General features: G+C 72.3%; 96 protein-coding genes, 4 tRNA genes and 2 pseudogenes (1 of these 102 running past the window's edge). 46 read left to right on the forward strand and 56 right to left on the reverse strand.

The annotated features are described in order from the left end of the window. The 3 genes from purM to amcA all read left to right on the forward strand — a co-directional run. Positions 1 to 1,007 carry the 3' portion of a phosphoribosylformylglycinamidine cyclo-ligase gene (gene purM, locus ACTWLT_RS20595; RefSeq protein ID WP_252417104.1) on the forward strand. Its footprint begins 148 nt before the window's first position, so the window shows 1,007 of its 1,155 coding nt (coding positions 149–1,155); the start codon falls outside the window, past its left edge; it ends in the stop codon at positions 1,005 to 1,007. Positions 1,008 to 1,137: 130 nt separating this feature from the next. Continuing rightward, positions 1,138 to 2,241, forward strand: a complete 1,104-nt coding sequence (gene amcB / locus ACTWLT_RS20600) for a cyclophane-forming radical SAM peptide maturase AmcB (RefSeq protein ID WP_445319857.1) — start codon at positions 1,138 to 1,140, stop codon at positions 2,239 to 2,241. Then, positions 2,210 to 2,446 (forward strand): multiple cyclophane-containing RiPP AmcA, encoded by a 237-nt coding sequence (gene amcA / locus ACTWLT_RS20605; protein WP_445319785.1) that lies wholly within the window; start codon positions 2,210 to 2,212, stop codon positions 2,444 to 2,446. Before amcB ends, amcA begins: the two co-directional genes overlap by 32 nt. Positions 2,447 to 2,589: 143 nt before the next feature. On the opposite strand, the gene ACTWLT_RS20610 is transcribed toward amcA, so the two are convergent. Then, a complete protein-coding gene (locus ACTWLT_RS20610; protein WP_030332207.1) occupies positions 2,590 to 2,805 on the reverse strand; it encodes a DUF3073 domain-containing protein in 216 nt (71 codons plus the stop codon). Between the two features lie 303 nt (positions 2,806 to 3,108). Continuing rightward, entirely contained in the window at positions 3,109 to 4,191 is a 1,083-nt protein-coding gene (locus tag ACTWLT_RS20615; protein WP_445319786.1) for a Glu/Leu/Phe/Val family dehydrogenase, read from the reverse strand. A 194-nt stretch (positions 4,192 to 4,385) separates the two neighbouring features. Here ACTWLT_RS20615 and ACTWLT_RS20620 point away from each other — a divergent pair, with 194 nt between their 5' ends. Together ACTWLT_RS20620 and ACTWLT_RS20625 are read left to right on the forward strand one after the other, a co-directional pair. Beyond that, positions 4,386 to 5,225, forward strand: a complete 840-nt coding sequence (locus ACTWLT_RS20620; protein ID WP_252417108.1) for a DUF8083 family protein — start codon at positions 4,386 to 4,388, stop codon at positions 5,223 to 5,225. A 250-nt stretch (positions 5,226 to 5,475) separates the two neighbouring features. After that, the gene (locus ACTWLT_RS20625; RefSeq protein ID WP_007073996.1) at positions 5,476 to 5,685 is read left to right on the forward strand and encodes a BldC family transcriptional regulator; all 210 of its coding nucleotides are present in this window, start codon (positions 5,476 to 5,478) and stop codon (positions 5,683 to 5,685) included. A gap of 82 nt (positions 5,686 to 5,767) precedes the next feature. On the opposite strand, the gene ACTWLT_RS20630 is transcribed toward ACTWLT_RS20625, so the two are convergent. After that, complete coding sequence (locus tag ACTWLT_RS20630) at positions 5,768 to 6,157, reverse strand: PPOX class F420-dependent oxidoreductase (protein WP_252417109.1); 390 nt, start codon at positions 6,155 to 6,157, stop codon at positions 5,768 to 5,770. A gap of 54 nt (positions 6,158 to 6,211) precedes the next feature. Here ACTWLT_RS20630 and ACTWLT_RS20635 point away from each other — a divergent pair, with 54 nt between their 5' ends. Then, positions 6,212 to 6,991: a class I SAM-dependent methyltransferase gene (locus tag ACTWLT_RS20635; RefSeq protein WP_252417110.1), complete on the forward strand. Its 780-nt coding sequence runs from the start codon at positions 6,212 to 6,214 to the stop codon at positions 6,989 to 6,991. 78 nt (positions 6,992 to 7,069) lie between these two features. Here ACTWLT_RS20635 and ACTWLT_RS20640 read toward each other — a convergent pair whose 3' ends face one another. Further along, complete coding sequence (locus ACTWLT_RS20640) at positions 7,070 to 7,372, reverse strand: hypothetical protein (protein WP_252417111.1); 303 nt, start codon at positions 7,370 to 7,372, stop codon at positions 7,070 to 7,072. Positions 7,373 to 7,548: 176 nt separating this feature from the next. On the opposite strand from ACTWLT_RS20640, the gene ACTWLT_RS20645 reads away from it, so the two are divergent. Both ACTWLT_RS20645 and ACTWLT_RS20650 read left to right on the forward strand, forming a co-directional pair. Beyond that, on the forward strand, positions 7,549 to 8,406 hold the full coding sequence (locus ACTWLT_RS20645; RefSeq protein ID WP_445319787.1) for a 3-hydroxyacyl-CoA dehydrogenase family protein: 858 nt from the start codon (positions 7,549 to 7,551) through the stop codon (positions 8,404 to 8,406). Positions 8,407 to 8,520: 114 nt separating this feature from the next. Further along, a complete protein-coding gene (locus tag ACTWLT_RS20650; protein ID WP_445319788.1) occupies positions 8,521 to 9,264 on the forward strand; it encodes an enoyl-CoA hydratase/isomerase family protein in 744 nt (247 codons plus the stop codon). Positions 9,265 to 9,329: 65 nt separating this feature from the next. Here ACTWLT_RS20650 and ACTWLT_RS20655 read toward each other — a convergent pair whose 3' ends face one another. After that, complete coding sequence (locus ACTWLT_RS20655; protein ID WP_445319789.1) at positions 9,330 to 10,673, reverse strand: ABC transporter substrate-binding protein; 1,344 nt, start codon at positions 10,671 to 10,673, stop codon at positions 9,330 to 9,332. Positions 10,674 to 10,828: 155 nt separating this feature from the next. Here ACTWLT_RS20655 and ACTWLT_RS20660 point away from each other — a divergent pair, with 155 nt between their 5' ends. Continuing rightward, a complete protein-coding gene (locus ACTWLT_RS20660; protein WP_252417115.1) occupies positions 10,829 to 11,218 on the forward strand; it encodes a hypothetical protein in 390 nt (129 codons plus the stop codon). A gap of 198 nt (positions 11,219 to 11,416) precedes the next feature. Further along, a complete protein-coding gene (locus ACTWLT_RS20665) occupies positions 11,417 to 12,124 on the forward strand; it encodes a DUF2786 domain-containing protein (RefSeq protein ID WP_445319790.1) in 708 nt (235 codons plus the stop codon). Positions 12,125 to 12,140: 16 nt separating this feature from the next. Here the strand turns inward: ACTWLT_RS20665 and ACTWLT_RS20670 are convergent, their stop codons facing one another. Next, the gene (locus ACTWLT_RS20670) at positions 12,141 to 12,668 is read right to left on the reverse strand and encodes an SRPBCC family protein (protein WP_445319791.1); all 528 of its coding nucleotides are present in this window, start codon (positions 12,666 to 12,668) and stop codon (positions 12,141 to 12,143) included. 165 nt (positions 12,669 to 12,833) lie between these two features. Here ACTWLT_RS20670 and ACTWLT_RS20675 point away from each other — a divergent pair, with 165 nt between their 5' ends. Together ACTWLT_RS20675 and ACTWLT_RS20680 are read left to right on the forward strand one after the other, a co-directional pair. Then, positions 12,834 to 13,808 carry a hypothetical protein gene (locus tag ACTWLT_RS20675; protein ID WP_445319792.1) on the forward strand — a complete coding sequence of 325 codons (975 nt, stop codon included), beginning with the start codon at positions 12,834 to 12,836 and terminating at the stop codon, positions 13,806 to 13,808. Positions 13,809 to 14,286: 478 nt separating this feature from the next. Beyond that, positions 14,287 to 14,613, forward strand: coding sequence for a hypothetical protein (locus tag ACTWLT_RS20680; RefSeq protein WP_252417120.1), 327 nt, complete (start codon positions 14,287 to 14,289; stop codon positions 14,611 to 14,613). A gap of 91 nt (positions 14,614 to 14,704) precedes the next feature. On the opposite strand, the gene ACTWLT_RS20685 is transcribed toward ACTWLT_RS20680, so the two are convergent. From ACTWLT_RS20685 to ACTWLT_RS20720, 8 genes are all read right to left on the reverse strand, one after another. Beyond that, a tRNA-Phe gene (locus ACTWLT_RS20685) sits at positions 14,705 to 14,778 on the reverse strand. Positions 14,779 to 14,877: 99 nt separating this feature from the next. Next, positions 14,878 to 14,951, reverse strand: a tRNA-Asp gene (locus ACTWLT_RS20690). Positions 14,952 to 14,982: 31 nt separating this feature from the next. Then, a tRNA-Glu gene (locus ACTWLT_RS20695) sits at positions 14,983 to 15,055 on the reverse strand. A 154-nt stretch (positions 15,056 to 15,209) separates the two neighbouring features. After that, positions 15,210 to 15,995 carry a polysaccharide deacetylase family protein gene (locus tag ACTWLT_RS20700; protein ID WP_445319793.1) on the reverse strand — a complete coding sequence of 262 codons (786 nt, stop codon included), beginning with the start codon at positions 15,993 to 15,995 and terminating at the stop codon, positions 15,210 to 15,212. A 74-nt stretch (positions 15,996 to 16,069) separates the two neighbouring features. After that, positions 16,070 to 17,011: a MerR family transcriptional regulator gene (locus tag ACTWLT_RS20705; RefSeq protein ID WP_445319794.1), complete on the reverse strand. Its 942-nt coding sequence runs from the start codon at positions 17,009 to 17,011 to the stop codon at positions 16,070 to 16,072. Further along, a complete protein-coding gene (gene idi / locus ACTWLT_RS20710; protein WP_445319795.1) occupies positions 17,001 to 17,621 on the reverse strand; it encodes an isopentenyl-diphosphate Delta-isomerase in 621 nt (206 codons plus the stop codon). Before idi ends, ACTWLT_RS20705 begins: the two co-directional genes overlap by 11 nt. Continuing rightward, positions 17,618 to 19,099 carry a phytoene desaturase family protein gene (gene crtI, locus ACTWLT_RS20715; protein ID WP_445319796.1) on the reverse strand — a complete coding sequence of 494 codons (1,482 nt, stop codon included), beginning with the start codon at positions 19,097 to 19,099 and terminating at the stop codon, positions 17,618 to 17,620. The genes idi and crtI overlap by 4 nt, the downstream gene beginning before the upstream one ends. A gap of 28 nt (positions 19,100 to 19,127) precedes the next feature. Next, the gene (locus ACTWLT_RS20720) at positions 19,128 to 20,270 is read right to left on the reverse strand and encodes a polyprenyl synthetase family protein (RefSeq protein ID WP_445319797.1); all 1,143 of its coding nucleotides are present in this window, start codon (positions 20,268 to 20,270) and stop codon (positions 19,128 to 19,130) included. A gap of 65 nt (positions 20,271 to 20,335) precedes the next feature. Between ACTWLT_RS20720 and ACTWLT_RS20725 the strand changes: the two genes are divergently transcribed. Next, positions 20,336 to 21,259, forward strand: coding sequence for a phytoene/squalene synthase family protein (locus ACTWLT_RS20725; protein WP_445319798.1), 924 nt, complete (start codon positions 20,336 to 20,338; stop codon positions 21,257 to 21,259). Between the two features lie 46 nt (positions 21,260 to 21,305). Here the strand turns inward: ACTWLT_RS20725 and ACTWLT_RS20730 are convergent, their stop codons facing one another. Beyond that, complete coding sequence (locus tag ACTWLT_RS20730; RefSeq protein ID WP_445319799.1) at positions 21,306 to 22,391, reverse strand: serine hydrolase domain-containing protein; 1,086 nt, start codon at positions 22,389 to 22,391, stop codon at positions 21,306 to 21,308. 55 nt (positions 22,392 to 22,446) lie between these two features. Between ACTWLT_RS20730 and ACTWLT_RS20735 the strand changes: the two genes are divergently transcribed. From ACTWLT_RS20735 to ACTWLT_RS20770, 8 genes are all read left to right on the forward strand, one after another. Beyond that, entirely contained in the window at positions 22,447 to 23,958 is a 1,512-nt protein-coding gene (locus ACTWLT_RS20735) for a dihydrolipoyl dehydrogenase family protein (RefSeq protein WP_445319858.1), read from the forward strand. A gap of 103 nt (positions 23,959 to 24,061) precedes the next feature. Further along, a complete protein-coding gene (locus ACTWLT_RS20740; RefSeq protein WP_445319800.1) occupies positions 24,062 to 25,063 on the forward strand; it encodes a LacI family DNA-binding transcriptional regulator in 1,002 nt (333 codons plus the stop codon). Positions 25,064 to 25,442: 379 nt separating this feature from the next. Then, positions 25,443 to 26,822, forward strand: coding sequence for an ABC transporter substrate-binding protein (locus tag ACTWLT_RS20745; protein ID WP_445319801.1), 1,380 nt, complete (start codon positions 25,443 to 25,445; stop codon positions 26,820 to 26,822). 86 nt (positions 26,823 to 26,908) lie between these two features. Then, entirely contained in the window at positions 26,909 to 27,865 is a 957-nt protein-coding gene (locus ACTWLT_RS20750; protein WP_445319802.1) for a carbohydrate ABC transporter permease, read from the forward strand. A 13-nt stretch (positions 27,866 to 27,878) separates the two neighbouring features. Next, the gene (locus ACTWLT_RS20755) at positions 27,879 to 28,766 is read left to right on the forward strand and encodes a carbohydrate ABC transporter permease (RefSeq protein ID WP_252417131.1); all 888 of its coding nucleotides are present in this window, start codon (positions 27,879 to 27,881) and stop codon (positions 28,764 to 28,766) included. A 74-nt stretch (positions 28,767 to 28,840) separates the two neighbouring features. Next, a complete protein-coding gene (locus ACTWLT_RS20760) occupies positions 28,841 to 30,490 on the forward strand; it encodes a glycoside hydrolase family 13 protein (protein WP_445319803.1) in 1,650 nt (549 codons plus the stop codon). Positions 30,491 to 30,647: 157 nt separating this feature from the next. Then, a complete protein-coding gene (locus ACTWLT_RS20765) occupies positions 30,648 to 33,500 on the forward strand; it encodes a galactose-binding domain-containing protein (protein WP_445319804.1) in 2,853 nt (950 codons plus the stop codon). 154 nt (positions 33,501 to 33,654) lie between these two features. Further along, entirely contained in the window at positions 33,655 to 37,347 is a 3,693-nt protein-coding gene (locus tag ACTWLT_RS20770; RefSeq protein WP_445319805.1) for a discoidin domain-containing protein, read from the forward strand. A gap of 97 nt (positions 37,348 to 37,444) precedes the next feature. On the opposite strand, the gene ACTWLT_RS20775 is transcribed toward ACTWLT_RS20770, so the two are convergent. Continuing rightward, on the reverse strand, positions 37,445 to 38,209 hold the full coding sequence (locus tag ACTWLT_RS20775; RefSeq protein WP_445319806.1) for a crotonase/enoyl-CoA hydratase family protein: 765 nt from the start codon (positions 38,207 to 38,209) through the stop codon (positions 37,445 to 37,447). 116 nt (positions 38,210 to 38,325) lie between these two features. Between ACTWLT_RS20775 and ACTWLT_RS20780 the strand changes: the two genes are divergently transcribed. Beyond that, positions 38,326 to 39,177 carry a Rieske (2Fe-2S) protein gene (locus ACTWLT_RS20780; protein ID WP_445319807.1) on the forward strand — a complete coding sequence of 284 codons (852 nt, stop codon included), beginning with the start codon at positions 38,326 to 38,328 and terminating at the stop codon, positions 39,175 to 39,177. A 314-nt stretch (positions 39,178 to 39,491) separates the two neighbouring features. Here ACTWLT_RS20780 and ACTWLT_RS20785 read toward each other — a convergent pair. The 12 genes and pseudogenes from ACTWLT_RS20785 to ACTWLT_RS20840 form a co-directional block, all read right to left on the reverse strand. Further along, positions 39,492 to 40,529 (reverse strand): annotated as a pseudogene (locus ACTWLT_RS20785) (LysM peptidoglycan-binding domain-containing protein); the annotation flags it as partial. A gap of 14 nt (positions 40,530 to 40,543) precedes the next feature. Then, positions 40,544 to 40,996 (reverse strand): pilus assembly protein TadG-related protein, encoded by a 453-nt coding sequence (locus ACTWLT_RS20790; protein WP_445319808.1) that lies wholly within the window; start codon positions 40,994 to 40,996, stop codon positions 40,544 to 40,546. Beyond that, the gene (locus ACTWLT_RS20795) at positions 40,993 to 41,457 is read right to left on the reverse strand and encodes a TadE/TadG family type IV pilus assembly protein (RefSeq protein ID WP_445319809.1); all 465 of its coding nucleotides are present in this window, start codon (positions 41,455 to 41,457) and stop codon (positions 40,993 to 40,995) included. The genes ACTWLT_RS20790 and ACTWLT_RS20795 overlap by 4 nt, the downstream gene beginning before the upstream one ends. After that, positions 41,454 to 41,891, reverse strand: coding sequence for a TadE family protein (locus ACTWLT_RS20800; RefSeq protein ID WP_445319810.1), 438 nt, complete (start codon positions 41,889 to 41,891; stop codon positions 41,454 to 41,456). Before ACTWLT_RS20800 ends, ACTWLT_RS20795 begins: the two co-directional genes overlap by 4 nt. Positions 41,892 to 41,896: 5 nt before the next feature. Further along, complete coding sequence (locus tag ACTWLT_RS20805; RefSeq protein WP_445319811.1) at positions 41,897 to 42,103, reverse strand: hypothetical protein; 207 nt, start codon at positions 42,101 to 42,103, stop codon at positions 41,897 to 41,899. Between the two features lie 24 nt (positions 42,104 to 42,127). After that, on the reverse strand, positions 42,128 to 42,997 hold the full coding sequence (locus tag ACTWLT_RS20810) for a type II secretion system F family protein (RefSeq protein WP_445319859.1): 870 nt from the start codon (positions 42,995 to 42,997) through the stop codon (positions 42,128 to 42,130). Positions 42,998 to 43,055: 58 nt separating this feature from the next. Next, positions 43,056 to 44,005 (reverse strand): annotated as a pseudogene (locus ACTWLT_RS20815) (type II secretion system F family protein). Then, positions 43,966 to 45,510 (reverse strand): TadA family conjugal transfer-associated ATPase, encoded by a 1,545-nt coding sequence (locus ACTWLT_RS20820; protein ID WP_445319812.1) that lies wholly within the window; start codon positions 45,508 to 45,510, stop codon positions 43,966 to 43,968. Before ACTWLT_RS20820 ends, ACTWLT_RS20815 begins: the two are co-directional and overlap by 40 nt. Continuing rightward, complete coding sequence (locus ACTWLT_RS20825; RefSeq protein WP_445319813.1) at positions 45,500 to 46,300, reverse strand: CpaE/TadZ family protein; 801 nt, start codon at positions 46,298 to 46,300, stop codon at positions 45,500 to 45,502. Before ACTWLT_RS20825 ends, ACTWLT_RS20820 begins: the two co-directional genes overlap by 11 nt. A 2-nt stretch (positions 46,301 to 46,302) precedes the next feature. After that, complete coding sequence (locus ACTWLT_RS20830) at positions 46,303 to 46,959, reverse strand: SAF domain-containing protein (protein ID WP_445319814.1); 657 nt, start codon at positions 46,957 to 46,959, stop codon at positions 46,303 to 46,305. Positions 46,960 to 46,996: 37 nt separating this feature from the next. Then, a complete protein-coding gene (locus tag ACTWLT_RS20835; protein ID WP_445319860.1) occupies positions 46,997 to 47,962 on the reverse strand; it encodes a hypothetical protein in 966 nt (321 codons plus the stop codon). Continuing rightward, positions 47,956 to 48,492, reverse strand: a complete 537-nt coding sequence (locus ACTWLT_RS20840; protein ID WP_445319861.1) for a hypothetical protein — start codon at positions 48,490 to 48,492, stop codon at positions 47,956 to 47,958. The genes ACTWLT_RS20835 and ACTWLT_RS20840 overlap by 7 nt, the downstream gene beginning before the upstream one ends. 620 nt (positions 48,493 to 49,112) lie before the next feature. On the opposite strand from ACTWLT_RS20840, the gene ACTWLT_RS20845 reads away from it, so the two are divergent. Continuing rightward, positions 49,113 to 49,919, forward strand: coding sequence for a prepilin peptidase (locus tag ACTWLT_RS20845; protein WP_445319815.1), 807 nt, complete (start codon positions 49,113 to 49,115; stop codon positions 49,917 to 49,919). Between the two features lie 13 nt (positions 49,920 to 49,932). Here ACTWLT_RS20845 and ACTWLT_RS20850 read toward each other — a convergent pair whose 3' ends face one another. Beyond that, positions 49,933 to 50,562: a phosphatase PAP2 family protein gene (locus tag ACTWLT_RS20850; RefSeq protein WP_445319816.1), complete on the reverse strand. Its 630-nt coding sequence runs from the start codon at positions 50,560 to 50,562 to the stop codon at positions 49,933 to 49,935. A gap of 170 nt (positions 50,563 to 50,732) precedes the next feature. On the opposite strand from ACTWLT_RS20850, the gene ACTWLT_RS20855 reads away from it, so the two are divergent. After that, a complete protein-coding gene (locus tag ACTWLT_RS20855; protein ID WP_445319817.1) occupies positions 50,733 to 53,132 on the forward strand; it encodes a glycoside hydrolase family 65 protein in 2,400 nt (799 codons plus the stop codon). Between the two features lie 11 nt (positions 53,133 to 53,143). On the opposite strand, the gene ACTWLT_RS20860 is transcribed toward ACTWLT_RS20855, so the two are convergent. Next, positions 53,144 to 53,608: a DUF8243 domain-containing protein gene (locus tag ACTWLT_RS20860; RefSeq protein WP_445319818.1), complete on the reverse strand. Its 465-nt coding sequence runs from the start codon at positions 53,606 to 53,608 to the stop codon at positions 53,144 to 53,146. A gap of 147 nt (positions 53,609 to 53,755) precedes the next feature. On the opposite strand from ACTWLT_RS20860, the gene ACTWLT_RS20865 reads away from it, so the two are divergent. Together ACTWLT_RS20865 and ACTWLT_RS20870 are read left to right on the forward strand one after the other, a co-directional pair. Further along, positions 53,756 to 54,553, forward strand: a complete 798-nt coding sequence (locus tag ACTWLT_RS20865) for an SAM-dependent methyltransferase (protein WP_445319819.1) — start codon at positions 53,756 to 53,758, stop codon at positions 54,551 to 54,553. A 72-nt stretch (positions 54,554 to 54,625) separates the two neighbouring features. Further along, entirely contained in the window at positions 54,626 to 55,786 is a 1,161-nt protein-coding gene (locus ACTWLT_RS20870) for a low temperature requirement protein A (protein WP_445319820.1), read from the forward strand. Positions 55,787 to 55,805: 19 nt separating this feature from the next. Here ACTWLT_RS20870 and ACTWLT_RS20875 read toward each other — a convergent pair whose 3' ends face one another. Beyond that, positions 55,806 to 56,120: a DUF3349 domain-containing protein gene (locus tag ACTWLT_RS20875; protein WP_445319821.1), complete on the reverse strand. Its 315-nt coding sequence runs from the start codon at positions 56,118 to 56,120 to the stop codon at positions 55,806 to 55,808. Positions 56,121 to 56,439: 319 nt separating this feature from the next. Here ACTWLT_RS20875 and ACTWLT_RS20880 point away from each other — a divergent pair, with 319 nt between their 5' ends. Further along, positions 56,440 to 56,889: a hypothetical protein gene (locus tag ACTWLT_RS20880; protein ID WP_445319822.1), complete on the forward strand. Its 450-nt coding sequence runs from the start codon at positions 56,440 to 56,442 to the stop codon at positions 56,887 to 56,889. A 75-nt stretch (positions 56,890 to 56,964) separates the two neighbouring features. Here the strand turns inward: ACTWLT_RS20880 and ACTWLT_RS20885 are convergent, their stop codons facing one another. The 6 genes from ACTWLT_RS20885 to ACTWLT_RS20910 form a co-directional block, all read right to left on the reverse strand. Next, positions 56,965 to 58,008, reverse strand: a complete 1,044-nt coding sequence (locus tag ACTWLT_RS20885; protein WP_445319823.1) for a P1 family peptidase — start codon at positions 58,006 to 58,008, stop codon at positions 56,965 to 56,967. A 29-nt stretch (positions 58,009 to 58,037) separates the two neighbouring features. Next, positions 58,038 to 59,219, reverse strand: a complete 1,182-nt coding sequence (locus tag ACTWLT_RS20890; protein ID WP_445319824.1) for a low temperature requirement protein A — start codon at positions 59,217 to 59,219, stop codon at positions 58,038 to 58,040. Positions 59,220 to 59,453: 234 nt separating this feature from the next. Further along, positions 59,454 to 61,172 (reverse strand): arginine--tRNA ligase, encoded by a 1,719-nt coding sequence (gene argS, locus ACTWLT_RS20895; protein WP_445319825.1) that lies wholly within the window; start codon positions 61,170 to 61,172, stop codon positions 59,454 to 59,456. A 481-nt stretch (positions 61,173 to 61,653) separates the two neighbouring features. Next, the gene (locus ACTWLT_RS20900; protein WP_445319826.1) at positions 61,654 to 64,293 is read right to left on the reverse strand and encodes a TIM-barrel domain-containing protein; all 2,640 of its coding nucleotides are present in this window, start codon (positions 64,291 to 64,293) and stop codon (positions 61,654 to 61,656) included. Between the two features lie 553 nt (positions 64,294 to 64,846). Further along, positions 64,847 to 65,020, reverse strand: a complete 174-nt coding sequence (locus tag ACTWLT_RS20905) for a hypothetical protein (RefSeq protein ID WP_445319827.1) — start codon at positions 65,018 to 65,020, stop codon at positions 64,847 to 64,849. Next, a complete protein-coding gene (locus ACTWLT_RS20910; protein WP_357047073.1) occupies positions 65,017 to 65,235 on the reverse strand; it encodes a flavin reductase in 219 nt (72 codons plus the stop codon). Before ACTWLT_RS20910 ends, ACTWLT_RS20905 begins: the two co-directional genes overlap by 4 nt. A 369-nt stretch (positions 65,236 to 65,604) precedes the next feature. Between ACTWLT_RS20910 and ACTWLT_RS20915 the strand changes: the two genes are divergently transcribed. After that, positions 65,605 to 66,006: a GntR family transcriptional regulator gene (locus ACTWLT_RS20915; RefSeq protein WP_445319828.1), complete on the forward strand. Its 402-nt coding sequence runs from the start codon at positions 65,605 to 65,607 to the stop codon at positions 66,004 to 66,006. Positions 66,007 to 66,344: 338 nt separating this feature from the next. On the opposite strand, the gene ACTWLT_RS20920 is transcribed toward ACTWLT_RS20915, so the two are convergent. Both ACTWLT_RS20920 and ACTWLT_RS20925 read right to left on the reverse strand, forming a co-directional pair. Continuing rightward, positions 66,345 to 67,472 (reverse strand): FG-GAP repeat domain-containing protein, encoded by a 1,128-nt coding sequence (locus ACTWLT_RS20920; RefSeq protein ID WP_445319829.1) that lies wholly within the window; start codon positions 67,470 to 67,472, stop codon positions 66,345 to 66,347. 300 nt (positions 67,473 to 67,772) lie between these two features. Then, a tRNA-Lys gene (locus ACTWLT_RS20925) sits at positions 67,773 to 67,844 on the reverse strand. Positions 67,845 to 68,019: 175 nt separating this feature from the next. Between ACTWLT_RS20925 and ACTWLT_RS20930 the strand changes: the two genes are divergently transcribed. Both ACTWLT_RS20930 and ACTWLT_RS20935 read left to right on the forward strand, forming a co-directional pair. Next, positions 68,020 to 68,322, forward strand: a complete 303-nt coding sequence (locus ACTWLT_RS20930) for a hypothetical protein (RefSeq protein WP_252416283.1) — start codon at positions 68,020 to 68,022, stop codon at positions 68,320 to 68,322. Positions 68,323 to 68,469: 147 nt separating this feature from the next. Next, entirely contained in the window at positions 68,470 to 69,552 is a 1,083-nt protein-coding gene (locus ACTWLT_RS20935) for an NAD-dependent epimerase/dehydratase family protein (protein WP_445319830.1), read from the forward strand. Positions 69,553 to 69,564: 12 nt separating this feature from the next. On the opposite strand, the gene ACTWLT_RS20940 is transcribed toward ACTWLT_RS20935, so the two are convergent. The 7 genes from ACTWLT_RS20940 to ACTWLT_RS20970 form a co-directional block, all read right to left on the reverse strand. Beyond that, positions 69,565 to 70,773, reverse strand: coding sequence for a hypothetical protein (locus ACTWLT_RS20940; protein WP_445319862.1), 1,209 nt, complete (start codon positions 70,771 to 70,773; stop codon positions 69,565 to 69,567). A 96-nt stretch (positions 70,774 to 70,869) separates the two neighbouring features. Continuing rightward, positions 70,870 to 72,060: a GNAT family N-acetyltransferase gene (locus ACTWLT_RS20945; RefSeq protein WP_445319831.1), complete on the reverse strand. Its 1,191-nt coding sequence runs from the start codon at positions 72,058 to 72,060 to the stop codon at positions 70,870 to 70,872. 65 nt (positions 72,061 to 72,125) lie between these two features. Then, complete coding sequence (locus ACTWLT_RS20950; RefSeq protein ID WP_252416280.1) at positions 72,126 to 72,818, reverse strand: hypothetical protein; 693 nt, start codon at positions 72,816 to 72,818, stop codon at positions 72,126 to 72,128. Continuing rightward, positions 72,815 to 73,660, reverse strand: a complete 846-nt coding sequence (locus ACTWLT_RS20955; RefSeq protein WP_445319832.1) for an ATP-binding cassette domain-containing protein — start codon at positions 73,658 to 73,660, stop codon at positions 72,815 to 72,817. The genes ACTWLT_RS20950 and ACTWLT_RS20955 overlap by 4 nt, the downstream gene beginning before the upstream one ends. Beyond that, complete coding sequence (locus ACTWLT_RS20960) at positions 73,657 to 73,995, reverse strand: PadR family transcriptional regulator (protein WP_252416279.1); 339 nt, start codon at positions 73,993 to 73,995, stop codon at positions 73,657 to 73,659. Before ACTWLT_RS20960 ends, ACTWLT_RS20955 begins: the two co-directional genes overlap by 4 nt. 108 nt (positions 73,996 to 74,103) lie before the next feature. Further along, on the reverse strand, positions 74,104 to 74,823 hold the full coding sequence (locus ACTWLT_RS20965; RefSeq protein WP_445319833.1) for a PP2C family protein-serine/threonine phosphatase: 720 nt from the start codon (positions 74,821 to 74,823) through the stop codon (positions 74,104 to 74,106). Positions 74,824 to 74,885: 62 nt separating this feature from the next. Beyond that, positions 74,886 to 75,446, reverse strand: coding sequence for a helix-turn-helix domain-containing protein (locus tag ACTWLT_RS20970; protein ID WP_445319834.1), 561 nt, complete (start codon positions 75,444 to 75,446; stop codon positions 74,886 to 74,888). Between the two features lie 56 nt (positions 75,447 to 75,502). Between ACTWLT_RS20970 and ACTWLT_RS20975 the strand changes: the two genes are divergently transcribed. Then, the gene (locus ACTWLT_RS20975; protein WP_445319835.1) at positions 75,503 to 76,798 is read left to right on the forward strand and encodes a benzoate/H(+) symporter BenE family transporter; all 1,296 of its coding nucleotides are present in this window, start codon (positions 75,503 to 75,505) and stop codon (positions 76,796 to 76,798) included. 128 nt (positions 76,799 to 76,926) lie between these two features. Here ACTWLT_RS20975 and ACTWLT_RS20980 read toward each other — a convergent pair whose 3' ends face one another. From ACTWLT_RS20980 to ACTWLT_RS20995, 4 genes are all read right to left on the reverse strand, one after another. Continuing rightward, complete coding sequence (locus tag ACTWLT_RS20980; RefSeq protein WP_252416275.1) at positions 76,927 to 77,298, reverse strand: hypothetical protein; 372 nt, start codon at positions 77,296 to 77,298, stop codon at positions 76,927 to 76,929. A gap of 50 nt (positions 77,299 to 77,348) precedes the next feature. Further along, positions 77,349 to 77,600 carry a hypothetical protein gene (locus ACTWLT_RS20985; protein WP_252416274.1) on the reverse strand — a complete coding sequence of 84 codons (252 nt, stop codon included), beginning with the start codon at positions 77,598 to 77,600 and terminating at the stop codon, positions 77,349 to 77,351. A 79-nt stretch (positions 77,601 to 77,679) separates the two neighbouring features. Continuing rightward, positions 77,680 to 78,141, reverse strand: a complete 462-nt coding sequence (mscL, locus tag ACTWLT_RS20990) for a large conductance mechanosensitive channel protein MscL (RefSeq protein ID WP_445319836.1) — start codon at positions 78,139 to 78,141, stop codon at positions 77,680 to 77,682. 39 nt (positions 78,142 to 78,180) lie between these two features. Further along, on the reverse strand, positions 78,181 to 78,873 hold the full coding sequence (locus tag ACTWLT_RS20995; protein ID WP_252416272.1) for a FadR/GntR family transcriptional regulator: 693 nt from the start codon (positions 78,871 to 78,873) through the stop codon (positions 78,181 to 78,183). Between the two features lie 179 nt (positions 78,874 to 79,052). On the opposite strand from ACTWLT_RS20995, the gene ACTWLT_RS21000 reads away from it, so the two are divergent. Beyond that, positions 79,053 to 80,204, forward strand: a complete 1,152-nt coding sequence (locus tag ACTWLT_RS21000; protein WP_445319863.1) for an MFS transporter — start codon at positions 79,053 to 79,055, stop codon at positions 80,202 to 80,204. A 13-nt stretch (positions 80,205 to 80,217) separates the two neighbouring features. On the opposite strand, the gene ACTWLT_RS21005 is transcribed toward ACTWLT_RS21000, so the two are convergent. Further along, positions 80,218 to 80,574: an STAS domain-containing protein gene (locus ACTWLT_RS21005; protein ID WP_252416271.1), complete on the reverse strand. Its 357-nt coding sequence runs from the start codon at positions 80,572 to 80,574 to the stop codon at positions 80,218 to 80,220. Positions 80,575 to 80,740: 166 nt separating this feature from the next. Between ACTWLT_RS21005 and ACTWLT_RS21010 the strand changes: the two genes are divergently transcribed. From ACTWLT_RS21010 to ACTWLT_RS21035, 6 genes are read left to right on the forward strand one after another with little or no spacing between them, the layout of a single operon-like run. After that, positions 80,741 to 81,601, forward strand: coding sequence for an STAS domain-containing protein (locus tag ACTWLT_RS21010; protein ID WP_445319837.1), 861 nt, complete (start codon positions 80,741 to 80,743; stop codon positions 81,599 to 81,601). Continuing rightward, positions 81,601 to 82,011: an STAS domain-containing protein gene (locus ACTWLT_RS21015; protein ID WP_445319838.1), complete on the forward strand. Its 411-nt coding sequence runs from the start codon at positions 81,601 to 81,603 to the stop codon at positions 82,009 to 82,011. Before ACTWLT_RS21010 ends, ACTWLT_RS21015 begins: the two co-directional genes overlap by 1 nt. Then, positions 82,008 to 82,424: an ATP-binding protein gene (locus ACTWLT_RS21020; protein WP_445319839.1), complete on the forward strand. Its 417-nt coding sequence runs from the start codon at positions 82,008 to 82,010 to the stop codon at positions 82,422 to 82,424. Before ACTWLT_RS21015 ends, ACTWLT_RS21020 begins: the two co-directional genes overlap by 4 nt. After that, positions 82,421 to 83,434, forward strand: coding sequence for a SpoIIE family protein phosphatase (locus ACTWLT_RS21025; protein ID WP_445319864.1), 1,014 nt, complete (start codon positions 82,421 to 82,423; stop codon positions 83,432 to 83,434). The genes ACTWLT_RS21020 and ACTWLT_RS21025 overlap by 4 nt, the downstream gene beginning before the upstream one ends. Then, positions 83,431 to 84,792: a sensor histidine kinase gene (locus ACTWLT_RS21030; RefSeq protein ID WP_445319840.1), complete on the forward strand. Its 1,362-nt coding sequence runs from the start codon at positions 83,431 to 83,433 to the stop codon at positions 84,790 to 84,792. The genes ACTWLT_RS21025 and ACTWLT_RS21030 overlap by 4 nt, the downstream gene beginning before the upstream one ends. A gap of 1 nt (position 84,793) precedes the next feature. Next, a complete protein-coding gene (locus tag ACTWLT_RS21035; protein ID WP_445319841.1) occupies positions 84,794 to 86,332 on the forward strand; it encodes a SpoIIE family protein phosphatase in 1,539 nt (512 codons plus the stop codon). 33 nt (positions 86,333 to 86,365) lie between these two features. Here the strand turns inward: ACTWLT_RS21035 and ACTWLT_RS21040 are convergent, their stop codons facing one another. Then, entirely contained in the window at positions 86,366 to 87,163 is a 798-nt protein-coding gene (locus ACTWLT_RS21040; RefSeq protein WP_445319842.1) for a DUF6597 domain-containing transcriptional factor, read from the reverse strand. A gap of 31 nt (positions 87,164 to 87,194) precedes the next feature. On the opposite strand from ACTWLT_RS21040, the gene ACTWLT_RS21045 reads away from it, so the two are divergent. The 6 genes from ACTWLT_RS21045 to ACTWLT_RS21070 all read left to right on the forward strand — a co-directional run bounded on the left by ACTWLT_RS21045 (position 87,195) and on the right by ACTWLT_RS21070 (position 93,261). Then, on the forward strand, positions 87,195 to 87,770 hold the full coding sequence (locus ACTWLT_RS21045; RefSeq protein ID WP_445319843.1) for a TIGR03086 family metal-binding protein: 576 nt from the start codon (positions 87,195 to 87,197) through the stop codon (positions 87,768 to 87,770). A 46-nt stretch (positions 87,771 to 87,816) separates the two neighbouring features. Then, positions 87,817 to 88,353: a PadR family transcriptional regulator gene (locus ACTWLT_RS21050; RefSeq protein WP_445319844.1), complete on the forward strand. Its 537-nt coding sequence runs from the start codon at positions 87,817 to 87,819 to the stop codon at positions 88,351 to 88,353. Beyond that, a complete protein-coding gene (locus ACTWLT_RS21055) occupies positions 88,350 to 89,051 on the forward strand; it encodes an ABC transporter ATP-binding protein (protein WP_252416261.1) in 702 nt (233 codons plus the stop codon). The genes ACTWLT_RS21050 and ACTWLT_RS21055 overlap by 4 nt, the downstream gene beginning before the upstream one ends. Further along, positions 89,048 to 90,568, forward strand: a complete 1,521-nt coding sequence (locus ACTWLT_RS21060) for an ABC transporter permease (protein ID WP_445319845.1) — start codon at positions 89,048 to 89,050, stop codon at positions 90,566 to 90,568. Before ACTWLT_RS21055 ends, ACTWLT_RS21060 begins: the two co-directional genes overlap by 4 nt. A gap of 114 nt (positions 90,569 to 90,682) precedes the next feature. Beyond that, positions 90,683 to 91,108, forward strand: a complete 426-nt coding sequence (locus ACTWLT_RS21065; protein ID WP_445319846.1) for a hypothetical protein — start codon at positions 90,683 to 90,685, stop codon at positions 91,106 to 91,108. A 2-nt stretch (positions 91,109 to 91,110) separates the two neighbouring features. Further along, a complete protein-coding gene (locus ACTWLT_RS21070) occupies positions 91,111 to 93,261 on the forward strand; it encodes a bifunctional polysaccharide deacetylase/glycosyltransferase family 2 protein (protein ID WP_445319847.1) in 2,151 nt (716 codons plus the stop codon). Positions 93,262 to 93,287: 26 nt separating this feature from the next. Here the strand turns inward: ACTWLT_RS21070 and ACTWLT_RS21075 are convergent, their stop codons facing one another. Both ACTWLT_RS21075 and ACTWLT_RS21080 read right to left on the reverse strand, forming a co-directional pair. Further along, positions 93,288 to 93,443, reverse strand: a complete 156-nt coding sequence (locus tag ACTWLT_RS21075; RefSeq protein WP_445319848.1) for a hypothetical protein — start codon at positions 93,441 to 93,443, stop codon at positions 93,288 to 93,290. Positions 93,444 to 93,465: 22 nt separating this feature from the next. Then, a complete protein-coding gene (locus ACTWLT_RS21080) occupies positions 93,466 to 95,562 on the reverse strand; it encodes a S9 family peptidase (RefSeq protein WP_445319849.1) in 2,097 nt (698 codons plus the stop codon). Positions 95,563 to 95,657: 95 nt separating this feature from the next. Here ACTWLT_RS21080 and ACTWLT_RS21085 point away from each other — a divergent pair, with 95 nt between their 5' ends. Beyond that, positions 95,658 to 97,016 carry an FAD-binding oxidoreductase gene (locus tag ACTWLT_RS21085; protein WP_445319850.1) on the forward strand — a complete coding sequence of 453 codons (1,359 nt, stop codon included), beginning with the start codon at positions 95,658 to 95,660 and terminating at the stop codon, positions 97,014 to 97,016. Between the two features lie 31 nt (positions 97,017 to 97,047). Here the strand turns inward: ACTWLT_RS21085 and ACTWLT_RS21090 are convergent, their stop codons facing one another. Together ACTWLT_RS21090 and ACTWLT_RS21095 are read right to left on the reverse strand one after the other, a co-directional pair. Beyond that, complete coding sequence (locus tag ACTWLT_RS21090) at positions 97,048 to 97,479, reverse strand: hypothetical protein (RefSeq protein WP_445319851.1); 432 nt, start codon at positions 97,477 to 97,479, stop codon at positions 97,048 to 97,050. A gap of 47 nt (positions 97,480 to 97,526) precedes the next feature. Continuing rightward, positions 97,527 to 99,602 carry a SpoIIE family protein phosphatase gene (locus tag ACTWLT_RS21095; protein WP_445319852.1) on the reverse strand — a complete coding sequence of 692 codons (2,076 nt, stop codon included), beginning with the start codon at positions 99,600 to 99,602 and terminating at the stop codon, positions 97,527 to 97,529. 302 nt (positions 99,603 to 99,904) lie between these two features. Between ACTWLT_RS21095 and ACTWLT_RS21100 the strand changes: the two genes are divergently transcribed. Beyond that, a partial coding sequence (locus ACTWLT_RS21100) for a HAMP domain-containing protein (protein WP_445319853.1) occupies positions 99,905 to 101,375 on the forward strand: 1,471 nt, incomplete at its 3' end.

Consider the following 101,375-nt stretch of genomic DNA (forward strand, 5'->3'; position numbering starts at 1 on the left):
ACCGCGCGGTGGAGCTGCTCAAGTCGAAGGTGCGCCAGACCCGCCGCCCCGAGGTGCTGGGCGACCTCGGCGGTTTCGCCGGCCTGTTCCGGCTGGACACGACCAAGTACAAGAACCCGATCCTGGCGTCCTCCACCGACGGGGTGGGCACCAAGCTGGTGATCGCCCAGCAGATGGACATCCACGACACGGTCGGCATCGACCTGGTCGCGATGGTCGTCGACGACCTGGTGGCGTGCGGCGCCGAGCCGCTGTTCCTGCTCGACTACATCGCCACCGGCGAGGTCGTTCCGGACAAGGTCGCCGAGATCGGGGCGGGCATCGCCGACGGCTGCCGCTACGCCGGCTGCGCGTTGTTGGGCGGGGAGACCGCCGAGCACCCCGGCGTGCTGCGTCCGGACGAGTACGACATCTCCGCGACCGGCGTCGGCGTGGTCGAGGAGAGCGACATCCTCAGCCCCGACCGGGTCGAGGTGGGCGACGTGGTGATCGCCATGCGCTCGTCCGGCCTGCACTCCAACGGCTACTCGCTGGTCCGGCACGTGCTGCTCGGCGCGGCCCGGATGCGGCTGGACATCGTGATCGACGACTTCGGTCGGCAGCGGACCCTGGGTGAGGAGCTGCTCACCCCCACCAAGATTTACGCCAAGGACTGCCTGAAGCTGATCGCCGAGGCCGACGTGCGGGCGTTCGCCCACGTCACCGGCGGCGGCATCCCCGGCAACCTGGTCCGGGTGCTGCCGGAGCACGTCGACGCCGTGGTCAACCGGTCCACCTGGAAGCCGCAGCCGGTCTTCGACCTGATCCAGTCGAAGGGTCGGATCGACGACCCGGAGATGGAGTCGACCTTCAACATGGGCGTCGGCATGTTCGCGATCGTCTCGGCCGAGGACGCCGACCGGGCGCTGGCCACGCTGACCGGCCGTGGGGTCGAGGCGTGGCAGGCCGGCGAGATCATCGAGGGCACCGGCAACGTGCAGATGGTTGGCCAGCACACCCGCGGATGATCACGCTCTGGTGATCGTACGGGCACCTGATCAGGGCTTCACCCGAGTGGCCAATGCCGCCTAGCCTGAAGGGCACCCTCAGGCTAGGCGGAGGAGGGCAATGGCTGCTCGGGGACAGTCGTTCAGCGGGATGCGCGGTCTGGCCGCGGTCCCGTCGTACGTCGTCATGCAGCCCACCACCCTCTGCAACCTCGACTGCTCGTACTGCTACCTGCCGTTCCGTGCCGCCGACCGGCGGATGTCGGTGTCGGTGGCCGAGGCGGTGGCGGCGGCGGTCAACCCGTGGGCGGCGGTCGGTCGCTTCTCGGTGGTGTGGCACGGCGGTGAGCCGCTGGCGGCCGGCCGGGAGCACCTGGCCGACCTGATCGCGCCGTTCGGGCCCCAGGTCGAGCACCACGTGCAGACCAACGCCACGCTGATCGACGACGACTGGTGCGAGTTCTTCGCCCGGCACGAGGTGCGGGTGAGTGTGAGCGTGGACGGGCCGCGGGAGCGCAACGGCGACCGGGTCAACCGGGGCGGCCAGCCGGCGTACGACCGGATCCTGCGTGGGGTCGCCGCGCTGCGCCGGCACGGGCTGCCCTTCTCCGCGCTCGCCGTGGTGTCCAGGCCGGAGGCGGGGCTCGCCGGCGAGCTGTACGAGTACTTCCTCGGGCTGGGCTGCGACGTGCTGGGCATCAACATCGAGGAGACCGAGGGCGTCAACACCCGCGACAACCGCCACGAGGCGGCCGCTGTCACCGCCTTCTGGGCCGAACTGGTGACGGCCTGGCGCCGGGAGCCCCGCATCCACCTGCGCGAGATCGAGTGGTCGCTGCGCTACGCGGCGGCGGTGCTCGACAACTCGGCGGACAGGGTGCTGCCCCGCCAGCTCGATCCGATCCCCACGATCGGGCACGACGGCTCGGTGACCGTGCTCTCCCCGGAGCTGGCCGGCTTCACCGACCCCCGCTACGGCGACTTCAGCAGCGGCAACGTGCTGACCAGCCCGCTGACCGAGATCCTCGCGGGCGCTGCGGCGACGCCGTGGGTGAGCGAGTTCCTGGCCGGGGTGGAGGCGTGTCGGGCGTCCTGCCCGTACTTCGGCTTCTGTGGCGGTGGCCACGCCGCCAACCGCTACTTCGAGCTGGGGCGTTTTGACGGCACGGAGACCGAGCACTGCCGCAACAGCAAGATCCGCCTATTGGAGGGAGTGTTGGAGCATGCCCGAGACCACGAGTCACCGGTTGCCTGACCGCGAAGCGGATGTCGCTCCGGACGGAGTCACCGAGCGGGTGCGGGAGGTGGCCCCCGGGCTCGTCGCGCTCCTTCAGGAGGCCGAGGACGCGCGGCGGCTGCGGGCGGAGGTGTCGGGCGGGGACGGCGCCAGCGCGGTCTGCGCCTGGAACCACTTCGAGAACATCCCGACCTTCTACAACTGGAACAACCGGCCGCGCTGAGGGCGAACGCGGTCAGGGGCCTGTCGAACGGCGGGAGAAGTCTCCCGCCGGGCCAGGCCCCCGATCGTCGCCGCTGATACCGCCCTAGACGGACACATGCGTGAGCACGCGGGGGTCACCGCGTGCTCAGCTGCATCGAGAGGTCAGCGGGTCGGACGAACCCAGGGATCCGGGTCGTCGTCCGCGTGATCCTCATCATCGTCGTCGACAAACTCTTTTGAGTCGTCGTCGAAGTGGTGCTCAGACTTACCAGCACCCGCCAGTTCGCGCTGCAAGGCGGTGAGGTCGGTGTTCGGGGAGTGGTACTTCAACTCCCGGGCCACCTTCGTCTGCTTGGCCTTAGCACGGCCGCGCCCCATGGCTCGACCCCCTCGCACAGAATGCGGGGCAGCCCGAAGGCGGGCCCCGATGACGTCAGGCATCTCTCGTGGCTCTTACGGTACATGGGGATGCCATCGTTCGGCACCTCGGGTTACCGTCAGCCGGCTCTGCGCGTCGCGTCGATCCGGCCGTCACCCAGTGTACCCGGTAAGGAGCGAACCGTAGAGCACCCGTGACACCGGACAAAACGCGCCAAACTCGACTGGGACTCAGCTTACCGAGCGGGGCTCCTGGCGTGGGGCCCGGAGGCGGATCCGGTCGGTCCGCCTCCGGGTGCCCGCTCAACGCAGGTGGATCGTGCGCAGCCGGCCGACGTCGGCCATCCGCCGCTCGGCCAACCGGTCCGCCGCCACCGCCGGGGGAACGCCCTCGGCGTCCGCCAGGTGCAGGATCTGCCGGGTGGTGTCGTAGATCCGGGTCGCCCGCAGCTTCGCGCGGTCGAAGTTGAAGCCCTCGATCTCGTCGGCCACCTGGATCACACCGCCGGCGTTGACCACGTAGTCCGGGGCGTACAGGATGCCCCGGTCGGCCAGCAGCTTCTCGATGCCCGGGTGGGCGAGCTGGTTGTTCGCCGCTCCGGCGACCACCTTGGCCCGCAGCGCCGGCACGGTGTCGTCGTTCAGCGCGCCGCCCAGCGCGCACGGGGCGTACACGTCGATGTCGGCGGCGACCAGCGCGGCGGCGTCGTCGACCAGGGTGACCTGCGGGTGGTTGGTGCGCACCCACTCCAGCGCCTTCGGGTTGACGTCGGTGGCCACCACCTCGGCGCCGTCCTCCAGCAGGTGCCCGGTCAGGTACTTGCCCACCTTGCCCAGACCGGCCACGCCGACCCGGCGACCGCGCAGGCTCGGGGTGCCCCACACGTGCTCGGCGGCGGCCCGCATGCCCTGGAAGACGCCCCAGGCGGTCAGGATCGAGGAATCGCCGGCGCCGCCGTGCTCGACGCTGCGGCCGGTCACGTAGCGGGTCTCCCGGGCCACGACGTCCATGTCCGCCACGTAGGTGCCGACGTCGCAGGCGGTGTAGTAGCGACCGGCCAGCGACTCCACGAAGCGGCCGTACGCGCGCAGCAGCGCCTCGCTCTTGATCTGCTCGGGGTCACCCCAGATGACGGCCTTGCCGCCGCCCAGGTCCAGCCCGGCGAGCGCGTTCTTGTACGCCATCCCACGGGACAGGTCGAGCACGTCGGCGAGGGCGTCGTCCTCGCTGGCGTACGGGTAGAAGCGGGTGCCGCCCAGCGCGGGCCCCAGCGCGGTGGAGTAGATCCCGATGATCGCCTTCAGCCCGGTCTGCTTGTCCTGGCAGAACACGACCTGTTCGTGACCGGTCGATACCGGGTCGTCGGTGCTCGCGAATACGCCCATGACTGGCTCCTGGAGTGGTGTGCGTCCTTGTGGGACGCGGACCTGGTGGACCCCGGCGGGGATGCTGCCGGTGCCGTCGAGCCTAGTATCGGCCGCCCTGAGGGTGCCCGACGCGTCCGCCGCCGTCCCACGTTGCGGCGCGCGTGGTCCGGCCGCTGGCGGCGTCCGGGGGCGGTTCGTGGGAGGATCGCGCCGTGCCGTCGCTCTTCGCTTCTTACCTGCGCGTGTACGAACCGCTGACCGCCTTCGACCGCGACCGCCAGAGCTACTGGCGCCGCTACGTGTCGGAGGGGCGGGCGGTGGCTCCGGTCGAGGGGCCCGGCCGGCAGCGGACGGCGGTGATCGAGGCGCTGGGCGCGGGCTGGACCCGGCTGCCCGACCTGCCGGAGGAGGCGTACGTCCTGGAGACGGACGACAGCCTGCTGGTCTGCCCCTGGAACCTGCGGATCCGGGTCGCCGAGGCGGCGCTCAGCGCCCGGGACGGGGTGCCCTCGGTGCTCGCCGACGCCTTCGTGCCGCCGGTGCTCGCCGGTCAGGCCAGGGCGGTGGTCGACGACTGGCGCAGCGGTGCCCGGGTGCTGGAGCACGGGGTGCCCCGCGTGCACGAGCAGATCGCGACCTGGGGCGTGCCGCTGCGCTGGTTCGTCCTCTTCGACCCCACGGAGCGGGATCTGGTCACCGAGCCGGGCCGACGGGCGCTGCGCTACCGCACGGAGATCTCCAAGGCCCGCCGCCGTTCGTCACGGGCGCTGTCGGTGCTGCGCAAGTCGGTGGGCGAGGCCCCGATCACCGAGGCGGTGGAGGAGGCGGCCCGCTGGCTGGAGGAGTTCCACCCGCGTTCGGTGGTGGAGCTGGACTACGGCGGTCTGGTCGACCTGCTCTCCGACGAGACGCTGACCGCGGACGACTCGCCGGAGCTGGTCGCGGGTGGCCTCGCCGGGCTGTCGCGCGGTGAGGCCGAGGAGGCGTCGGCCGCGTACGACAAGCTGGTCGCGCGGTGGCGTGCCGTGCAGTTGCTGGAGCGGTGCAACTAAGGCAAATCGCCCGAGGAGCGCTCCCAAGGTGAGGTGTGCTCGTAGTTGACGCATCACGAACCGTGATCATGAGTCCGAATAAGGTACTTTCTGCCGTGTAAAAGTCGTAAAAATCGGGCATGGTTCATCCGTCCGTCTAGGGACCTTCATCCGTTCGGCCCATGTCGGACATCGGGGACTAGCCGGACCATGGGAGACGCGTCGGCCGGCGGGACCCCGGCCGATGTCTATACACGTGGAGGAGTGACCGATGGCATCGCGAACGCACGAACCAGAGCCGCTACTCACGCCGGCCGAGGTGGCGTCGATGTTCCGTGTCGACCCGAAGACGGTGACCCGGTGGGCCAAGGCCGGCAAGCTCAGCGCCATCCGCACCCTGGGTGGCCACCGTCGGTACCGCGAGTCGGAGGTCAGGGCGCTGCTGCAGGGCCAGATCCCGCAGCAGCGGCAGGGCGACTGAGCCGGCACCAGTTTTTCCGGTCAGAGGCGGTGGATCTCGATCCGCCGCCTCTTTCCATGTCCGGGCTTCGTCGCTCCCGGCCTCAGCCGCGCCCGTCGGCCAGCGTCACCCGGATGCCCACCGTGCCGCCCTCGCCGCGTCGCAGCCGGCTGCCGAGCAGGCTCAACCGACCGATCAGCCGGTACTTGTGCTTGAGCAGGTCGCGCACCCGGCCCGTGTCGCCGCCGTTGTAGATCGTCGCGTGGGCGGGCACCTCCGCACCGTGCGGCCGGCCCCGCACGTCGCACGGCGCCACGGTCACCTCGCCGTTGTGGCGGATCCGCTTCACCTTGCCCGAGTCGGCGCGCGTCCAGACCGCCAACGCCTCTCCGTCGCGGACCGCCCAGACGGGGGTCGGCACCGCCCGACCGTCCTTGCGGAAGGTCGTGAGCAGGATGTATTTCTCGGCCGACAGCCGGTCCAGCGTGGTCACGCCGCCAGGATACGGCCGCTGCGGGCCACTGAGTGGCCGGATAGCGTGAACGTCGTGACGGGGGAGCCTCTAATCGGTGACGTTGTCGGCGAACTGCTCCGGGACACGCTCGCCGTGGCCACCGGAGTGGGACCCCGACCGCTGGTCGGCGGGCGACTGCCCAGGCCGGTCATCGAGATCATCGAGCGCGACGACGGGTTGATCAATGGCGCGCCGGCCGCGCACTACCTCGACGGGCCGGCGGACTGGCAGCCGTACGACCACCGGGCGGTGGACCGCGCCGAGGGCGAGACGCTCGACATCGGCACGGGTGCCGGCCGCATCGCGCTACTGCTCCAGGAGCGTGGCGTACCGGTCACCGGGCTGGACACCTCGGCGGGCGCGCTGGCGGTGAGCCGGCGCCGCGGGGTCCGGCGCCTGGTCCACGGCACCGTGGACACGCACGTCGCCGACGGTCAGCGGTACGACACGTTCCTGCTGCTCGGCAACAATCTGGGGCTGTTCGAGGGACGGGAGCGGGCGCCCGGCTTCCTGGCGGCGCTCGCCGCGCTGGCCCGGCCCGGGGCGCAGATCATCGCGCACGGCACCGACCCGTACGGCACCCGCGACCCGCTGCACACCGGCTACCACGAGCGCAACCGGCGCCGTGGCCGGTTGGGCGGGCAGCTCCGGCTGCGGCTGCGCTACCGGGAGCTGGGCACCGAGTGGTTCGACTACCTGGTCTGTTCGGCGGACGAGTTCGCCGGCCTGGTGCACGGCAGCGGCTGGCGGTTGACCGATGTGGACGACCGCGACGCCCCCTACTACCTGGCCACCCTGCGCCTCGCGGGCTGAGCGCCCGCCGCCTGGCCGTCGCTGTCAGCACGGGCCCCTGTCACGCGCCAGGCGATGACAGGGGCCCCTGCGCACGACTCAGACCTGGACGGTCGGGGGAAGCTGCTCGGGTGGGAGGCCGCCGTCGCCGTCGACCACCTCGTCCGGGGTGCCGTCCTCGTCGATGTCGACCATGGTGATGTCCACCTTGCCGTCACCGTTGGTGTCGAACTGGAACAGGTCCGCCTTGCCGTCGCCGTCGGTGTCCACCACCCACACGTCGGTGCGGCCGTCGTTGTTGGTGTCGGCGCGCAGCAGTTCGACCCGCTCGTCGCCTCGGGTCTCCACGGTCTCCCCGTCGGTGCTGCCCGGGTCGGTGACGCTCTCCGGTGCCTGGCTCATGTCGACTGGTCCTTCCCTCGGTTGACGGGCCGTCAGTACCCGATCCCGCGCTCCCCCACGCATGGGCCGGGTCGCGGTGCTGCATAGGGTCGCACCATGAGCGAGCGGAACGGGCGGATCAACCGGACCGGCGTGGCGGAGACCCCGCGCGCCGCCGGGCGGGACAGGGAGGCGTGATGAGCGATCGTTTCGTGGTCGTCGGTGCGGGCACGATGGGCCTCGGCATCGCGTACGTGGCGGCCGGGGCCGGGCACGACGTCGAGTTGGTCGAGGTGGACCCCGACCGGGGCGCGACCGCACTGAACCGTCTCGCCGAGCTGTGGGAACGGGCGGTGCAGCGCGGGAAGCTGAGCGCCGACGAGGCCGCCACCAACCGGCTGCGGGTGACGCTGCGCCCGACCCTCGCCGAGGTCGCTCCCACCCCGGACGTGATCGTGGAGGCGGTGCCCGAGCGCCTCGACCTGAAACGGGCGGTGCTGCGGGACGCCGCCGCGCTGCGCCCGGCACTGCTCGGCAGCAACACCTCCAGCATCGCCATCGGCGAGCTGGCCGCCGGCCTGAACCAGCCCGAGAGTTTCCTCGGCCTGCACTTCTTCAACCCGGTCTGGGCGATGACGCTGCTGGAGATCGTGGTCGGCCCGGCCACCGCCGAGGAGACCACCGCCGCTGCCGTCGCGCTCGCCGGCCGGTTGGGCAAGGATCCCGTCGTCGTACGCGACCTGCCGGGCTTCGCCACCTCCCGGCTCGGGGTCACCCTCGGCCTGGAGGCGATCCGGATGGTCGCCGACGAGGTGGCCAGTCCCGCCGACATCGACAAGGCGATGGTGCTGGGCTACCGGCACCCGATCGGGCCGCTGGAGCTGACCGACCTCGTCGGCCTGGACGTGCGGCTGGACATCGCCCGCACCCTCCAGGCCGCGTACGGGGACCGCTTCGCGCCGCCGCCGCTGCTGGTCGAGATGGTGGCCACCGGGCGGCTGGGCAAGAAGTCCGGGCACGGCTTCTACCGTTGGGACGCCGGGGGCAAGCGGTGAGCGCGAGGAGTGAGCTTGCGAGCCCCGCAGTCGCGAACGAAAGGCGGGCACAGCGGTGAGCGCGAGGAGTGAGCTTGCGAGCCCCGCAGTCGCGAACGAAAGGCGGGCACAGCGGTGAGCGGGCTACGGATCGAGGAACGACCTGACCGGCTGGTGGTCACGCTGGACCGGCCGGAGAAGCGCAACGCCATCGACGCCGACCTGATCGCCGAGCTGCACCAGGTCTGCGCGGAGCTGGAGGCGCGCCCCCGGCTGCTGCTGCTCACCGGCGGTGCGGAGGGCATCTTCGCCGGTGGCGCCGACATCGGTCAGCTCCGCGAGCGGGGTCGCACCGACGCGCTGGCCGCGATCAACTCGGCCGCCTTCGCCCGGATCCGGGCGCTGCCGATGCCGAGTGTGGCCGCCGTCGACGGTCCGGCGTTGGGCGGCGGCGCGGAGCTGGCGTACGCCTGCGACCTGCGGGTGTGTACGGCCCGGGCGGTCTTCGGCCAGCCGGAGGTGCGGTTGGGCATCCTGGCCGGTGCCGGCGCGACCCACCGGCTGCCCGCCCTGATCGGCGAGGCTCGGGCCAAGGAGCTGCTCTTCACCGGCCGGCGGGTCGACGCCGCGGAGGCGCTGCGGATCGGCCTGGTGAACCGGCTGGTGGACGAGCCCGGCGAGTTGCTGACGGTGGCGCACGGGCTGCTGGACGAGATGGCGCACGGCTCCCCACTGGCGCTGCGGCTGACGAAGCTGGCGGTCGACGCGCCGGCCGCCGCGCACCCGCAACTCGACCTGGTCAGCCAGGCGGTGCTCTTCGAGGACGAGGAGAAGCACCGCCGGATGACCGAGTTCCTGGAGCGTCGCCGCAGCCGCTGACCCTCGGACGGAAACGGCCGCACCGGCGGGAAGCCGGTGCGGCCGTCGCGGTCCGAGGTCGGTGCTCAGTGCCGGATCTGCACCCCGGTGTCGGCCAGTGCCCGGATCACCTGTGCGGACTCACCGAAGCCGATGACCAGCACGGCGTCCGCGCCGAAGTCCTTGATCTCCTTGGCGCCGCTGCTGAAGTCCACCGGCGGGGCCTTCGCGTCGGCCGGAGGATCGTAGGCGAGCAGCTTGAGCCGGTCGCCGGTGATGCCGGCCTTCTCCAGCTCGTCGCGGACGGTGGCCTGAAGGCCCTCGCCGTAGGAGTCCTTACGGGCGACGATGACGATCTTCTGCGACCCGTCGCGGAGGATCACGTCGGCCAGCGCCCGGCCCTGCAGGCTGTCCGGCGGGGCGGTGCGGAAGTAGAGGCCCTTGTCCTCCACGTCCGTCAGGCCGCTGTCGGTGTTGGACGGCGAGAACAGGATCTTCCCGGCCTTCACCACGTCCGGCAGCACCTCGCGGGAGATGCCCGAACCGCCAGCGCCGATGATCACGCTTACGTTGTCCGCCACGTGCTTGGCCACGGTCGCCCTCGCGACCGCCGGGCTGGTGCCGTCGTCCCCGTCCACCCAGGTCACCGGCTTGCCCAGCGCGCCGCCAGCGGCGTTGATCTCCCTGATCGCCAGGGCCGCGCCAGCGGCCATCGGCGGGTAGGCGATCGCCAGGTCACCGGTCTTCGGCAGCAGGCCGCCCACGACGAGCGGCTCCTGGTCGGCGTTGTCGCCGGCGGGCTGCTTCCTCGGCTTCGGCGGCGCCTTGGTGCTCGCCGCCGACTCGGTGCCCGCCCCGACGAACTCGGTCTTGCCGTCGTTGATCTGCTGGCCGTCGAAGGTCAGCGTGGCGTAGCTCGCGGTGGCCGGCTCACCCTTGTCGGTGAAGCCCGCCCGGGTCAGCGACACGCTGCGGTACTCGATGTCCTGACCGGCCCGCGCAAGCGCCAGGCAGGTCGCCGGGTCCTCGCAGCGCTGGCCGTTGTTGGTCACGCCGACGATCTGCTTGGCGATGGCTGCCGGGTCGGTGCTTCCGGCCAACTGGGCGGCGAGCACCCCGATCACCACAGCGTCGTACGTCTCGGCCGAGTAGAGGTAGTCCGTCAGCGCCGGATCGACGGACCGTAGCCGGCTCTTGAAGTCCTCCGGCAGTGGGGTGAGCGGGGTGGTCCCCTTCATCCCGTCGACGAGATTGGCACGTTCCTTCAACTCCGCAGGGTAGGAGTTGAGCATGTTGCCGTCCGTGCCGTAGAGGCGCACCTGTTGAGCGCTTCCCTCCTCGGCTTTGTCATCCCCGCAAGCGCTCGTGGCGAGCAGGATCGTCGCGCAGGCGGCCAGGGAGGCTACCCGCGAGCGGCGTGTAAAGAGCATGGTCGTCCTTCCTCCGGCGAAGGTCCGCTGCGCACATTAGCGTGCCGTGCCGAGTGGCGGGACCGTGGAGGTGACGTAATGCGCAGGTCGCCCGCGTTGAACACGGACAGTGACGGTCGGGGCGGGCCTTGACCGCCCGTCCTACTGTGCGCTGGGTGACCGACCTACCACAGCAAACGTTCGACGACGCGGCCGCCGTACTTCGCTCGGCGCTGGCCGGGGATGGAGACGCGGTGGTGGGGACGTTCGACGCGGTCGTCGACCGTGCCGGCCTGAGCGGCGCGTACGGGGTCGCCTGGTGCCTGGCCGCGACGATGGTCGGTGACGCACCGTCGGGCAGTGGATGTGCGCTGGACTTCCCGGGGATCGACCAGGCGGAGTACGACACCCGCTGGGTGGCGCGCTTCGTCAGCGCGTACGCCAACCGGGACGTCCCGACCGGGGAGGCGCTCTTCGGCGCGGCGGCGGCCGACGGCCTGCTCCCGGACTGCCTGCTCACCCTGGCCGGCTCGACGATCGCCACCCTGCGCAGCCGGTCCGGCTGATGAGGCCCCCGGGCGCGGCGCCCGTCGGGACCGGTCGCCGCGCCCGGGTGGGTCGCTCAGAACGCTTGGTACGCGACCAGCGGAGGACACGTGATTGACCATCCGTAGTGGATGGAGAAACCGATTGTGACGATGATACGGATCGATCGACAGGGGCGTGGCCCCGACTTCGGCCGGCGGATGTGATAGCTCTGGGGGATGTCCGAGGCGATGCTCAGCAAGGTGCGCAAGCTGCTGGCCCAGGCCGAGGACCCGGCCTGCACGCCCGCCGAGTCGGCCGCGTTCACCGCCAAGGCCACCGAGTTGATCGCCCGCTACGGCGTGGACCGGGCGCTGCTCGCCGCCCGGGACCCGGCCACCGACCCGGTCGGTGACCGGGTCGTCGACATCGTCGCCCCGTACGCCCGCGACAAGGTCGGCCTGCTCGCCGCGGTCGCCGAACCGCTGCGCTGCCGTTGCGTACGCCGGCGGCAGGGCAACGGCTTCGCGCTGCACCTGTTCGGCTTCGCCAGCGACCTGGAGCGGGTCGACCTACTCTTCACCTCGCTGCTCGTGCAGGCGGCGCACGGCCTGGCCGGCACGGCGGTGCCAGCCGGTGAGCATCCGGCCGCCTTCCGGCGGTCCTGGCTCGCCGGCTTCGCACAGGTGATCGGAGGCCGGCTCTGGGCGGCCGAGACCGCGGCGGCCAGCGAATCGGGCACGCCGTCGGTGGCCCTGGTGCTGGCCGACCGCTCCGATCGGGTGCAGCGGCGGGTCGCCGAGCAGTACCCGCGACTGCGCACGGCTCCGCCGCGCCGGCTGGCCGGTACCGGCTTCGGCTCCGGAGCGGAGGCCGGCCACCGTGCCGACCTGGGTGGCCGCGACCTCACCGGCGGCCGGGCCGCCGGGCGACACCTCGGCCGCTGACCTCCCGTGCCGTCGCTCAGGCGGGCGCGGTGGGGTGGTCGCGCGACACCGTGGCGAGGTAGCGGGTGAGCAACTCGTGCCAACCGGCGGTGAGCGCCTTGCGGTATCCCTCGGCCGCCTCACCGTGCCGGTCGAAGTGCCGGTGCTCCAGCTCGACGCGGGTGCGCTCGGGGCCGTCGGGAAGGAACAGCACCTCGACCTCGCTGGCCCGGGCCGGGTCCGGCACGGGCACCCGGTCCGGGCCGATCTGCCAGGCGAACACCAGCCGGCGCGGCGGATCCCAGGTGAGCACCCGGCCCCAGTCGGCGCGGAAGCCGTACGGGCCGATCTCGTAGAGCATGCCGCCGGGCCGGGGCTCCATGCCCAGCTCGGCGAGAGCCTCCGGGCCGGACCAGGTGTACTCCGTGACCCACCAGTCGGTCAGCTCGTCGGTGAAGACCGCGAACGCGTGCTCGGCGGAACCCGGGACGAGGAGGCTGCACCGTAAGGAGAACCGTTCCAGGTCCTGCCGGATGTCGGCCGGATCAGCCATCCCCTGTCCCATAGGCCCGGACCATACCGGCTGATGCCCCGCTGTGCAGCTTCGCGAGGTGCCCGGTTCCGGACAATGGGTTGTCGGGTCGTCACACACGGGTGCCCCGCCGGAAAGCGGGTAACCGCGCCCGACGGCCCGGACGACCGGGCCGGTGTGGCGACGGAGCGGGAGAGCATGAGCGAGAGCGCGCAGCAGCGGGACCGGGAGGTCGACCGGCCGGGCCAGGCCAACGGCGGTGCCGACCCCGACGTCCTGCTCGACATCCCCAAAGTCTCGGTCGACTCGATCCGGCTCGCGGTGGACGGACTGGACGCGGACCTTTCGCTGCGAGCCCGGCTGGCCAACCTTCTCCAGCTCGACGCCGGCGTCCGCGTGCACCTGCACGGCGTCGAGCTGGACATCAACGGGGTGCAGGCCGAGGCGCAGCTGCGGGTACGGCTGGAGCAACTGGTGGAGATCCTGGGCCGGGCGTTGGAGACGATCGACAACAACCCGCAAATCATCGACTCTCTCTCCCGGTCGGCCGGTGCCGTGATCGACGACGTCAACCGCAGCACCCAGCAGTTGGCAGCGGGAGCCGCCGAGGTCACCGGGTCGGCTCGGCGCTCCGGCGTACCCGATGATGCGCGGCGGCTGGCCGGCGCGGCCGCCGACCGGCCGCGACCGGGTCCGGGTCGCCCCGGGGCCGGCGAGCAGGGCCGGGCGCAACCCACCGGTCCGGAGAGCAGGCCGCCGGAAGGGCCGAAGCCTGAGCGGCAGGTACCGCAGGGCCAGCCACCGACGGGGCCTAAGCCTGAGGGGGCGAGGCCGCAGGGCCAGGCGCCGCAGGGCCAGCCGTCCCAGGGTCAGACGCCGCAGGGGCAGCGGCCCGAGGGTCAGACGCCGCAGGGGCAGCGGCCGCAGGGTCAGCCGTCGGAGGGGAAACCCCGCAACGAGCCCGGCGCGTCGCAGGGACCCGGCCCGTCCGGCAATGGTGACGGCGGTCAGGGCGGTGGTGGCGTGCCGGGCGGGGCGCAGGCCGCCGCCCAGAGTGCGGCGCAGCTCGCCGAGCAGGCGGGGGAGACGCTGCGGCAGGCCGGGCGCAGCGTGTGGGAGGCGATCCAGGGCGGCATGGCGCAACACCGCCAGCAGGGGCGTCGGGATCAGTGACGGGCCGCTTGTGGCGGCCCGGCGCGGAGGTACGCGGCGGCGGGCATGCTCTGATCGACCTCGTCCACGGCACCCTGCCACTCGCGCCACCGGGAACGAGCCGACTAGGCGACGCCGTGGGCAGTGAGATCGGCCCGCCGGGCGTGGATACTCAGGACTCATGGGCAGTCGCAAATATCTGTTCTGTTGGTGTCGCCGGCATCTTCCTCCGCCTGTCCCGGGGCGGGAACCCAGCGGTCGGCGCTACCTGAGGGTCGAGGAGTGTCCCCGCTGCCGACGCTTGTGGCAGGTGCGGGAGTACGCGTCCCGTTGGCAGCGGGTGATGGACAGTGGGGGCGGGGCCTCCAGTTCGTAACGTCGCCGTGTAGCTGGTTCCGCATCGATTTCCAGCCACCCACATCCGCAGGAGTGCCGCCCGGGGCCGCCGTGCCATCTCTCGTACGACTGCGACCTTGACCACCCCTTCGATGATGGCCGCATGAGTCTGGATGACGGGGACCCGGTCATGGTCGCCTTGAGCCTGGTGGCCGTGGTCCTCGGCCTCGCCTCGGTTGTACTGGGCGTGCGGGTGGCCGTGTCACGACGGTTTCCCGCAGCCTGGGTTCGGCTTGCACGCCTGACACCGAGCCAGCGGTCTCAGCCCCTGCGCATGGGCAGCGCCCAGGCCATGATCGGTGCCGGCCTGGTGGTCCAACAGGCGCCCTTCCTCATCCCCATGCCCTTTCCGGTGGGACGCGCCCTGTTCGCGGTGTCCCTGCTGTTGCTGGTGACGGCGGCGGGATCGTTCGCGCTGCTCCGCCGCTAACTGGGGCCGACCGAGGCGCACGGGGCCAACAGCAAGATCCCCACCTGCGTTTCCGCTGGTGGGGATCTCTGTAGCCCGGCGAAAGGCTATGTGGCCAGGGGCGGGGTCGAACCGCCGACCTTCCGATTTTCAGTCGGACGCTCGTACCAACTGAGCTACCTGGCCGTATCGCTCGGCTCATGCTACCCGCCAAACGGATGAACCGCTGGCAGGGTGACACGCTCCGATACGCAGAACGCCGCGCTGGGCGCGGCGTCGGCGCTGCGGTCCTGACGGGACTTGAACCCGCGACCTCCGCCTTGACAGGGCGGCGAGCACTCCAACTGCTCCACAGGACCTAGCTTGTGTTGCTCCGGCTTGCGCCGGTCGTGCCCCCAACGGGATTCGAACCCGTGCTACCGCCTTGAAAGGGCGGCGTCCTGGGCCGCTAGACGATGAGGGCGGCCCCGCCATCATTGCACATTCGCAACTTCAAGCGGACTTGCTCCCATCCGGCCCCGCCGGAGGCTTGGAAAGCATACGTGATCCCTGGTCGGTCGACAAAACCGGTATGGCGGGAGCCCCAGCTCGGCGCAAAACCGCAGGTCAGAGCCGGTCTACTTGAGTCGGGTGATGCCGAAGCGGTGCTTCAGGTCGGCGATCACGTGCGGGCAGGCGGCGAGCGTCGCGGCCCGGTTGCCGCCGCCGTCGTGCAGCAGCACGACGGCGCCGGGACGGGCGGCGGAGTGGATCCGCTTGGCGATCGTGGCGGCGGTGGGCTTGTCCCAGTCCTGCGGGTCGACGTTCCAGTGCAGCGGACGCATGCCGAGTTCCTTCGCCACCCCCAGCACCTCTGCCGTCCACCGGCCGCCGGGTTGCCGGTAGAAGGGCACCGGCGCGCCCGGAGCCGCCGCCTGGATGGCCTTGTTGGTCCGGGCCAGGTCGGCTCGGATCTCGGCGATCGGCCGTCGGGCCAGGTCGAGGTCGTGCCGCCAACTGTGGTTGCAGAGCTGGTGCCCCTCCCGGACGATCCGCCGCACCAGTTCCGGGTGTCGCTGCACCTCCCGGCCGACGAGGCAGAAGGTGGCGGTCACCCGGGCGGCGCGAAGTTGGTCGAGCACCTTGGGCGTCCAGGCAGGGCTGGGGCCGTCGTCGAAGGTCAACGCGACCGGGCCCACGCCGGTGGTGCGTCGCAGGCCACCGGGGAGCTTCGCCGGCAGCGGGCGCAGCGGTGGCTTGGTGCGGGTGGGGCGCGGCGACGTGGCGGGTTTCGGGGTGGGCGGAGCGGTCGACTCCGCCGGCTGCGGCGGGCCGGCGGGTGCGATGGTGCCGCCGGGCTGGGCGCAGCCGGACAGGACCAGCACCACGGCGAGGACGGACGCCAGGACGGCGCGGGCTTGCATCTGCTCGCTCCCGGGGGGTCGGGGTAGGCGGACGCCCAGACGCTAGTGGACGCCGCCGACGGCGGACAGCCCGGTCAGTCCCCCCTCGACTGGTCCAGCGAGTCGCGGACCGCGACGGCGAGCGAGACCGCCTCGGCCAGGTCGACCGGCCGGACCACCCCGGAGGGCAGGGTGTCCGCCCGCCAGCCGGGGCCGGCGGCGAGCACCAGCAACGGGCGGCGGGGCGCGGCGAGCAGGGCGCTGAGCTGGGCCGGGTCGGCGGTGGCCCGGGTGTGCGACCAGAGCACCACGGCGGCCGGGCCGGTACGCGTGACCGCCTCGACGAGGGCGGCCACCGGCACCCGGGCGCCCAGCATCCGGTAGCTGACACCGGTCTCGGCGAGCGCGGCGGCCATCGCCTCCAGCGGCAGGCTGTGCTGCTCCTCGTCGGCGCAGGAGAGCAGGATCCGGGCCGGTCCGGTCGGCGGGGTGGCCCGGCCGGCCGCCGCGAGCGCCTCCGAGACGCAGCGGCTGACCAGGTGCTCGACCTCGATCAGGGCGCCCGTGGCGGCGTGCCGTTCGCCGATGCCGGCGAGCACCGGGCGCAGGAGGCCGTCCCAGGTGGCGATCACTCCGCTGGCGGCCAGCGTGTGCGCGATCGTCTCGCTGATCGCCGCCGCGTCCAGTCGCATGGCGGCCCGAGCCAGCCCGCGGGCGGCGGGGCCGGCGCGCCCCACCGGGATGCTTCCGCCGCCGTCCCGGCCGGGCGTGCGGATCCGGCTCCGGACGGCGTCGGCGGGCATCGGATCCGGTGTCTGGCGGGCCCAGCTAGCCGCCTCGGCGGGGCTCACCCCCTCGGCGGTGAGCCGTTGCATGATCTCCAGGCGCGCCAGGTCCGCCGGCGTGTACCGGCGGTGGTGGCCCGGGATGTGTTCGCTGGGCCCGAGCCCGTAGCGCTGGTGCCAGGTGCGCAGCGTGGTGACCGCGACCCCCAGCCGGCGCGCGACGGCGCCCGCGCTCAGCGCCTCATCGGCCACCCGACCGCTCCGCCGCGTTCTCCGCCGACGATCCGGACGGGGTCACAGCCGAGCCGGGTACGCCGGACGCCGACCCCGAGGGGCGCAGCAGCCGGTTCACCACCCCGCCCAGCCAGGGTGCGTACGAGCGGGGGTCCAGGTCGAGGTCCGCCTCCAGGGCAGCGGGCTCGGCCCAGCGCAGCTCGGCCACCTCGTCCGGGTCGGGCAGCAGCGGGGCGCCCGGAAGGAACTCGCCCTTCAGCACGTGGTCGTACTCGAACTCGACCCGCCCGGTGGCCGGGTCCTCGGCGTAGTAGACGTAGACACCCACCTCGGTCAGCTCGACCGGGCCGGCGCCCAGCTCCTCGCGGAGCCGCCGGTTGGCCGCCTCGGCGAGCGGTTCACCGGGCTGGGGGTGGCCGCAGCACGAGTTGGCCCAGCGCAGCGGGAACCGGGTCTTGACCGCGGCCCGCCGCTGCAGGAGCACCTGACCGTCCGGGTCCATCAGCAGCACCGAGAAGGCCCGGTGCAGTTGACCCGGCGGCTGGTGGGCGGCCGCGACGGTGACCTCGCCACGGGGTCGGCCGGCGTCGTCGACGAGCTCGACGAGGTGTTTCTCGCGGTTGCTCATCGCCTCTCCCCGGTGATCCGGCCGGCGGCGAGCTTGCCGGAGATCAGCACCATCGGTACGCCGACGCCGGGCTGGGTGCCGGAGCCGACGAAGACCACGTTCGACAGGTCACGGTGCAGGTTCGACGGGCGGAACGGGCCGGTCTGGAAGAGGGTGTGCGCGGCGGCGAACGGAGTGCCGGCAGCCATTCCCTGCTCCGCCCACTCGGCGGGGGTGATGGCCCGCAGCACCTCCACCCCGTCGCCGAAGCCGACGTAGCCGCGCTCCTCCAGGGTGCCGATGAGCTGGTCGCCGTAGCGGCGGGTCAGGTCACCTCGCCACTCGAACGGGGCCCGGTCGAGGTTGGGCACCGGCGCGAGGACGTAGTAGGTGTGCCGGTCCGGTGGTGCCACCGACGGGTCGGTCCGGCTCGGGTTGGTGACCAGCAGCGACGGGTCGGTCATCAGCTCGCCCCGCCGGATGACCTCATCGAAGGTGCCCTTCCACGCGCGTCCGAAGTGGATGTTGTGGTGGGCGATCTTCGCATAGCCCTGGCGGGAGCCGACGTGCAGGACGACGCAGGAGGGCGAGTAGGTGAGCCGGCGCTGGTGGGGGGCCGGGAGCAGATCCCGGTAGGCGACCGGCAGGTCGGGGTTGAGCACCACCACGTCCGCCGGCACCAGCTCGCCGTCGGCGGTGAGCACGCCGGTGGCCCGCCCGTTCGCGGTCTCCACCCGGGTCACGGTGGCGTCGTACCGGATCTGCACGCCGTGCTTCTCGGCGGCGCCGGCCATCGCCCGGGAGACCGCGTGGATGCCGCCGCGTGGGAAGTAGACCCCGGCGACCGAGTCGAGGTACGCGATGACCGCGTAGATGGCCAGAGCGTCGTGCGGGGCGAGCCCGGCGTACATCGCCTGGAAGGAGAAGATCCGCTGGGTGCGCGGATCCCGGAAGAACTGGTTGATCTTCGTCTGGAGGCGGCGGAAGGCCCCGCCGGTGAGCAGCTTGAGTAGGTTGCCGGTGATCAGGTCGGTCGGCGCGTCGAGATTGCGTTCGATGAAGTCGGCCCGCTCCAGCCGCCACAACTCCCGCGCGTAGTCGACGAAGCGCAGGTAGCCGTCGGCCTCACGCGGCCCGCAGACCCGGGAGATCTCGGCGGCCATCCGCGTGGTGTCGGTGAGCACGTCGAGGGTCGAGCCGTCCGGGTAGTACGCCCGGTAGGCCGGGTCGAGTGGGGTCAGGTCGAGCCAGTCCCGCAGCTCCTCGCCGACCGCGCCGAGCGCCTCGGCGATCAGGTCGGGCATGGTGAGCACGGTCGGGCCGGTGTCGAACTCGTACCCGTCCACGGCGAGCCTGCCGGCCCGCCCGCCGGGCACCGGTTCCCGTTCCAGCACGGTCACCTGCCGACCGCTGCCGGCCAGGTGCAGCGCGCAGGCCAGCCCACCCAGCCCGGCGCCGACGACCACCACCCGGTCGGTCCGTCCCGTCACCGTCCGCACGTGCCCACCTCCTTGAGAAAGTTGCCCATCAGGCCCGCCGGTTGGTGGCGGCGACGGCCAGCCCGGTCAGTGCGGTCCGTGCCGTCCGGTCCACGGGTGCGGCGTCGAGCGCGGCCAGCGCGTCGCCCACCCGTTCGGCGATCATCCGCTCCACCCGGGCCACCGCGCCGGTCTCGGCGACCAGCTCGGCGAGCCGGTCGACGGGCCCTCCGCTCGCCCTTTCCAGCGCGTCGAGCTGGGCCGGCGTGCCCAGCTCCCGGGCCAGCATGAGCAGTGCGGTCGGCTTTCCGGTGCGCAGGTCGTCACCGGCCGGCTTTCCGGTGGCGGCCGGGTCGCCGTAGACGCCGAGCAGGTCGTCGCGGAGCTGGAACGCCTCACCGACGGCCACACCGTAGCGGGTGTACGCGGCGACCAGCGGATCGTCGGCGGCCATCCCCGCCAGGCATGCGCCGAAGAGCAGTGGCCGCTGGACGGTGTAGCTGGCCGTCTTGTAGCGGGCCACCCGCAGCGCCCGGTCGACCGACCAGTTGACGGCGTCGTGCTCGCCGAGCACGTCGAGGTACTGCCCGGCGACCGTCTCCACCCGCATCTGGTCGTAGCAGCGGCGGACCTCGAACAGCCGGGCCGGCGGCACGGCAGCGTGTGCCAGCAGCCGGTCGGCCCAGACCATGCAGAGATCGCCGATGAGGATGGCGACGGCCTCGCCGAACCGGTCCGGGTCGCCCCGGTGGCCGGCGGCGATGTGCTGGGCGGCGAGTGCCACGTGCGCGGTGGGCCGGCCGCGGCGGGTGGCGGAGGCGTCCATCACGTCGTCGTGGACGAGCGCGAAGGTGTGCAGCAGCTCCAGCGCGGCCAGCGCGGGCAGCACCGGTGGCAGCGGCTCGGTGCCGCCGACCGCTCCACGCCAGCCCCAGTAGGCGAAGGTGGGCCGGATCCGCTTGCCGCCGGCCAGGACGGCGTCCCGCGCGGCCGCCGCGAAGCCACCCATCGCCGGGTCGATCTCGCCCAGCGTGTCGACCTCGGCCGTGAGGAAGGTGGCCAGTGTGTCGTCGACCGCGGTGATCAGGTCCTTGGTGTACGCGGCCAGCACGGCGCGGACCGGATCGTCCCCGTCGCCCGGCCGGTCCGGCGCCAGGCGGATCGCGTTACCCGCAACTGCGTCGTTGGCCATGCGGCCGAGCGTACCCTAGGGTTACGAGTTGCGTCGATTGGTGCGTCGATAAGGGAGGAGGCCCGGTGGACACGAATCTCATCGCCGCCTATGACCGGTGCCGCGAACTGCACAGACGGCACGGCCGCACCTACTATCTCGCCACCAGGCTGCTCCCCGCGTGGAAACGGCGACACGTGCACGCCCTCTACGGGTTCACCCGCTACGCCGACGAGATCGTCGACCGCACCGAGGACCTGCCGCCGGCTGAGCGGGCCGCCCGGCTCGACGACTGGGCCAACCGGTTCGTGGCCGGTCTGCACGGCGCGCCGGTCGACGATCCGCTCCTGCCGGCCGTGCTGCACACGATCGCCGTCTTCGATCTCGACCGGGACGACTTTGCGTCGTTTCTGACGAGCATGGCGATGGACCTGACCGTCACCGCGTACCCGACCTACGACCATCTGCTCGACTACATGGAGGGCTCGGCGGCGGTCATCGGCACCATGATGCTGCCGATCCTGGGCAGCTCCGACCCGGCGGCCGCCCGGGAGCCCGCCCGGCAGCTCGGCTTCGCCTTCCAGCTCACCAACTTCATCCGGGACGTCGCCGAGGACCTCGACCGGGGCCGCACCTACCTGCCGGACGAGGACCTCGCGAAGTTCGGCGTCACCCGCGACGAGTTGACCCGGGCCAGGGTCCGGGGGCGCGGCACCCCCCGGACCCGGGAGCTGATCGAGTACGAGGTCACCCGGGCCCAGGCCCACTACGCCGCCGCCGCGCCGGGCATCACCATGCTCGCGCCCGCCTCGCAGGCATGCATGCGCACCGCGTACGCGCTCTACGGCGGCATCCTCGACGAGGTGGCCGCGCAGGACTACGACGTCTTCACCCGGCGGGCCCTGGTGCCGCAGCGACGCCGGATGGCGGTGGCCGCCCGCGCACTGCTGACCTCGACCGGTACACCGGTCACGATTCCCGGGCCGACGGTCCACCCGTCGGCCCGGTGACCGCGAGCACCGCGATCGTGCTCCTCACCCGGAATGGGGCGGCAGCTCAGAGCACCGAGTGCAGCGCCTCGACCAGCTCGTCCACCCGGTCGTGCTCGGCCAGTCGGGCGGTGGCGTACGCGAAGGTGTAGCCGCGCTCCGGGTCGGCCCACGCGCTGCTGCCGCCGAGGCCGCCCATGCCCCAGCTGCCGTCCGGCTCCCACTGCATGCCCAGCGTCCATGCGACCTGGCGGTCCAGCACCAGGTCCGGCCCGTCGTACTGGACCCGGGTCGCCTCGGTCACCAGGTCCTGGCCGAACAGCCGGACGTCGTCCAGGACGCCGCCGGCCAGCAGGCCGGCGTAGAGCCGGGCCAGGCCGGACGCGGTGGCGTGCAGGTTGACCGCCGGCATCTCGGCGCCCCGCCAGAGCGGAGTGTTCAGCACGGCGAGATCCTGACCGCCGGCCGGGTTGCCCATGGCCCGCGCCCGCAGTGATCCCGGCTCCCCGAGCGCCCGAACCGGCCACTGCGGGTCGCCGTACCGCAGGTCCGCGCAGCGCCGCTGGTCCGCCTCGGACAGCGCGAAGCCGAGGTCCAGCCGCCAGGGACCGGCGATCTCGTCGGCCAGGAAACGGCCCACCGGCCGACCGTCGACCCGGCGGACCAGCTCGCCCACCAGGTGCCCGTACGTCCAGGCGTGCTCCCCGGCCACCGAACCGGGCGCCCATTCGGGCTCGGCGGCGGCCAGATCCCCGGCGAGCAGCGCCCACTCGGCGATCGCGGTGGCCGGCCGGGGCACCGGGAAGGCCGGCAGCCCGGCGGTGTGCGACAGCACCTGGCGCACCGTGGCCGGGGTCTGGAACTCCGGCCAGTACCGGTCGACCGGCGCGTCGAGGTCGACCCGCCCCCGGTCGACCAGCATCAGCAGGCAGAGCGCGGCCACCGGTTTGCCGACGGAGTAGACGTTGACCAGCGTGTCCGGCCGCCACGGGTCGCCGCCCGCCGAGCCGCCCGCCGCGCCGGTGCGGGAGCCGCCGGTCAGGTCGAGCACCGGGTGGCCGTCGTACCAGACGGTCAGGCTGGCGCCGGACTCCCGGCCGGTCGCGAGCAGATCGTGGAAGCAGGCCCGGACCGGAGCGAAGCGTTCGTGCATGGCGCCACCGTAGGCGGCCCGGGCAGTGAGCGCGCCGACTTTTCCCCGGACCCCGATGGTCGGGGCGGGATCGCTGGGGGATGCTGTCCAGGTGGCGGAGCCGGAGCTGGTGGATGTGGTCGTGATCGGGCTTGGCGTCGGCGGCGAGGAGGTGGCCGGGCGGCTCGCCGAGGCCGGTCTGAGCGTCGTCGGCATCGAGCGGGACCTGGTCGGCGGGGAGTGCCCGTACTGGGGCTGCATCCCGAGCAAGATGATGATCAGGGCGGCCAACGCCCTCGCCGAGGCGCGCCGGGTCGACGGGCTGGCCGGGACGGCGCAGGTCCAGCCGGACTGGGCGCCGGTGGCGAAGCGTATCCGCGAGGAGGCCACCGACACCTGGGACGACACGGTCGCGGTGCGGCGGTTCACCGATCGGGGCGGCCGGTTCGTCCGGGGCAGCGGTCGGCTCGACGGCCCGGGTCGGGTCCGGGTCGGCGACCAGGTGTTCCAGGCCCGGCACGGGATCGTCCTGGGCACCGGCACCCGGCCCTCGGTGCCGCCGATCGACGGCCTGGCCGACACTCCGTACTGGACCAACCACCAGGCGATCGAGGTCGAGCAGTTGCCGGAGTCGCTGCTCGTGCTCGGCGGCGGCGCGATCGGGCTGGAGCTGGCCCAGGTCTTCGCCCGCTTCGGGGTCCGGGTCACCGTCGTGGAGGCGCTGGACCGGGTGCTGGCCCTCGAGGAGCCGGAGGCGTCCGAGGTCGCCGCCGCGGCGCTGCGCGCCGACGGCGTGGAAATCCACACCGGGGTACGCGCGGAGCGGGTCGAGCACGACGGGGACCGGTTCACGCTGCGCGGCGCCGGCGGAGCGGAGTTCACCGCCGACCGGCTGCTGGTCGTGACCGGACGGCGGGCACACCTGGACGAGCTGGGGCTGGACACGGTCGGCGTGAACGCCAACCAGCGCTACCTGCCGGTGGACGACCGGTTGCGGGTCTCCGACGGCATCTGGGCGGTCGGTGACGTGACCGGCGAAGGCGCCTTCACCCACATCGCCATGTACCAGGCCGGCATCGTGATCGCCGACGTCCTCGCCAACGCCCGGCAGGCGAAGGCGGGGCCGGACGCCAGCGGGACCGCCAGCGTGGTCGGGGGCGCGATGGGCGCGGCCAGCTCGCTCGGTGCCAGCGGGTCGAGCGGGTCGGCCGGCAGCGTGCCGCGCGCCGACTACCGGGCGCTGCCCCGGGTGACGTTCACCGACCCCGAGGTCGGCGCGGTCGGGCTGACCGAGCGGCAGACCCGGGAGCGCGGCATCAACGTGCAGGTCGGCTTCACCAAGCTCGGCAGCTCGACGCGGGGCTGGATCCACCGGGTCGGCGACGAGGGGTTCATCAAGCTGATCGCGGACGCCGACCAGGGCGTGCTGGTCGGCGCGACGTCGGTTGGTCCGGCGGGCGGCGAGGTCCTCTCGGCGCTGGTGGTGGCGGTGCACGCGGCGGTGCCACTGAGCCAGCTCCGGCACATGATCTACGCCTACCCGACGTTCCACCGCGCCATCGAGGACGCACTGCGCGACCTGTCCTGACACTGTCAAGAGGGAAGCGACGGGCAAGGCGCGGCAAGGATGCGGCAATTGCTCGGCAGTTGGCTGTTCATTTCTTTCATTCTGGTGACGTACGATTGCGACCGTGACCAAGCGGTTAACTGAAGTTGCCAAGAAGGCGGGCGTCAGCGAGGCCACCGTCAGCCGGGTGCTCAACGGTCGGGACGGGGTCTCCGAGGCGACCCGGACGGCCGTGCTGACGGCGCTGGACGTGCTCGGCTACGAACGGCCGACCAAGCTGCGTGGCGAGCGTGCCCGGCTGGTCGGGCTGGTGCTGCCCGAGCTGCAGAACCCGATCTTCCCGGCGCTCGCCGAGGTGGTCACCGGCTCCCTCGCCCAACGGGGCTACACCCCGGCGCTGTGCGCCCGCACCATCGGCGGCGTCTCCGAGATGGACTACGTGGAGATGCTCCTCGACCACCAGGTCTCCGGGGTGATCTTCGCCGGTGGCTCGTACGCGCTCGCCGACGCCAAGCACGACCACTACCGCCGGCTGACCGACCGTGGCCTGCCGGTGGTGCTGGTCAACGCGGGCGTGGACGAGTTGGGCTTCCCCCGGGTGTCCACGGACGACGCGGTGGCGGTGGAGCAGGCGTACGGGCACCTGCGCTCGCTGGGGCACGAACGGATCGGGATGGTGCTCGGCCCGGAGGGGCACGTGCCGTCCCGGCGCAAGCTGGACGCGATGGTCCGGGCGGCGGGCTGGGCCGACGACACGGACTGCGTCGAGCGTTCCAGCTTCTCCATGGAGGGGGCGCGGGTCGCCGCCACGAAGCTCGTCGAGCGTGGCGTCACCGGGATCATCTGCGCCAGCGACGTGCTGGCCCTGGGCACGATCCGGGCCGCGCGCCGGCTGGGTCGTGTGGTGCCGACCGACGTGTCGGTGGTGGGCTTCGACGACTCGGCGTTCATGACCTGCACGGACCCGCCGTTGACCACCGTTCGGCAGCCCATCGAGACGATGGGGCAGGCTGCGGTCGACCTGCTGGTGACCCAGATCGAGGGTGCCGGCGTGCTGCAGGACGAGTTGCTGTTCGAGCCCGAGCTGGTGGTACGCGGTTCCACCGCACCGGCCCCCGGCCGCTGACGGCCCCGCCCGACGACTGACTGGTCCACCCGGCCACGGGTCACCCCCTGGCCGCCGAAACGGCGCTCCGGCCGCCGACCGCTTCCCGCGGTCGGCGGCCTTTTTCGTCGTTGCTGAGGGTGAGCAGGGCCGGCGCGATCCGGCCGTGGCCATAAAGGACGAAAAGCCGACATCTCGGTCTGCTTTCAAGATCTTGCCAATATCTGTCGTTAGTAAGTCGTGTCCTTTCACAACAGAATCGATACCTTGCCGAAATGAGTCGGCCTCGCTACAGTGACTCCACTCACACCTGGCTCCGACGCAGCTACTGGGCGTCAGGTCGTATCACCGCAGATCAGCGAAGGTCATTGGAGACACCCGTTCCCGAAGGGATGGACAGATGTCCGTACCGCAATACCGAAAGGCTGCGGCGGTTGCGCTCGTGGCCGGCCTGGGGCTCAGCCTCACGGCATGCTCCACGAAGAGCGACGACAAGGGCTCGAACGCTGGCGGCAAGGTCACCATCACCGTCGACTGCCAGCCGGTGGGCGCTCAGAAAGAGCTGCTGAAGAACTGGAACGACGATGTCGCCGAGTTCCAGCGGCAGAACCCCGACATCATCATCAAGAGCGTGAGCGTCGGCGAGCAGTGCAACAACCCGCCGGACTTCACCGCCCGCCTCGCCGGCGGCACCGTGACCGACGTGTTCTACGGGTACATGACCGATCTCCAGCAGGTGCTCGACTCCGGTCAGGCGATGGACATCTCCCAGTACGTCAACAAGGACACGATCGCGACCTGGGAGAGCGTCGACCCGGCGCTCAAGGAGGTCTTCACCGACGGCGGCAAGCTCTACGCCGTTCCGGTGGATAACTACTCGATGGGCCTGCTCTACAACAAGGCCCTGTTCCAGCAGGCCGGGCTGGACGTGAACAACCCGCCGAAGACCTGGGCCGAGGTCCGGGCCGCCGCCAAGAAGATCTCCGCCCTCGGCAACGGCATCGCCGGCTACTCGGAGTACAGCGCGGGCAACACCGGCGGCTGGCACTTCACCTCCCTGCTCTACTCGCAGGGCGGCCAGGTGCTGACCGAGGACGGCAAGAAGGCCGACTTCAACAACGCCATGGGCAAGCAGGTCCTGCAGAACCTCAAGGACATGCGGTACGGCGACAACAGCATGGGTGCCCGTCAGCTGCTCCAGTGGGGCGACCTGCTGACGAACGCCGGCGCGGGCAAGGTCGGCATGTTCATCGGCGCGCCGGACGCCACCCAGGCGATCGTCAGCCAGTTCCAGGGCAAGTTCCAGGACTGGGCGATGGCTCCGCTGCCCGGCCAGGACGGCGCGGCGAAGGGGACGCTCGGTGGCGGCGAGGGCTACTTCTTCAAGAAGGACCTCAGTCCCGAGCAGGTCAAGGCCGGTCTGAAGTGGATCGCGTACCAGAAGCTCACCCCGGGCAAGGGCCAGTTCGACTACGCCCGGGCCAAGCCGCAGAACTACCCGGTGGGTCTGCCCCAGCCGCTGCTCTTCGCCAACGGCAGTGACGCGCAGAAGCAGGAGCTGGAGCTGCGTAAGGCGAACGCGAACGTCGACACGGCGAACTTCGCGCTCTTCGAGGCGACCCCGGTTCCGATCAAGGGTGAGCCGCGCAACGCCCAGGCCGTCTACGCGGTGCTCGACGCCGCGATGTCGGGTGTGCTGACCAACCCGAACTCGAACATCGACGCACTGCTCAAGACCGCCGAGGAGAAGGTCAACCAGCTCCTCGCCGCCGAGAGCTGACCGATCGTGTGGGGGTCGGGACGCCGACCCGACCCCCACGCCAATCGCATCACATCTCGACGTGACCGACTCACCCAGGAGTTGCCTTGGCGATCACCACCGTCCCGGAGACCCCCAGGAAACCGGGCCGCCCGCCGTCGCCGTACTCGGCGAGGCCGCAGCGCACGAGTCTCGGCCGCAAGGTACGGGACAACCTCAGCGGTCACGCGTTCTTGATCGGGGCGGTGCTCTGCTTCGTCGTCTTCTCCTGGTACCCGATGGTCCGCGGCATCATCATGAGCTTCCAGCGGACCCGGCGCGGCGAGACCACCTGGGTGGGCTGGGACAACTACTCCCGCATCATCGCCGACCCCAGCTTCTGGACGGCCTGGCAGAACACGTTCTACTTCACAGTCCTGGCGCTGGCCCTCGGGTACGTGGTGCCGTTCTTCGTGGCGATCCTGCTCAACGAGTTCCGCCACGCCAAGGGGTACCTGCGGATCCTGGTCTACCTGCCGGTGATGCTGCCGCCGGCCTCGGCGCTGTTCCTCTTCAAGTTCTACGCGTACGACCCGAGCGAGGCCGGGCTCTTCAACGCGATCCTCAAGGCGCTGCACCTGCCCACCTCGCAGTGGATGCAGTCGCCCGAGATGACGATGCCGGCGATGGTGGTCGCGTCGACCTGGATGAACATGGGCGGCGCGGTGCTGATCTACCTGGCGGCGCTGCAGAACATCCCCGGCGAGCTCTACGAGGCGGCCGAGCTGGACGGCGCCGGGATCTGGCGGCGGATCGTCAACGTGACGATCCCGCAGACCCGGCTGATCCTCGCGCTCCTGGCGATGCTGCAGATCGTGGCCACGATGCAGCTCTTCATCGAGCCACTGATCCTCGCCAACGGCGCGGGCACGGAAGACTCCGCGACCTCGGTGGCGTACCTCATCTACCAGCATGGCTTCTTCCAGAACGACCTCAACGGCGCCGCGGCGCTCGGCGTGATCATGCTCGTGGTGCTGGCCGGCTTCTCCGCCGCCTACCTGCGGCTGAGCGCGAAACAGGACTAGGACGGGACGGGAAATGGCACAGGACTCCGGAACCCGGACCCTCATCTCTCACGCGCAGCTCAGCCGCGGGCGCGGCAAGGTCATCTACTGGACGCTGCTGGCCGTCGTCGTCGTGGGCTTCACGCTCGTCTTCCTCGGGCCGCTCTACTGGATGGTCACCGGCGCGCTCAAGTCCGGCCAGGAGATCGCGCAGACCCCGCCGTCGCTGTTCCCGAAGGATCCGCAGCCGCAGAACTACGTCGACGCGTGGAACAACCTCGACCTCGCCAAGCTGCTGTTCAACACCTTCTACTACGCGGCCGGCGCCGTGCTCTTCCAGTTGGTCTTCGACACCGCCGCGGCGTACTCCCTGTCGAAGCTACGACCGATGTTCGGCAACGTGATCCTCGCCCTGATGCTGGGAACGCTGATGATCCCGGCGATGGTCCTCATCGTCCCGCAGTACGTGACCGTCATCGACCTGCCGATCCTGCACATCAACCTGCTCGACTCGCCGTTCGCGATCTGGCTGCCGCTGGTCGCGAACGCGTTCAACATCTTCCTGTTGAAACGGTTCTTCGACTCGATTCCCGAGGAGCTGATGGCGGCCGCCCTGATGGACGGGGCGACATCGCTGCGCACGCTGTGGTCGATCATCCTGCCGCTGTCGCGCCCCATCCTCGGCGTCGTCTCGATCTTCGCCGTGACGGCGGTCTGGAAGGACTTCCTCTGGCCGAAGCTGGTCATGCCGTCGCCCGAGACCCGGACGGTCAGCGTCGGCATCTACGCCTTCTCCGGTGGGACGCCGATGAACGTGGTGATCGCCGCGTCGGTCATCGCCGCGATCCCCACCGTCATCATCTTCCTGATCTTCCAACGGAACATCATGTCCGGCCTGACCAGCGGCAGCCTCAAGGGATAGGCCGAGGATGTTGGCCCCGCACATATCTAGGTCCGGCGAACCCGCCGACGTACTGACGCAGAAAGCAGGTGCTCGTGTCCACAGCAGACAGCAGTCCGTGGTGGCGTGGAGCGGTGATCTACCAGGTGTACCCACGTAGCTTCGCCGACGGCAATGGCGACGGCATCGGCGACATCGCCGGCATCCGGTCCCGGCTGGACCACCTGTCCGCGCTCGGCGTCGACGCGATCTGGTTCAGCCCCTGGTATCCCTCACCGATGGCCGACGCCGGCTACGACGTGTCCGACTACCGCGACATCGACCCGGTCTTCGGCACCCTCGCCGAGGCGGAGGCGCTCATCGCGGAGGCACACGCGCTCGGCATCCGGACCATCGTCGACGTGGTGCCGAACCACTGCTCCGACGCGCACCCCTGGTTCCAGGCGGCACTCGCCGGCGGGCCCGGCGCACCCGAGCGGGACCTGTTCTGGTTCCGCCCCGGCCGAGGCCCGAACGGTGACCAGCGGCCCACCGACTGGGTTGGCGAGTTCGGCGGCGAGACCTGGACCCGCACCACCAACCCCGACGGCACCCCCGGCGACTGGTACCTGCACCTGTTCGCCCCGCAACAGCCGGACTTCAACTGGGACCACCCCCGGGTACGGGCGGAATTCGAGGACATCCTGCGGTTCTGGTTCGACCGGGGGGTCGACGGCATCCGGATCGACTCGGCCGGGCTGCTGGTCAAGGACGGGGAGCTGCCCGAGGTCCGACCGGACCAGCCGCACCCGTTCCACGACCTCGACGGGGTGCACGACATCTACCGGGGCTGGCGGCGGGTCGCCGACTCCTACCCCGGCGAGCGGGCCCTGATCGGTGAGGTGTGGCTGCCCGACCGGCAGCGGTTCGCCAACTACCTGCGCCCCGACGAGCTGCACGCGGCGTTCAACTTCGACTTTCTCGGCTGCGCCTGGGACGCCTCGGCGCTGCGCGAGAGCATCGACGGGACGCTGAGCGCACACGCGCCGGTCGGCGCGCCGGCCACCTGGGTGCTCTCCAACCACGACGTCACCCGGCACGTCACCCGCTACGGCCGGGCGGACACCACGTTCAGCTTCGCCGCCAAGCGTGAGGGGATCCCCACCGACCTGGAGCTGGGCACCCGCCGGGCCCGGGCCGCCGCGCTGCTGTCGCTGTCGCTGCCCGGTGCCACCTACGTCTACCAGGGCGAGGAGCTGGGCCTCTACGAGGTCGAGGACATCCCGTTCGCGATGCGCCAGGACCCGATGTGGGAACGCTCCGGCCGGATCGACCCCGGTCGGGACGGCTGCCGTGTGCCGCTGCCCTGGGCCGGTGACGAGCCACCGTTCGGCTTCAGCCCCGATGGCGCGGTAGCGCCCTGGCTGCCCCAGCCGGCCGACTGGAAGGACCGGACGGCGCGGACGCAGACCGGCGACGCGGCCTCGATGCTGGAGCTGTACCGGGCGGCGATCGCGATCCGGCGGGCCGAACCGGCGCTCGGCGACGGCCAGATGACCTGGCTGCCCGCACCGGACGGGGTGCTCGCGTACAGCCGCGGCGGTGGCTTCCGCTGCCTGGTCAACATCGCCGACTCGTCGGTCCCGCTGCCCGCCGAGGGGGAGTTGCTGCTGGCCAGCGGGCCGCTCGATGACGGGCTGTTGCCCCCGGACACCGCCGTCTGGCTGCGTACCAACGAACCGGCGGACGGCCCGGACCTGAACTGATCGCCGTGGTGCCGGCGGCCCGTCCCGGCGGCCGGCACCACGTCACCCACCCCGGCCCCGTGAGGGCCGTCGGAGGAAGGAGGGAACGAGGGGAACACGCCACGCCGCACGGACACGGGGGGATCTGGCCTGCCTGACGAAAGGGAGAGCGCAGCTCATGGCCAACCACACCACCGGCACCCCGCACCACCTCCGACACCCGACCCGGGCAGGGTTGGCCGCCATCGCCGCCACCCTGCTCGTCGCGACATCGCTGACCGCCCTCGCGGTCACCGGCACCGCAACCCCGGCCTCGGCAGCCGGGCTGTCCCCCTTCGACATTCCCGGTCGGGGGGCCACCGTCCCGTTCATCGAGCACGAGGCGGAGAAGGCCGCCCACAACGGCACGAAGATCGGCCCGGACCGGCGCTACGGCACGCTGCCGTCCGAGGCGTCCGGCCGGGAGGCGGTCACCCTCGACGCCGTCGGCGAGTACGTCGAGTTCACCCTCACCGCCCCCGCGAACGCGGTGACCTTCCGGCACAGCCTGCCGGACAGCCCCGCCGGCACCGGCCGGGACGCCTCCATCGACCTGCGGGCCAACGGCAACCTGGTGAAGTCGGTCCCGGTGACCTCGCGGTACGGCTGGTACTACGGCGGATACCCGTTCAACAACAACCCGGGCGACACCAACCCGCACCACTTCTACGACGAGACGCGGGCGTTGTTCGGCAGCACCTACCCGGCCGGTACGAAGGTGCGGTTGCAGGTCTCCTCGACCGCCCAGTCACCCAGCTTCACCATCGACCTGGCCGACTTCGAGCTGGTCGGCGGGCCGATCGACAAGCCCGCCGGTGTGCTGGACGTGGTCACGGACTTCGGCGCCGACCCGAGCGGCGCGACCGACTCGACGGCGAAGTTCCAGGCGGCGGTCGACGCCGGGAAGGCCCAGGGTCGGGCGGTCTGGATCCCGACGGGCACCTTCACCCTCTGGGACCACGTGGTGGTCGACGGGGTGACCCTGCGCGGCGCCGGCCCGTGGTATTCGGTGCTCGGCGGCCGGCACCCCACCGACCGTAAGCGGGCCGCCGGCATCTACGGCAAGTACGTCCCCGGCGGCGGCTACACGGGAGGGGTCCGCCCGCACGAGGCCGGTGGTCCGAGCCGCAACGTCACCCTGCGGGACTTCGCCATCATCGGCGACATCCGGGAACGCGTGGACGAGGACCAGGTCAACGCCCTGGGCGGGGCGATGACCAACTCGGTGGTGGACAACCTCTGGCTGGAGAACACCAAGGTCGGGGCGTGGATGGACGGCCCGATGGACAACTTCACCATCCGCAACAGCCGGATCCTGGACCAGACCGCGGACGGGGTGAACTTCCACACCGGCGTGACCAACTCGACGGTCACCAACACGTTCGTCCGCAACACAGGCGACGACGCGTTGGCGATGTGGGCGCAGAACGTGCCGAACGTCAACAACTCCTTCACGCGCAACACCATCGGGGTGACCCTGCTGGCGAACCACCTGGTCAGCTACGGCGGTCGAGACATCAAGATCACCGACAACGTGACGGCCGACTCGCTGACCAACGGCGGCGGCATCCACGTCGCCAACCGCTACCCGGGGGTGCAGGGCGAGACCGCGGTCCGGGGCACCTGGACGATCGCCCGGAACACGCTGATCCGTAACGGCAACTCGGACTACAACTGGAACTTCGGCGTCGGGGCGATCTGGTTCTCCGCACTCAATGAGGCGTTCCAGCAGGCCACCATCAACATCACCGACACCGACATCCTGGACAGCTCCTACGCGGCGCTGCACTGGATCGAGGGCCAGACCAGCGGCATCAACCTGAGCAACGTGCGGATCGACGGCGCCGGCACCTACGCGCTCCAGGTGCAGGCCCCCAGCCAGGTGTCGTTCACCAACGTACGGGCCACCAACATCGCGCAGAGCAACCCGATGCACAACTGCGTCGGCGGCGGCTTCCAGATCACCCAGGGCGCCGGCAACTCCGGCTGGTACACCCCGACCCCGTACTGCGGCCCGTGGCCGGCCCCGCAGTGGGGCGGTGGACCCACCACCCCGCCGCCGACGACTCCGCCACCCACCACTCCGCCGCCGACGACGCCGCCGCCCACCGGCGGGAACCTGGCACTGAACCGGCCGGCGACCGCGACCAGCACCAACCAGACCTACACGGCGACCAACGCGGTGGACGGCAACGCGGCCACCTACTGGGAGAGCGCCAACAACGCCTTCCCGCAGACCGTGACCGTCGACCTGGGCTCGGCCCGCCCGGTCGACCGGGTGGTGCTCAAACTCCCCGCCGGCTGGGAACGACGTACCCAGACCCTGTCCGTCCTCGGCTCCACCGACGGGTCGTCGTACGCCACCCTCGCGGCGTCCGCCGGCCGGGTCTTCGACCCCGGGGCGGGCAACGCCGTGTCGATCGGCCTGCCCGCCGGCGACCGCCGCTTCATCCGGGTCAGCGTCACCGGTAACACCGGCTGGCCGGCCGCCCAGCTCTCCGAGGTCGAGGTGTACGGCGGCACGCCCACCACCCCGCCCCCGACGACGCCGCCACCGACCACGCCGCCGCCCACCGGCAACCTGGCGGCCGGACGGCCGGTCACCGAGACCAGCCACTCCGAGGTGTACGCCGCGCCGAACGCCGTCGACGGCAACGCGGGCACCTACTGGGAGAGCGCCAACAACGCGTTCCCGCAGTCGCTGACCGTGGACCTGGGCGTCGACCGGACGGTGTCCCGGGTCGTCCTGAAGCTGCCGCCGGCGTCGGCCTGGCAGACGCGCACCCAGACGCTGTCGGTGCTCGGCTCCACCAACGGCTCGACCTTCACCACCCTGAAGCCGTCTGCCGGCTACACCTTCAACCCGGCCAGCGGCAACACGGTCACCGTGACCTTCGCGGCGACCAGCCAGCGGTACCTGCGGCTGACCGTCACCGGCAACACCGGCTGGCCCGCCGGTCAGCTCAGCGAGTTCGAGGTCTATTCCAACTAGGCCGGCGGCCCGGAGCAGCGCAGCCCCGGGCCGGACCGATCCCCCGTCCCTCCACCGCACCGTCCCCCACCTGTCGCGGCACGACGGGCGTACCCCTGCACCCGTCACCGGGCAACGCACCCCACACCACCCCCGAAAGAGGTGTAGCGACACCATGTCCAGATTCCGCACCAGACGAGGCACCCCGCCGACCGGCGCACCCGATCCCGCTGCCCGAACCACCCGCACCGGCCACCGGCGGCTGATCGCCGGCGTGCTGGCCGGGCTGCTCCTGACCTCCGTCCCGGCCGTGACCCCCGCCGCCGCCGCACCGGTGGCGGACCCGTCGGCGGCCGCTGCCCGCGTCGCCATGCTCGCCGGGCTGTCCGCCACCATGACCGCCAGCAGCTACAACCAGAACTACGTGGCGGGCAACGCCAACGACGGCAACGCCGACACCTACTGGGAGAGCGCCAACAACGCGTTCCCGCAGTGGATCCAGGCGGACCTCGGTGCCACGGTCAGCGTGGACCGGGTGGTGCTGAAGCTGCCGCCGGCGTCGGCCTGGCAGACGCGCACCCAGACGCTGTCGGTGCTCGGCTCCACCAACGGCTCGACCTTCACCACCCTGAAGGCGTCCGCCGGCTACACCTTCAACCCGGCCACCGGCAACACCGCTACCGTCACCTTCACGGCGGCGAGCACCCGCTACGTCCGGGTGCAGGTCACCGGCAACACCGGCTGGCCGGCCGCCCAGCTCTCCGAGGTCGAGGTGTACGGCGCCGCCGGCAGCCCCGACACCCAGGCCCCCAGCGTGCCGGGCAACCTGTCGTACACCCAGCCCGCCAGCGGGCAGATCCGCCTCGCCTGGTCCGCCTCCACGGACAACGTCGGGGTTTCCGGTTACGACATCTACGCCAACGGCGGGCTGCGCGGCAGCGTCAACAGCTCGACCCTGACGTACACCGACAGCCAGCCCGACAGCGCCACGGTCTCCTACTACGTCCGGGCCAAGGACGCGGCCGGCAACCAGTCGGCGAACAGCAACAGCGTGACCCGGACCGGCACCGGCAACCCGCCGGTCGGCACCAACCTGGCGGTCGGCAAGCCGATCACCGCCTCCGGGTACGTGCACACGTTCGTGGCCACCAACGCCAACGACAACAACGTGGCCACCTACTGGGAGGGCAACGGCAACCCGAGCACGCTGACCGTGCAGCTCGGGGCGAACGCCAGCCTCAGCCAGATCGTGGTGAAGCTGAACCCGGACTCGGCCTGGGGTGCGCGTACCCAGAACATCACCGTGCTCGGCCGGGACCAGAACTCGTCGACGTTCACCACGCTCGTCGGCGCGGCGAACTACAACTTCAGCCCGGGCAGCGGCAACACGGTGACCATCCCGGTCTCCGGTGCGGCCGCCGACGTACGGCTCTCGATCGCCTCGAACACCGGTGCCCCCGCCGGTCAGGTGGCCGAGTTCCAGGTCATCGGCACCCCGGCGCCGAACCCGGACCTGACCGTCACCGGCATGTCGTTCAGCCCGTCCGCGCCCGTCGAGACGAGCACGATCACGCTCTCGGCGACCGTGCGTAACGCCGGCTCGGCGGCCTCCGGCGCCACCAACGTCAACTTCTACCTTGGTGCCACCCGGGTCGGCACCGCGTCGGTCGGCGGCCTGGCGGCCGGCGCCTCGACCACCGTCACCGCCACCATCGGGACCCGCGACGCGGGCAGCTACCCGCTCAGCGCGAAGGTCGACGAGAACAACACCGTCGTCGAGCAGGACGACACCAACAACAGCTACACCAACCCCAGCCCGCTGGTGGTCAGCGCGGTCGCCACCTCCGACCTGGTCGCCTCGGCGGTCGGCTGGTCACCGGGCAACCCGTCGGCCGGCAACACGGTCACCTTCTCGGTGTCGGTGCGCAACGCCGGCACGGTGGCCTCCGCCTCCGGCGCGCACGGCATCACGCTCACGGTGCTCAACGACGCCGGCACCGTGGTCCGCACCCTGACCGGCTCGTACTCCGGTGTGATCAACGCCGGGGCCACCGTCGGCCCGGTCACGATGGGCACCTGGACCGCCGCGAACGGCAAGTACACCGTCCGGGTGGTGCTCGCCGCCGACGGCAACGAACTGCCGGTCAAGCAGGCCAACAACACCAGCGACCGCCCGCTGTTCGTCGGGCGCGGCGCCAACATGCCGTACGACATGTACGAGGCCGAGGACGGCGTGGTCGGCGGCGGCGCCAGCGTCGTCGGACCGAACCGGACCGTCGGCGACCTGGCCGGTGAGGCGTCCGGCCGGCGGGCGGTGACGCTCAACTCGACTGGTAGCTACGTCGAGTTCACCACCCGGGCCAGCACCAACACCCTGGTCACCCGCTTCTCCATCCCGGACGCCCCGGGTGGCGGCGGGATCAACTCGACGCTGAACGTCTACGTCAACGGCACGTTCCACAAGGCCATCGACCTGACGTCCCGGTACGCCTGGCTCTACGGCAACGAGACCAGCCCGGGCAACTCGCCGAGCGCGGGCGGACCGCGGCACATCTACGACGAGGCCAACGTCATGCTCAACTCGACGGTGCCGGCCGGCAGCAAGATCCGCCTCCAGAAGGACCCGGCCAACACCACCACGTACGCGATCGACTTCATCAACACCGAGCAGGTGTCGCCGATCGCCAACCCGGACCCGGCGCGCTACACCACGCCGACCGGCTTCACCCACCAGGACGTGCAGAACGCCCTGGACCGGGTGCGGATGGACACCACCGGCAACCTGATCGGGGTCTACCTGCCGGCGGGCAACTACTCGACCTCGTCGAAGTTCCAGGTGTACGGCAAGGCGGTCCAGGTCACCGGCGCCGGCCCCTGGTACACCCGGTTCAACGCGCCGTCCGGCCAGGACAACACCGACATCGGCTTCCGGGCCGAAAACTCGGCGGCCAACTCGTCGTTCAAGAACTTCGCGTACTTCGGCAACTACACCTCACGGATCGACGGGCCGGGCAAGGTGTTCGACTTCTCCAACGTGTCGAACATCGTGATCGACAACATCTGGAACGAACACATGGTGTGCCTCTACTGGGGCGCGAACACCGACTACATGACGATCAAGAACTCCCGGATCCGGAACATGTTCGCCGACGGCATCAACATGACCAACGGGAGCACCAACAACCTGGTCAGCAACAACGACGCCCGGGCCACCGGCGACGACAGCTTCGCGCTGTTCTCGGCGATCGACGCGGGCGGCGCCGACATGAAGGACAACGTCTACGAGAACCTGACCTCGACCCTGACCTGGCGGGCCGCCGGTGTCGCCGTGTACGGCGGCTACGGCAACACGTTCCGCAACATCTACATCGCGGACACGCTGGTCTACTCGGGCATCACCATCAGCTCGCTCGACTTCGGCTACCCGATGAACGGCTTCGGCGCCAACCCGCCGACCCGGTTCGAGAACATCTCGATCGTGCGGGCCGGTGGGCACTTCTGGGGTTCACAGACCTTCCCGGCGATCTGGGTGTTCTCCGCCTCGAAGGTGTTCCAGGGCATCCGGGTCAGCGACGTGGACATCGTCGACCCGACCTACAGCGGGATCATGTTCCAGACCAACTACGTCGGCGGGCAGCCGCAGTTCCCGATCACCGACACGATCTTCACCAACATCTCCATCAGCGGCGCCCGGAAGAGCGGTGACGCCTACGACGCGAAGTCCGGCTTCGCGATCTGGGCCAACCCGATGCCGGAGGCCGGGCAGGGTCCGGCCGTCGGGTCGGTCACCTTCAACAACCTGCGGCTGAGCAACAACGCGGTGGACATCCAGAACACCACCTCGACGTTCACCATCAACCGCAACTGACCCACCCGGTCGCCCTGACGGGGCGGCTGACCTCCCGGGCGGTGCGGCCACTCAAGCGGAGTGGCCGCGCCGCCCGGCCGTCGCTGTCGAGCCTCGGTCACCCCGCCGGCGCGCCGTGCCGGCCGGCGCCGGCGGCGAAGCGGGCCGCCCCGGCGGCCGCGTCGGTGGTCAGCGAGCCCATCCCGTACGCCAGCTCGGTCGCCAGAGCCTCCTCCTTGGGTCGACCAGCGCCGGCCAGGACCGCCGCCCGGTCGTTGCGCAGACAGGTCTGCGGATGCCGGGCGATCTCCGCCGCCAGTTCCTCGGCCGCCGCCCGTGCCTGACCGGGCGGCACCAGCCGGTTGACCAACCCCATCGAGTACGCCTCGTCCGCCGCCACGGGCCGGCCGGTGAGGATCAGGTCCAGCGCCCGGCTCTCGCCGATCAGCCGGGGCAGCCGGACGGTGCCACCGTCGATCAGCGGCACGCCCCAGCGGCGGCAGAACACCCCGAGCGTCGCGTCGGACTCGGCGACCCGCAGGTCACACCAGAGCGCCAGCTCCAGCCCGCCGGCCACCGCGTACCCGGAGATCGCCGCGATCACCGGCTTGCCCAGCGTCATCCGGGTGGGACCCATCGGGCCGTCCCCCTCCGGCTCGACCCGGTTGCCGCTGGGGGTGCCGATCGCCTTGAGGTCGGCGCCGGCGCAGAACGTGCCACCGGCTCCCCAGAGCACGGCCACCGCCGCGTCCGCGTCCGCGTCGAACGCCCGGAACGCGTCGGCCAGTGCCCGCGCCGTCGGCCCGTCGACGGCGTTGCGGGCCGCCGGCCGGTCCAGGATCACCGTCGTCACCGGCCCGGCGCGCTCCACCCGTACACCCATCGGCCCATCGTGCCCGGCGGAACGGCGGTGCGCACCCACCGATCATCCGCACGTGTTGCTACAGGTCCGTCACCGCCGACCGGTTTGCGACGGCGTTCGCCGGGAAGTCGGTACTCGTGCGAGAGATCCTGACGAAGATCGAGCAGGCGTCCCGGCTGGACCGGGTGGGTGACCGGCTGCAACGGGTGGTGCTGGGCACGCTGCGTCCGCGGCGGCTACGCGACCTCCTGCACGGGGTGCCGCTGGGCCATCCCCTGCACCCGGCGATGGTGCAGGTGCCGGTGGGCTCCTGGATCAGCGCGGCGGTGCTGGATCTGATGCCCGGGCAGCGCCGGGCGGCCACCGCGCTGATCGGGCTGGGCACCGTCAGCGCCGTGCCGGCGGCGATCGTCGGCCTGAACGACTGGGCGGCCCTCGCCCCCGACCAGCGGCGCGTCGGGCTGGTGCACGCCGCCGCCAACAGCATCGGCCTGACCTTCTACGCCGGCTCGCTGGCCGCGCGGCTCTCCGGCCGGCACAACATGGGCCGCGCTCTCGGCTTCCTCGGGCTGTCCGCCGCGAGCCTCGGGGCCTACATCGGCGGGCACCTGGCCTACAAGCAGGGGGCGCAGGTCAACCAGAGCATCTCCGAGCTGCGCCGGATGAGCGACGGTTGGCACTCGCTGGTCGACATGTCGGCCCTGCCGCAGCGCACGCTGGTGACCCGCGAGGTGGACGACGTCTCGGTGATCCTCTACCGGCACGGCGACGAGGTGACCGTCATGCTGGAGCGCTGCCCCCACCAGAGCGGGCCGCTCGGCGAGGGCGAGGTCCAGGAGATCGGCGGCCACGCCTGCGTGGTCTGCCCGTGGCACGGCAGCGCGTTCCGGCTCAACGGCGGCGAGGTCGTGCAGGGGCCCTCCGGCAACGACCAGCAGATCCTGCCCACGCGGATCCTCAACGGCGTGCTCCAGACCCGCGTCCCCTGACCGGTTCCGATCTCCGGACCATCCGTTCCCGCGCGCCTGCCGGTGCCGGTCCCGGCTCAGCCGCGCCGGTGTCGACCGCCCTGAGGTCCGTCGTCGTCCCACGCTGCCGCACCGGTAGCTCCGGCACCGTCGCTCCCGGGTCCCGGTGCGCCGACGGACGCCGTGCCGTCGCTGGGCCAGCCGGACGCCGTGCCAGCGGTTGGCGCGGATGCCTCGATGGCCGTCGCCGCGCGGCTGGCGGCCCAGGCGGCACCGCTGCCGCTCCGACCCAGGCTTCCGCTCCGACCCGAGCTGCTCGCGGTCGAGCTGCCGCGGCGGCCGCTCGCCCCGCGGCGGGGTGTGCGGCTGGACGCGGCCAGCCGGGGAGCCGCACCGGCGGGGGCCGGGCGGCGGCGCAGGCCGAGCACCGCGCCGATCTGGGCGCCGACGATGCTCGCGGCGGCCAGCACGGCGGAGACTGCCAGCGGTCGGTTCACCCGGTCGGTGGCACCGGCCCGCGCCGCGCCGACGGTCATCGTGGGCGCCTGGCCCGCCGGCTCCGTACCGGTGGGTGGTGCGGCCTCCGGTGCGGTTCGCTCGGGTGCCGGCCGAGGAGCCGGCGGTTCGGGTCTGGCAGGCTGGCCGACGAGTTTCCCGGTGGCGTGTGCACGAATGCCCTGGTCGGCGGCCTCCCCGGGCAGCCGCAGCAACTGGCCGGGGCGGATCCGGTCCGGGTCGTCGAGCCGGTTCAGCTCGGCGAGCCGCCGGTAGTCGGTGAACTCGTCCAGGTAGCGCTCGGCCACCTCACCGAGATAGTCCCCCTTCGCCACCCGGTACACCGGAGCGGCCCCGTCACCCCCACCCGGCGCGACCCGCCCGAGCGGCGCCCCGGTCATGCCCGCCGACGGGTTCGACGCCGGCGCGGCCAGGGTGGCGACGGTCGGGGCGGCGTACCCCGGGTCGGCGTAGACCGCCGCGGCGCTGGCGGCGGCCGGGCTGGCGGCGAGGATCAGCGCGACCGAGCCGACCAGCGCGGCGGCGGCCTTCTGCTGCCGGCTCATCCCGGGCAGTTTCGGCGCCGGCCGGCGCAGCGTCTGCGCGCCCAGCTCGACCAGCACCGAGAAGGCGAACGTGGCCCAGCCGAACCAGCCCGCCAGCGCCAGCGCCCGCAGGAAGAGTTGACCGTCGTCCCGGCTGGTCAACGCGGTGCCCACCTCCGCGATAGTGGGCAGATGGTCGGGCAGGGGATTGCCGGCGAAGGCGAGCAGCGCGACCGGCGCGCCGGCCAGCAGCGCGCAGAGCACGACCAGCGCACCGACGCCGGTGAGGACGCGTCCGGTCCGCCGTACGACGGACCGACCCGATACGGGCATGGCTGCCTTCCTTCCTACGGTCCTGCCGTGATGGCCCGCGCGGTCGCCTCGCCGGTGACGGTGACCGTGTCGGTGAAGCCGAACAGCCCGAGCATCGACCGGCGGTAGGTGATCGTGACGCGTACCCGGATCATGGTTTCGTCGCCGACCACCGGGAAGCTCACGTCGTGCCCGGAGGTGCCGGCGGAGGTGAGGTATCTGCCGACCGCCACGCGCGCCTGCGGCTGGTCGATCCGCTTCGGCCCGCCCTCGATCGCGGTGGCCCGGTCGATGGCCTGACCGCCGGCCCGGGCCGCCTCGGCGGCCAGGTTGTCGGCGCGTTGCAGGGTGCGCAACTGCCCGGCGCCGTCGAAGGAGAGGCCCACGATGGCCAGTACGCCGGTCATCGCCACCGCCAGGAAGATGCTGACCCGGCCGTGGTCGCCCGCGGTGGGCGGACGTCGCAGTGTCGGCGCGGCGGCGGTCACTGCCGGCTCCGGTAGCGGTCCAGGGGGGAGGTGAATATCGCCGTGATCTCGTTTCCGGTTGGCATGCCGGGCACCACGTCGAGCGAGATGTCCCGGAAGGACACCACGCAGGTGATCTCCACGGTGACCGTGGCGTCCTGACCGACCGAGCTACGGAAGGCGGCGTCGAAGGTGTTCGGCTCGCCGGCCACCTTCCCGGAGAACCTCAGGTCCAGGGTGGTGCAGGCCAGACCGCGCCAGTCCAGCTGCTGGCGGGCCGCCTCCCGTGCCGCGGTCTCGGCCTCGTCGGAGTCGCGGGAGATCGAGGCGGCGCGGGCCGCGTCGTGCGCGGCGGCGTCGAGGGCCTCCGCCGCCACGGCGCTGCGCCCGGCGACGCCGGCCAGCACCATGAGCGCGATGAACGCGGGCGCGAGAACCGCCACCTCGATGGAGACCGAGCCCCGCTCGGCGCGGCCGCTCACGGGTCGGTCACCCGTTCCACCGTCCCGTGGGCGCTCTGCCGCACCGGGAAGTCCACGCCGGGCACCACCGACAGGGACCGGCCCTGCACCGTGCACGTCACCTCGGTGGCGGTGGTCACGCAGCTCGGTTCGGTCTTCTCCCAGCCCACCAACCAGCCGCCGGCGGCGTTCAGGAACCGGGTGGCGCTGGACGGGCCGGCGCCAGCCGCCGCGTCGTACACCCGCTCGGCGTTGACTCCGCTCTGGGCGGCGTTCAACGCTGTCGAACGGGCCAGGAAGACGGCCGCGACCTGGAGCGACGCGAAGAGCAGCACCAGGATCAGCGGCATCACCACGGCCAGTTCCACCGGGTTGGCACCCCGGTCGCCGGCCGCGAGCCGGCACCGGGCGGTGGTGACCGCCCGGCGCCACCTCGGGGGAGCGGCTCGGCGCATGCCGGCTACTTCGTGGGGTTCTTGTGGTTCGGGATGGAGTTCATCCACTCGTCGGCCTTGGTCAGCGCCAGGCCCGTGACGACCGTGGCGACGAAGACCAGACCGAAGATGATGACCGCCGTCGGGACGGGGCTGTCACCACGCTCGCCGTCGCGGCGCAGCTCGGCCAGGCGCGTCGTCATGACGACGTGCAGGTAGCTGATGAGGGACATGGCGTACTCCTTCTCGGGGTCGGATCAGATGCGGGAGATGAACGGGTAGACGACGAAGCCGAGCAGCACGAAGACGAGCAGTGCGCCCGGAATGTCGAGTCGGCTGGTCACGCCCTCGGCGCGGGCGAGGTTGTCGGTGCGGATCTGGTCGCGCAACGAGTCGGCCCGGCTGCGCAGGGTCTCGTGGACCTGCGCTCCCTCGCTGCCGGACGAACGCATGATCGCTCCGACGTCTCCCAGCTCCGGGATGCCGATCTTGTCGGAGAGGTCGCGCAGCTCGTCCCAGGGCGCGTGCATCTGCATCTGGGCGATCCGCAGCGACTCCTGGATACGGTCGAACACCCAGCCGTCGCAGACCGCCGCCGCCCGCTCCAGCGACTGGACCGGCCCGTGCGCGGCGGAGAGCTGCAACGCCACCAGGTCCAGGTAGGTGCAGACCGCCTGGCGGAACTCGTCCCGGGCGGCGTCGGCCTTGGTCAGCACGGCCCGGTGCGCCAGCAGGCCGCCCATCAGCGCCAGGCCCAGGCTGCCCAGCACCGGTACGGCCAGCGGGAACGAGATGCCGAGCACGAACAGCGCCACGCCGAGCAGGGTCGGTGTGGCCAGCCCGATCAGCGCGGAGAGCAGCACCGACAGTGCGTACTGCTCCGGGGTCTGGCCGATCAGGGCGAGCTGCCGGTGTGGCGGGCGCAGCCAGCGGGACATCCCGGTCAGCCAGTCCAGCCGGCGGGACGCGGGCGCGGCGACCCGGCCGGTGCCCGGCGGCTGGTGCAGCCGGCGCAGCGCGGGCCCGAGCGCCGGAGTCGCCGGCACCAGCTCGCGGACCACGAGGAACACGCCCAGCCCGATCGCCGCCCCGCCGCACACCGCGACGGCCAGGTGCACGTTCAGCATCACCGGAGCCGCCTCTCGTCTGCGACCGCCGGGCTTCGCTTCGCCGCGCTCCTCGCGCTCACGCGACCACCTCCCGCGGGTCGGGTGCGGGCAGGAACCGGGCGGGCCGCCGCGGCTGGCTCATCGACCGCACCCAGGCCAGCAGGCCGATGAAGGCGGCACCGAGAGCGGCCATCACCACCTGACCCACCGGTGTTCCGTACGGCTCGATGTACTCGGTGTTGACCAGCCCGTACGCCAGGGTCGCCAGGGTCATCCCGGTCAGGAAGCGGACCGCGAACCGGGGCTGCGTGCGCTTCGCCTCGATCTCCCGACGGGTGGCCACCTCCGCGGCCGCCGCTCCGGCGATGGAGCCCAGCACGTCACCCAGCCGCTCGCCCCGGTCGGAGAGGTGCAGGATCAGCGCCGCGACCACCTGGTCGCAGACCGGGTCGCCGATCTCGTCGGCGAACGCCAGCAGCGCGGAGCGGGCGAGCCAGCCGGCCTGCAACCGGGCGGCGAGCAGGCGCACCTCGTCCTCGATCCCGGGCGGCACGCTGCCCAGCGTCCCGGTGATCGCCTGTTGCAGGCCCTGCCCCGTGCCGGACACGTCCTTGAGTCGGCGCGTCCACTCGCCGACCGCCTCGACACGGGCGATCGCCCGCTGCTCGGCCTTACCCACGCCGAACAGCCACGGCGCGCCGGGCACCGCGACGGCCACCAGCAGACCCACGACGGGCAGCCCGGTCAGCAGGAAGGCAAGCGCGCCGGCGGCCAGCGCGGCGAGCAGCAGAGCCTGGTGGGCGCGCTGCTCACCGGGGGTGGTGCCGGAGCCGCGCCACAGCCGGCTCAGACCCGGCCCGGCGCCCGGACCCGGCTTCGCGGCGGGCCGGCGGGTGCCGACCAGCGCGACCAGGGCCAGCAGCAGCCCGGCGACACAGGCGGCCCCGGAGACCACCGCGATCACCTCGAGGCTGTTCGTCATCGGGTCACCGCCGGGCCAGTCGGGTCTGCCGGGGCCGGCGCCAGGCGCCGGTGCCGGCCTCGATCCACCTAGTCAGCAGCCGGGCGTCGTAGCCGACCCGCAGCAGTTGGTCGCGGACCCGCTCCGGTAGGTGCCGGGGGACGGCGCGACCGTCGGGGCCCGGCCCGAAGACGGTGGTGGTGGTGATCCGGCCGGCCTCACCCGCCCCGATCACCTCCTCCACATGGGAGACGAACCGGTGCTTGCGCCCACCGATCGCGGTCTCGTCCTCGACGGTGACGTAGACGATCAGGTCGAGGGCGTTGCCGGCCATCCGGCGGGCCTGGTCGACGGTCATCTCACGGCCGTGGGCGAGCGCCAGCTCGACGATCCGTTCACCGACGCCGGCCGAGCTGCGGGCGTGGATGGTGCACATCGAACCCCGGCTGGTCGTCATCGCCTGGAGCATCGGCACGATCTCCCGGGACCGCACCTCGCCCACGATGATGCGCAGCACGCCCATCCGCAGGGAGAGGGGGATCAGGTCGGCGATCGTCACCTCGCCGGCCGGCCGGCCGTCGAAGCCGCGCTCACCGTGCCCCTCCCGGGCCTCGAAGCTCATCACCGCCCGGTGCCGCTCCCGGCGGCGGGCCGGCAGCAGCTCCCGGCTCTCCTCCAGCAGCACGTACGGCTCGTCGGGCGGGATCTCGTTCATCAACGCCCGGATGATCGTGGTCTTCCCGGCGCCCGCAAGCCCGGCGACCATGATGTTCAGCCCGGCGCGCATCGCGGCGCGGAGGAAGTCGCGCAGCAGCGGGTCGATCATCTCGTCCAGGTCACCCCGGGTGCCGGCCACGTCGTCCAGGCTCACGTCCAGGGTGTTGTGTTTCCGGATCACCGCGTACGGGCGGTGGCTGACCAGGAACACCGCGGCCAACCGGCTGCCGTCGGGCAGTTGCAGGTCGAGGGTGGGCTTCACGGTCGACAGGGACCGTTCGGTCGCACCGGCCCGGCGGGCCGCCGCCTGGAGGATCTCCACCAGCTCGCCGTCGCTGTCGGCGATCGGCTCGGCCCAGTCGACGCCGCCGCCGTGCCGGGTGATGCGCACCTGGTCGCAGCCGAGGATGTGCACCTCCTCGATGGTGTCGTCGACCAGCAGCGTCTGCAGCCGGCCGAGCCCGACCAGCTCGGCGGTCACCTGGTCGAGCAGCAGGCGTTCCTCCCCGGCGGCCATCGGGGTGCCGGCCCGTCGGACCGCGTCCGCGTACTCGGCGACGACCGAGACGGCCAGCCGTGCCCGTTCGGTGTCCTCCTCGTCGACGGTGAACTCCCGGCCGCGCTGCCACAGGGCGAGCCGCTCGGTCAGCTCCCGGCGCAGCTCCCGGACCACCTGGAAGTCCATCCGGGGTCGGGGCGGCGGCGGCTGCGGCGGCGCGCCGGTTCCGGGTGCCGGTGGTGGCGTCGGCGCCGACTGGTGGTGCCGGCCGTTGGGGGTGGGGAGCGGAGGCACGGTGGAGGTGGCGTCCGGCGGCTGCTGGCGCGGGTCGGCGGAGACCGGCTCAAACCGCATCCGGCACCCCCTGCTGCACCGGCCAGGCCAGCCGGGCCCGCCGCCGCTCGAGCAGCGCGCCGACCGGCACCTCCAGCGCGGCCGCCGCGCGCATCAGCGGCCGTCCGGCCCGCACGGTCCCGCCCAGGCCGAGCACTCCGGCGGTACGCGGATCGTCCGGCAGCCGGGCGATCACCGGCAGCTTCAGCGCGCGGCTGATGTCGGCCCGCTCGTGCCCGTCGCCGACCAGCAGCAGCCGCAGGGTGCCCGGCGGCACCCGGTGTTCGGCGAAGTCCCGTTCGATCGCGGTGACCACCGCCCGGGTGCCGGAGAGGTCCGGCAGTTGGGCCCGGGTCACCAGCAGCACCACCGAGGCCGCGCGCAGCACCGGCCACGGCGGCCCGGTGACGTGCAGCCGGCCACAGTCGACCAGCACGTCGTAGCCGGGGGTGCCGCGGTCCAGGGCGTTGAAGTAGTCGGCGAAGCGCTGCCACAGCGGGGTGACGCTGCCGGCCTGCGCCGGGTCGACCAGCCCGGGCAGCAGCAGCCGCTCCCGACGGGGCGCGTCCAGGTCGACGAGCTGGGACCAGAACGCGGTCTCCAGGTTGCCGTCGCGCAGTTCACCGACGGCCAGCTCGCCGATGCCGCGCGGCCCGTCGAGCTGGCCACCCAGGTAGCCGGCGAGGACCGACCCGCCGGCCGGGTCGCACTCGGCGAGCACCAGTCGTCGGTGCCAGGCCAGCGCGCAGGCCAGCGCCGAGGTGGTGACGCCCGGCGAACCCTTCGCGGACACCAGCGCGATGATCGCCATGCTCAGGCCGCCTCGGTCAGCACGACGGCGATCCGTTCCTGCGCGGCCAGCGCCACCACGGCGGGTACGTCCCGGACGGCGAGCGCCAGGTACAGCACCCGGTCGTCGTTCGCCGGGTTGTCCGTGTCGATCACGACGGCCGTGAACCGGGTGCCGGCGGCAGCTCCTTCGGTGGCGTTGTCGTCCGGGGTGCTGACCAGGAGGACCTTGTCCCCGGGGTGCAACTCGCGTGCCGGCACCTGCGCGGTTTTCAGGCCGAGCGCGATCTGCTGCTGGCCGGGGCCGAGCAGCGGGTCGTCGGTGACCTGCCCCAGCGTGAGGAGGGTGCCCGGGATCAGCGCCACGGCGGCCCGCTTGCCGATCACCTCGTCCAGCCTGCCGGAGGGCACCGGGCGCAACCCCTGACCGCCGGCGACCTGCACGGTGACCAGGTCGGCCGCGCTGATCTCCCCGCCCACCTGCACCGGCCGGGCCACCGCGAGGTAGCTGCCGGTGGCCCGGACCGACGTGACCGCGAAGGCCGAGCCGAGCCCACCGAGGGCGATCAGGAGTACGGCCAGACCGAGCAGCCCGGGGCGGACCCGGCGCTGCCGGACCACCTTGGGCGGGCTGACCGGCGCGTCCACCGGACCGGTCCCGTTGCGTGTCGCGAGACTCACCGGGCCACCGCCGTCCCGAGTCGCTCGTTCCTCGCGTTCATCGCGTCACCACCTGGAGTTCGTTGATCTGGATCGGCACGGTGCCGCTGGTCCGGGTCTGCGGAATCTCGCCGCTCTCACCACCACCACGCCAGGTCACCGTCCAGTAGGTGGTGGCGCCGACGCGGTAGGTGCCGGCCTTCGGGTAGCCCTTGTCGTAGCCGCAGTCCGGGGAGGGTTGGCCGGCGTGACTGCCCTTCGCGTCGTACGGGGTGCCGGGGCCGTCGCAGGGAACCGTCTCGCCGTTGCCCATGTCCCAGACGATCCGGTCGACCTTCGCCTCGATGGAGACGGTCACGTCGCGGTCGGACGCGGAGGCGTGCAGCGGGCCGAAGTAGTTGGCGCTCGGCGTCGCCCACATCCAGACCGGCAGGCCGACCAGGCCGGGGCCGACGCTCTTGCGCGGCGCCACCCGGAGCCGGGCGGGCAGCAGCTTGATCGACGCCAGGGCGCGACGCGCCAGCTCCTCCGGGTCCGGCGGTGCGCCGTAACCGGGTGGCGGCCCGTCCCGCAGCACCACGTCCTGGGCACCCACGTCGCCGCCGTTGCAGGTCTGCAGATACCACTGCTGACCCTCGGGAGGATCGACCTTCCCCTTGGTCACCTTGTAGTAGCAGCCGTCGCCGTTGTTGAACCAGCCGAGCAGGTCGTCGTAGCAGGGGATGGTCCGCCCGCCCCACTGGCAGCCGTCGCCGCCTCCACCGCCGCCGGAGTCTCCGCCGCCGGAATCCCCGCCGCCGTTGTCCCCGCCACCGCCCGGCGTACCGGGCTCGTCGTCCCAGACGCTGCAGTCCGGCTGGTCGAGCGGGCAGTCCCCGCCCGGGTCGGCACGCTGGGCGGCGACCGCCGGCAGGGTTCCGCCGACCACCAGCAGCAGCGCGAGGCCGAGCCCGGCGAGCGCCCGGCGGGGCGTCCCGGCCCGGGCGGTACGGGCCGGGGCGCCCCTTCCTCCCCAGGTCAGCACGGCTGGTCCCGGTGCGCCGCGCTGGAGTTGATCAGCCACCGGCCGTCGGGATAGCGGGTCGCGGTGGCGGTGGCGAAGTGCCGGCCGCCGCCGCTGCCCGGGACCACCCGCTGGTCCTTGGCGTAGACCAGCCGGTAGCCGGTCGCGTCCAGGCAGTCCTGGATGTCCACGGTGGCCGGGTTCGACTCGAGGCTGACCGCGGTCACGGTCGGGTCGGACTTCAAGGTCCCGGTACGCATAGCGCCGTGCTCCTTGGCCTCGCGAATGGACAATTGGACCCGAGTGAGCAGTGGATCGGCGAGGAACCGGGACAGTTCCGGCGCATGCGGATCACTGCGTCGGCTCGCCGTACGCGAGGCCGCGAGATAACCGGAGTACGCGTCGAGCGCCGCTTTTTCGGCGGCCTGCCGTTCGACCTCCGGATCCGCGCGTTGCCCGTCGCCCTGGGCCGGTGCCGGCCGTTCGACGGTCTCCCGTCCGCTGCCGCAGCCGGTGAGCGACACCGCCGCCACGACCGTCAGCAGGCAGATTGCCGCTCGTCTGAGCTGCCGTCCGCGCACCGTCGCGCCTCCTCCTGGTCGCCCGGTGCGGCGACGGTTCACCGCCGCCGGGCATGCGGAAGCGCGCCCGGATCAGCACATCCGGAGCCGTTCATTGCGCTTCTGCATTCACCGATACGGATCTTTTACAAATGCAAGGTCCTGTGTCGTCCGGTTGTTGTGGTGAGGCTTGCGTCACACCCAAGGGGCGAGCATAGGCTGACGCTCGCCGATGCAACAGAGGCAATTCAAGTGAACACTCTCCGTGATGACAGGTGGTGGTGGCGGGTGTCCGCGCTGCGCTCCGAGCAATTGCCGACCGAGGGGCCGCCGACGGCTGGACGGCGCCGGGTCGGGTCGGGCTGCCCCGGCCGGTCCGCCGGTCTCGGGAGTGGGACATCGCGGTTCCATCCCGGCATCCGGTTGACGGTGGCGGCCGGTCGACGGGCCGCCCCAACCCGCGCGGTGGCCAGTCCGTACCGGGTCCGCAGGCCCGTCGGACGGCCGGCCGCGCAGGTCGCTTTCCGCGCCATCCGCTACACCCAAGCGATCGTTCAGTCACGATCCGTGTTCGCCTTCACGGCCGACGCCCGGCGCCCGGTGGGGTCGACATGGCGCTGACCGGCCCCTCGGCGACCGCCCCGGGCCAGGAGAACCCGCCGGATGGGGGAGCCGCACCCGTGGCCGGCCGCGTCCCGCTCCCGGCCGTGCTGGCGATCCTGGCGGTCAGCCCGGTGCTGCGGTTGGCCGCCCTGCGCTACGCCGTACCCCCGGGCACCGCCAGCCGGACCCGCTGCGACGCCTGCGGCGCGCCGATCGGCCTGACCCGGCCCTGGCCGGCGCTCGGGCCTGCCGGTCGGTGCGGTGGCTGCCGGTCCCGCGTCGGGCCGCCACCCGGCACGGTCGAACTGGCCGTGCTCGCCGCAGCGGTCGTGCTGGCGCTGGTCGGCCCCCCGTTCGGAGCGCTGGCGGCGCTGGCCTGGTGGCTCGGCTGGACGGTCCCGGCGGTCGTCGTCGACCTGGCCGTGCACCGGCTGCCGGACCGGCTCACCCTGCCGGCGGCGGCCGGGACCTGGCTGCTGCTCGGCGCCGCGACGCTCGGCGATGCCGAGACGGGGCCGTGGCTGCGCGCCGTCACCGCCGGTGCCGGGCTGGCCCTGCTCTTCGCGACCACCACGCTGCTGCTCGGCCGCCGTGGCTTCGGGCTGGGCGACGCCAAGCTGGCGCTCAGCGTGGGCGCGTTGCTCGGCTGGTACGGCTGGCCGGTCCTGGCGTTCGGCCTGCTACTCGCGTTCGGGCTGTCCGCGCTGGTCAGTCTGGGTCTGCTGGCCGCCCGGCGGGCGCGCTGGACCACCCACCTGCCCTTCGGCCCGTTTCTGCTGCTCGGCACCGTCGGCGCGCTCCTGGCAGCCACCTGACCCCTGGGCAGGGTCAGGGGCCGGGTGGGCCGGCCAGGTCGGGGACCGGGCGGCGGACGCGGTCGGCGCGGCGGCGTAGCGCCTCGGCGGCCAGGCGGGCCAGCAGCGGGGTGGCCAGCACGGCGACCAGGGCGCCGAGCAGCACGCCCGCGACCACGTCGTGCGGGTAGTGCACGCCCACGAAGACCCGGGAGAAGGCGGCCAGGGCGGCCAGCGGCAGCGCGACCAGCCCGAGGCGGCGGGACAGCAGCAGCGTGGTGACCGCGAGGGCACCCGCCACTGTGGAGTGGTTGCTGGGGAACGACCAGTCGCCGGGGGGTGGGCAGGTGCCCGCGACGATCGCCGATCCGATCGCCCGGCAGGGGCGGTCCTCGTCCACCACCGTCTTGAGCCACTCGCTGGACGCGTACGCCACAAGGGCCGGCACCGGCGCGACCAGGGCGAGCGCCCGGTCGTACGGGCTGCCGGCCAGGCGTCTCAGCGCGGCCACCAGCAGCAGCGCGCCGAGCAGCAGGATCACCCCCTCGGTGGCGTGCCCGACGAACCACTGCACAGGGTGCGGGCTGTCGGCGGCGACCTCGACGACGTCGTGGTACCACTCGGCGCTGATCTCCGGAACATCCACGTTGCCGGTGTCGACCATGAATCACCTCACCAGATGTTCATACCTCGTTCATCTGGGAGACAGGGTAGGAACGCGCCAGGGGGCAGGGCAGGAGTCGAAGGTCGGGACCGCCTCCCGACCTTCGTCCAGGGATCGTACAGCCGGCTCTGCTTCCCTGGACAGGGACGTCGGCACCCGCAGGAGGTTCTGTGCACACCAGTTCGACCACCGACCAGCCGCCGCCCGCCGCCGGGACGGCGGACGAGGAGACCTGGCGGATCCGGCGTACGGCGGCCGACCTGGAGCGGCTCGGCGAGACCGAGTCGATCTTCGCGTTGGGCAACGGGTGGGTCGGCTGGCGCGGCGTCCTCGACGAGGGCGCGCCGTGCGGGATGCCCGGCAGCTACGTCAACGGTTTCCACGAGCGGCGCGAGCTGAGCTACCCCGAGGAGGGGTATGCGTTTCCCCGGGACAGCGACACCATCGTCAGCGCCCCGAACGCCGCGCTGATCCGGCTCTGGGTCGACGACGAACCCCTGGACATCCGGACCGGGACGCTGCGCGGCCACGAACGGGTGCTCGATCTCCGTGCCGGCGTGCTGCGCCGGGAGACCGAGTGGATCTCCCCGGCGGGGCGGAGGGTACGGATCCGCAGCACCCGGCTGGTGTCCCTGCCGCGCCGGCCGGTCGCCGCCGTCCGGTACGAGGTGGAGCCGCTGGACGCCGCCGTCGAACTGCGGGTCTGCTCGGATCTGCTGGCCAACGAGCGGGTGCCGGAGCGGTCGGACGACCCCCGTGCGGCCTCGGTGCTCACCGATCCGCTGACCGCCGAGACGTACCGCGTGGCCGGTCTCGACGGGGTGCTGGTGCACCGCACCGAGCGCAGCGGCCAGCGCGTCGCGGTGGCGGTCAGCCACCTGGTGGACGCGCCGGACACGGTGACCACCACCGGGGACTGCACCCCCGACCGGGTACGGCTGACCGTGGCGGGCCGGCTGCACCCGGGCGAGCGGCTGCGGCTGACCAAGTTCGCCGCGTACGAGTGCGCGTCGGTCGACGGGACGCCTCCCGGCGAGCTGGCCGACCTGGTGGCCGCCGAGGCGGACGCGGCCCGCGCGGACGGCTTCGACGCGCTGCTCGCCGACCAGCGCGCCACCCTCGACGCGGCCTGGCAGGCCGCCGACGTCCTGCTCGACGGCGACCCGGAACTCCAGCAGGCCGTCCGGTTCGCGATGTTCCACCTCATCCAGGCCGGCCGCCCGGATTCCGACCGGACCATCCCGGCCAAGGGGCTGACCGGCAACGGCTACGACGGGCACGTGCTCTGGGACACCGAGAGCTACGTCCTGCCGGTGCTCACGTACCTTGCTCCGGCGGTGACCCGCTCGGCGCTGCGCTGGCGCCACGCCCACCTGTCGGAGGCGCGGGAGCGGGCCGCCGAGCTGCGGCTGAGCGGTGCCACCTTCCCGTGGCGGACCATCGGCGGCCGGGAGTGCTCCGGCTACTGGCCGGCCGGCACGGCGGCGCTGCACGTCAACGCCGACATCGCCGACGCGGTGCTGCGGTACGTGGCGGCCACCGACGACCAGCAGTTCCTCGCCGAGGCGGGATTGGAACTGCTGGTGGAGACCGCCCGGCTGTGGCACGGTTTCGGCCACTGGTCGGACGACGGCGCGTTCCACCTGCACGGTGTGACCGGCCCCGACGAGTACGCCGCGCTGGTCAACGACAACGTCTTCACCAACCTGATGGCCCGGCGCAATCTGCGCGGCGCGGCCGACGCCGCCGAGCGCCACCCCGAACTGGCCGGCCGGCTCGGGGTGGACCCGGCAGAGGTGGCGGGCTGGCGTGCCGCCGCCGACGGGGTCTTCGTCCCGTACGACCGGGAGCGCGAGGTGCACCAGCAGGCCGCCGGGTTCACCGAGCAGCCGGAGTGGGACTTCGCGAACACCGGCGAGGACGACTATCCGCTGCTGCTGCACTACCCCTACCTGGAGCTGTATCGCAGGCAGGTCGTCAAGCAGGCCGACCTGGTGCTGGCCATGCAGCACTGCCCGGGCGAGTTCACCGCCGACGAGAAGGCCCGCAACCTGGCCTACTACGAGGCCCGCACGGTCCGCGACTCGTCGCTGTCGGCCGCCCCGCAGGCCGTGCTGGCCGCCGAGGTCGGGCACCTCGACCTGGCGTACGACCTGTTCGCCGAGTCGGTGCTCCAGGACCTGGAGGACCTGGGCGACAAGACCGCCGACGGGCTGCACCTGGCCTCGCTGGCCGGGGCGTGGCTGGCGCTGGTGCAGGGCTTCGGCGGGCTGCGCGACGACCGGGGGGTGCTCTCCTTCGACCCCCGCCTGCCCCGGCGGATCGACCGGTTGGCGTTCAACCTGCGCTGGCGTGAACACCGTCTGCGGGTCACGCTGACTCCCGCCGAGGCCCGCTACGAGCTGCCCGACGCCGCCCCCGACGCCGCGGTCGACCTGTGGCACCACGGTGAGCAGGTGCGGGTCACCGGTGCCGCGCCGGTCGTCCGGCCGATGCCACCGCTGCCCGACCCCGGGCCGGAGCCGCACTCACCGCCCGGCCGCCGCCCCGCCCGCCGCTCGGCCGGCTGACCCACCACCGCTCAGGTCGGCGTGGCACCGCCGGCCATCCGCTCGCGGACAGCCTCCAACGCTTCGAAGGCGTACGCCCAGTTGTGGCACTTGAAGCTGCGCAGGCCGTCGATCGCGGTGTGGCAGTCGGCGCAGCGGACACCGGGGATGGCGTCGGGCACCTCGGTGTTGACGTACTTGTGCTCGCCGAGGATGACCGTCGCGATCATGGCCTTGTCGTGCAGGCCGGACAGCGCCGACGAGACGATGTCGTACCAGGTGACCCGCCGGCCGCACTTCGGGCAGTCCGGCTCGTCGCCGCTGACCCAGAGCGGGGCGCCGATGCTGCGCGCCGGCATGCCGAGCAACTTCTCCAGCCGCCGGACGTCCGACTCCGGCGTCGTCCACCGGTGTCGACCGGGCAGCGACGCGGGTGAGTCGTACACGGCGCGGAACAGGTCGTGGTCGACCCGCACGGTTTCCCGCTGACTGGTCATCGGCGTCGCTCCTCGATGAGTCGGTGCCCCCACCGTCGTCGGCGTTGACCAGGGGTGCAGCCGGATCAACGACAGGAGGGGTCAGCGGGTCGTCCCCCCGGGTGCTAGACATCGGGATCCGACCTCGCCGTCGAAGGGAACCCCCTCGTGACCGACCAGCCGGCACCCGACACGATCGACGTCACCGCCCGACCCAACGTCGCCCGGATGTACGACTACTTCCTCGGCGGGAGCCACAACTTCGCCGCCGACCGGGCCGCCGCCGACCGGGTGCTGGAGATCTTCCCGGAGACCGGGGTCGCCGCCCAGACCAACCGGCACTTCCTGCACCGTGCCGTCCGGTACGCCGCCGAGCAGGGCGTCCGCCAGTTCCTCGACATCGGCGCCGGGCTACCCACGCAGGGCACCGTGCACGAGGTGGTGCGGGCGGTGGCACCCGACGCGCGGGTGGTCTACGTCGACTACGACGAGGTGGCCGTCGCGTACGCCCGGCAGTTGCTGACCGGCGTACCCGGGACCGCGGTCGTCCAGGGTGACCTGCGGCGGCCGGACGAGCTGCTGGCCCACCCGGACGTGCGGGGCATGCTCGACCTGGACCGCCCGGTGGCGGTGCTGCTCCTCGCGGTGCTGCACTTCGTGTCGGACGAGGCCGACCCGTGGGCGGCGATCGCCCGGCTGCGCGACGCCTCCGCACCCGGCAGCCACCTGGTGCTGTCCCACCTGACGCTGGACGGCATCCCGCCGGAGCTGGCCGAACGGGGGCAGGCCGTCTACCGCAACAGCAGCGCCCCGCTGGTGCCGCGCACGCACGCCGAGACGCTGCGCTTCTTCGAGGGGTACGACCTGGTGGAGCCCGGCCTGGTGGAGACCACCCGCTGGCGGCCGGACGGCGAACCGGAGCTCGTCGACTCGCACGGCTACGCGGGGGTCGGCATCCGGCGCTGACCCGCTTTCGCCTCCGGCGGTCCGTCCCAGGTGGTACGACGGACACAGGGCGTGCCACCGGGAGGAGCGCCGATGGTGAGCAGGCCCGAACGGCTGCTGCGCGGAAGGGACGTGCCGCTCAGCGCCTCCTTCCTCGAACTCTTCTTCGACCTGGCGTTCGTCCTCGCCCTCAGCCAACTGGCGCAGCACTTCCTCGCCGACCTCAGCCTGGTGGGTGCGCTGCGCACCGCGCTGCTGCTGGCCGGTGTCTGGTGGATCTGGGTGACCACCACCTGGCTCGCCGACTGGTACGACCCGGAGGCATTGCCGATCCGAGGGCTGCTGGTCGGCGCCACGCTGGGCAGCCTGCTGGCCGGCGTGGCGATCCCGAAGGCACTGGACGGGCGGGGCCTGCTCTTCGCCGGCGCGTACGTCGCGGTCCACCTCGCCCGTGGCACCGTCACCGCTCTCATGCTGCGCGGTCACCCGCGGCAGAGCCGGGCGCTGCGGATCCTCACCTGGTACAGCGTCTCCGCCGTACCGTGGCTGCTCGGCGCGTTCCTGTCGGAGTGGCGGGTGCCGCTGTGGGTGCTCGCCCTCGCGATCGACTTCATCGGCCCACGACTCGGCTGGCCCACGCCGTTGCTGGGGCGGGCCCGGCAGGAGGAGCTGCACCTCGCGGGCGAGCACTTCGCCGAGCGGTACCAGCAAATCATGATCATCGCGCTCGGCGAACTCATCCTCGTCGCCGGCCTCACGTACGCCGGCACCCGCCTGAACCTCCCGGAGACCGCCGCCTTCCTGCTGGTCTTCGCCAACGCCGTGCTGATCGGTCTGCTCTACGTGACGCCCGCCGGCCAGCGCCTGGGCCCGGCCATCGAGCACGCCGACCCGTCCCGGCTCGGCGTCGTCACCAGCTACCTGCACCTGGTGATGATCGCCGGGATCGTGGCCACCGCCGTCGGGGCGGAAGTCGCCATCGCCCACCCCACCGAGATCGGCGGCACGACCAGCGTCCTGGTCGTCCTGGGCGGACCGACCCTCTTCCTCCTCGGGCGGATCCTGTTCTCGATCGCGATCCACCGGCGAATCTCCTGGCCGAGAGTGGTCGGCCTGTTCGCGCTGGTCGGCGCGGCGGTCGCCCTGCGACTACCGCTGCTGGCGGTCAGCGCGGTCGCCACCGGGGTGCTGCTCGTGGTCGCCGTCCTGGACCGGGCCGGCATCTTCACCTTCCGTCCCGCCCGAGCCCGCTGACGACCGACGTCAGCTCCGGTCACTCCCCCGGTTCGCCCGTCACCTCGTCATCGGCCACATAGCCGGCCGAAGCCAGCCGCTCCCGCACCCTCTCGATGTCGCGCGCCAGCGGCCGTACCTGGCCGGCCACAGCCGCGGTGGCGTCGTGAGCGACGAGGGCAGGCTCACCACCGACCAGTTCGGCGACGACGGCGGCGAGGTTGCGGTCGGAGAAGTCGGGCCACAGGACGACGAGAAGGGCACGGTAGTCCTCGTCCGGCACTCCATCGGGGTACGCCCTCCGCAGGATCGACAGCTCTCGTGCGAGAGCGGGTGGCAGCATGCGAGCCAGCATGGCAGGAGCCTGCGCCTGCAAGCCCCGCCCGAGGCACGCCCGGCTGCTAGCCTGCTGCGGCCTCAACAGTCAGTACGGGGGATGGCTGACCATGAATTGTCTGAAGTGCGGTATCCAGCTTGATCACCCGGGACAGGGTCACAGCTGTGTGGGCGGCCCCGTTCCCGTGACCCCGCCGCCAGCGCGGTGGCAAGCGGCCCTGTGGGCTCTGGTGGCGCTCGCCGTGATGCTCGCAGGGCTGTCGATGGTCCGGGCGGGGATCAGCGCCGACGTGCTGACGCCGCCAGGCGGGAAGGTTGTCACCGTACTGTCGATTGCCGTGCCCTTGGCCCTCTTCTTCGCCTTCCTGGCCTGGTCCAACGCCACGAAGGACGTCGTCGAGGCCCACGGAGGCACGGTCGCGGCGGTCCGGAACTGGGCGATCTCCGGGGGCTCGATCATCCTCGTCCTGTCGTACCTCCTGCCGATGAAGACGCCGACGGCGTTTCACGTCGTCCGGGCGGCGGCCGCGATCCTCGTCATCATCGGGTCGCTGATCACCCACAACCGGGTCAGTCGCCGGCTCGCCGAGCCGGCGGCGCCAGCGACCGCCGCCGGCCCGGCCGGCTTGGCGGACGACGTTCCGCAGCAGCGGCAGAGCGTGTCGCCGACGGCGGGGACTCCGCTTCCGGCCGAGCCGCAGCCCGAGGACTGGAACGCCGCCCTGTGGGATCCCGAGGTCCAGAGGGACATCGAGCGGAGGCGCCGCCAGAGCACGCCACCCGCCTGACCTCGGTCGTCGTTTACGACACGGAAGCCGTGGTCGGCGAGCACTCCGGGCTGGCGATCACCCTCACCGGCCCGGTCAGGCCGGGTCCGCCAGCCGGCCCGCCGCGGACAACCGTCGGACCACCGCCTCGTGTGGAACGGCGCGACTGGTACGACCGGCCATCCCGGTGGTGGTGGTTGCGGTGAAGAGGGAGTTGAGCAGCGCTTCCTCGACCGAGTCCAGGACGGCGGCGAAGACCGGGTTGATCTCCCCGTCCGGGATGGGACGCTGGTCCGGCTCTGCGGTGCTGAACGCGATCGCGTAGTCGCCGCTGCCGTTGCTGTAGGCCGCCCCGACCCGACCCATCGCGAAGACCGCCCGCCGGGCGAGCCGCCCGAGCTGCCGGGCATCCAGGGGTACGTCGGTGGCCACCACGATCATGCAGGAGTTGCCAGGGGGCTCGATCCGGTCGGCGTCCGGGACCAGCTCGTCGACCGGCATCGGGACGCCGAGTACGGTCAGCAATCCGCCGAAGTTGGACTGGACGAGGGCACCGACGGTCGCTGGACGGTCGGCCACCCGTACCGTCCTCGACGAGGTGCCGATGCCGCCCTTGAAGCCCAGCGTCGTGGTGCCGGTGCCGGCCCCGACGCAGCCCTCCGCCGGCGGCCCGCCGGACGCCCCCGAGATGGCGGCGAGCACGTGCCCCTCAGTGATCGGACGGCGGCGGATGTCGGAGAGGTGGCCGTCGTTGGTCTCGCCGACCAGAGGGTTGAACGACAGAACCTCAGGGCGACGGTCCATCAGGTGACTCAGCAGCGCGTCCGCCGCCCGGAAGACGGACAGCGTTGCGGTCAGGACGATCGGCGACTCCAGTACGCCGAGTTCGTCCACCTGTGTCGAGCCGACGAGCTTGCCGTGGCCGTTGCCGGAGTGCACGGCGGCCGGCAGGGTCCACCGTTCCGGGCGGAGTTGGCTCGGCACCACGGCGGTGACACCGGTGTGCAGGTCGGCGCCGTCGTCGATGGTGGTGTGCCCGACCAGGATCCCGGCGACGTCGGTGATCGCGTTGTGCCGGCCGGTCGGCAGCGGCCCGACGACGATCCCGAGGTCGCGGGCGCGGCGGCTCAACTGGTCCATGCTGCTCCTGTCGTCCGTTGTGGTTCCGGCTAGCCGGGTGGTGACGGCGCCTCAGGTTCGTGCCCTCGCGCGTGGGCGGTGTCGGCGATCGCGACCCCGGCCAGGACCGCGGTGGCGGCGAGGGCGGCCACGAGCGGCGACACGAGGAGCATGACCGGTGCCAGAGCGGCCAGTGCGATCAGCCCGATCGGTCGATCTCGGGACACCCGGGCGAAGACGGCGTACTCGAAACGGGAGCGCCCGACCAGGAACAGCGCGGGTCCGCCGAGAATGACCGCGATCCAGGCCGTCTCAGGGCGACCGGACGGGTGGACGATGACGAGTTTGGCGCCGACGGCGGTGACGACGACACCGGCCACCATGACCAGGTGGGCGTAGAACGCCGACAGGCCGAGACGCGCGGGGTCCGAGGATCCCGCGATGGCTGCCGCGGACAACTCCCCGGCGCGGTAGAGGTAGATGCGCCAGAGCAGCACCGTGGTGGCCATCGACACCACGAACGCCGTGGTCCGGTAGGGCGCGAAGCCCTCGCCGCCAAGAGTCGAGGCGGAGACCAGGATCAACTCGCCGAGCGCGATGATGAAGAACTGCCGGTGCCGCTCGGCCAGGTGCTCGGCCGCGCTTGGCAGTTCGGAGCTGGGCGAGCGCCCCAGGCCCGGTGTGGGATAGCGGAGCTTGCCGCCCAGATAGTCGATGGCCACGGCGAACGTCCACAGTGCCTCGCGGGCCGTGCCGTGCACCAGCGCACCCGCGACCCACGGCACGGCAGAAACGGCGAACCAGACAAGCGTCCGTACCGCGCCGCGCTGCAACTCGTGGCCCCGCAGGGCGACCAGAAGGACCAGACTGCGACCGACCTGGAGGACGACGTACGCGCCCGCGAAGACCAGGCCCTGCGCGCCGAACACCTCAGGCAGCGCGACCGCCATCACCAGGCTGCCGACCAGGGTTGCGATGACCAACAGCTGTATCGCCGGCCGCTGCGGGTTGAACCTGTCCGGCACCGTCGCCGTGCTGCACCACACCCACCACACCGCCAGCAGCAACACCAACGTGTGGAAGGCGCCGCGCCACGTCAGATCCTGGCTGAGCACCTGCGAAAGCTGGGAGAGCACGTAGACGAACGCCAGGTCGAAGAACAGCTCCAGGAACGTCGCCCGTTGCGGATCCCCCGGCTTTCGCAGGAGCTTGGCTGCCCTACTCGTCGTCATCGACTCGCCTGTCCGTGGCTTCTGACCGCATTGAGGCATTCGTACCACGTAGGAGCGTTGACGCACCCTGAACTGAGGTGGCGCCTCATGACTTGGGCGGCGGCGGTGGAGACCGGTACCTTCCTTCGCCTGCCCTGCTTGCGGCTCGCGCCGCCCGTTGCCAGGTTGCGGTCGGTGTCTCGATGCTTGGGCCGCTGCTCGTCACCGACGACGGAATCTGCCATCTCGTTCCGATCACATCCGTTCGGGAGTGCGGATGCCAAGCAGATACAGTCCCTGCCCGAGCACCCGGGCGGTCACGTCGCAGAGCACCAGCCGGCTTTCCCGGACCGGTCCGTCGGCCCGCAGCACGGGACAGCGTTCGTAGAACGCGCTGAACGTGGCGGCCAGCCGGTACAGGTACCCGGCCAGGTGGTGGAACTCCAGGTTCTCCGCCACCTCGCCAACCACCCTGCCGAAGCCGACCAGCTCGAAGGCGAGCGCCCGCTCGGCCGGCTCGCCCAGCGAAATGCCCGCCTCCGGCCGGGCCGCCACGCCGGCCCGCCGGAAGATCGACCGGATCCGGGAGTACGCGTACTGGAGATAGGGCGCGGTGTTGCCGTCCAGCGAGAGCATCCGTTCCCAGTCGAGCACGTAGTCCTTGTGCCGGTCGCTGGACACGTCGGCGTACTTGATCGCGCCGACCCCGATCGCCCGGCCCACCTCGGCCGCCTCCTCCTCGCCGAGGTCCGGGTTCCGCTGCCGGGTCAGCGCGGTGGCCCGGGCTACCGCCTCCTCCAGCAGCCCGACCAGCTTCACCGACCCGCCGGCCCGGCTGCGCAGCATCCGCCCGTCCGGTCCGAGGATCGAGCCGAACCCGACGTGCTCGGCCCGGGCCGGCGGGGCCAGCCAACCGGCCTGCGCGGCGGCGGCGTACACCATCTCGAAGTGCCGCCGCTGCGGCAGCCCGACCACGTAGAGCAGCCGGGTCGCGCCCAGCGTGCCGGTCCGATGCCGGACCGCCGCCAGGTCGGTGGCCGGGTAGCCGTAACCACCGTCGGACTTACGCACGATCAGTGGCAGCGGCTCCCCGTCCCGCCCGACCGAGCCGGGCGGAAACACGCAGGCCGCGCCGTCGCTCTCCCGCAGCAGACCCAGCCGGTCCAGCTCCTCGACCACCGGACCGAGCAGGTCGTTGTAGCTGCTCTCGCCGTGGAAGTCCCGCTCGGTCAGGGTGACGTCAAGCAGGTCGTACACCGTCAGGAAGTACCGCTCGGACTGCTCCACCAGAAGCCGCCACAGCCGCAGCGTCGCCGGATCGCCACCCTGCAGGGCCACCACCCGCCGCCGGGACCGCTCGCGGAACGCCTCATCGGCGTCGAACTTGACCCGGGCCGCCTTGTAGAACGAGTCCAGGTCGCCCATGGAGAGTTCCTGTGCCGCCTCGGCCCCGCCCAGGTCGACCAGATGCTCGATCAGCATCCCGAACGGCGTGCCCCAGTCACCGAGGTGGTTGGCCCGCACCACCTGGTGCCCCAGCCACTCCAGCAGCCGGGCCGCCGCGTCGCCGATCACCGTCGAGCGCAGGTGCCCGACGTGCATCTCCTTCGCCACGTTGGGTGCCGAGTAGTCGACCACCACGGTCTCCGGCGCGGCGACCACCGGCACCCCGAGCCGCGAGTCTCTAGCTAGCGCGGAGACCAGCCCCGCCATGGCATCGTCGGCGACGGTCAGGTTGAGGAAGCCCGGCCCGGAGACCTCCGCCGCGCTGCACAGGTCAGCCAGCTCGGCGTGCTGTAGCACCTCGGCGGCGATGGCCCGCGGCGGCCGGCCGAGCCGCCGGGCCAGTGCCAGCGCCGCGTCGGACTGGAAGTCCGCGCGCTGGGAGCGCCGCACAACCGGGTCCACCGGCACGCCGGCGACCGTCGCGAACGCCGGCGCCAGCCGGTCGGTCAGCAGTTTCTCCAGATCCATGGGTACGCCGATCTCGCTCGGATCCGCCGCTCGCGGATCACCGGAAGGGGATGCGGGCGGACCGAGGACGATCGAGGATGACCGGCGGCTCGATCCGCCGGTCGCAGAGAATGGCTCAGCGCAGGCGGTCGTTGGACCGCCGGCGTCGCAGCGCGCCGAACAGGACGTCAGAGGACGCCGTCGGGAACGCGTGCGAACTGGTCATGCCGGCAGCCTAACCGGCCGGGCCAGGGAGAGTGCAACGCCATTGCCCGGGCTGACCGGCACTTTCGCGGAGAAACCGTGGCGCGCAGGTCGAGGTCGCGGCGGTGTCGGAGCACGCCGCCATTTCGCCGCAGCCGACGGGCGTCCGGATCACGGTGCCGCCGGAATGGCCGAGTCCGCCGGCCGGGTGGGTTCCCCACCCGGCCGACGTCCGGACCCGCCCTGGAAGCCGCCCCGGAAGGCTGGCGGTGGTGGTGCCGGTCTGGGACTGACCGTCTCAGTGCTTCTTGAACACCGGCATGGTGTCCAGGGTGGTGGTGATGTTCTGCGTGGTGCCGCCCCGATACGTCTTCCCGGTGAAGATGTCGGTCCAGCTGTTGCCCGGCGGGAACCACACCGACGTCGTGGCGGTGTTGCCGGGCGTCGTCACCGGTGCCACCAGGTAGTCCGGGCCGTAGAGGTACTGGGAACCGGCGGTGGCGTACGCGGCCTGCTCATTCGGGTACGCCAGGTACATCGAGCGGACGATGGGCGTACCCGTGCGAGTGGCCTCCTTGGCTGCGGCGTAGGTGTACGGCAGCAGCTTCTCCCGCAGGTTCAGGAACTTCTTGGCCGACGCGTTCGCCGCCGGGCCGTACTGCCAGGGCAGCCGGTCGCTGTGGTTGGAGTGCAGCCGGTCGATCGGCTGGAACGTACCGAACTGGACCCACCGGGCGTACAGGTCGTCGGGCAGTTTGGTGCTGCCCGGTTCGCTGCCCGGCTCCTGAAGGCCGCCCGTGTGCCCGCCGATGTCGTGGCTGACCGCGGCCAGCCCGGTCGCGGCCGACTCGCCCGGCGTGTAGCCGACCTCCATCTGCAGGGTCTGCCAGTCCGAGGTGGTGTCGCCGGTGAAGTGCAGCGTGGTGCGCTTGTCGGCCCACGGTCCGGTCGACACCGGGGTCGGGCTGCTGTAGCCGCCGGCCTGCAACGAGCCGTACGCCCGGGAGAAGGCGAAGCCGGTCTTGTCGGCGTACTGCTGGTTGATCCATGCGTCCGCGGTCACCCCGGCGAGCGAGGACTTCGTGTTGTCGCAGCACCAGTCCAGCCACCAGAAGTCCGGGCCCTTGGTGCCCTTCGGCAGCATCCCGTCGTGCAGCTGCATGTACGCCTTGAGCTGGTCCGGGTCGCCGAAGTCGAACGCGTAGCAGTCGGCACCGCCGTTGCAGCCGACGCGCTGGAGCTTGCCCTTCGCGGTGGCCTGCGCCTGCGCGAACTTCGGGTCCGAGCCGAGGATGCTGGGGTGGATGTTGATACCGGTGTGCAGGCCCTGCTTCCTGGCCCAGTCGAAGAACGCCTTCGGGTCGGGGATCCGGGTGGGGTCGATGCTCCAGCCGTTCCACTTGTCCGGCGCCTTGACGTCGGTGTCGAGGACGAGCACATCCATCGGCACGCCCTCGGCCTTGGCCCGGGTCACCAGGTCCTGGAACTCGGTGGCGGTGCGGTCGTAGTACTCGGAGTACCACACCCCGTACGCCCACTTCGGCAGCAGCTTCGTGGGCCCGGTCAGGGTCGACAGGTCCTTCAGGCCACGGGTGAAGTCCTGCCCGTACGCGAAGACGTAGCCGTCCTGCTCGGCAGCAGGCCGGGGCTTGGTGTTGCTCAGGGCCGAAGCCGAGTCGTCGAGCAGGTACCAGCCGTCCTGGTAGAGCAGGCCCGGAGCGGTAAGCGCGGAACCGGTCACGCCGTCCAGGCCCCGGCGGTAGCCGCCGAGCGGCGCGTGCGGAGCGAGTAGCGGGGAGCCCTTGCTGGTGACGGCGACCGTGTCCACGTTGACGTTGCAACTGGCATCCGTGGGGCACCCCAGCGTCACGGTGTTGGTGCCTTGGTTGAGGTGGACCGGGACGGAAACGGTGTTCCAGTAGTCCCATCCGCTGGTCGGTGGAAGGGTCGCCGTGACCGGCGCCGCCGTTCCCGCGGTGACCGACATCGTGCGCGCCTGGCTCGGCTGGGAGCCGGCCTGGCCGTTGGCGTACCGGATCTGCACCTGGTAGTCACCGGCGGACGGAACATCCGTCACGGTGAGCGCGTCAGCGGACGTGGTGCTTTCCAGGCCGGCCAGGAATCCCGTACCGGAAGCGCCGTTGTGGTCGTTCGCGGGCTTCGCGCCGCCGGTCAGCGCGCCGGTCTCGGCCTCGCCCAGCGTGCCGAACCGCAGGGGCTGCGGCTGGGGCGGGGTCGGCGCCGGGAACGAATCACCAGGGTTGGCCACCGCGAGGCTGTCGACGTTCACGTTGCCGGAGTCGTTGGGACCCCGCACGACGCTGATCTCGTGCCGGCCCGCGGTGAGGTCGACCGGCACGTTGGCCAGGCCCCAGGTGTCCCAGTTCGCGGTGGGCGGCAGTGTCAGCGTGCGGCCGGCGTCGCCGTCGACCTGAACCGTCAGGGTGCGGGCCACGTTCTGGCCGTCGCCGCCGGTGCTGTTGGCGTAGCGGACGGTGAGCTGTTTCGTGCCGCCTTCCGGAGCATCGAGCGCGAACTTGATTGAGTCGCCGGACGAGGCAAAGCCGGCCGCGAAGCCGCGTCCGGTATATCCCCGGTGGTCGGTGGCCACGCCGGGGCCGCTCAGCTGCAGCGATTCGGCCTCGCAGAGAGCGCCGAACGCGCAGGCCGGGGCGGTGTGGCCGGCCCAGGGTCGGCCCTGCACGGTTTGCTTGCCGGTCTTGAGCTGCACAGTGAGGTTGTCGGCGGTGAACGCGCCCGAGCCGACCTGGTAACGCAACGTCATCGCGCCGGTGTCGATGGTGAGCCAGCCGTGATCGATGCGCTTGGTGAAACGCGTACGGGGGAAATCATCGCGCCCGATGGCGTTGAACGTGGCGGCGTCGGTGAACCTGCCGTCCTTCTGGTACTCGGTGCGGATCAGGGTCGGGGACAGCACTTCGAAGCGTGCGTTGCCCGACCGAACGGCTTCGTCTTTCGCCTGGTTGTGGCTGGCCTGGGCCGGCGCGGACGGAGCGAGTATCAGCCCCGTGATGAGAATGCCGGTGGCGGCGGCTGCTGTCGCGCCGCGGCGGCGTGAACTCCGATAGAGCAAGGTGCGCTCCTCGTCTCATATGGAGGAAATGAGTCGATGACAACGCTGTCACTGGACGGAAACACATGTCAACGGACCTTGGAGGGTGTCCCTTCTCTCTTCCGTCCGGGGTCGTAGATCTACGCGGTGGTGTCCTTGGCGGCCACTTGCGACGCGCTCAAACGACTCGGCGAGGCGCTCGACTGATGACCGGCTCGCTGCTGTGCCGACCCCGATCGCGGCGAAAGCGACCCCGGTTGGGGTCGCCGACCTGCGTAAGAGTGGGCCGCCAGGGACTCAAATCCTGAACCTATGGATTGCCGGCGACCCGAGCGGATCAGGTGCGGTGCGAGGTCATCCGGGCTGCTGACGCGCTTCTCGGCCGGGTTCGGCTGGCACGGTTGCTGTACTGCTGGCGTCATACGAGGCGTTGGACGCGGACCTTCGGGCGCTCGTTTCTCAGGTGGCTTTGCTTGTGCTGGCGGACCTGCTCGTCCCAGACCTCCTGGTCATAGTCCGGGTCCGGCGCGATCCACCGGTGGGAGCCGTCGCTGTAGTGGAACTTCTCGTCGCCGGGCCGCAGGATGCTCATCGGGTCCAGCCGAGGAACCGATGGTGCAGGTGGCCAGCGGGGACGTGGGCCAGGTCCTGCGCGGCGTCGACGAGTTGGGCTGCCAGGTAGAGAGCGAGCGATACCGGCGCTCGGTCGTATTCCGCTCGTAGCTCTCGACGGCGGGTGTGGCAGGGCCAGTCGGCGCCGCAGCCACCGCAGGTCCAGGCCGGCGTGATCGGGAGGTGGGTCGTCACTTGGGCTCCCTCCGCCCGGCTGGCGGTTCCGATGACGGAGCGGATAGCCGGCCGTCCTCTGACGGCCAGTGACCTCGGTTGATCGGGATTCGATGCCTCGAACGGCAGGGCAAGTCGCCTCCGCATCGGCAGACCTTCCGCCATCGCTCCCAGGACCAGTCCGGCTGGTGCCGCCTTGCCAGGGTTAGCGCGACGGCCACCAAGTACTCCTCGTACGACACGCGAGGCACAGGTCTCCCCTCGGGCCTTTGTCGATCTCACGGTCGGCGGAGCCGATCGCCGGCTGTTGTCCCAGCTCATGTCACCGTAACGACGTAGGACTGTAGATACAATAAGATGTAGAACTGTTGGACACGTAGCGTCACATTCGTGATCGACCCCAGTGCGGATCGCGCCGTGTTCCGGCAGCTCGCAGACCTCCTGCGAGACCGGATCACGTCTGGCGACCTCGCACCCGGCGCATCGCTACCGAGCGAGTTGCGACTGGCTCAGGAGTACGGGCTGAGTCGCACGAGCGTCCGACAAGCGGTAGCGCTACTCCGGTCGGAAGGGCTCGTGATCGTGGAACCCCCGCGCGGCACGTTCGTCCGCGCCGACGAGCCGACCGAAACGGTGACCCTCCTCAAGGGCGACACCGCGACCGCGCGTATGCCGACCCCGGCTGAACGGCGCGAACTGGAGATCGGTGAGGGCATCCCGGTCATCGTGATTTTCCGAGCCGACGGATCCCGCGAGCTGTACGCCGCCGACCGCATCCGCGTCGGCCGCTGACCCTGTCGTAACCGTCGACGAACCCCGTCGGGGGGATGCGGTGTCAAGGTGTCGGCCGCCGCCAGCCGATGGCAACCCGCGTCGGGGAGCAGGTAGCGAGCGCCGTCGGTTCACGCTCGGGGTCAACCCGCACCGGCGCTCGTGCTGCCTTCTTGCTGCCTCGCTGCCTGACCTCGGCTCTTAGGATTGCCAAAATGGCCGAAGCACCCGGAGGATCCCGGGCGCTTCGTCCGTTGGCGGGCCCTGCGGGGGCCTGATTAATACTTGCTTGGTCAGGCCGTTTCGCCACCCAACAGTTCCGACTGGCCGTTCGTCTACCGCCCTCCCCGGTCCGGCGCTTAGATGGCCGGGAAGAACCAAAGGATGTCGCTCAGGCCGTTGGCGTTCGGCACGACGATGTCGTCCCGCCCGTCCCCGGTGAAGTCATCCACCACGGGCGTGCCGGCAACACCGGGCGTGGCCAAGGTGGCCGGGGCCTGGAAGGTGCCATCACCGTTGCCGAGCATCACCAGCACGCCGTAGTAGCCGCCGCCGAACGCGAGATCCGCGCGACCGTCGCCATCGAAGTCGCCGGCGGCGGCGGTCCGCTCACCTTGCCCGAAAGCGAGCGTGCGCTCCTCGGTGAAGGTGCCGTCGCCGTTGCCCGCCAGGTAAAGGGCGTCGCCCCACTCGGATCCCGGTACGAGCGCGTCGACCCGACCGTCGGTGTTGAAGTCGGCGAGCACGGCCGGGCTGCGGGGAGTCGGTAGTTCGTGCCACACCCCGGGCGCGAAGGTGCCGTCGCCCGCGTTCAACCAGGTCACCACCCGGCCATAGCCGCCGCCGGTCGCCACCAGGTCGGTGTGGCCGTCTCCGTTGAGGTCTGTCCCGGCCAGCCCGTCGTTGGCAGTCGGCTCGGCCGCTAGAGTCGCCCCTGGTGTGAACCGGCCCCGTCCGTCATTGCGCAGCACCTGGACCTGCTCTCGCCCCGCGAGGGTCAGCGCCAGGTCGACGTCTCGGTCACCGTCGAGGTCGGCCGAGACCAGGTTTCGGGGGATGCTGTTCGAGGCCAGGTCGATCACCCGGGGCACCCGGAACCGGCCGTCGCCTCGACCGAGAGCGACCACCACCTGATCGAGCTCGATGTCGACGATCGTGGCGACCAGGTCCCGCCGGCCGTCACCGTCAACGTCGGCGAGCTCGACCGAGCGGGGCGCGCCGTCGAGGGCCACCACGGTCCCGGTCCGGAAGCCGGTCGCCCCCTGGCTGAGCAGGATCGAGACCCGGTCCGCGTCCGTGTGCGCGACCGCCAGGTCGGGCCGCGCGTCGCCGTCGAGGTCGCCGGTGGCCATGGCGCCCGGGACGGCGCCCGTCGCCACGTCGACCGGCGGGCCGAAGTTGGTGGTCCCGGCGGTGGCGGCGGTCGGGGTGACGGCCGTCAGCAGGGCGACGGCCAGGGCGGGCACCCCGAGGGTATGAATTGGCATGGGTGATCCTCCCGTGTAAACCCGGACCGGTCCTTCCCCGGCCTGGGCAGGGACCAGCCTCGCGCGCGGTGGGATAAGGCCGGGTTAAGCCTGTGCTAACGCCCACAACGAGGGCCCGGCTCGGACGGAGTCCCGCCCAGGGCCTCGTGTGGAGCGGCTAACGGAACCGAACCCGAACTGTCAGCTTGGGAATCGGATTGATCCGTACGGTCGGTAGGCACTACTGCTGTACTTCGCTGCTGTACCGGCCGGAATGACACCAACAGCGGCCCCGCAAAGGGCCGCTGACCTGCGTAAGAGTGGGCCGCCAGGGACTCGAACCCTGAACCTATGGATTAAAAGTCCACAGCTCTGCCATTGAGCTAGCGGCCCGCGCGCTCAGGTTACCCGACAGCGCCGGCCAGCGACTCTCGGCTTCCGGCCACCCGTCGATGCCTGCGTCGCGCGGGCCATCCGTCGATCAACACGGCGTCGGGGTGCCCGGCTGGTCCGGTTGAGGGGATCAACCGGATGCATGGGTGCGGGCCGGTGGGGAATCGGGACAGGCATGAGGATCAGCGGGACTCCGGCGGTGGCGGCGTCGGGCGAGGAGATCGGGCCGGACGGCGTACGCGAGCCGGGTGGTGAGGTGCACGCCTGGCTGCCCGGCCAGAACCAGACCGTCTGCGGGCTGGCGCTCAGCCGGACCCGGTTGCGCCGCTTCCCGCACGTGCGCTTCGACTACTCGGGCACCGATGTGCTGACCGAGGCCGACCCGGTCGGCTGGATCTGCCCGCGCTGTCTGGCGGCGACGACCGGCCGACGCGGCAAGGAGAAGCACGGCTGGGTCCGGGACTCCCCCCGCCCCTGATCAACTCGGTATCCCGGAAGTCGGGCTGTCCAGCCCACCCGGATAGCCCGACTTCCAGGAAGTCGAGTGGATCAAGCCGCGCCGTGCCAAGCCGCGCCGGACCAGGTCGGGCGGTTGGCGGGCCGCTGGACGGGTACGGGGTCGGACATGCGGATCGTGGTGGTGGGGGCGAGCGGCAACGTCGGTACCGCTCTGCTGCGCCGGCTGGGCCGGGAGCGGGGCGTGGATCTGGTCGGGGTGGCTCGGCGGCTGCCCGGGCCGGAGGCTGGCGAGCCGTACGACCGGGTGAGGTGGCACTCCTGCGACATCGGCGCGCCGGGTGCGACGGGGAAGCTCGTCGAGGTGTTCGCGGGCGCGGACGCGGTCGTGCACCTGGCCTGGCAGATCCAGCCCAGTCACGACCAGCGGGTGCTGCGGCGGACCAACGTCGACGGCAGCCGGGCCGTGTTCGACGCCCTGGTCCGCGCCGGCGTGCCGGCGCTGGTGTACGCCTCCTCGGTCGGCGCGTACGCGCCCGGCCCGAAGGACCACCCGGTCAGCGAGCGCTGGCCGGCCACCGGGGTCGCCGGCTCGTCGTACAGCGAGCACAAGGCGGAGGTGGAGGCTCTGCTGGACAGGATCGAGCAGAGTCACCCGACGCTCCGGGTGGTGCGGCTGCGACCCGGGTTGACCTTCCAGCGGGACGCCGGCGTGGAGATCACCCGCTACTTCCTCGGCCCGCTGGCGCCGGTGCGGCTGCTGCGCTACGGCTGGATCCCGCTGGTGCCCAACAACCGCCGGCTGCGGATGCAGGCGGTGCACGCCGACGATGTGGCCGACGCGTACGCCCGGGCGGTTCTGGGTGACGTGCGCGGCGCCTTCAACGTCGCCGCGGACCCGGTGCTGACCCCGGAGCTGGTGGCCCGGCACTTCCACGGCTGGACGGTGCCGGTCGCCTCGCCGGTGCTACGGGCGGCGGCGGCGCTGACGTGGCGGACGCGGTTGCAGCCGGTCGACCCGGGGTGGGTGGCGTTGGCCCTGAACGCGCCGCTGATGTCCAGCGAGCGCGCGGAGGCCGAGCTGGGCTGGCAGCCCAAGATCACGGCGCTCACCGCGCTGAAGGAACTCTTCGCCGGGATGGCCGACGGTGGCCACACCGGCAGCCCGCCGATGTCCGGTGCGTCGGACCTGCCCGGCCGCCCGGCCGGCCTGCTCCGCGCCCGCATGGCCGGCCAGGGCAACCCCTACTGAGGTACGCCGGGCTCAGCTCAGTCTGGAGCCGGTGACGGTGGGGTTGCGGGCGCCGAGGAAGAAGATGCCGGGGAAGCCCCGGGTCTCGAACTTGCCGCTCGGGTTGCGGCGCAGGGTGGACTTCTCGATCGTCATGGTGCCGGTGCGGTTGTTGCTGACGAAGAAGACCGCGCCGCCGCCCTCGTTGGCCCTGTTGTTCTCGATGATGGTGCCGGCGATCCGCACGGTGAACTCGTTGCCGTCGCAGTAGATCGCGCCGCCGCTGCCGCCGCCGGGTGTGCCGGACTTCGCCGGGTTGGCGCCGCTGCCGATCGCCTCGTTGTGGCTGAGCACGCTGTTCAGCACCACCCACGACACGCCGATGCTGCTCAGCGCGCCCCCGTTGGAGCAGGAACCGCCCTGGCCGGCGGTGCCGCCGAAGGTGCTGCCCACCACGTACACCGGCTTGTTCTCGTACTGGCTGAGCACCCGGATGGCCGCGCCGCCCAGGTCCGGGCCGGTGCGGTCGCAGCGGTTGCGGACGAAGCGGGAGTTGACCACCTTGAGTCGCCCGCCGCGTACGAAGATCGCGCCACCGCCGCCGCCCTCGGCCCTGTCCCCGGTGGAGTTGCCCTCGGCGAAGGTCAGGTTCTGCACGGTGAGCTGCGGGTGGTCCTGGTTCTGGCAGTGCGAGGTGGTCCAGCCCTGGGCCTCGTCACAGGTGTTCATGTAGAGGATGCGGCGCTGCCCCTGGCCGCTGAGCGTGACCGTGCCGCCGCCGTCCAGCACGACCTTCGGCCCGTTGGCGTTGCGGACCTTCGCGGTGGCGGCCATCTTGATCGTCACCGGTGCCGGCCCGCAGTTGAAGGTGATGATCCCGCCGGCGGCGACGGCCTTCACGACCGCCGCGGAGGTGCAGCTCGCCGGGGTGCCGGTGCCGATGGTCCGGGTCGGCTTCGACGTGTCGACGGCTCGTCCCTCGGCCGGCACGGTGGCGTTGCCGTTCGGGTTGCCGGCCGCGAGCGCCTTGCCGGCCGGGGTGGCCGGCTTCGGGCTCGCGCTGGCCCCGGGGCCGCCGAGACCGTCCCGGCCCGCCGGCGCGACGCCCTGGTCAGCTGTCGACAGCGCCGCCGGGTCGCCCGAGGAGCCGGGCTGCGAGGCCGGGGCCGGGTCGCTGGGCGCGCAGGCGGGCAGGGTCGCGGTGGCGACACCGAGGACGAGGAGGGCGGCAAGCGACGTCATGCGCACCCCGTGATGCTAGGAGCCGGGACGGCGTCCGGGCGAATTCGCCATGCCGGCTTAACCAGCTGCTAAAACTCGGCTGCCCGGCGAGGGTGCTCAGAAGTCGGCGAAGACGTACGGGACCCGGCGGGGGAAGATGCCGCGCAGCTCGGTGGCCGCGTCCGCCGGCACCTCACCCAGCCCGCGCAGCGGCAGCTCGGCCGGGTCCAGCACCCCGTACGCCAGGGCCGAGAGCCCGGCGGCGGTGAGTGTGGCCGTCGGCGTCCGGCCGTCGGCGTCCGAGGTCACCTCCAGCGACCCGCTCGTGCCGTCCAGCAGGTGGCTGCCGGCCAGCCAGCGGTCACCGGTCAGCTCGATGCGGACCCGGCCCGGCCCGGTGGGCAGCCCGTGCAGCGCGGCCACGGACAGCAGGCGGGCCATCGGGGCGGACGATCCCGGCCGGGCGGCCCGCGCCTCGACGTGCACGGCCAGGTCGGTCAGCCACAGCTCCGGCAGCTCGTCGGGGGGGACCTGGACGGTGATCCGGTCGACCTGGTCGACGTGCCGGGAGAAGAACTGCAGCAGCAGCGCCCGGGCGAGCGGATCGGCGTACAGCAGCTCGTTGCCGATGAGGGTGCCGCCGTGGTCGTCGATCCGGTACGTGACCGCGCCGGTGACCGCGTCGCCCACGCGCGCGGTGAGCAGCCAGTGCTCGTCCCGGTCGCGCAGCCCGACGGCGCGGTACTCCGGGAAGACCGAGAAGCCGTGCCGTTCCCGCAGGCAGCGCTCGGTGAACCCCCGCCACGCCGGATAGGCGGCCCCGATCCGCTCCCAGCGCACCTCGCCGGGCAGTTCGAGGCGCAGCAGCGAGCCGAGGTCGGCGGGGGCGAAGGTGACCGTGCGCGGCTTGGGCAGCCCGGCGTAGCCGAACCGGGCGTAGAAGCTGGGCCGGAACGGGTAGAGCGCGCTGAGCGCGTGCCCCTCGTCGCGCATCTCGTCGAGGAGTTGGTGCAGCAGCGTCCGGACGTGCCCCTGCCGGCGGGCCAGCGGGTGGGTGGCCACCCCGGCGACGCCGGCCATCGGCAGCACCGTGCCGCGCAGGTTCTGCCGCATCGGGATGGCCGAGGCGGCGGCCAGCGTGCTGCCGCCCTCCTCGACGATGAGCGTCCGGTTGTCCGCCTGGTAGGGAAGGTAGTCGCGGAACGCGTCGACCCGGGCGGCACCGAGCGGTGACGACTCGAAGGCGTACGCGGCCAGCGGAAAGCTGGTGGTCAGGCGTTCATCGGCGGTCACCCGGCGCACGGTCATCCGACCATCTCAACCTGCCGTGATGGTCGGAGCAACCGGATTGGCGCAATCCGCCAGCGCGCCGCTCAGCCGACGGGCAGGTGCCGCAGGTGCCGACGGCGGCGCAGCCGGACGCTGGCGACCGCGGCCACGCCGAGGACCAGCAGGGTGGTGACGGCGAGCCCGTGCAGCGCCCCCCGGGACAGGTAGCCCTCGTCGGTGTGGTCCACCGCCCAGGTGGCGATCTCCCGACTCGACCAGAACGGCGTCAGTTTCGCCCCCGACCCGGCCGGGTCGATCAGCATCTGCACGGTCACCACGGTGAGCAGCAGCAGCGTGCCCTCCAGCTCCCGGGGCAGCAGCGCGCCGATCAACATGCCGAACGGCGCCGCCACACCGACGGAACAGAGCATCGCCGCGGCCAGACCGGCGTAGCGCAGCTCCGCGCCGTCGACCAGGGGCAGCAGGAAGAACGGTACGGAGATCACCAGCCCCACCGTCCAGAGCCCCAGCATCCGGCCCAGATAGAGGTGGTGCGGGCGGTAACCGGCCAGCCTCAGCCTCGGCTCCAGCTCACGGGCCGCGGTGGTGGCGAAGAGCGCGGCGGTGCTCACCGCCCAGCCCACACCGAGCAGCAGCGAGCGGACCGACTGCCCGAGGTAGGCGTCCCGCCGGATCAGGTAGAAGGTCAACGGCATCAACAGCAACAGCAGGAGTACGCCCCGACGCCGCAGCAACTCCCGCAGGGTCATCTCGGCGACGGTGAGGAGCCGGTTCACGGGTGACCTCCCTGGACGCCGGGCGCGAGCCACCCGGGCTGTGGTGTCGGGGTCAGGTCGAGCACGGTGTCCACCCGGTCGAGCTGGTTGAGCAGGTGGGTCACCACGACGATCGCCTTGCCCGCGTCGCGCAGCCGGGCGAGCTGATCCCAGAAGTTGACGTAGGTGCCCTGGTCGAAGCCCTGGTACGGCTCGTCGAGCAGCAGCACGTCCGGATTGCTGAGCGTGGACATGGTCAGGTTGAGCTTCTGTCGGGTGCCGCCGGAGAGGTGCCGGGCCAGCATGTCGCCGCCCGCCTCCCAGCCGAGCTGTCGGGCCGCTGCCCGTCCGGCGCGGCGGGCGGGCCCCCGGGCCACTCCCTGACCGGCGCCGACCAGCACGAAGTGCTCGTCGGCGAGCAGGAAGTCGGCGGTGCCACCGGACTGCGGGCAGTAGCCGAGCCGCCCGGAGATGGTCACCTCACCGGCGTCGGGCGAGACCAGCCCGGCGCAGATCCGCAGGAAGGTGCTCTTGCCACAGCCGTTCGCGCCGACCACTGCGGCGATCTGTCCGGCCCGGACGGTCAGCGTCGCGTCGCTCAGCACCGTCCGCCGGCCGTACCGCTTGGTGATGCCCCGGGCGTGCAACCGGACCGGCCCGGGGCGCGGTCCGGGCGCGGTGCCGATGCTCTCCACGATCGCGGCCGCGTACTGGTGGGGTGGACCGAAGACGACCCACGGGTCGCCGCCCCCCTCGCGCAGGTGTGTGGCGGCCTCGGCGACCACGTGTCGGGCGGCGTCCACCGCGACCCGGCGCTGGTGCAGCTCGGCTGTGAACGTACGCAGCCAATCGTCGGCGTTCACCCGGCGACCCCCTTCGTGACGACGTCGCTCACCGGGGCGACGAAGGCGAGCCAGGCACTGCCGCCCTGGCGCAGCGCCTCCCGCCCGTCGTCGGTGAGCCGGTAGTACTTGCGGGCCGGCCCGGCGGTGCCCTCCCGCCACTGCGCGGTCACCAGGCCGGTGCGTTGCAGGCGCAGCAGCACGGGATAGAGCGTGCCGCCCTGGATCGGCCCGACTCCTGCGGCGTCGAGCGCCTGGGCGAGCTGGTAGCCGTACGACTCGCGCTCCCGCAGCAGGGCCAGGACGCAGATGTCGAGCACCCCCCGCAGCCACTGCCCGCGCCGGTCGGAATCCACCCGGCGGACAGTAGCGGCATCAGCTAGATGGCACAACTACCTAGTGGGTCGACCGGAATCGCCACGGCCGGTCGTTCGCCCATCGACCAGGTCGGACCTGCGGCCGGGTCAGCGGGTCATGACGTCGGAGACGACGACGGTGACGTTGTCGGGTGCGCCCGCGTGGTGGGCGAGCTTCACCAGCTGCTCGCCGCACTGCTGGCGGTCGGAGTACATGCCCAGAGCCGCCGCGATGGCCTCGTCCTCGACGTAGTCGGAGAGGCCGTCGCTGCACAGGAGCAGCCGGTCGCCGGGGCCCACGGTGAGCACGCCGACCGCCGGTGGGGTGTCGGCGCCCTGCACGGCCCGGGTCACCAGGGACCGCTGCGGGTGGTGCCGGGCCTGCTCGGGGGAGAGCGTGCCCTGGTCGACCAGTGCCTGGACGAACGTGTCGTCCCGGGTGAGCTGGGTGAGCTCCCCGTCGCGCAGCAGGTAGCAGCGGGAGTCGCCGACCTGGGCCAGCACCAGCGTCTCGCCGGCCAGCAGTGCCGCGGTCAGCGTCGTACCCATGCCCTCGCGGGTCGGGTCGACGGTGATGGCGGCGTGGATGCGCTGGTTGGCGGTGCTGACCACGGCGCGTAGGGCATCGGCGGCCTCGTCGGACTCGGTCGGCGGTGCCAGCTCGTCCAGGATCCGGATCACGATCTCGCTCGCCACCTCGCCCGCGGGCAGCCCGCCCATGCCGTCGGCGACGGCGATCAGGCGGTCACCGGCGAGGGCGGAGTCCTCGTTGTTGGTCCGGATCAGTCCGATGTCGTTGAGGATGGCCGAGCGGAGGATCAGCGTCATGGGGTCCAGCTTGCCAAGAACACCCCACCGCCGTCTCTACGCCCACCGCCTATGTCGAGAAATCAGCGGCGCGGGTACCGCAGCAGCAGACTGGCGGCGACCTCTTCGTCGCCCACCGCGGTGTAGCTGTGCGGCACGTCGGAGACCCAGCGGAGGTGACCGCCGGCCGGCGCGGTCAGCGGCGCGTCCACCGGGCCCGCGCACAGGACACCGGCGAAGACGGTGACGTGTTCGGTGACCCCGGGCTGGTGGGCGGGGGAGAGCTGCCCCGGTCCGGGCGCGACCCGCATCCGGTACAGCTCGTAGGTCGCGTCGGCGTCGGTGAACACCTCCAGCAGGGTGGCACTGACCGCGGTGCCGTGCACGGTGGGCGCGGCGGCCGGCTCGGCCAGCACGGCGGTCAGCGGCACGCCGAGGTGCGCGGTGACCGCCCAGAGTGTCTCCAGCGTCGGGTTGCGGGTGCCGCGCTCCAGGCCGGAGAGCGTGGCCTTTCCGACGCCGGCGAGTCGGGCCAGTGTGGACAGCGAGATCCCCCGCTCCTCGCGGAGGGCGCGGACCCTGCGGCCCACGACGGCGGGATCCACGTCGAGGCCCGGACGGCGGGCTGGTGGTGGGTGCGGCACCCGGCTATCGTGCTACACGCTGTCGTTCCGTAAACGGAACAGTCGGGAGGATGCGGATGGCCGGACGCACGCAACCGGTGCTGGCCGGCGTGGTGACCGCGCTGGTCGGCTTCGCCAGCTCGTTCACCGTCGTGCTGGCCGGGCTCCGGGCGGCCGGCGCGTCGGACGCACAGGCGGCCTCCGGCCTGCTCGCGCTCTGCGTGGCGTGCGGGCTCGCCGCCGCCTGGCTGGGCGTACGGCACCGGGTGCCGATGAGCGTGGCCTGGTCCACGCCGGGTGCGGCGCTGCTGGTGGCGACCGGGCCGCCGCCGGGTGGATGGCCGGTCGCGGTGGGCGCGTTCCTCGTCTCCGGTCTGCTGATCGTGGCGGCCGGGTTGTTCCCGCCGCTCGGCCGGGCGGTGGCCGCCATCCCGAAGCCGGTCGCCGGCGCCATGCTCGCCGGGGTGCTGCTGCCGCTGTGCACAGCGCCGGTCCGCGCGTTGGTCGAGCTGCCCGCGGTGGCCGGCCCGGTGGTGGTCGCCTGGCTGCTGCTGCACCGGTTCGCCCGCCGCTGGGCGGTGCCCGGCGCGCTGCTGGTGGCGGTGGCGGCCATCGCGCTGACCGCACCGCCGGCCGGCCTGGCCGTCGGGGAGCTGACCCCGTCGGTCACCCTGACCGCGCCGGCCTGGAACGCGTCCGGGCTGGTCGGGCTCGCCCTCCCGCTGTTCCTGGTCACCATGGCCGCGCAGAACGTACCCGGCATGGCGGTGCTGGCCGGCTACGGCTACCGCCCGCCCTTCGGCGCCGCCCTGCGCGCCACCGGCCTGGCCAGCCTGCTGGCCGCCCCGGCCGGCGGGCACGCGGTGAACCTCGCGGCGATCACCGCCGCGCTGGCCGCCGGCCCCGACGCGCACCCCGACCCGGACCGCCGGTGGGTCGCCTCGGTCACCGCCGGCGTCGGCCTGGCCCTGCTCGGGCTGGGTGCCGGCGTGGCCACCGCGCTGGTCGCGGTCGCCCCGCCCATCCTCATCGAGGCGGTCGCCGGGTTGGCGCTGCTGGGTGCCCTGGCCACCGCACTCGCCTCGGCGGTGACCGACCCGGCGACCCGTGAGGCCGCCGTGGTCACCTTCGTGGTGACCGCGTCGGGGGTGACGCTGATCGGTGTGGGCGGCGCGTTCTGGGGGCTGGTCGCCGGCTGCCTGATGTTGCTGCTCTTCCGCCGCCGCCCACCCGCCGCGCCGGACCAACCCGCTCCGGCGGTGCCGCGTCCCGAAGCGCTGGCCGACCCGCTGCCGGCGGTGCTTCGGCCCGAGGCGCTGGCCGACCCGCTGCCGGCCGCCGGCCGGCCTGGGTCTGACTCCCTTTCGAGCTGAATCGTCTACGACATCACCCTGGCTGAATCGTCTACGACATCAGCTCCAAAGGCGACGGGTGCGGATACCCGGACCCGTCGCCCCAGCAGCGCCGAGGACTGCGTCGAGGACTGCGCTGCCCGGCCGAGCTACTCCTCGGGAGGAAGGTCGGCCACGCCGACCGTGAGGAGCACCCGGCCGTCCGTGACGGCGGCGATCCGGTCGGCCGGGACGTACACCGCGCCGGTCCCGGCCAGCTCGGTGGAGACCTTCAGGTAGCCGCCGTGCAGCAGCCGGGCCGCCAGGTCGGCCGGGACCTCGGGCTCGTCGACCGCCGTGGCCTCGATCAGCTCGTCCAGGCTGCTGCCCGGATCGGCGGTCGGCGCCTGCACGGTCACCGCGTTCGGGTCACCCCGCTGGACGAGATCCACCGTGCCGACCTCGGCGCCGGCGGGGTCGATCACCGGCATCCCGGTGGTGATCCGCGAGATGGTCGCCTGCTGCTCGTCCTGGGGGTTCATCCCATCGCGGTTCCCGGGGCGGTACGCCGCTAAACGCCGTCGTCGACCGCTCAGCCGTTCGTCGGGGTCCAGCCGCCCGGTGGGCGCGGGGACAGCTCGCGCCAGGTGTCCGGGCCGTCGAGCAGCGCCCGTACCGTGTCCTCGGCCTCGTCCGCACTGCCGTACTCGTAGAACCGGGAGATGCCCTCGGCGCCGCCGGCGCGCTGCTCGACGTGCCACCGGTCGGCGTCCACCCGGAGGAAGACGTCCCGCCGGGCCAGTCGCCCCCATTTCCCGTTCCACCAGTGCTTTCGCTGCTCCATGGCGGGACTCTATCGAACACACGTACGAGAAGATGCGGCCCCTGCGGGATTCCCGCAGGGGCCGATGTGCATCCGTCGGTCAGCGCGGTGCCGGCGGCTCCGTGCGGCGGCCCAGCACGTCGTCCAGCGCCCCGCGCTGCTGGCCCGGAGCGGTGTGACCGGCGGAGACCAGCGCGTCCCGGATCTCGGTGAGCAGCTTGACCTCCTCGCTCGGCGCCGCCGGTGGCGGCTCCTCGCCCCGCTGGCGCCGCTCGGCCAGCTTGTTCATCGGGAACACCACGAAGAAGTAGAGCACCGCCGCGGTGAGCACGAACGTGATGAGGGCGTTGAGGAAACCCGCCCAGTCCATGAAGTTGCCCTTGCTGATCTCCCATTGACCAGCGAACTGGTCATCCCCGCCGCCGACCAGCTTGATGATCGGCTTGAGGAAGGAGGTCGTGAGAGCGGTGACCACGCCGGTGAACGCGGCGCCGATCACGATGCCGACCGCCAGGTCGACGACGTTGCCGCGCATGATGAAGTCTTTGAAGCCCTTGAGCATCCGTACTCCCGAGGTGTCCGGTTTTCCGTCCGGCACAACCTATGCCCCTCCGGCGGGCTCCAGAAAAGCGCCGGCTTCGATCGCCGCCAGCGCCGGGTCACCGGCCCGGATCGCCTCCACCAGTCGGGTGTGGTCGACGTAGCGCTCTGGTGTGAGCACGTCCCCCATTGCCTGGGCGACGGTGCTGCGCAGGGCGGCGCCGACCGAGGCGTACAGCTCGGCGAGCATCGCGTTGTGCGCGGCGGCGACCACCGCGGTGTGCAGCGCCGCGTCCGCCTCGACGAACGCGTCCACCCGACCGCCCTGCCAGGCCGCCTCGCGCTCGGCGAGCGCGCCGTCGAGCGCCGCCAGGTCGGCTGGGGTGCGCCGCAGAGCGGCGAGTCGGGCGGCCTCCACCTCGAAGGCGCGCCGCACCTCGATGACCTCGGTCATCCGGTCGTCGCCGAGCTGTCGGGCCACCACCGGCGCCAGCTCGTCGGTGGACACCACGTACGTGCCGGAGCCCTGCCGGCACTCCAGCACGCCGGCGTGCACCAGGGCGCGGACGGCCTCACGGACGGTGTTGCGCCCGACGCCCAGCGCGGCGACCAGTTGCGGCTCGGTGGGGATGCGGGCGCCTACCGGCCACTCGCCACCCAGGATCCGGGCGCGGAGCTGCTCGATGGTCTGCCGGACGCGGTGGCCGCGGGGCGGCACCGGGGGCGCGGAAGCGGAATCGACCGACGGTGGCACTGGTTACATCACCGGTCCCAAATTCATCCCATGATTGTAGGTTAGAGGTCATGACCCCGCCACCGACCGCCGCTCCGGCGCCCCCGGCCCCCGTCGCCGTCACTCCCGGCCCGGCGCTCGACCCCGGCAGGGGCCGACGGACGCACCCGGCGACCGGCGGCGCGCTCGTGCTGGTCGGGATGCTGCTGGTCGCGCTCAACCTGCGCGCCGCGGTCACCAGCCTCGGCGCACTGCTCGACGAGGTCCGCGACGGGCTGGGGCTCTCCGGAACCACCGCCGGCCTGGTCACCACCCTGCCGACCATCGCGTTCGCCGGCCTCGGCGCGCTCACCCCGTGGCTGGTCCGCCGGGTGGCGCCGGCCCGGGTGCTGGTGGTCGCCATGCTCGCCCTCGCCACCGGCCAGGTGCTCCGGGTCACCACCGACTCGACCTGGGTCTTCATGATCACCAGTGCGCTGGCGCTGGCCGGCATCGCGGTGGCGAACATCCTGCTGCCGATGCTGGTCAAGCAGCACTTCCCGCACCGCACCGGCCTGGTCGCCGGGGCGTACACGATGGCTCTGACCGTCGGCACGACGGTCGCCGCGGCCTCCGCGGTGCCGATCGCGCACGCCTTCGGGTCCTGGCGGGCGGGGCTCGGCGTCTGGGCCGGTTTGGCCGCGGTGGCCGTACTCCCGTGGGTGCCGCTGGCGCTGCGGGCCAGGGCGGCCGCACGGCGGGCGACCCCGACGGCGGCTGTCTCCCCGCCGGCGCGGATCCGGCCGGCGCGGACCCGACTGGGCTGGGCCATGGCCATCTACTTCGGTGCCCAGTCGCTCAGCGGGTACGCGATCATGGGCTGGCTGGCCCAGCTGTTCCGCGACGCCGGCTACCAGCCCGAGTCGGCCGGGCTGCTGCTCGCCGGAGTGACCGCGCTCGGCGTGCCCATCGCCCTGGTGATGCCCACCCTGGCCGGCCGGCTCGCCACCCTGCGCCCCCTGGTGCTCGGGCTGACCGCCGCGTCCACGCTGGCCTACCTGGGGCTGGCACTCGCCCCACACGGCGCCGCGCTGCTCTGGGTGACCCTGCTGGCCATCGGCCAGGGCGCGTTTCCGATGATCCTGACCGCCATCGGTCTGCGCGCCCGCACCGCCGAGGGAACCGTCGCGCTCTCCGCGTTCGCACAGAGCACCGGGTACGTGATCGCCGCCCTCGGCCCGCTGATGGTCGGCATCCTCTACGAGGTCACCGGCGGCTGGAGCGCGCCGATCGGATTCCTGCTGGTAGCGCTCGCCGTGCAGGCGGCGGCGGGCATGGCGATCGCTCGTCCCCGCTACGTCGAGGACGAGTGACGAGCGACAGCGGTCAGGAGGAGGCCGGCGACGGTTCGCCAGCGACGGCCTGATCCACCGTCGGATAGGTGTGCAGCACCTCGACCAGACCGCTCACCTCGAGGATGCGCAGCACCCCCCGCTGCGGGGCGGCCAGCCGCACCACGCCGCCGGCCTCGTCGCAGCTGTTCTTGGCGCGGACGAAGACCGACAGGCCGGTCGAGTCGCAGAACGAGACATCCGCCAGGTCGAACACCAGCCGGTTACGGCCCTTGTCGAGCAGGTCGGTGATCTGGTCCTGCAACTGGGGTGCGGTCGCCATGTCCAGCTCGCCCGCGACCGACACGACGACCACGTCGCCGCGCTGTTCCGTGTGCACCGTCAAGGACATTCGCCAGACCTCCTGTTATCGGGGGAACGGTATCCCACGAACGGGGTCGAACGCAGAACGGGAGCCGGGATCCGGTGGTCATCATCATTCCGTTGCTACGGGGCAAGTAGTTGATCAGGCCCCGGTGATAGAGTCCGCCCCGTTCCAGGTCGAGGGGGTTTTCGCAATGGCGTTGAGCGCCGAGGAAAGTGGTCGACTCGCCGCGCTGCTGGGCGGTCAGGCCGAGCGGGTCACGCACCGATGGACGGAAACCGTCGCCGGTTCGTTGCGCGGCCGACTGAGTCAGGCGGAGCTGCGCCGGCAGGTCCAGGACCTGCACCAGGCCATCGTCGACACCGGCCAGCAGGGCGCCATCGACCTGTCCGCCGACACCGCCGCCGAGCTGCGCGCCACGCTGTCCGAGCTGTCCCGTGGCCGGGCCCGGCAGGGCTTCTCCGCCACCGAGACCGCGATCAGCATCTTCGCGCTGAAGGACGTGCTGGTCGAGCTGGTGCAGGAGGCCGGCGGCGACAACGCCCTGCGCGACTACGTCGCCTTCTCCGGGCTGGTCGACGAGATGGGTCTGTTCACCTTCGAGAGCTTCGTCCGCACCCGGGAGAGCCTGATCGCCGACCAGGCCGAGCAGCTGCTCGAACTCTCCACGCCGGTGGTCAAGCTCTGGGAGGGCGTCGTCGCCGTCCCGCTGGTCGGCACCCTGGACTCGGCCCGGGCCCAGGTCGTGATGGAGCGGCTGCTGCAGACCCTCGTCGACACCAGCTCCCCGTACGCCATCATCGACATCACCGGCGTGCCGGCGGTGGACACCCAGGTCGCCCAGCACATCCTGAAGACCGTGGTGGCCGCCCGGCTGATGGGTGCCGACTGCATCATCTCCGGCATCCGCCCGCAGATCGCGCAGACCATCGTCGCGCTCGGCATCGAGTTCGGTGACATCGCCACCAAGGCGAGCCTCGCCGACGCGCTGCGCCACGTGCTGCGGCTGACCGGCGTGGAGAGCGCCCGCCGACAGCCACGCCGGGACGCCTGATGGAACGGGTTCCGATCCTCAAGATCGGTGACATCCTGCTCGTCTCCATCCAGCTCGACATGTCCGACCAGACCGCCGTCGCGCTCCAGGAGGACCTCGCCGAGCGGATCGTCGTCACCGGCTGCCACGGCGTCATCATCGACATCACCGCGCTGGACATCGTCGACTCCTTCGTCGGGCGGATGCTCTCCAGCATCGCGTCGATCTCCAAGGTGCTCGACGCCGAGACGGTGGTGGTCGGGATGCGACCCGCCGTCGCCATCACCCTTGTCGAACTGGGGCTGTCGCTGAACGGAATCCGTACCGCCCTGAACGTCGAGCGCGGCATGGAACTGATCGCGGTGGCCCGCGCCGACGAGCTCGAGTACCAGCTCGACGATGATCCGGACGCCGAGACGGCCACGCCGTGACCGCGGGCGTCGACCTGGGCCCGCAGGCGCAGGCGATCCGGAGTGACGAGGACGTGGTGCGCGTCCGCCAGTTGGTTCGTGGCGTGGCGGTGGCCGTCAAGCTCTCCCTGGTCGACCAGACCAAGGTGGTCACCGCGGCGAGCGAGCTGGCCCGCAACACCCTCGTGTACGGCGGCGGCGGCTCGGTGGAGGTGACGACCGTGGACAACGGGCGGCGCCGGGGCGTGCGCATCGTCTTCGCCGACTCCGGCCCCGGCATCCCCGACCTCGACCTGGCCTTCACCGACGGCTACACCACCGGCGGCGGGATGGGCCTCGGGCTCAGCGGGGCCCGGCGACTGGTCGACGAATTCGAGATCGAGACGTCGGCGGAGACCGGCACGCGTATCACGGTCACCAAGTGGTCCCGGTGAACGGCGACGCGGTCACCGACAGTGGCATCTGGTTCCGGGTGGAGGCCGGCAGCGCGGCCAGCGCCGTCCGGCGTGCCGCCGAGCGACTCGGCGAGCAGATTCAGCTGGGCCAGTCGCGCATCGCCGATCTGGCGATCGTCGCCGCCGAGCTGACCAGCAACCTGGTCAAGCACGCCGACGAGGGCGTCCTGCTGCTCCGGCCGGTACGCCGGGCCGGTGAGGCGGGCGTGGAGCTGGTGGCGATCGACTCCGGGCCCGGCATGGCCGACCTGACCGTCTCGTCCCAGGACGGGCACTCCACCACCGGCACGCTCGGGATCGGCCTGGGTGCCATCGTCCGGCAGGCCAGCTGGTTCGACGCGTACTCGCTGCCCGGTCGGGGCAGCGTCCTCGCCGTGCAGGTCTGGCCGGCCGAGCCCGCCCGGCCGTCCTGGGCCGGCGCCCTGACCCGGCCGCTGGCCGGCGAGACGGTCAGCGGTGACGGGTACGCCGTCCGGGTCGCCGACGGGCGGCACCAGGTGCTGGTCAGCGACGGCCTGGGGCACGGCCCGCTGGCCGCCGCCGCCACCGAGGCGGCGCTCGCCGCGTTCCGCGACGCCCCGGCCACCCCGCCGGCAGCGGTGGTGAGCCACCTGCACCGGGCCATGTCGTACACCCGCGGGGCGGCTCTGGCGGTGGCCGAGCTGGCGCCCGCCGACGGCATGCTGCGCTACGCCGGGCTGGGCAACATCGCCGGCGTGATCGTCGAGGGTGACGGTCAGCGCCGGGGGCTGGTGTCGCTGCCCGGCATCGCGGGGCACCAGCGGCCGGCGGTCCGGGAGTACGACTATCCCTTCGCTCCGGGTGCCCGGCTCGTGATGCACAGCGACGGAGTGGTCGACCGCTGGCGGTTGACCGACTACCCGGGCCTGGCGGAGCGATCCCCGCTGGTGATGGCCGCGACCCTGCTGCGCGACGCCGGAATCCGGCGCGACGACGCCTGCGTGCTGGTCGCGAGGTCCTGGGTATGACCGAGGAGCCGGCCGGGCTGCCGCTGCTGCAGATGGCGCTGCGGGTCGAGCAGGACATCTTCGTGATCCGGCAGCGCGGCCGCGAGGTGGCCGCCGTGGTCGGCCTGGAACATCAGGACCAGGTCCGGATCGCCACCGCTCTCAGCGAGGTGGCCCGGGACCTGCTGCGGATGGTCGGAGGCGCGGACGTCTCCTTCCACATCGACGCGGGCGTCGACGGCCGCTTCCACCTCCGCGCCGACCTTGCCCCGGTGGCCCCGCTGTCCGACGGCCGGTTCGAGCCGCAGTCCGGCGCCGTGTCCCGACTGGTCGACACCTTGAGCGTGTCGACCGTCCAGGGGGTTACGGTCGTGAGGATGTCCCGACGAGTTCCGGCCAACGCGCCGACGCCGACCCCGGAGCGGCTCGCCGAGTTCCGTGCCGAACTCGGCCGTACCGCGCCGTCCAGCGCCCTCGATGAGCTGACCGTCCAGAACGGGCAGCTCATCGCGGCGCTCGACGAGGTGCGCAGTCAGCGCGACGAGCTGGCCGTGCTGAACGAGGAGCTCGCCGAGACCAACCGGGGCGTGCTGGCGCTCTACAACCAGCTCACCGAGGAGCTGAAGGAGACCAACCGGGGGGTGGTCGCCCTCTACGCCGAGCTGGACGAGAAGTCGGCCCAGCTGCGCGCGGCAAGCGAGTCCAAGAGCCGGTTCCTGGCCAACGTGAGCCACGAGCTGCGCGCCCCGGTGACCGCGATCATCGGGTTGGGGCGTCTGCTCGCCGACTCCGCCTCCGACCCGCTCACCGACGAGCAGGCCCGCCAGGTCGGTCTGATCCGCTCCTCGGCGGCGGACCTGCTCGGGCTGGTCAACGAGCTGCTGGACCTCGCGAAGGCGGAGTCCGGCCGGATCGAGCCGGACTGGGCGGAGGTGGACCTGCGGCCGCTCTTCGGTCAACTGCGTGGCACGCTGCGCGCGCTGGCCACCCGGCCGGGGGTGGAGCTGGTGGTGGAGGAGCCCCCCGCGCCGGCCGTGCTGCGTACCGACGAGGTGCTGCTCGGCCAGGTGCTGCGCAACCTGCTGCACAACGGGCTGAAGTTCACCGAGCGCGGCGAGGTGCGGCTGCGGGCCGGGCAGAGCGACGACCGGTGGAACTTCTCGGTCATCGACACCGGCCCCGGCATCGCCCCGGAGCTGCACGACCGGATCTTCGAGGAGTTCTACCAGGTGCCGGGGGCGACCCGGGTCGGCGGCACGGGGCTCGGCCTGCCGTACGCCCGGCGTCTGGTGATGCTGCTCGGCGGGACGCTGGAGCTGACCAGCGAGCCCGGTCGGGGCAGCACCTTCACCGTTTCCCTGCCCGTGGGCGGAGCGTGACGTGGACGGCGGGCCGGCGACCGTCCTGGTGGTCGATGACAGTCGTACCAAGCGTTACCTGCTGGTCAGCTGGCTGACCCGGGCCGGGTTCACCGTGCTGGAGGCCGAGAACGGCGCCGAGGCTCTGGCCCGGGTCGAGGTGGACCGGGTCGACCTGGTGGTGCTCGACGTCCGGCTGCCCGACCTGAGCGGCTACGAGGTCTGCGAACGGCTCAAGGCGGCGCATCCGGCGATGCCGGTGATCCATGTGTCGGCGCACGCCGTGGACGTGGCCGACCGCGCCCAGGGGCTGACCCGGGGTGCGGACGCCTACCTGACCGAGCCGATCGAGCCGGAAGAGCTGATCGCCACCACCCGGGCGGTGCTGCGCTACTACCAGGCCCGGCAGCGCGCTGAGCTGCTCGCCGAGCGGCTGCTCGTGCTGGCCGACACGACAGTGGCGGTGCACGCCGCGCCGACCTTCGCCCGGCTGCTGGAGGCCGCCGCCGAGGGTGCCGCGCAGATCTTCAAGAGCCCGGCGGCGGTGGTCGCCGAGACGTTCGACGGCGACTGCCTGGCCGGGATCTGCGCCGGCCCGGGCACCGGGGCCACGGTGGTGCCGTGGGTCGTCGACGACACCGGCGTGCCGGCCGGCGCGACCGTGCGCGTGGAGATCCCGGCGGACTGGGGGCTGATCGAGTGGCCGGCGGGCGACTCGGTGACGGTGGCCGCCGCCCGGCTGCGGGAGGACCGGGCACCGCTGTACGTGGTGGTCCCGACCGCCACCCAGACCGCCCGGACCCCGGTGCTGGTGCAGCTCGCCCAGGCGGTGGCGGCGGCGGTGGAGGCGCAGCGCTCGTTCGACGAGGAGCACCGGATCGCGGTCACCCTCCAGCGCAGCCTGCTCCCGCGCGGGCTGCCCACGGTGGCCGGGCTGGACTTCGCGGTGCGCTACGAGCCGGCCAGCGCCCAGACCGAGGTGGGCGGCGACTTCTACGAGCTGGTCATGCTCGACGGGCACCTGCTGATGGCGATCGGCGACGTCGCCGGCCACTCGCTGCACGCGGCGACGGTGATGGCCGAGCTGCGGCACGCGGTGCGGGCGTACGCGGTGGAGGGGCACCAGCCCGGCGAGATCCTGCACCGGGTCAACGAGCTGATGCGGACCCTGCTGCCGAACGAGCTGGCCACGCTCTGCGTGCTGCTGCTGCACCCGCCGACCGGGCGGGTCCGGCTGGCCAGCGCCGGTCACCTGCCGCCGGTGCTCAGCCAGGACGGCAAGGTGGAGTTCGTGCAGCAGTCGGCGCCACTGCTCGGCGTGCGCGCGCCCCGTCCGGCGGACCTGGAGTTCGTGCTTCCGGCCGGGGCCACGCTGGTGTTATACACCGACGGGCTGATCGAGCGCCGGGACGCCACGATCGACGAGGGGTTGGCCGCGCTCGCCGCGGTGTCCGGCACGGTGGACGAGAACCTGGACGATTTCTGCGCCCGGTTGCTGGTGGAGCTGGCCCCACCGGAGATTCAGGACGACGTCGCGGTGGTCGTGCTGCGTCGCCGCTGAGCCGGCGCCCGAAGCTGGGCTGGTCGCCCCGCTTCAACGGACCGATCGGGCGTACGCGGCGGGCGACACGCCGGCGACGGCGGTGAAGTCGCGGACCAGGTGGGCCTGGTCGCTGTAGCCGAGGTCTGCGGCGAGACCCGCCCAGTTCAGCGGCCCGCCGGCGGCCTGTTCGACGGCCTCCTGGAGTCGGTAGCGGCGGATCACCCACTTCGGCCCGACCCCCACGTACTCGGTGAAGAGCCGTTGCAACCGGCGGACCGGGACGTGATGGCGCGCGGCGAAGTCGTCGACCCGCAGCACCGTCCGGTCCGTCCGGATGGCCTCGGCCAGCGCGACGGCCTCCTCGACCGCCGGGTCGGCGTCGGGTGCCCAGGCGGTGAGCAGGGCGTCCAGCGCGCGGCGGCGTTCATGGTCGGTGCCCGTGCACACCTCGGCGTCGGGCGGTGTCAGCCGCCCGGTGGGCAACGGCAGCCGGCGGCCGGTCAGCTCGGCGACCGGTCGTCGCCAGAACGGGTGGAAGCCGCCGGGGCGGAACTGGACTCCGCAGACCCGGCCGGTGCCGGCCAGCGTGATCCGGAAGAGGTCCCGGCCCACTCCGGCCACCTCGCCGGCCTCCGGCCCGTCGCCGTCGCGGCGGAACACCACGTTCACCGCCGGGTGCGGCACGACGCGCTGCTCGAACGGCGCGCTCAACGCCCAGTCGATCAGCCAGTAGTGCTCGACCCACGGTCGCAGCCACTCGGCGGGCAGGTGCCGGCGGAAGCGGACCTCGCGCAGCAACCGGCCCGGGTCGAGGATTCCCCGGCTGTCGCCACGCGGTTGCTGTCGCATTTTTTCAAGACCACCCTCATACGCTGGCCCTATGGCAACTCAGACTAGCGATCTGCTCGCGGCTGCGGCGCCGCGAACCGTCGACGTGGTGCGTGGCATCGGCGACGACCAGCTCGACCTGCCCACGCCCTGCCGCGACTACACGGTCCGGGATCTGCTCAACCACCTGATCGAGGTGGTGGTGAACTTCCAGGCGCTGGCCGAGAAGCGGTCGGTGGAGTGGGCCGACAAGCCCGACCACCTGGTCGACGGCTGGCGGGACCGGTTCGAGGCGGAGACCGGCCGGCTGGTCGCCGCCTGGTCGGACCCGTCCACGCTGGAGGGTGTGTCGCCGGGCATGGGCATGCCGCAGACCGTCATCGGCGGCATGGCGCTGCTGGACCTGACCGTGCACGGCTGGGACCTCGCCGTCGCGACCGGCCAGCCGTACGAGCCGGCTCCGGAGGCGGTGGCGGAGCTGCGTGGGCTGGTCGAGGGGTTGGCGCCGACCGCCCGCAGGATGGGCGTCTTCGCCGACCCCGTGCCGACGTCCTCCGTCGACCTGCCGGACCTGGACCACCTCCTCGCCCAGACCGGTCGTCCCCCGACCTGGCTGCCCACGCGCTGACGCCGCGGTGGTTGACAGCGGTATTCGCTGAGTGAATAGTTGCGGTGTGTCCACGCCGCATGTCCTGCTCGGGTTGCTCGCCGCTGGCAGCCGGCACGGTTATGAGCTCAAGCGTGCGCACGACGAGCGGCTGCCCCGAGCCCGGCCGCTGGCGTTCGGGCAGGTCTACGCCACCCTCGGGCGACTCGAACGTGACGGCCTGGTGGCCGCGACCGGGCAGGACCGGGCCGCGGGTCCGGACCGCACGGCGTACGCGCTGACCGGCGAGGGACGGGCGACGCTCGACCAGTGGCTGTCCACGGTGGAGCTACCCATGCCGTACGTGGCCAGCACGCTCTTCACCAAGGTCGTGGTGGCGCTGCTGGTCGCCGACGTCGACCGGGCCCGCACCTACCTGATCGCCCAGCGCGCCGCGCACACCGCCCGGCTGCGCGAGCTGACGACGGTCAAGGCCGATCCGGCCGCCACGCTCAGCGATGTGGTCGCGGCCGACTTCGCGATCGCCCATCTCGACGCGGACCTGCGCTGGCTGCACGCCACCCTGGACCGCGTCGCCGACTGGCACCGGGAGGTGCACCCGTGACGCAACTCCAGGCTCGCGGCGTGGTTCGGGCGTACGGCCCGACGCCCGCCCTGCGCGGCGTGACGCTCGACGTGACCGAGGGCGAGATCGTGGCCGTCACGGGTCCGAGCGGCTGCGGCAAGTCGACCCTGCTGCACTGTCTGGCCGGGATCCTCCGCCCGGACGCCGGCGAGGTCAGCTGGCGTGGTCATCGCATCGACCACCTGTCGGAGGCGGCCCGGTCCCGGCTCCGGCGCACCGAGTTCGGGGTGCTGTTCCAGTTCGGCCAACTGGTCGCCGAGCTGACCGCGGCGGAGAACGTCGCCCTGCCCCTGCTCCTCGCCGGCACGGGGCGGCGAGAGGCACGGACGGCGGCGCTCACCTGGCTGGAACGGTTCGGGGTGGCCGAGCTGGCCGATCTCCGGCCCGGCGAGATGTCCGGCGGCCAGCAGCAGCGGTGCGCCACCGCGCGGGCGCTGGTCACCGAGCCGCGGGTGCTCTTCGCCGACGAGCCGACCGGCGCGCTGGACACGCTCACCGGTGAGCAGGTGCTGACCCAGCTGGTCCGGCTCGCCCGCGAGCAGCGCACCGCCGTCGTGCTGGTCACCCACGAACCGCGGATCGCCGCGTACGCCGATCGGGAGATCGTGCTGCGTGACGGTCTGGTGGACCACACCGGCCTGGGGCTCGACGTGCCGCTGGCGGGCGGCTCCCGGTGAGGCCGGCGACGCTGGTCCGGCTCGCGCTGGCCGGCACCCGCACCGACACCGCCCGGGTGGTGCTCACGGCGCTCAGCGCCCTGCTGGCCACCCTGGCCGGGTTGGCGGCGCTCACCGTGCTGGCCATCCAGAAACCCGCCGGGAACGCCTGGGTGGAGTCCGAGCAGTACCGCAACGAGTTGCTGCGCGAGCCCGGGCTGCGCGGTGGCACGGCGTTCGCGCTGCTGCTGCTGACCATTCCGGTGCTGGCACTGGCCGGCCAGTGTGCCCGGCTCGGCGCCCCGGCCCGGGACCGCCGGCTGGCCGGGCTCCGGCTGGCCGGCGCCACCCCCGGCCAGGTCACCCGGCTGGCCGTGCTGGAGACGGGCCTGGCCAGCCTGCTCGGCACGTTCGTCGGGCTGGGCGTCTACCTGGCCGGTCGGGAGCTGTTGCACCGGCCGGACGGGCAGGGCCGGCTGGCTCTGCCCACCGACGTGCTGCCGTCGGTCGGGGCGATGGCCGCGGTGGTGCTGGGGCTGCCGATGATCGCGGCGCTGGCCACCGCGGTGATGCTGCGGACGGTCACCACCAGCCCGCTGGGTGTGAGCCGTAAGGCGGCCCGGGAGCGCGGGCCGCGCCCGTGGGCCGGGGTGCTGATCGCGTTGGGCCTGACCTGCTTCGCGGCGATCCGGCCGGTGCTCCACCAACTCGACGACGAGCAGGTGGCGCGCTGGCTGGTGCCGCTGATGTTCGTGGCTGGTGGCCTCGCGGCGATGATCGGGGTGGTGATCGGCACCGGCTGGATCTCGTACACCTGCGGGCGGTTGCTGCGCCGGTACGCCCGCCGTCCGCCGGCGCTGCTCGCCGCGGGTCGGCTGATGGCCGACCCGTGGGCCGGTAGCCGTACGTTCGCCGCGCTGCTGGCCGCCCTGATCTTCGGCGGCGGCGCGGCCGCGTTGCGCGCCTACTTCGTGGCCCAGGACGCACTCGAACGGGAGCAGAACCAGCTCGACGGCGTCGACAGGGGCGCCGACCCGTTCTACCTGTCCACCATGGACCTGGTCGACGTCGCGGTGGGGGTGGCCGTGCTGATCGCCGCCGGAGGGTTGATCGTCGCGCTGGTGGAGGGGATCGTGTCCCGCCGCCGGGCCTACTCGGCGCTGGTCGCCACCGGCGTGCCGCGTGGCGCGCTGAGCCGGTCCATCGCCTGGCAGGCGCTGGCCCCGGCGGTGCCGGCGATCCTGCTCGCCCTCGGTGTCGGCACGCTCCTCGGCCGAGGGCTCTTCCCGAGGGCGGCGACGGGCGGGGGATCGACAGCGGTCTGCGACGCCACGGCAGCGCTCTGCGACGACCCGGCGACCCGCGACCAGTACGTCCGGATCGTGGAGACCGCCGGGGCCGAGCGGGTTCCGGACGTACCGCTGGAGCAACTGGCCTGGCTGGGAGCCGGCGCGTTGGCCGCGGTGCTGGTGACGGTCGGCGTCGGCCTGCTCTTCCTGCGGGTGAGCACGGCGGTGGACGAGCTGCGGACGGCCTGAGTCGATGTAACGGCGTCGCTGGCGGTGCCGCTGTCTGCACCGGAGGCCCGGACCATCGGGTCGCCGGCGCCCGACCGGACGGTTCGCGGCGCGGTAGCGGTGGGAGTTCGCCAGATGCACAACCAACCGGGTGGCGCACCGCCGGTGTTCGTCGACGGGACCGGCCGCCGCCGGCGGCTGACCGTCATCGCCGGGACCGCGATGGGTCTGGGTCTGCTCGCCAGCCTCGGGTTGATCGCCGCCGGGCTCTTCCTGGACACCTCCGTGTCGCTGCCCGGCTGGTCCGACGACCCTCGGGCACCGCGACCGGTGGAGGCCGGCGTGGACGGGATCACACAGCCTCGGGTGCCGGACCCGCCGTCGCTCTCCCCGGTGACCCGCACGTCGGCGCCGCTGTCCAGCCCCACCCCGACCGGCGTCCGGCGCCCCGGCCCGCCCACCACGTCGACGGGGGCGCCGTCCGCCACCGACCAGCCGGGCCGCGCCGACGAGCACCGCAACACCTCGAAGCCGAGCAGGCCACCCGGTAAGCCGCAGTGACGATGGCGCGACACGTGGCCCGACGGGATCCGCGCGCCCACTGGATCCTGCTCCTGCTCGGGTTGCTCCTGCTGCTCGCGGCACTCACCGTCAACGGCCTCGTGAGCGGCCTCTCGGGCGGCTCCGGCACCCCCGCCGCCAGCGGTTCCGCCGCACCGGCCGTACCGGCCCAGGTCGGGTCGGGCGGCCCGGTCCTTCGGCTGGATCACGCCGAGCCGGTCAGCCGGGCTCTGCCGGGCCGGACGATCGCGCTGACCTTCGACGACGGGCCGGACCCGCGCTGGACCCCGCAGGTGCTCGACGTGCTGCGCCGCCACGGCGCGCACGCCACCTTCTTCGTGGTCGGAGCCCGGGTCAACGAGCACCCGGAGCTGGTCCGCCGGATCCTCGCCGAGGGCCACGAGATCGGGTCGCACACCTACACCCACGCCGACCTCGCCGCCGTGCCGGCGTGGCGACGCGACCTCGAACTCTCGCTCACCCGCAAGGCGGTCGCCGCGGCGACCGGCCGGGAGGTCACCCTGCTCCGGCCGCCGTTCTCCTCGGTGCCGACGGCGCTGACCGGGCCCGAGTACGCCGCGCTGCGCGCCGCCGCCGGGACCGGGCACGTCGCGGTGCTCGCCGACCTGGACACCAGGGACTGGCAGCGCCCCGGCGTCGACCAGATCACCCGGGCGGCCACCCCGAAGCGGGGACAGGGTGCCGTGGTGCTGATGCACGACGGCGGCGGTGACCGGGCGCAGACGGTGGCCGCGCTGGACCGGCTGCTGCCCGCGCTGACCGGCCAGGGCTACCGGTTCACCACCGTCTCCACCGGCATCGACGCCTCGCCGTCGATGCTCCCGGCCGGCGCCGGCAGCCGACTGAGCGGCACCGCGCTGCGCTGGACCCAGACCGGCGCACGCTGGTCGGCCGGGGTGATGAACGCACTGCTCGCCATCGCCCTGGTGCTCGGCGTGCTGCGGCTGGTGGTGCAGGTGATCTGCGCCCAACGGCACGTACGTCGGGTCCGCCGGCCCCGCCGGGACAGGCCCGAGGTGCGCGTCCCGGTGTCGGTGATCGTGCCGGCGTACAACGAGGCGGCGAACATCGCCGCCACGGTCCGTTCCCTGGTGGCCAGCGCGTACCCGGCGCTGGAGGTGATCGTGGTGGACGACGGATCGGACGACGGCACCGCCGACATCGTCGAGCGGATGCGGCTGCGCGGGGTACGCGTGATCCGGCAGGCCAACGCCGGCAAGCCGGCGGCGCTGAACACCGGCATCCGGGCGGCCCGCGCGAACCTGCTGGTGCTGGTGGACGGGGACACCGTCTTCCAACCGGACACCGTGCACCGGCTGGTGCAGGGCTTCGCCGACCCGACGGTGGGTGCGATCAGCGGCAACACCAAGGTCGCGAACCGGCGCCGGCTGCTCGGCCGGTGGCAGCACCTGGAGTACGTGATCGGCTTCAACCTCGACCGCCGGATGTACGACGTGCTGGAGTGCATGCCGACCATCCCCGGCGCGATCGGCGCGTTCCGGCGCGAGGTGCTGCTGCGGGTGGGCGGCGTGCCGGCGGACACGCTGGCCGAGGACACCGACCTGACCATGCAGGTGCTCAGGGCCGGGTGGCGGGTGGTCTACGAGGAGTCGGCGATCGCCTGGACGGAGGCCCCCTCGTCGCTGCGGCAGCTCTGGCGGCAGCGGTACCGCTGGTGCTACGGCACCATGCAGGCGATGTGGAAACACCGGCACGCGCTGCGCGAGTCGGGTGCCGGCGGGAAACTCGGTCGGCGGGGTCTGCCGTACCTCACGGTGTTCCAGATCGTGCTGCCGCTCACCGCGTCGGCGGTCGACGTGTTCGCCGTCTACGGCCTGCTCTTCCTGCCCTGGTCGACCCTCGCCCTGGCCTGGGCCGGGCTGCTGCTGCTCCAGGCGGCCACCGCCGGCTACGCGCTACGCCTCGACCGGGAGCGGTACGGGCCGCTGTGGGCGTTGCCCTTCCAGCAGCTGGTCTACCGGCAACTCATGTATCTGGTCGTGGTGCAGTCGGTGGTCACCGCGTTGGTCGGCAACCGGCTGCGCTGGCAACGGATGGTCCGTACCGGCGAGGCCGCCGCGTTGGTCGGCGCCGGCCCCCCTGATCGGCGGGTACTGCCCACCCCGACCTGACCGGTCCGCGACGTCGCGGTCGCCGGTCAGGTCGGGGTGTGGAAGAGGCCGGCGGACCAGGCGATCACCAGGCCGACGGCGGCGGAGCAGCAGCAGACGAGCAGGGCGGCGGCCACCACCGCGAGGATCATCCAGGCGGAGGCGCGCCGGGGAGCCGGTGCCGCACCGTCCTCGTCACTCATCGCCGCCGCCCCGGTCACCAGCTCAGGCGCGGCCGAGACGGTCCAGGATCCAGGCGTTGATGAACGCCTCCTCGCGCCAGGCGTCGTAGCGCCCGCTCGGGCCGCCGTGCCCGGCACCCATCTCGGTCTTCAGCAGGTAGTCGCCGCCCGGGGAGACCGCCCGCAGGCGGGCGATCCACTTCGCCGGCTCCGAGTAGAGCACCCGGGTGTCGTTGAGGCTGGTCACCGCCAGGATCGCCGGGTAGTCCACCGGCGCCACGTTCTCGTACGGCGTGTAGGACTTCATGTACGCGTACACCTCCGGGTCCTCCAGCGGGTTGCCCCACTCCTCCCACTCGGTGACGGTCAGCGGCAACGACGGGTCGAGGATCGAGGTGAGCGCGTCCACGAACGGCACCTGCGCGACGATGCCGGCGAACGCGTCCGGGGCGAGGTTCGCCACCGCGCCCATCAGCAGGCCGCCCGCCGAGGCGCCCCGGGCCACCAGCCGGTCGCTGGCCGTCCAGCCGGCCTTGACCAGGTGCCGGGCGCAGGAGACGAAGTCGGTGAAGGTGTTCTTCTTGGCCAGCATCTTGCCCTGGTCGTACCAACGTCGGCCCAGCTCACCGCCACCCCGGATGTGCGCCACCGCGAAGACCACACCCCGGTCCAGCAGGGACAGGCGGGCCACCGAGAACCACGGGTCCATGCTCGCCTCGTACGAGCCGTAGCCGTACAGCTCGCAGGGGGCGGAGCCGTCCCGGGGCGTACCGACCCGGCAGACCAGCGAGATCGGCACGCGGGTGCCGTCGTCGGCGAGCGCCCAGTCGCGGTGCTGCTCGTACTCGGCCGGGTCGTACGGCCGCCCGTCCGGGCCGGGCAGCACCGGCTTCTGCTTGCGCAGCACCATCTGCCGGGTGACCAGGTCGTAGTCGTACACCGAGTCGGGTGTGACCAGCGAGGAGTAGCGCAACCGGACCTGCCCGGTGCGGTACTCCGGGTTGGCGTCCAGGCCGACGCTGTACAACGGCTCCGGGAAGTCGATGTCGTACGCGTCGCCGCCCCCGATCGGCAGCACCCGCAGCCCGGTGAGCCCGTCGGTGCGCAGCGACACCACGAGGTGGTTCGCGAAGGCGTCCACCGCCTCCAGCCGCGTGCCGGGGCTGTGCTCGATCAGCGGTACCCAGTCGCCCGGCGTTTCCGCCGAGGTGAAGGCCAGCGCGAAGTCCTCGGCGCCGTCGTTGTGCAGGATCAGGAAGCGGTGGCCGTGGTGCTCCACCGTGTACTCGACGCCCTGCCGGCGGGCCGCGATCACGGCCGGCGCGCCGGTCGGGTTGGCGGCCGGGATCACCAGCACCTCGCTGGTGACCTTGCTGTGGATGTCGATCAGGATGAACTTCTCCGACCGGGTCAGCTCCACGCCCACCCAGAACCGCTCGTCGTCCTCCTGGTGGACCACCACGTCGTCCGCGGCGGCGGAGCCGATGGTGTGCCGCCAGACGCGGTTGGGCCGCCAGGCGTCGTCGACGGTCACGTAGAACAGCGCCGAGGCGTCGGCCGACCACGCGGTGCCGTAGAACGTGTCGGGCACCTCGTCCGGCAGCAGCTCGCCGGTCGTCAGGTCCTTCACCCGCAGCGTGAACCGCTCGTCTCCGGAGAAGTCGGTGGAGTAGGCCAGCCAGCGCCCGTCCGGGCTGACGTCGAAGGCGCCCAGCGAGAAGAAGTCGTGCCCCTCGGCCAGCAGGTTGCCGTCGAGCAGCACCTCCTCGCCGTCCAGCGGGGCGCCGTCCGCGCTGAGCGGCGGGTCGGTCTCGGAGTCGCGGACCGCGCGCCGGCAGTGCACCCCGTACTGCTGCCCCTCGACCGTCCGGGTGTAGTACCAGTGCCCGCCCTTGCGGGTCGGCACGGACAGGTCGGTCTCCCGGGTGCGCCGGCGGGTCTCCTCGAACAGCTCGGCACGCAGCCCGGCCAGGTGCGCCGTGCGCTCCTCGGTGTAGGCGTTCTCGGCGGTCAGGTAGGCGATCGTCTCCGGGTCGTCCTTGGCGGCGAGCCAGGCGTACTCGTCGATGACGGTGTCGCCGTGGTGGGTGCGCTCGGCGGGCACCCGCTTCGCCGCGGGCGGGGCAGTCTCGGTGGTCACGGCGCCACGTTACCGGCCGGCTCGCTCCGCGCGCCGGACCAGCGGCATCCCGATAGTCGGCACCACCGCATTCGAACACATGTACGATAGCCGGCATGGCGGCAGCAGCGAGTTCCCTCGACCGGTCCGGAGCCCTTGAGATCACCCGGAGGTTGGCGGCGATCTGCGGTCCGCCGTTCGCCCGGCTCGCCGGGCCGGCCGACGAGGTGGCCGGGCGACCGGCCCGCTGGGTGGCGGTGCCGGGCGGGCCACACGCCGCGGCCGAGGTGCTGCGCCTGGCCGCCGCGCACGACCTGACGGTGGTCCCCCGGGGCGCCGGCACCAAGATCGACTGGGGTGCCACGCCCGCGCGGGTCGACATCATGCTCGACACCGGCCGGCTGGCCGGCATCGGTCACGAGCCGGTCGGCGCGCCGGTCGCCGAGGTGGGCGCCGGCACTCCGCTGCGAGCGGTGCAGTCCACCCTGGAGCGCACCGGGCAGCGGCTGGCCATGGACGCCCCGTCGCCCGGGGCGACGCTGGGCGGGGTGCTCGCCGCCGGTGAGGCCGGCCCCCTGCGACACCGCCACGGCAGCCCCTGCGACCAGCTTCTCGGTCTGCGCTACCTGGGTGCCGACGGCGAGCTGGTCAGCGCCGGCGGCGGAGCGCCGGGGCTCGACCTCGCACGGATGCTGTGCGGCTCGCAGGGCGCGCTCGGTGTGCTGGTCTCGGCGAGCCTGCGGGTGCAGCCGGCGCCGGCCAGCCGGCTCTGGGTGTCCCGCCCGGTGTGGACGCCACTGGAGGTGCACGACCTGATCCGGGCGATCCTCGCCGCCCGGCTCGAGCCGGCGGCCATCGAGCTGGACCTGCCGGCCGGCGCGCCCAGGCCCCGCTCGCCGTACCCGCCCGGCCATCCGTCCGCCACCGCCCGCGAGCGCCACCCCTCGATGTCCGGGCGGGCCAGCGCCCCGTCCCGGGCGGGCAGCCTCGTGGTGCTGCTGGAGGGCGGGCCGGCCGACGTCACGGAACGCGCCGAGCGCCTGGTCGGCCTGCTGCACGGGGAAGCCACCGTCACGCACTCCCCGCCGCCGTGGTGGCGTCGCTACCCGTTCGCACCCGGCGACACGGCGCTGCGCCTGGAGGTGCCGATCAGCGACCTGCACGCCGCCGTCTACGCGTTGCGCGACGCGGCCGGCGCGCCGGTGCCGGTGCGCGGTTCCGCAGGGTTGGGCGTGGTGCACGCGGCACTGCCCGGCGCGCTGGCCCCCGACCGGGTCGCGTCCATCCTGGCCGCCGTCCGAGGGGTCCTGCTGGCCCGGCAGGGGCGGTGCGTCGTTGTCTCCGCACCCGCGCCGGTGCGACAGGCCGTCGACCTGTGGGGTGAGCTGGGCGGCCTGGCCCAGCTGCGGGCCGCCAAGGAGCACCTCGACCCCAAGCACCGGCTCGCGCCCGGCCGGCTCCCGGGCGGCCTGTGACCGGGCGCGGTCCCTCGCTACCGCCCGGTGGTCAGTCCAACCACCACCGATGCATGTCGAGCAGCGGCGGGGTGAACCGGGCCACCAGCACGAGCACGCTGCTGGCCGCACCGGCCAGCAGCAGCGTCCGGGCCGTCCGGGGCAGGGCGTCCCGCTCCCGGGCGGCCAGCGCCACCGCGACGACCGCCAACGGCAGCCCGAGCACGGCGCCCACCAGATAGAGCAGCGCCACCACGGCGTAGAGCCAGAACAACGGGTTCGCCCCGTGCATCCCGAACGGGACCAGCTCCTTGGGGTCGTACGCGCCGGTCAGCATCTCCGCCGGCCCGACGCCGGCGGTGGCCATCCGGCCCAGGTAGAGCAGCAGCACCGTGAGGAACGCCCCGACGGTCGCGAGCTGCGCGGCGATCAGCACCCGGACCAGCGGCCGGGAGTACGGCGCGACCCGCGCGACAGTCGACATGGCCGTCAATCTACCGAGCCAACCATGACTCGGGGTGCCGCCCGCGCTCAGGTCGCGTCGTTGCGGAGCACCAGGATGGCGATGTCGTCGCGCGGCGGCTCGACCGAGAAGTTGATCGCGGCGGCGCGCAGCCGGGCCGCGACCACGTCGGCCGAATATCCCGCCAGGGGCGCCGCCGCGTCACGCAGCCGGTCGGTGCCGAACAGCTCCCGGCCGCGCCGCCGCTCGGTGACCCCGTCGGTGTAGAAGATCAGCGAGTCGCCCGGAGCGAGCGTGATCCCCGCCGTCGGCGAGGTGATCGTGTCCAACAGGCCCAGCGCCGTGCCGCCGGTGCCGACGAACCCGGCGCCGCCCGCCGCGGCCAGCAGCACCGGCCGGTCGTGCCCGGCCAGGTGCAGCGAGACGTCCAGCCGGTTGCCATCGCCCGGCCCGACCGCCGCCAGGGCGAGCGTGCAGTACCGGCCGCCGCCCCGCTCGACCAGCGTCTCGTTGAGCCGGGCCAGGGCCTCCGGCAGCGGCTTGCCGTCGCCGACCAGCACCCGGATGACGTCGCGGACCAGACCGGTGACCGCCGCCGCCTGGACGCCCTTGCCCGAGACGTCCCCGATCACCACCAGCCAACGCCCGTCGGGGAGCGGCACCACGTCGTAGAAGTCGCCGCCCACCTCGGCGTCGTCGCCGGTCGGGACGTACTCGGCGGCGAAGCCGATCCCCTCCAACAGCGGCAGCACCGGCGGCAGGAGAGACTGCTGGAGCGTCTGCGCCACCCGGCGCCGCTCGGCGTGGATCCGGGCGTTCTCGATGGCCAGCGCGGCCCGCCGGGCCACGTCCTCCAGCACGGACACCTCGTCCGGGTCGTGCCGGTGCCGCTGGTGCCGACCCACGGCCAGGGTGCCGAGCCGCTGCCCGCGCGCGATCAACGGGACCGCGAACCCCTCCATCGGCCCGCCGAGCGGGATCTGCGCCGCGCTGCGGGACGCCTCCCGCAGCCGGGCCTGGATCGAGTCCGGGCCGGTCTCCGCCAGCACCTTGTGCAGCTGCGGCAGCACCGACTCGTCCGCGTGGGTGGCCGCCGCCAACCGGAGCCGGCCCCACTCGTCGGTGGTGTGCACCGCGCACCACTGGCCGAGCCGGGGCACCACCAGCTGCGGGATCAGTGCCATGGTCAGCTCGACGTCCAGCGACTGGGCCAGCAGTTCGCTCGCCTCGGCCAGGAAGGTCAGCCACGCCTGCCGGCGGACGTCGGCCCGGCGCAGCCGGTCGTTCTCCAGGTGCAGCGACAGCCGCTCGGCGGTCAGCACCGCCAGCGGCCGGGCGTACGCCGACGGTGCGGCGTCCAGCTCCAGCTCCCCGGCGTACGGGCGGTGCACCGTCAGCGGCACCCGGAGCAGGTCGCCGTCGTCGCGGGGTTGCCGGCCGAAGCGGGCCAGCACCTGGCGACCCTGCCCGTCGCCCCGGTCCAGCCGGATCGTGCCGCCGGCCGCGCCCACCATCTCGGCGACCCGGCTGAGCAGGCCGGTGGCGAAGTCGGGCAGGGGGTCGTCCGCGTACATGTCGGGGGCGGTCTGCATGAGCTCGCTCATCGCGCTGGCGCTCGGCGCGGAGCTGTCGACGGTGGCGCCCGGGCCGGCGGCGGCGGGCGTCGACTCGCCGCTCGCGGCGGCGGCGGCCGACGGGTCGGCGCCGGGCCGGTCCAGCCGGAACCAGACGCCCTTGCCGGTGGGCAGGTACGTGGTGCCCCAGCGGCTGGCGAAGTGGTCGACCAGCAGCAGACCCCGCCCCCGCTCGGAGACCTCGTTGATCTCGGTGGCGTCGTTGCGGACGCCGACGGTCAGCTCGTCGCCCGTGCCGGGTGCGAAGTCCGAAACCGTCACGGACAGGCCGATCTCGTCCGCGACGACCTCGATGTCCAGTTCGGTGCGGGCGTGCTCGATGGCGTTGGTGGTCAGCTCCGTGGTGAGCAGCAGCGCCTCGTTGGCCAGCTCGTCGAGGGCCGCCTCGGTCAGCACCGAGCGGACGACAGCGCGGGCCGCGGCGGGCGTGCGGCGGTCAGCGGGCAGGCGGACACGCCGGACCGCCCCGTTCCGGGCCCCGGCCGTCGCGGGCCCCGCCTCGGCTGACACCCCCGTATCCTCCACCGTTGCCCCGCCGGGTGCCAAGCCGGTCGACGATCGCCGAGCCGTGTGTCGGCGGGCCGGGCGTCGCTCTCCGACCGGCTGCGACAGTCCGCCCCTGACGAGGGGGTCCGGCACGCCGGCGAGGTCTGCGACCGGCCGTGCCGGATCGGCCCCCATCGAGAGGATCCGTGGGCCGTCCGGGGCGAACCGGCGGGTCGCGCACCCTGGCACCGCGGCGCGCGCGGGCACAATATGGGGAGCCGGCGTGTCCGCACCGGGCCGGCGGCCCCCGAGTTGAGCGAGGAATCATGACCACGGCGAAGCAGTCGGTGGCGGATCCGTCCGCGGCCGACCACGAGGCGCTCCTCGGTGAGTTGGCCGAGGCGCTGCGACGGGTCCGTCGCGGCGACCTGAAGGTTCGGCTACCTCGCCGGGCGGGCAAGGGCGGCGAGGTCGCGGACGCCTTCAACGAGGTGGTGTCGCTCCAGGAGCGGCAGTACCTGGACCTGCGGCGGATCAGCCGGATCGTCGGTCGCGACGGCCGGCTCACCGAGCGGCTCGACGACGAGGGTCTGGACGGCTCCTGGGCGGAGGGGCAGCGGGCGATCAACTCACTGATCGACGACCTGGGCCGGCCGACCACCGAGATCGCCCGCGTCATCGTGGCCGTCGCGGACGGCGATCTGTCCCAGCACATGGCGCTGGAGATCGACGGCCGGCCGCTGCGCGGTGAGTACCTGCGCATCGGGCGCACCGTGAACACCATGGTCGACCAGCTCTCCTCGTTCTCGAACGAGGTGACCCGGGTGGCCCGCGAGGTGGGCACCGAGGGCAAGCTGGGCGGCCAGGCCGACGTCCGGGGCGTCGCCGGCACGTGGAAGGACCTCACCGACTCGGTGAACACCATGGCGTCGAACCTGACCTACCAGGTGCGGTCGATCTCCCAGGTGTCCACGGCGGTGGCCAAGGGCGACCTGTCCCAGAAGATCACCGTGTCGGCCAAGGGTGAGGTCGCCGAGCTGGCGCACACGATCAACTACCTCACCGACACGCTGCGGCTCTTCGCCGAGCAGGTGACGCGGGTGGCCCGCGAGGTGGGCACCGAGGGCAAGCTGGGTGGCCAGGCCGAGGTGCCGAACGTGGCCGGCACCTGGAAGGACCTGACCGACAGCGTCAACTCGATGGCGTCGAACCTGACCGCGCAGGTGCGGAACATCGCCCAGGTCTCCACGGCGGTGGCGCGGGGCGACCTGTCGCAGAAGATCACGGTGGCGGCGCAGGGCGAGATCCTGGAGCTGAAGGACACTGTCAACACGATGGTCGACCAGTTGTCGTCGTTCGCCGACGAGGTGACGCGGGTCGCCCGTGAGGTGGGCATCGAGGGCAAGCTGGGCGGCCAGGCCCAGGTGCGCGGGGTCTCCGGCACCTGGCGTGACCTCACCGAGAACGTGAACCAGTTGGCCGGCAACCTCACGAGCCAGGTCCGCAACATCTCCCAGGTCTCCACGGCCGTGGCACGCGGTGACCTGTCCCAGAAGATCACGGTGGACGCCCAGGGCGAGATCCTGGAGCTGAAGAACACCGTCAACACGATGGTCGACCAGTTGTCGTCGTTCGCCGACGAGGTGACGCGGGTGGCCCGCGAGGTGGGCACCGAGGGCAACCTGGGCGGTCAGGCGCAGGTGAAGGGTGTCTCCGGCACGTGGCGGGACCTGACCGACAACGTGAACTCGATGGCGTCGAACCTGACCAGCCAGGTCCGCAACATCGCCTCGGTGA

The sequence above is a fragment of the Micromonospora yongxingensis genome (genome assembly GCF_052601155.1).

Coding starts and splice junctions, on each gene's coding strand:
- amcB (WP_445319857.1), top strand. CDS start 1,138: ATGCGCGGTCTGGCCGCGGTCCCGTCGTACGTCGTCATGCAGCCCACC.
- amcA (WP_445319785.1), top strand. CDS start 2,210: ATGCCCGAGACCACGAGTCACCGGTTGCCTGACCGCGAAGCGGATGTC.
- ACTWLT_RS20610 (WP_030332207.1), bottom strand. CDS start 2,805: ATGGGGCGCGGCCGTGCTAAGGCCAAGCAGACGAAGGTGGCCCGGGAG.
- ACTWLT_RS20615 (WP_445319786.1), bottom strand. CDS start 4,191: ATGGGCGTATTCGCGAGCACCGACGACCCGGTATCGACCGGTCACGAA.
- ACTWLT_RS20625 (WP_007073996.1), top strand. CDS start 5,476: ATGGCATCGCGAACGCACGAACCAGAGCCGCTACTCACGCCGGCCGAG.
- ACTWLT_RS20640 (WP_252417111.1), bottom strand. CDS start 7,372: ATGAGCCAGGCACCGGAGAGCGTCACCGACCCGGGCAGCACCGACGGG.
- ACTWLT_RS20645 (WP_445319787.1), top strand. CDS start 7,549: ATGAGCGATCGTTTCGTGGTCGTCGGTGCGGGCACGATGGGCCTCGGC.
- ACTWLT_RS20655 (WP_445319789.1), bottom strand. CDS start 10,673: ATGCTCTTTACACGCCGCTCGCGGGTAGCCTCCCTGGCCGCCTGCGCG.
- ACTWLT_RS20665 (WP_445319790.1), top strand. CDS start 11,417: ATGTCCGAGGCGATGCTCAGCAAGGTGCGCAAGCTGCTGGCCCAGGCC.
- ACTWLT_RS20670 (WP_445319791.1), bottom strand. CDS start 12,668: ATGGGACAGGGGATGGCTGATCCGGCCGACATCCGGCAGGACCTGGAA.
- ACTWLT_RS20675 (WP_445319792.1), top strand. CDS start 12,834: ATGAGCGAGAGCGCGCAGCAGCGGGACCGGGAGGTCGACCGGCCGGGC.
- ACTWLT_RS20680 (WP_252417120.1), top strand. CDS start 14,287: ATGAGTCTGGATGACGGGGACCCGGTCATGGTCGCCTTGAGCCTGGTG.
- ACTWLT_RS20700 (WP_445319793.1), bottom strand. CDS start 15,995: ATGCAAGCCCGCGCCGTCCTGGCGTCCGTCCTCGCCGTGGTGCTGGTC.
- idi (WP_445319795.1), bottom strand. CDS start 17,621: ATGAGCAACCGCGAGAAACACCTCGTCGAGCTCGTCGACGACGCCGGC.
- ACTWLT_RS20720 (WP_445319797.1), bottom strand. CDS start 20,270: ATGGCCAACGACGCAGTTGCGGGTAACGCGATCCGCCTGGCGCCGGAC.
- ACTWLT_RS20730 (WP_445319799.1), bottom strand. CDS start 22,391: ATGCACGAACGCTTCGCTCCGGTCCGGGCCTGCTTCCACGATCTGCTC.
- ACTWLT_RS20735 (WP_445319858.1), top strand. CDS start 22,447: ATGGTCGGGGCGGGATCGCTGGGGGATGCTGTCCAGGTGGCGGAGCCG.
- ACTWLT_RS20745 (WP_445319801.1), top strand. CDS start 25,443: ATGTCCGTACCGCAATACCGAAAGGCTGCGGCGGTTGCGCTCGTGGCC.
- ACTWLT_RS20755 (WP_252417131.1), top strand. CDS start 27,879: ATGGCACAGGACTCCGGAACCCGGACCCTCATCTCTCACGCGCAGCTC.
- ACTWLT_RS20765 (WP_445319804.1), top strand. CDS start 30,648: ATGGCCAACCACACCACCGGCACCCCGCACCACCTCCGACACCCGACC.
- ACTWLT_RS20770 (WP_445319805.1), top strand. CDS start 33,655: ATGTCCAGATTCCGCACCAGACGAGGCACCCCGCCGACCGGCGCACCC.
- ACTWLT_RS20775 (WP_445319806.1), bottom strand. CDS start 38,209: ATGGGTGTACGGGTGGAGCGCGCCGGGCCGGTGACGACGGTGATCCTG.
- ACTWLT_RS20800 (WP_445319810.1), bottom strand. CDS start 41,891: ATGCGCCGAGCCGCTCCCCCGAGGTGGCGCCGGGCGGTCACCACCGCC.
- ACTWLT_RS20805 (WP_445319811.1), bottom strand. CDS start 42,103: ATGTCCCTCATCAGCTACCTGCACGTCGTCATGACGACGCGCCTGGCC.
- ACTWLT_RS20810 (WP_445319859.1), bottom strand. CDS start 42,997: ATGCTGAACGTGCACCTGGCCGTCGCGGTGTGCGGCGGGGCGGCGATC.
- ACTWLT_RS20820 (WP_445319812.1), bottom strand. CDS start 45,510: ATGCGGTTTGAGCCGGTCTCCGCCGACCCGCGCCAGCAGCCGCCGGAC.
- ACTWLT_RS20825 (WP_445319813.1), bottom strand. CDS start 46,300: ATGGCGATCATCGCGCTGGTGTCCGCGAAGGGTTCGCCGGGCGTCACC.
- ACTWLT_RS20845 (WP_445319815.1), top strand. CDS start 49,113: ATGGCGCTGACCGGCCCCTCGGCGACCGCCCCGGGCCAGGAGAACCCG.
- ACTWLT_RS20850 (WP_445319816.1), bottom strand. CDS start 50,562: ATGGTCGACACCGGCAACGTGGATGTTCCGGAGATCAGCGCCGAGTGG.
- ACTWLT_RS20860 (WP_445319818.1), bottom strand. CDS start 53,608: ATGACCAGTCAGCGGGAAACCGTGCGGGTCGACCACGACCTGTTCCGC.
- ACTWLT_RS20870 (WP_445319820.1), top strand. CDS start 54,626: ATGGTGAGCAGGCCCGAACGGCTGCTGCGCGGAAGGGACGTGCCGCTC.
- ACTWLT_RS20875 (WP_445319821.1), bottom strand. CDS start 56,120: ATGCTGGCTCGCATGCTGCCACCCGCTCTCGCACGAGAGCTGTCGATC.
- ACTWLT_RS20885 (WP_445319823.1), bottom strand. CDS start 58,008: ATGGACCAGTTGAGCCGCCGCGCCCGCGACCTCGGGATCGTCGTCGGG.
- ACTWLT_RS20890 (WP_445319824.1), bottom strand. CDS start 59,219: ATGACGACGAGTAGGGCAGCCAAGCTCCTGCGAAAGCCGGGGGATCCG.
- argS (WP_445319825.1), bottom strand. CDS start 61,172: ATGGATCTGGAGAAACTGCTGACCGACCGGCTGGCGCCGGCGTTCGCG.
- ACTWLT_RS20905 (WP_445319827.1), bottom strand. CDS start 65,020: ATGAGCATCCTGCGGCCCGGCGACGAGAAGTTCCACTACAGCGACGGC.
- ACTWLT_RS20920 (WP_445319829.1), bottom strand. CDS start 67,472: ATGCCAATTCATACCCTCGGGGTGCCCGCCCTGGCCGTCGCCCTGCTG.
- ACTWLT_RS20930 (WP_252416283.1), top strand. CDS start 68,020: ATGAGGATCAGCGGGACTCCGGCGGTGGCGGCGTCGGGCGAGGAGATC.
- ACTWLT_RS20935 (WP_445319830.1), top strand. CDS start 68,470: ATGCGGATCGTGGTGGTGGGGGCGAGCGGCAACGTCGGTACCGCTCTG.
- ACTWLT_RS20940 (WP_445319862.1), bottom strand. CDS start 70,773: ATGACGTCGCTTGCCGCCCTCCTCGTCCTCGGTGTCGCCACCGCGACC.
- ACTWLT_RS20945 (WP_445319831.1), bottom strand. CDS start 72,060: ATGACCGTGCGCCGGGTGACCGCCGATGAACGCCTGACCACCAGCTTT.
- ACTWLT_RS20965 (WP_445319833.1), bottom strand. CDS start 74,823: ATGACGCTGATCCTCCGCTCGGCCATCCTCAACGACATCGGACTGATC.
- ACTWLT_RS20975 (WP_445319835.1), top strand. CDS start 75,503: ATGGCCGGACGCACGCAACCGGTGCTGGCCGGCGTGGTGACCGCGCTG.
- ACTWLT_RS20980 (WP_252416275.1), bottom strand. CDS start 77,298: ATGAACCCCCAGGACGAGCAGCAGGCGACCATCTCGCGGATCACCACC.
- ACTWLT_RS20985 (WP_252416274.1), bottom strand. CDS start 77,600: ATGGAGCAGCGAAAGCACTGGTGGAACGGGAAATGGGGGCGACTGGCC.
- mscL (WP_445319836.1), bottom strand. CDS start 78,141: ATGCTCAAGGGCTTCAAAGACTTCATCATGCGCGGCAACGTCGTCGAC.
- ACTWLT_RS21000 (WP_445319863.1), top strand. CDS start 79,053: ATGCTGCTGGTCGCGCTCAACCTGCGCGCCGCGGTCACCAGCCTCGGC.
- ACTWLT_RS21005 (WP_252416271.1), bottom strand. CDS start 80,574: ATGTCCTTGACGGTGCACACGGAACAGCGCGGCGACGTGGTCGTCGTG.
- ACTWLT_RS21010 (WP_445319837.1), top strand. CDS start 80,741: ATGGCGTTGAGCGCCGAGGAAAGTGGTCGACTCGCCGCGCTGCTGGGC.
- ACTWLT_RS21015 (WP_445319838.1), top strand. CDS start 81,601: ATGGAACGGGTTCCGATCCTCAAGATCGGTGACATCCTGCTCGTCTCC.
- ACTWLT_RS21030 (WP_445319840.1), top strand. CDS start 83,431: ATGACCGAGGAGCCGGCCGGGCTGCCGCTGCTGCAGATGGCGCTGCGG.
- ACTWLT_RS21040 (WP_445319842.1), bottom strand. CDS start 87,163: ATGCGACAGCAACCGCGTGGCGACAGCCGGGGAATCCTCGACCCGGGC.
- ACTWLT_RS21045 (WP_445319843.1), top strand. CDS start 87,195: ATGGCAACTCAGACTAGCGATCTGCTCGCGGCTGCGGCGCCGCGAACC.
- ACTWLT_RS21065 (WP_445319846.1), top strand. CDS start 90,683: ATGCACAACCAACCGGGTGGCGCACCGCCGGTGTTCGTCGACGGGACC.
- ACTWLT_RS21070 (WP_445319847.1), top strand. CDS start 91,111: ATGGCGCGACACGTGGCCCGACGGGATCCGCGCGCCCACTGGATCCTG.
- ACTWLT_RS21075 (WP_445319848.1), bottom strand. CDS start 93,443: ATGAGTGACGAGGACGGTGCGGCACCGGCTCCCCGGCGCGCCTCCGCC.
- ACTWLT_RS21085 (WP_445319850.1), top strand. CDS start 95,658: ATGGCGGCAGCAGCGAGTTCCCTCGACCGGTCCGGAGCCCTTGAGATC.
- ACTWLT_RS21090 (WP_445319851.1), bottom strand. CDS start 97,479: ATGTCGACTGTCGCGCGGGTCGCGCCGTACTCCCGGCCGCTGGTCCGG.